The sequence below is a fragment of the Streptomyces sp. A01 genome (genome assembly GCF_059026195.1).
Genome location: NZ_JBWLKN010000029.1, coordinates 1 through 89,098, shown reverse-complemented (window position 1 = coordinate 89,098; position 89,098 = coordinate 1). Strand labels below are relative to the sequence as shown.

The 89,098-nt window shown below is 70.7% G+C and carries 73 protein-coding genes and 1 pseudogene; 48 read left to right on the top strand and 26 right to left on the bottom strand.

The genetic code is table 11. The features are described 5' to 3' along the window. The first annotated feature begins 103 nt into the window (after positions 1 to 103). The 8 genes from AC5P1B_RS29765 (at position 104) to AC5P1B_RS29730 (ending at position 7,080) form a co-directional block, all read left to right on the top strand. Complete coding sequence (locus AC5P1B_RS29765) at positions 104 to 748, top strand: HAD family hydrolase (RefSeq protein WP_493891059.1); 645 nt, start codon at positions 104 to 106, stop codon at positions 746 to 748. A 43-nt stretch (positions 749 to 791) separates the two neighbouring features. Then, positions 792 to 2,012: an MFS transporter gene (locus AC5P1B_RS29760; RefSeq protein ID WP_493891058.1), complete on the top strand. Its 1,221-nt coding sequence runs from the start codon at positions 792 to 794 to the stop codon at positions 2,010 to 2,012. Then, complete coding sequence (locus tag AC5P1B_RS29755) at positions 1,981 to 3,153, top strand: acetoin utilization protein AcuC (RefSeq protein WP_493891057.1); 1,173 nt, start codon at positions 1,981 to 1,983, stop codon at positions 3,151 to 3,153. The genes AC5P1B_RS29760 and AC5P1B_RS29755 overlap by 32 nt, the downstream gene beginning before the upstream one ends. Before the next feature lie 225 nt (positions 3,154 to 3,378). Continuing rightward, positions 3,379 to 4,194, top strand: a complete 816-nt coding sequence (locus tag AC5P1B_RS29750) for a phosphatase (RefSeq protein ID WP_493891056.1) — start codon at positions 3,379 to 3,381, stop codon at positions 4,192 to 4,194. A gap of 128 nt (positions 4,195 to 4,322) precedes the next feature. Beyond that, positions 4,323 to 4,532, top strand: coding sequence for a helix-turn-helix domain-containing protein (locus AC5P1B_RS29745; RefSeq protein ID WP_014053989.1), 210 nt, complete (start codon positions 4,323 to 4,325; stop codon positions 4,530 to 4,532). A 109-nt stretch (positions 4,533 to 4,641) separates the two neighbouring features. Continuing rightward, the gene (locus tag AC5P1B_RS29740; protein ID WP_003948845.1) at positions 4,642 to 4,740 is read left to right on the top strand and encodes a 30S ribosomal protein bS22; all 99 of its coding nucleotides are present in this window, start codon (positions 4,642 to 4,644) and stop codon (positions 4,738 to 4,740) included. A gap of 224 nt (positions 4,741 to 4,964) precedes the next feature. Further along, entirely contained in the window at positions 4,965 to 6,011 is a 1,047-nt protein-coding gene (locus AC5P1B_RS29735; RefSeq protein WP_493891054.1) for an NAD-dependent epimerase/dehydratase family protein, read from the top strand. Positions 6,012 to 6,024: 13 nt separating this feature from the next. Continuing rightward, on the top strand, positions 6,025 to 7,080 hold the full coding sequence (locus AC5P1B_RS29730; protein WP_493891053.1) for a lysophospholipid acyltransferase family protein: 1,056 nt from the start codon (positions 6,025 to 6,027) through the stop codon (positions 7,078 to 7,080). A gap of 158 nt (positions 7,081 to 7,238) precedes the next feature. Here AC5P1B_RS29730 and AC5P1B_RS29725 read toward each other — a convergent pair whose 3' ends face one another. From AC5P1B_RS29725 to AC5P1B_RS29710, 4 genes are all read right to left on the bottom strand, one after another. Next, positions 7,239 to 8,456, bottom strand: a complete 1,218-nt coding sequence (locus tag AC5P1B_RS29725; RefSeq protein WP_493891052.1) for a DUF5667 domain-containing protein — start codon at positions 8,454 to 8,456, stop codon at positions 7,239 to 7,241. Positions 8,457 to 8,774: 318 nt separating this feature from the next. Beyond that, positions 8,775 to 9,560: an ECF subfamily RNA polymerase sigma factor, BldN family gene (locus tag AC5P1B_RS29720; RefSeq protein ID WP_493891051.1), complete on the bottom strand. Its 786-nt coding sequence runs from the start codon at positions 9,558 to 9,560 to the stop codon at positions 8,775 to 8,777. Between the two features lie 659 nt (positions 9,561 to 10,219). Then, positions 10,220 to 11,170 carry an HAD family hydrolase gene (locus AC5P1B_RS29715; RefSeq protein WP_493891050.1) on the bottom strand — a complete coding sequence of 317 codons (951 nt, stop codon included), beginning with the start codon at positions 11,168 to 11,170 and terminating at the stop codon, positions 10,220 to 10,222. 253 nt (positions 11,171 to 11,423) lie between these two features. Next, a complete protein-coding gene (locus AC5P1B_RS29710; protein WP_493891049.1) occupies positions 11,424 to 11,702 on the bottom strand; it encodes a glutaredoxin family protein in 279 nt (92 codons plus the stop codon). A 334-nt stretch (positions 11,703 to 12,036) separates the two neighbouring features. Here AC5P1B_RS29710 and AC5P1B_RS29705 point away from each other — a divergent pair, with 334 nt between their 5' ends. The 6 genes from AC5P1B_RS29705 (at position 12,037) to AC5P1B_RS29680 (ending at position 19,348) form a co-directional block, all read left to right on the top strand. Continuing rightward, positions 12,037 to 12,870, top strand: coding sequence for a redox-sensing transcriptional repressor Rex (locus AC5P1B_RS29705; protein ID WP_493891048.1), 834 nt, complete (start codon positions 12,037 to 12,039; stop codon positions 12,868 to 12,870). After that, positions 12,867 to 14,390, top strand: a complete 1,524-nt coding sequence (hemA, locus tag AC5P1B_RS29700) for a glutamyl-tRNA reductase (RefSeq protein ID WP_493891046.1) — start codon at positions 12,867 to 12,869, stop codon at positions 14,388 to 14,390. The genes AC5P1B_RS29705 and hemA overlap by 4 nt, the downstream gene beginning before the upstream one ends. Next, positions 14,387 to 15,454 (top strand): hydroxymethylbilane synthase, encoded by a 1,068-nt coding sequence (gene hemC, locus AC5P1B_RS29695; RefSeq protein ID WP_493891045.1) that lies wholly within the window; start codon positions 14,387 to 14,389, stop codon positions 15,452 to 15,454. The genes hemA and hemC overlap by 4 nt, the downstream gene beginning before the upstream one ends. Beyond that, entirely contained in the window at positions 15,451 to 17,115 is a 1,665-nt protein-coding gene (locus tag AC5P1B_RS29690; protein WP_493891044.1) for a bifunctional uroporphyrinogen-III C-methyltransferase/uroporphyrinogen-III synthase, read from the top strand. Before hemC ends, AC5P1B_RS29690 begins: the two co-directional genes overlap by 4 nt. A 2-nt stretch (positions 17,116 to 17,117) precedes the next feature. Further along, a complete protein-coding gene (hemB, locus tag AC5P1B_RS29685; RefSeq protein WP_493891043.1) occupies positions 17,118 to 18,116 on the top strand; it encodes a porphobilinogen synthase in 999 nt (332 codons plus the stop codon). 257 nt (positions 18,117 to 18,373) lie between these two features. Next, complete coding sequence (locus tag AC5P1B_RS29680) at positions 18,374 to 19,348, top strand: NAD-dependent epimerase/dehydratase family protein (RefSeq protein WP_493891061.1); 975 nt, start codon at positions 18,374 to 18,376, stop codon at positions 19,346 to 19,348. 102 nt (positions 19,349 to 19,450) lie between these two features. On the opposite strand, the gene AC5P1B_RS29675 is transcribed toward AC5P1B_RS29680, so the two are convergent. The 4 genes from AC5P1B_RS29675 to AC5P1B_RS29660 form a co-directional block, all read right to left on the bottom strand. After that, positions 19,451 to 20,746 (bottom strand): alpha/beta hydrolase family protein, encoded by a 1,296-nt coding sequence (locus tag AC5P1B_RS29675; protein ID WP_493891042.1) that lies wholly within the window; start codon positions 20,744 to 20,746, stop codon positions 19,451 to 19,453. A gap of 138 nt (positions 20,747 to 20,884) precedes the next feature. Continuing rightward, positions 20,885 to 22,168: an alpha/beta hydrolase family protein gene (locus tag AC5P1B_RS29670; protein ID WP_493891041.1), complete on the bottom strand. Its 1,284-nt coding sequence runs from the start codon at positions 22,166 to 22,168 to the stop codon at positions 20,885 to 20,887. Between the two features lie 381 nt (positions 22,169 to 22,549). Then, entirely contained in the window at positions 22,550 to 22,768 is a 219-nt protein-coding gene (locus AC5P1B_RS29665; RefSeq protein ID WP_493891040.1) for a hypothetical protein, read from the bottom strand. A gap of 260 nt (positions 22,769 to 23,028) precedes the next feature. Beyond that, positions 23,029 to 23,610 (bottom strand): AMIN-like domain-containing (lipo)protein, encoded by a 582-nt coding sequence (locus AC5P1B_RS29660; RefSeq protein WP_493891039.1) that lies wholly within the window; start codon positions 23,608 to 23,610, stop codon positions 23,029 to 23,031. A gap of 298 nt (positions 23,611 to 23,908) precedes the next feature. On the opposite strand from AC5P1B_RS29660, the gene AC5P1B_RS29655 reads away from it, so the two are divergent. The 3 genes from AC5P1B_RS29655 to AC5P1B_RS29645 all read left to right on the top strand — a co-directional run bounded on the left by AC5P1B_RS29655 (position 23,909) and on the right by AC5P1B_RS29645 (position 27,312). Continuing rightward, positions 23,909 to 25,456, top strand: a complete 1,548-nt coding sequence (locus AC5P1B_RS29655; RefSeq protein ID WP_493891038.1) for an alpha/beta hydrolase — start codon at positions 23,909 to 23,911, stop codon at positions 25,454 to 25,456. A gap of 439 nt (positions 25,457 to 25,895) precedes the next feature. Continuing rightward, complete coding sequence (locus AC5P1B_RS29650) at positions 25,896 to 26,582, top strand: CatB-related O-acetyltransferase (protein ID WP_493891037.1); 687 nt, start codon at positions 25,896 to 25,898, stop codon at positions 26,580 to 26,582. An 88-nt stretch (positions 26,583 to 26,670) separates the two neighbouring features. Further along, positions 26,671 to 27,312 (top strand): short chain dehydrogenase, encoded by a 642-nt coding sequence (locus AC5P1B_RS29645; RefSeq protein ID WP_493891036.1) that lies wholly within the window; start codon positions 26,671 to 26,673, stop codon positions 27,310 to 27,312. Positions 27,313 to 27,464: 152 nt separating this feature from the next. On the opposite strand, the gene AC5P1B_RS29640 is transcribed toward AC5P1B_RS29645, so the two are convergent. Next, positions 27,465 to 35,084 (bottom strand): SDR family NAD(P)-dependent oxidoreductase, encoded by a 7,620-nt coding sequence (locus AC5P1B_RS29640; protein ID WP_493891035.1) that lies wholly within the window; start codon positions 35,082 to 35,084, stop codon positions 27,465 to 27,467. Between the two features lie 125 nt (positions 35,085 to 35,209). After that, the gene (locus AC5P1B_RS29635) at positions 35,210 to 36,277 is read right to left on the bottom strand and encodes an SDR family oxidoreductase (protein WP_493891034.1); all 1,068 of its coding nucleotides are present in this window, start codon (positions 36,275 to 36,277) and stop codon (positions 35,210 to 35,212) included. 256 nt (positions 36,278 to 36,533) lie between these two features. On the opposite strand from AC5P1B_RS29635, the gene AC5P1B_RS29630 reads away from it, so the two are divergent. The 3 genes from AC5P1B_RS29630 (at position 36,534) to AC5P1B_RS29620 (ending at position 41,498) form a co-directional block, all read left to right on the top strand. Next, entirely contained in the window at positions 36,534 to 37,298 is a 765-nt protein-coding gene (locus AC5P1B_RS29630; RefSeq protein ID WP_493891033.1) for a thioesterase II family protein, read from the top strand. 182 nt (positions 37,299 to 37,480) lie between these two features. Then, positions 37,481 to 38,416, top strand: coding sequence for a bis(hydroxyethyl) terephthalate hydrolase (gene bdeA / locus AC5P1B_RS29625; protein ID WP_493891032.1), 936 nt, complete (start codon positions 37,481 to 37,483; stop codon positions 38,414 to 38,416). A gap of 160 nt (positions 38,417 to 38,576) precedes the next feature. Continuing rightward, positions 38,577 to 41,498, top strand: coding sequence for a helix-turn-helix transcriptional regulator (locus AC5P1B_RS29620; protein WP_493891060.1), 2,922 nt, complete (start codon positions 38,577 to 38,579; stop codon positions 41,496 to 41,498). A 35-nt stretch (positions 41,499 to 41,533) separates the two neighbouring features. Here AC5P1B_RS29620 and AC5P1B_RS29615 read toward each other — a convergent pair whose 3' ends face one another. From AC5P1B_RS29615 to AC5P1B_RS29605, 3 genes are read right to left on the bottom strand one after another with little or no spacing between them, the layout of a single operon-like run. Continuing rightward, positions 41,534 to 41,731, bottom strand: coding sequence for a DUF397 domain-containing protein (locus AC5P1B_RS29615; RefSeq protein ID WP_493891031.1), 198 nt, complete (start codon positions 41,729 to 41,731; stop codon positions 41,534 to 41,536). 25 nt (positions 41,732 to 41,756) lie between these two features. Continuing rightward, a complete protein-coding gene (locus AC5P1B_RS29610) occupies positions 41,757 to 41,954 on the bottom strand; it encodes a DUF397 domain-containing protein (protein WP_493891030.1) in 198 nt (65 codons plus the stop codon). 12 nt (positions 41,955 to 41,966) lie between these two features. Beyond that, positions 41,967 to 42,818, bottom strand: coding sequence for a helix-turn-helix domain-containing protein (locus AC5P1B_RS29605; protein ID WP_493891029.1), 852 nt, complete (start codon positions 42,816 to 42,818; stop codon positions 41,967 to 41,969). Between the two features lie 271 nt (positions 42,819 to 43,089). Here AC5P1B_RS29605 and AC5P1B_RS29600 point away from each other — a divergent pair, with 271 nt between their 5' ends. Then, positions 43,090 to 43,554 carry an ATP-binding protein gene (locus tag AC5P1B_RS29600; protein WP_493891028.1) on the top strand — a complete coding sequence of 155 codons (465 nt, stop codon included), beginning with the start codon at positions 43,090 to 43,092 and terminating at the stop codon, positions 43,552 to 43,554. A gap of 24 nt (positions 43,555 to 43,578) precedes the next feature. Here AC5P1B_RS29600 and AC5P1B_RS29595 read toward each other — a convergent pair whose 3' ends face one another. Continuing rightward, positions 43,579 to 45,588, bottom strand: a complete 2,010-nt coding sequence (locus AC5P1B_RS29595) for a family 20 glycosylhydrolase (RefSeq protein WP_493891027.1) — start codon at positions 45,586 to 45,588, stop codon at positions 43,579 to 43,581. 313 nt (positions 45,589 to 45,901) lie between these two features. Between AC5P1B_RS29595 and AC5P1B_RS29590 the strand changes: the two genes are divergently transcribed. Next, the gene (locus AC5P1B_RS29590; RefSeq protein ID WP_493891026.1) at positions 45,902 to 46,456 is read left to right on the top strand and encodes a GNAT family N-acetyltransferase; all 555 of its coding nucleotides are present in this window, start codon (positions 45,902 to 45,904) and stop codon (positions 46,454 to 46,456) included. Positions 46,457 to 46,603: 147 nt separating this feature from the next. Here AC5P1B_RS29590 and AC5P1B_RS29585 read toward each other — a convergent pair whose 3' ends face one another. Next, complete coding sequence (locus AC5P1B_RS29585) at positions 46,604 to 46,933, bottom strand: winged helix-turn-helix transcriptional regulator (protein ID WP_493891025.1); 330 nt, start codon at positions 46,931 to 46,933, stop codon at positions 46,604 to 46,606. 281 nt (positions 46,934 to 47,214) lie between these two features. On the opposite strand from AC5P1B_RS29585, the gene AC5P1B_RS29580 reads away from it, so the two are divergent. The 5 genes from AC5P1B_RS29580 to AC5P1B_RS29560 all read left to right on the top strand — a co-directional run bounded on the left by AC5P1B_RS29580 (position 47,215) and on the right by AC5P1B_RS29560 (position 52,142). After that, complete coding sequence (locus tag AC5P1B_RS29580; RefSeq protein ID WP_493891024.1) at positions 47,215 to 48,132, top strand: NAD(P)-dependent oxidoreductase; 918 nt, start codon at positions 47,215 to 47,217, stop codon at positions 48,130 to 48,132. 354 nt (positions 48,133 to 48,486) lie between these two features. Beyond that, positions 48,487 to 49,158 carry a peptidoglycan-binding protein gene (locus tag AC5P1B_RS29575; protein ID WP_493891023.1) on the top strand — a complete coding sequence of 224 codons (672 nt, stop codon included), beginning with the start codon at positions 48,487 to 48,489 and terminating at the stop codon, positions 49,156 to 49,158. 159 nt (positions 49,159 to 49,317) lie between these two features. Beyond that, entirely contained in the window at positions 49,318 to 49,731 is a 414-nt protein-coding gene (locus tag AC5P1B_RS29570) for a hypothetical protein (RefSeq protein ID WP_493891022.1), read from the top strand. 8 nt (positions 49,732 to 49,739) lie between these two features. After that, entirely contained in the window at positions 49,740 to 51,563 is a 1,824-nt protein-coding gene (locus tag AC5P1B_RS29565) for an alpha/beta hydrolase (RefSeq protein ID WP_493891021.1), read from the top strand. Positions 51,564 to 51,572: 9 nt separating this feature from the next. Then, positions 51,573 to 52,142: a hypothetical protein gene (locus AC5P1B_RS29560; RefSeq protein ID WP_493891020.1), complete on the top strand. Its 570-nt coding sequence runs from the start codon at positions 51,573 to 51,575 to the stop codon at positions 52,140 to 52,142. 89 nt (positions 52,143 to 52,231) lie between these two features. On the opposite strand, the gene argS is transcribed toward AC5P1B_RS29560, so the two are convergent. Further along, positions 52,232 to 54,022, bottom strand: coding sequence for an arginine--tRNA ligase (gene argS, locus AC5P1B_RS29555; protein ID WP_493891018.1), 1,791 nt, complete (start codon positions 54,020 to 54,022; stop codon positions 52,232 to 52,234). 212 nt (positions 54,023 to 54,234) lie between these two features. On the opposite strand from argS, the gene lysS reads away from it, so the two are divergent. After that, positions 54,235 to 55,983, top strand: coding sequence for a lysine--tRNA ligase (gene lysS, locus AC5P1B_RS29550; RefSeq protein ID WP_493891017.1), 1,749 nt, complete (start codon positions 54,235 to 54,237; stop codon positions 55,981 to 55,983). A 233-nt stretch (positions 55,984 to 56,216) separates the two neighbouring features. Continuing rightward, positions 56,217 to 56,429 (top strand): hypothetical protein, encoded by a 213-nt coding sequence (locus AC5P1B_RS29545; protein ID WP_493891016.1) that lies wholly within the window; start codon positions 56,217 to 56,219, stop codon positions 56,427 to 56,429. Between the two features lie 99 nt (positions 56,430 to 56,528). On the opposite strand, the gene AC5P1B_RS29540 is transcribed toward AC5P1B_RS29545, so the two are convergent. From AC5P1B_RS29540 to AC5P1B_RS29530, 3 genes are all read right to left on the bottom strand, one after another. Continuing rightward, a complete protein-coding gene (locus tag AC5P1B_RS29540; protein ID WP_493891015.1) occupies positions 56,529 to 58,184 on the bottom strand; it encodes a DUF2637 domain-containing protein in 1,656 nt (551 codons plus the stop codon). 219 nt (positions 58,185 to 58,403) lie between these two features. After that, positions 58,404 to 59,090, bottom strand: a complete 687-nt coding sequence (locus tag AC5P1B_RS29535) for a hypothetical protein (protein WP_493891014.1) — start codon at positions 59,088 to 59,090, stop codon at positions 58,404 to 58,406. A gap of 114 nt (positions 59,091 to 59,204) precedes the next feature. Continuing rightward, complete coding sequence (locus AC5P1B_RS29530; protein ID WP_493891013.1) at positions 59,205 to 60,332, bottom strand: DUF3558 domain-containing protein; 1,128 nt, start codon at positions 60,330 to 60,332, stop codon at positions 59,205 to 59,207. Between the two features lie 162 nt (positions 60,333 to 60,494). Between AC5P1B_RS29530 and AC5P1B_RS29525 the strand changes: the two genes are divergently transcribed. Beyond that, entirely contained in the window at positions 60,495 to 61,688 is a 1,194-nt protein-coding gene (locus AC5P1B_RS29525) for an RtcB family protein (protein WP_493891012.1), read from the top strand. A 211-nt stretch (positions 61,689 to 61,899) separates the two neighbouring features. Here AC5P1B_RS29525 and AC5P1B_RS29520 read toward each other — a convergent pair whose 3' ends face one another. Then, positions 61,900 to 62,664 carry an SDR family NAD(P)-dependent oxidoreductase gene (locus AC5P1B_RS29520; protein WP_493891010.1) on the bottom strand — a complete coding sequence of 255 codons (765 nt, stop codon included), beginning with the start codon at positions 62,662 to 62,664 and terminating at the stop codon, positions 61,900 to 61,902. A gap of 256 nt (positions 62,665 to 62,920) precedes the next feature. On the opposite strand from AC5P1B_RS29520, the gene AC5P1B_RS29515 reads away from it, so the two are divergent. Further along, positions 62,921 to 63,331: a PepSY domain-containing protein gene (locus AC5P1B_RS29515; RefSeq protein ID WP_493891008.1), complete on the top strand. Its 411-nt coding sequence runs from the start codon at positions 62,921 to 62,923 to the stop codon at positions 63,329 to 63,331. A gap of 460 nt (positions 63,332 to 63,791) precedes the next feature. Here AC5P1B_RS29515 and AC5P1B_RS29510 read toward each other — a convergent pair whose 3' ends face one another. Further along, on the bottom strand, positions 63,792 to 64,127 hold the full coding sequence (locus AC5P1B_RS29510) for a YnfA family protein (protein ID WP_493891006.1): 336 nt from the start codon (positions 64,125 to 64,127) through the stop codon (positions 63,792 to 63,794). A gap of 337 nt (positions 64,128 to 64,464) precedes the next feature. Here AC5P1B_RS29510 and AC5P1B_RS29505 point away from each other — a divergent pair, with 337 nt between their 5' ends. Next, positions 64,465 to 66,738, top strand: coding sequence for a family 2 encapsulin nanocompartment cargo protein terpene cyclase (locus AC5P1B_RS29505; protein WP_493891005.1), 2,274 nt, complete (start codon positions 64,465 to 64,467; stop codon positions 66,736 to 66,738). Between the two features lie 138 nt (positions 66,739 to 66,876). Here the strand turns inward: AC5P1B_RS29505 and AC5P1B_RS29500 are convergent, their stop codons facing one another. The 3 genes from AC5P1B_RS29500 to AC5P1B_RS29490 form a co-directional block, all read right to left on the bottom strand. Next, positions 66,877 to 68,373 carry a carboxylesterase/lipase family protein gene (locus AC5P1B_RS29500; RefSeq protein WP_493891004.1) on the bottom strand — a complete coding sequence of 499 codons (1,497 nt, stop codon included), beginning with the start codon at positions 68,371 to 68,373 and terminating at the stop codon, positions 66,877 to 66,879. Positions 68,374 to 68,591: 218 nt separating this feature from the next. Continuing rightward, a complete protein-coding gene (locus AC5P1B_RS29495) occupies positions 68,592 to 69,473 on the bottom strand; it encodes an SMP-30/gluconolactonase/LRE family protein (RefSeq protein ID WP_493891002.1) in 882 nt (293 codons plus the stop codon). Between the two features lie 304 nt (positions 69,474 to 69,777). Further along, positions 69,778 to 70,374 (bottom strand): hypothetical protein, encoded by a 597-nt coding sequence (locus AC5P1B_RS29490; RefSeq protein WP_493891000.1) that lies wholly within the window; start codon positions 70,372 to 70,374, stop codon positions 69,778 to 69,780. A gap of 274 nt (positions 70,375 to 70,648) precedes the next feature. Between AC5P1B_RS29490 and hemL the strand changes: the two genes are divergently transcribed. The 11 genes from hemL (at position 70,649) to AC5P1B_RS29435 (ending at position 83,763) form a co-directional block, all read left to right on the top strand. Beyond that, positions 70,649 to 71,962: a glutamate-1-semialdehyde 2,1-aminomutase gene (gene hemL / locus AC5P1B_RS29485; protein WP_493890999.1), complete on the top strand. Its 1,314-nt coding sequence runs from the start codon at positions 70,649 to 70,651 to the stop codon at positions 71,960 to 71,962. Between the two features lie 8 nt (positions 71,963 to 71,970). Beyond that, entirely contained in the window at positions 71,971 to 72,699 is a 729-nt protein-coding gene (locus AC5P1B_RS29480) for a histidine phosphatase family protein (protein ID WP_493890998.1), read from the top strand. 233 nt (positions 72,700 to 72,932) lie between these two features. Further along, the gene (locus tag AC5P1B_RS29475; RefSeq protein ID WP_493890997.1) at positions 72,933 to 74,144 is read left to right on the top strand and encodes a polysaccharide deacetylase family protein; all 1,212 of its coding nucleotides are present in this window, start codon (positions 72,933 to 72,935) and stop codon (positions 74,142 to 74,144) included. A gap of 155 nt (positions 74,145 to 74,299) precedes the next feature. Continuing rightward, positions 74,300 to 74,917, top strand: coding sequence for a TlpA family protein disulfide reductase (locus AC5P1B_RS29470; protein WP_493890996.1), 618 nt, complete (start codon positions 74,300 to 74,302; stop codon positions 74,915 to 74,917). Positions 74,918 to 74,927: 10 nt separating this feature from the next. Beyond that, a complete protein-coding gene (locus tag AC5P1B_RS29465) occupies positions 74,928 to 75,692 on the top strand; it encodes a cytochrome c biogenesis CcdA family protein (RefSeq protein WP_493890994.1) in 765 nt (254 codons plus the stop codon). A 3-nt stretch (positions 75,693 to 75,695) separates the two neighbouring features. Next, positions 75,696 to 77,573, top strand: a complete 1,878-nt coding sequence (gene resB / locus AC5P1B_RS29460) for a cytochrome c biogenesis protein ResB (RefSeq protein ID WP_493890993.1) — start codon at positions 75,696 to 75,698, stop codon at positions 77,571 to 77,573. Next, positions 77,570 to 78,661 (top strand): c-type cytochrome biogenesis protein CcsB, encoded by a 1,092-nt coding sequence (gene ccsB / locus AC5P1B_RS29455; RefSeq protein ID WP_493890992.1) that lies wholly within the window; start codon positions 77,570 to 77,572, stop codon positions 78,659 to 78,661. The genes resB and ccsB overlap by 4 nt, the downstream gene beginning before the upstream one ends. 233 nt (positions 78,662 to 78,894) lie before the next feature. Further along, positions 78,895 to 79,416: an ATP-binding protein gene (locus AC5P1B_RS29450; RefSeq protein ID WP_493890991.1), complete on the top strand. Its 522-nt coding sequence runs from the start codon at positions 78,895 to 78,897 to the stop codon at positions 79,414 to 79,416. 532 nt (positions 79,417 to 79,948) lie between these two features. Continuing rightward, positions 79,949 to 80,638 (top strand): RNA polymerase sigma factor, encoded by a 690-nt coding sequence (locus AC5P1B_RS29445; protein ID WP_493890989.1) that lies wholly within the window; start codon positions 79,949 to 79,951, stop codon positions 80,636 to 80,638. Next, positions 80,635 to 81,666, top strand: coding sequence for a CU044_5270 family protein (locus AC5P1B_RS29440; protein ID WP_493890987.1), 1,032 nt, complete (start codon positions 80,635 to 80,637; stop codon positions 81,664 to 81,666). Before AC5P1B_RS29445 ends, AC5P1B_RS29440 begins: the two co-directional genes overlap by 4 nt. Positions 81,667 to 81,951: 285 nt before the next feature. Continuing rightward, positions 81,952 to 83,763 carry a CU044_5270 family protein gene (locus tag AC5P1B_RS29435; RefSeq protein ID WP_493890985.1) on the top strand — a complete coding sequence of 604 codons (1,812 nt, stop codon included), beginning with the start codon at positions 81,952 to 81,954 and terminating at the stop codon, positions 83,761 to 83,763. 146 nt (positions 83,764 to 83,909) lie between these two features. Here AC5P1B_RS29435 and AC5P1B_RS29430 read toward each other — a convergent pair whose 3' ends face one another. Continuing rightward, positions 83,910 to 84,323, bottom strand: coding sequence for a PLD nuclease N-terminal domain-containing protein (locus AC5P1B_RS29430; RefSeq protein WP_493890984.1), 414 nt, complete (start codon positions 84,321 to 84,323; stop codon positions 83,910 to 83,912). 179 nt (positions 84,324 to 84,502) lie between these two features. On the opposite strand from AC5P1B_RS29430, the gene AC5P1B_RS29425 reads away from it, so the two are divergent. From AC5P1B_RS29425 to AC5P1B_RS29415, 3 genes are all read left to right on the top strand, one after another. Then, positions 84,503 to 85,954 carry a menaquinone biosynthesis decarboxylase gene (locus tag AC5P1B_RS29425; RefSeq protein ID WP_493890982.1) on the top strand — a complete coding sequence of 484 codons (1,452 nt, stop codon included), beginning with the start codon at positions 84,503 to 84,505 and terminating at the stop codon, positions 85,952 to 85,954. Further along, positions 85,951 to 86,877 carry a menaquinone biosynthesis prenyltransferase MqnP gene (mqnP, locus tag AC5P1B_RS29420; protein WP_493890981.1) on the top strand — a complete coding sequence of 309 codons (927 nt, stop codon included), beginning with the start codon at positions 85,951 to 85,953 and terminating at the stop codon, positions 86,875 to 86,877. The genes AC5P1B_RS29425 and mqnP overlap by 4 nt, the downstream gene beginning before the upstream one ends. A gap of 186 nt (positions 86,878 to 87,063) precedes the next feature. Next, the gene (locus AC5P1B_RS29415; RefSeq protein WP_493890980.1) at positions 87,064 to 87,795 is read left to right on the top strand and encodes a UbiX family flavin prenyltransferase; all 732 of its coding nucleotides are present in this window, start codon (positions 87,064 to 87,066) and stop codon (positions 87,793 to 87,795) included. Between the two features lie 104 nt (positions 87,796 to 87,899). On the opposite strand, the gene AC5P1B_RS29410 is transcribed toward AC5P1B_RS29415, so the two are convergent. Continuing rightward, positions 87,900 to 88,046 (bottom strand): hypothetical protein, encoded by a 147-nt coding sequence (locus AC5P1B_RS29410; protein ID WP_493890979.1) that lies wholly within the window; start codon positions 88,044 to 88,046, stop codon positions 87,900 to 87,902. Positions 88,047 to 88,167: 121 nt separating this feature from the next. Here AC5P1B_RS29410 and AC5P1B_RS29405 point away from each other — a divergent pair, with 121 nt between their 5' ends. Then, on the top strand, positions 88,168 to 88,623 hold the full coding sequence (locus AC5P1B_RS29405) for an Lrp/AsnC family transcriptional regulator (protein ID WP_493890978.1): 456 nt from the start codon (positions 88,168 to 88,170) through the stop codon (positions 88,621 to 88,623). Positions 88,624 to 88,757: 134 nt separating this feature from the next. After that, positions 88,758 to 89,098: pseudogene (locus tag AC5P1B_RS29400) on the top strand (aminofutalosine synthase MqnE); the annotation flags it as partial.

Sequence of the window (89,098 nt, the reverse complement as noted above, 5' to 3'; positions counted from 1 at the left end):
GGACGCCGCCGAACAATCATTGCAAAAGCCCTGTCGGGCAGCCCCTTTCGGGGTCCCCGACAGGGCTTTCTTGCGTTGTCGATGTGCTTTGTAGACTGCGCTCATGCGCTACGACCTGATCATCTTCGATAACGACGGCGTGCTCGTCGACAGTGAGCCGATCTCGAACCGCCTTCTCGCCGCGTATCTCACGGAGTTGGGCCACCCCACAACGTACGACGAGTCGATCCGCGACTACATGGGGTCGGCCATGCACCGCATTCACGATCTGGTGCTTGAGCGCTATGAGCGGCAGCTGCCGCCGGACTTCGATGCGACCTTTCACCACCGCGTGTTCGAGGCGTTCCGCCGCGAACTCCAGCCCGTCGTCGGTGTGGGCGCTGTGCTGGAGAAGCTGCGGGCGGACGGCGTCCCGTACTGCCTCGCGTCCTCCGGGAGCCACGAACGCATCCGTGTCGCGCTGCGGAAGACGGGCCTGTACGAGTTGTTCGCCGAGGAGCACATCTTCAGCTCGCAGGACGTCGGACGGGGCAAGCCCGCTCCCGATCTGTTCCAGCATGCGGCCAAGACGATGGGCGCGGCGCCCGACCGCTGTGCCGTAGTGGAGGACAGCCCGCTCGGGGTGCAGGCCGCCGTCGCCGCGGGGATGGACGTGTACGGGTTCACCGCGATGACCCCGGCCGACAAGCTCGCCCAGGCGCACGCGCACTTCTCGGCCATGGAGGACCTGCCGCAACTCCTCGCGTGATCGGTCTACCCAGCGGTAGTGGCGGGCCGTACGCTGCTCCGCCATGACAGCTGCGCGCCTCCGGCATGGTCGAGCCGCCCTCACCGTGAGCTTCGCCGTGCAAGGCGTCGTTTTCGCGCTGCTGGTCACGCGCATTCCGCGGCTTCAGGACCGGTACGGGATATCGGACGGGCTGCTGCCCCTGTTCCTCGCTGCCGTACCGGTACTCGCCGGCGTCGGGAGTGTGGGCACCGAACGCCTTGTGCGGTGGCTGCCGCCCAGCAACGTCCTGCGGTGGTCCCAGCCGATGGTGTGCCTCGCGCTCGCCCTGGCGGGGGCGGGGGACGCGCTCTGGCAACTCGCCTGCGCGCTCGCGGTCTTCGGTCTCGCGGTCGGCTCGCTGGACGCGGCCATGAACATGCTGGGCGTCGGGCTGCAGCGGGCCTACCGCCGCAGCATCATGGTGGGATTCCACGCCGCGTACAGCGTGGGCGCCATCGCGGGCGCCTCGCTCGCCTGGGTGGGCGCACGCGGGGAGCTGTCGCTCGCGGTGCTGTACGGGGCGGCCGTCGCCGTGCTGGCGCCGGTCGCCCTGGCCGCCAGCCGCTGGTTCGCTGACCAGCCGTCGGCAGAAGCAGCGGCGAAACCTTTCTCCGGAGCCGCCGGAGCCGCCGGAGCCAAGGTGTCCATGCGGCCGTTGTTGCCGCTGTGTCTGGTGATGGCCTTCGCGTACATCGGTGACTCCACCGTCTCCAACTGGAGCGCGAAGTATCTGGAAGACGTGCTGGACAGCTCCGAGCAGGTGGCGACCGTCCCGTACAGCCTCTACATGGCGACGACCCTGCTCGGGCGGGTCGTGGGGGACCGGGCGGTACGGCGCTTCGGTCCCGTGTCGGTCGTACGCGGCGGTGCGCTGCTCGCGGCGGGCGGCTTCGCCACCGTCGCCGCCGCTCCGGGGGCCTGGGCGGGAATGATCGGGTTCGCGCTGCTGGGGCTCGGGCTGTGTGTGATCGTGCCGCAGACGTTCGCGGCGGCGGGGCAGCTCTTCCCCGGTGCGGCCGCCTCGGACACCGCCATCGCACGGCTGAACGTCTTCAATTACGTGGGCTTCCTCGTCGGCTCGCCCCTCGTCGGTGTGGTGGGCGGGACGTGGAGCTATCGCGCGGCAATGCTGATACCCATGGGGCTCGTGTTGGCGACACTGTTCTACGCCCGTTCCTTCGCTGTCGGCGATGCCAGATACGGTGACGGGCATGAGCGGCCGCGCACAGCTGATGTGGGATGAGGCAGTAACGGGCTACGACTTCGGCCCCGGGCATCCGATGGACCCGGTTCGGCTGGGGCTGACGATGCGGCTCGTGGAGGCGTTCGGGCTCGATCGCGCGGTCGATGTGGTGGCCGCCAAGTCCGCCGGGGCGTCGACCCTGGGGCTCGTACACCGGCAGGACTATGTGGCGGCGGTGCGCCGGGTATCGGCCGATCCGGCCTCGGCGGACGGTTCGTATGGTCTGGGCACGCCGGACGACCCGGCGTTCGCGGGCATGCATGAGGCGTCGGCGCTGATCGCCGGGCAGTCCGTGGGGGCGGCGGAGGCGGTGTGGAGTGGCAGGACGCGGCGTGCGGTGAACTTCAGCGGGGGGCTGCACCACGCCATGGCGGGCAGCGCGTCCGGGTTCTGCGTGTACAACGACGCGGCGCTCGCGGTGGCGCGGCTGCTGGAGCTGGGCGCGCGGCGTGTCGTGTACGTGGATGTCGATGTGCATCACGGGGACGGCGTGCAGGCGGCGTTCTGGGACGACCCGCGCGTGCTGACGATCTCGCTGCATGAGCATCCCCGGACGCTGTTTCCGCAGACCGGGTGGCCGGAGGAGTCGGGCGGCGACGCGGCGGAGGGCGGCGCGGCCAATGTGGCGCTGCCGGCGGGGACCGGGGACGCGGGCTGGCTGCGGGCGTTCCACGCCGTGGTGCCGGAGCTGGTCGCCGCTTTCCGCCCCGAGGTGCTGGTCACGCAGCACGGCGCTGACACGCATATCGACGACCCGCTGGCGCACCTGGCGGTGACGGTCGACGCGCAGCGCGCGGTCGCCGCGAGCTGCCGCGAACTGGCGGACGAGCACGCGGACGGCCGCTGGGTCGCCCTGGGCGGCGGGGGTTACGCGGTGGTCGACGTGGTGCCCCGGACCTGGACCCATCTGGTCGGGATCGCCGCTGGCCAGCCGGTCGATCCGGCGGCTGAGACGCCCGAGGAGTGGCGGCACGAGGTGTACGCGCGGACGCGGCAGCAGGCGCCGAAGCGCATGACCGACGGGCGTGAGCCGCGGTGGCGCGGCTGGGACGAGTGGGGCTATGACCCGGCGGACGCGCTGGACCAGTCGGTCCTCGCCACCCGGCGCGCGGTGTTCCCCGCGCACGGGCTGCTGCCGTAGCCGCGCCGTTTCCGCCGCCGTGACGGAGGACCCGGCGGTGGGGCGGTTTCGCGCGGTGCGGCTCCCCGCCGGAACGTTCGTGCCTGTCAGGCCGCCCGCGCCAGGCCCGCCCGCGCCCAGTTGGAAGAGGTCGGACGCTCGGACTCCTCCTACCGATTACGCCAAGTGTGGGCCGTATGAGCGTTTCTGAGCGGTGATCAGTGGTGATCCGCCACGATCAGCGGTGTGTTGAGCACCTCCGCCCTCCGGGCGTATCTACTGGCGGTGCGGCTTGCCGGGACCGTGGCAACCAGCCGGGAACGGAGCCTGCAGCGTTATAGGCTGTTCGTCGCGCGCGACCCTCGCGCGACGATCGGTCTTGAGTCCGAACATGACTGGACCTTCGCCGAGTTGCTTAGTCTTATGAGCGCTCGGTGCGGTGTTTCTGACAATCCCGGGTATGTCACCGGCCAGGATGTGATCGATCCGGATCGTACGGTTGCCGCGCTCGACGCCTTCGCCGATCGGCTGGGTTCCGTAGCGCGGCGTCGGGCCCCGGTGCTGCTCGGCACCGGCCATCCGCACCGTCTCCTGGGCTTCTACGCCGAGCTGGCGGACGCCCTCTCGTCGGCTGGATGTCCTGTTCTCACCCCAGCGCAGGGTAGCTGTGTCGACATAACGACCCGGTTTGGAGTACGTACGCACAACCTTGACTACGACCGAGGAGTCGCGCTGATGCGAGAACCCGGCGCTCGAACACCCGGAAGTGAGCCGGGCGTGCATACCCATTCTCCGCTCCCCATCCGTGTCGCTCTGGCCACCGCCGCAGACGCCGGCACCGCCCTCCCCGATCTCGTCATCGGGGACCACGGGTGGGTCTGCGGTGCAGGTCAGCTAGGTATCGCGGCCATCGGTCTGGCCGACACGGACGACCCCGCGCTGTTCGTCGGAGAGGCGGAGGGACAGGTGTCCGTCGCCGTTCCGCTTGATGACGCTGTGCGGTCTGATTACTACCGGCCGCTTACTCGCTATGTACTCAATCGAGCGTGTCTGTCACAGTAGGCGGCTGGTCGCTACTCCTCTTCCCCACTCGTATCACCCGCCCCTACTCTGGGGAGTGAGCGCGCAGCGACGAGGAGTCACCGGAGGGGAAGCCGGTGCCCGTCATGTGCGGAAGGTTCAGGTGTGTCATGGCTGCTGGCGAGAGGCCTCTGAACGAGGTCCAGTTTCTGACCGTGGCGGAAGTCGCCTCGGTAATGCGAGTCTCGAAGATGACCGTGTACCGCTTGGTGCACAGCGGTCATCTGCCCGCTATCCGGGTCGGGAGGTCGTTCCGGGTCCCGGAGCAGGCGGTGCACGAGTACCTCCGCGAGTCGTATGTGGGGGTGGAGTCCGCCTAGCGCGCCCTCGGATTACGCCGTTCGCTCGGTGCCGGGTAGGCTGGCCCGATGTAGGTCGTGTGGGCTCGGACGCCCCGCACCGAGTGAATCGAAGTGAGCGAGGGTAGTCGTGGGCTCTGTTATTAAGAAGCGGCGCAAGCGGATGGCGAAGAAGAAGCACCGCAAGCTGCTCAAGCGCACTCGCGTCCAGCGACGCAACAAGAAGTAAGCAACGCTGTGCGACGCTCCGCAGCCCTTCCACCTCATGGTGGGAGGGCTGCGGTGCGTTTGTGGCCGGGCGGGGAACCCGGGGCGCGGGTGGGCTGGAATTGCCACTTGTCGCAGCGGGTGGTCATCACAGCGCGCCATTCGGCGGATACGGTGAGTGGTAGGCGGTAGGGCCGGGCCCACTGGGTGGTGGCTCTCGCGATGGTGGGAAGGTAGGCGCTGATCTTGGGCAGGGTCGTGCTCGTCACCGGAGTCGCACGGCAATTAGGGGGGCGTTTCGTCCGACGTGTTCAGCGTGAGCCCGACGTGGACCGGGTGATCGGCGTGGACGCCGTGCCGCCCGAGCACCACCTCGGCGGCGCCGAATTCGTACGGGCCGACATCAGGCACCCGACGATCGCCAAAGTACTCGCCGAGTACTCCGTGGACACCGTCGTCCACATGGACATCAACGGCACGCCGCTCGGGCCCAGGGGCAGCCGCGCGTCGGTCAAGGAGACCAACGTCATCGGCACCATGCAGCTCCTCGGGGCCTGCCAGAAGGCGTCGGCGGTGACCCGGCTCGTGATCAAGTCCAGCACCAGCGTCTACGGCTCGGCGCCCCGCGACCCCGCCGTCTTCGCCGAGACCACTCCGCCCAAGTCGCTGCCGAGTGGCGGCTTCGCCAAGGACACCGCCGAGGTCGAGGGGTACGTGCGGGGCTTCGCCAGGCGCCGCCCCGACGTCGCCGTGTGCGTGCTGCGGTTCGCCAACGTGCTCGGCCCGTGCGCGGACTCCCCGCTCGCCGAGTACTTCGCGCTGCCCGTGCTGCCCACCATCATCGGCTTCGACCCCCGGTTGCAGTTCGTCCATGAGGATGACGCGATCGAGGTGCTGCGTATCGCCGCGGCCGAGCCGCGCCGGGCCACGCTGAACAGCGGCACCTTCAACATCGCGGGTGACGGCGTGCTGCTGCTCTCGCAGGCCGCGCGACGACTCGGCCGCCCGACTCTGCCGTTGCTCCCGCCGACCGTCACCTGGCTGGGCTCGATGCTGCGCTCGGTCGGCTTCACCGACTTCTCGCCGGAGCAGATTCGCCTGCTCACTCACGGCCGGGTCGTGGAAACGACGCAGATGCGCGAGACACTGGGATTCCAACCCAAGTACACCACCGCTGACGCCTTCGCCGACTACGCGCGCAGCCGCGGCCCGGGGCTGCTGCCGCCCGAGGCTCTCGCTCGTACCGTCGACCGGATCGCCGCGGTGCTGCCTGCCGGCGGCGGCCAGAATTGAGGAGCGCACCACGATGGCGGACGCCAAGGTCATCCCGTTCGGTGAGGAACCTCGGTCACGGAGGAAGGGCAAGCGGTCGTCGCGTACGAACCGGTCCCAGGCACCGCTCCAGCCGGTGCCCCCGCAGCAGGAGGGGGAAGACCTGCCGCGGGTGAACGGCGTGCCGCCGGGCTCCCGCGAAGAGACGGCGGCCGGCCCCGAGCACGGTGGGCCGGAGGCGGACGCCGGGGCCGGCTGGGAGCAGCGGCTGGCGGGCGGCCTGAGCTTCCTGCGCCGCCGGATCACCGGCGAGTACGAGGTGGACGACTTCGGCTTCGACCAGGAGCTCACCGATCAGGTGCTGATGTCGATGCTCCGCCCGATGTACGAGAAGTACTTCCGGGTCGAGGTGCGGGGCATCGAGAACATCCCGGACGCGGGTGGCGCGCTCATCGTCGCCAACCACTCCGGAACGCTGCCGCTGGACGGGCTGATGCTCCAGGTGGCCGTCCACGACCACCACCCGGCCGACCGCCATCTGCGGCTGCTCGCCGCTGACCTGGTGTTCATGCTGCCCATCGTCAGCGAGCTGGCCCGCAAGGCCGGGCACACCCTCGCGTGCGCCGAGGACGCGCAGCGGCTGCTGGAACGCGGTGAGGTCGTCGGCGTGATGCCGGAAGGCTTCAAGGGGATAGGGAAGCCGTTCTCCGAGCGCTACAAGCTCCAACGGTTCGGCCGAGGCGGCTTCGTGTCCACGGCGCTGCGGGCCGGGGCGCCGATCGTGCCGTGCTCGATCGTCGGCGCCGAGGAGATCTATCCGATGATCGGGAATTCCAAGACGCTCGCCCGGCTGCTCGGCTTCCCGTACTTTCCGATCACGCCGACGTTCCCGCTGCTCGGGCCGCTGGGCGGAGTGCCGCTGCCGACGAAGTGGACGATTCAATTCGGCGAGCCGATCCCGACGGATCAGTATCCGCCGGGATCGGCCGACGACCCCATGCTGATGTTCAACCTGACGGACCAGGTGCGGGAGACCATCCAGCACACGCTGTACAAGCTGCTGGTACGGCGGCGCTCGGTCTTCTTCTAGAGCTGGGTCTTTAGGGCTCCGTCTTCCTCTGGAGCTCTGAGCTGGAGCTCTGGCGCCGCGCTCGGGGCGCGGTGGTCCGGTCGTGTGGCGAGGGGTGAGGATGTGGCTGGGCCGGTGCTGTGTCCGGACGGGATACGTGCGGACACGGCACCGGACTCTCAGCCGTTTGCTCCCTTCACGTCCTTCGCGTCCTCCGCGTCGAGGCCGAGGCCCGGCAGCAGGTTGGGCAGCAGCGGCGGGATGGTGACGTCCGGCTGAGGCGCGTCGTCGCTGGTCTTGCCGGAGGGGGACGGGATGCCGACGTCGGCTGGTGGCTCCAGCAGACCGGTCCCGCCGAGCAGCCCCTCTGTCTTTTTGGCCTTGCTTTCCGAGACCGACGGGCGTGGGTGGCTGTCGGCCTTGTCCGGGCGGTCTTCCTTGGGAGTGGAGGAGCGCGGCGCCGGACGGTCCGGCTGCGGGGCGCTGGTGCTCCGGGGGGCGCTGGGTTCGGGCTGGGCGCCTCGCTGCTCGTCCGGGTCGGGCGGGAAGAGCGAGCGCAGCGGCTCGACCTCCTCGTTTATGGCGTCGAAGACCAGGCTCACCTCGTCGCCCACGTCCCTGAGCTGAAGGGGCAGCCGGTCACGGAGCTGGCTCCAGCCGTCGCGGTGGGACTTGGTGAAGGACGACAGCTCCCGCATCGGCCCCAGGGAGCCGTCCCGCTCGTACACCCTGTGCAGCAACCGGTGGCCTTCCGACGCGTCATGGCGCATTCCGGACAGCGCCCTGCGCACCTCACCGAGCGACTCGTGGTCCAGCTCGCCCGCGCGACCGCGCTCCATGAGGCGGCGCGCCTCCTGCATACGGGTCGACGCCTGGTCCAGATAGATGCGGCCGCGGTCGCTGTCGTCGTCCGCCATGCCGCGCTTGAAATCCTCCATGCCTCGCTTGAGGCCGTAGAGCGAATCACCGGGCAGGGCGTCGGAGCTGGCTCCGGCGACACCGCCGAACGCCCCAGCGGCCACTCCTACCGTCAGTCCTCCCGCCGCGAGCCCTTTTGACCACCGCGAGCGGGGACGGAACCGGTGGAGCGGACTCGCCCGGTGGCTCCCTTTGCCGGAGAACCGCGGCGAGCGCTGCTCCGGCACCTGGACGGCGCCGTCGGCGAAGGCCGACTCCATGGCGGCGATCAACTGGGCCCGCTGAACTGTCTTGACCTCTGGGTCCAACTCCGGTGCTGGTAGCTCGCCGAGCTCGCTCGTCAGGGCCAGCATCCGGCCACGTTCGGCGTTGTCCTCCGTGGGGTCCGGTTGTCCGGCTGCCGTGTCCTGGAGTTCCTGCTCCTCCAGGGCTTGGGCGAAGGCGTGAGCCCGCCGGTGCGCCGATACGTTCGCGATCACGGGCGGCACCTCCTCTCGTCATCATGGTCGACTCCTCAGGGCGCCTGGGAGGTTGCACGCCTTGAGCGCTTCCACTCGATCGAGTGAGTAGTTGCGGGCATGGCGTGACCGCAGGGAGCCTGCATCCCGCACAACGAGCGGCGCGGCAGGCGGGTTACGCGGTCCTGATGATCGGACCGCCAAGTGGCCTAGGGAGGAGTCGCCGGTTGACCCGCGAGAAGATCGCGAAAGGGCCCACGGAAGGACCGCCGAGCGCGTCGCGGGTGACCGGTGAGGACGAACCGACGGGTGAGGACGCTGCTCGGCTGGCTGCTGAGATCAGCGGGCGTCGTCCGGGAGGAGGCGTGCGAGAGTGCGTACCGCCCGGTACTGGAGGGTCTTGATCGCCCCTTCGTTCTTTCCCATGACGCGGGCGGTCTCGGCGACGGAAAGGCCCTGGAGGAAGCGCAGCGTGACGCACTCCTGCTGCTGCGGATTGAGCCTGCGCACCGCCTGGAGGAGCGCCGCGTTGGAGAGGGATTCGAGGACGGAGTCCTCCGGGCTGCGCTCGACCTCGTTGGCGTCGAGCATCTCGCCCGTGGTGACCTCAAGCCGGAAGCGGCTCGACTTGAAGTGGTCGGCGACCAGGTTGCGGGCGATGGTCACCAGCCAGGCGCCGAAGTCACGGCCCTGCCAGGTGAAGGTACCGATGCGGCGCAGGGCCCGCAGGAAGGTCTCACTCGTGAGGTCTTCGGCGGTGGCCCGGCCTCCCACTCGGTAGTAGATATAGCGGTAGACGGTGTCGGAGTACTGGTCGTAGAGGCGGCCGAACGCTTCGGCTTCGCCGGACTGGGCGCGTTCGACCAGCTCCATCATGCGATGGCTGTCGCTGTCGGCGCTGGGACGGCGGGCGGTTGGGGCACCGCCACGGGCGCGCCTGCTGACGGTCGTGCTTCCGTTGGCCAGGGTGTAGCAGGGCGCGGCTGAGGCTGCGGGGACGGGTGTGGCGAATGCGGGGACAGCGGGGACGGCGTACGCGGTGGGGACGAAGCCGCGCAGTCGGTCAACGACCGTTGCGCGGAGCGTAGCCAGGCCCGAGGCGTCAACCCCGACGTGTGGGTACACGGGACTCCCAGAGGCAGAGCTTCCATCACGTGCAGTGCGGGACCGTTCACTCGTCGTAGGGACGTGTGGGTACCGGTTGCGTCTGAGGAGAATAACGCTTCGTATAGGTGACGCTACACCCAGTTGCTTAAATCGCCGTTTCCGTCCGGTCTGTGATGCCTTGACGGTCGTTCAGAGGTCGAACAGCGATCGGTAATTGATCGAAAAGCTTCGCGTTCTGTTTAATTGCGGGGCCTGTTGTGGCAATCAGGACGTAACAGGACTGGCGGGAGCCGCGTGGGGGTATGCAGCCTGGATTGGCCGAAACCCCCTGTTGGGGAGGGTGGCTGCGGCTTCCGTGGCCACCGCTGTGCCGGGACCTGTGGCCGATGGCCGTCCGCCCGGCGGAAGCTGCGCGCGCAGGTGTCCGCGTGGCGGCCCGGTTGATCGGGGCGGGGGCGCGGGCCGCGCGTGGCGGTCGCTGTGTGTAACCGTTTCCCCGAAGCCGTCGGCGCGGCCTGGATGCCGGCGGCGACGAGGGTGTACCGGAGAGGGTGTATAGGGGCCGCGACGGTTTCGCGGCGTTCGGCGGCGAGGGCCGTGCGGTGCCGGTGGCCGCCGCGATGCCGTGGCGGCTCGATGGTGTCTCGGCGGTGGCGCTCTCAGTGGCGGTGGCGGTCTCAGCGGCGGCGGCGGTGCAGGGCCACCGCGGCGGCCGCGCCACCGGCGACCGCGCCGACTCCGGCGGCGGCCGGGATGCCGACCTTGGCCGCCTTGCGGCCCGTGCGGTAGTCGCGCAGCCGCCAGCCGCGCTCGCGCGCGTACTTGCTGAGCCGGGCGTCCGGGTTGATCGCGTACGGGTGGCCGACGATCGACAGCATCGGGATGTCGTTGGCGGAGTCGCTGTACGCCGCGCACCGCGACAGGTCCAGGCGCTCGGCGGCGGCGAGGGCGCGAACCGCCTCGGCCTTCGCCGGGCCGTGCAGCGGCTCGCCGACCAGCTTGCCGGTGTAGACGCCGCCGATGGACTCGGCGACCGTGCCGAGCGCGCCGGTCAGGCCGAGCCGCCTGGCGATGATCGTCGCGGCCTCGACCGGGGCGGCGGTGACGAGCCAGACCTTCTGCCCGGCGTCGAGATGGGCCTGGGCGAGGGCGCGGGTGCCCGGCCAGATGCGCTCGGCCATGTACTCGTCGTAGATCTCCTCGCCGATGGACATCAGCTCGGAGACGCGGTGGCCCTTGACGATGGACAGGGCGCTGTTGCGCGCGTCCTCCATATGGGCCGGGTCCTCGACGCCGGCCAGCCGGAACCAGGTCTGCTGCCAGGCGAAGCGGGCGAGTTCGCGCTTGCGGAAGAAGTGCCGCTTATAGAGGCCGCGGCCGAAGTGGAAGAGCGCCGCGCCCTGCATCACCGTGTTGTCGAGATCGAAGAACGCGGCGGCGAGGTCGTCGCCGGGTACGGGGAATTCCGGTTCGGCGCTCTCCTCGGGGGCTCCGGCGAGCTCTCCCTCGACGTCTCCCTGGAGTTCCTGTGCGGATTTACGCGCGGCCTCCGCCGCGGCCTCGCCGGCCAGCACGCTGCGTGCTGTAGCCGAGCGCCTGCGGGGAGTGAGCCATCCAAGAGCGGCCATAGCGCGAGCATAGCCAGTTTGTTCGGTCCATCCGGAGTCGGGATGTTTCGGCGGACGTGAACTTTCGGCTACGGGTTTCCGCCAGCGCGGCCGCTGTGGCGCATGCGCGGGGCCGGTGGGGGTGGTGCCGGAGGCGTGTCCTGGTGCTGCCGCGTACAGCCGGGAACCCTGCATTCCGGCCATGCGGGTGCTTCCGCTTGCGGGCTTGGCGTCGCGGTGGCCGGATGAGGCGCGGCCCAGGTGGCGGCGGTTTTCAGCCGCCGAGTGCCTTGCGTAGCCGGGCCGGGTCCACGCGCCAGAAGTCGTGCTGGGCGCCGTCGACGAGGATGACCGGGATCTGCTCCCAGTACTTCCGGTGCAGCTCCTCGTCCTCGGTGATGTCCTTCTTCTCCCATGAGGCGCCGAGTTCGGCACAGACCTTTTCGATCACCTGCTGTGCGTCGTCACACAGATGGCACCCGGGCTTGCCGATCAGCGTGACGGTGCTCTCGGCGGGATTCTTCGCGGCGGTGCGGCGTAGCAGCGGGCTCATGCTGGACATTGTGCCTGGGGCCGACGGGTTCGGAAGGGCGGCCGCGGTCGATTACGATCGTGGGCGATTTGTAGGTATCCGGGGGCATAGCGGTGAGGAGTGTGGGTGCGTGCCCCCGTTGGTGACCCCGCGATTGCGGTGTGAGTGGCGTGAACGGTGTGACTCTGGTGGCAGTTCCGGAATCGGCCCGAAAGGGTGCGTGACACCGGTCACTTTGGTCGGACAAAGCGGACACCATCTTTGTGCACGCGTTCACAAAGGCATAGCCTGCACTTCACGGGGCGGCCCTGGGACGTGCGGCCGCCCGCAGCCCCGCTCTACCCGCAGGAGCACCGTGGCAACTGGCCGAACTCACCGACCGGCGACCCGTAGCCGAGGGATTCCCGAGGCCACCGTCGCCCGGCTTCCGCTGTATCTGCGCGCGTTGACCGCGCTCTCCGAGCGCTCGGTTCCCACGGTGTCCTCGGAGGAGCTGGCGGCCGCGGCGGGGGTCAACTCCGCGAAGCTGCGCAAGGACTTCAGCTACCTCGGCTCGTACGGCACCCGCGGGGTCGGCTATGACGTCGAGTACCTCGTCTACCAGATCTCCCGCGAACTGGGCCTGACCCAGGACTGGCCCGTCGTGATCGTCGGAATCGGTAACCTCGGCGCCGCCCTCGCCAACTACGGCGGGTTCGCCTCCCGCGGCTTCCGCGTCGCCGCGCTCATCGACGCCGATCCGGCGATGGCGGGCAAGCCCGTCGCGGGCATCTCGGTGCAGCACACCGACGAGCTTGAGAAGATCATCAGCGACAACGGCGTCTCGATCGGCGTCATCGCCACCCCGGCCGGTGCCGCTCAGCAGGTCTGCGAGCGTCTCGTGGCCGCCGGTGTCACCTCGATCCTCAACTTCGCGCCCACCGTGCTCACCGTTCCCGACGGCGTGGACGTACGCAAGGTCGATCTCTCGATCGAGCTGCAGATCCTCGCGTTCCACGAGCAGCGCAAGGCGGGCGAGGACGCGGCCCAGGACGCGTCGCAGCCCCCGGCCCCCGCGCGTAACGGCGGCCGTGAGCCGGCCGCCGCGGCCGCGCGCGCCGCCCGTACGGCCGCCGAGCGCGCCGCCCGTAACGCGTCGGACAACAACAACGGACCTGACGGGGACGTGCCCGCCGTGATGCCGGCATGAGTCTCCTGGTCGTCGGCCTGAGCCACCGCAGCGCCCCGGTGAGCGTGCTTGAGCGCGCCGCGCTGCCGGGCGAGCGGCAGGTCAAGCTGCTACAGGACGCGCTGGCCGCCGAGCCGGCGACGGAGGCGGCGGTGCTCGCCACCTGCAACCGCATCGAGCTGTACGCGGACGTGGACAAGTTCCACGCGGGGGTCGCCGAGCTGTCCACGCTGCTGGCGCGGCACACCGGTGTCGAGCTGGACGAGCTGACGCCGTTTCTGTACGTGCACTACGAGGACCGGGCCGTTCACCACCTCTTCTCGGTGGCCTGCGGGCTCGACTCGATGGTGGTGGGCGAGGGCCAGATCCTCGGCCAGATCAAGGACGCACTCGCGCTGGGGCAGGAACTGCACACCGCCGGGCGCCTCCTGAACGACCTGTTCCAGCAGGCCCTGCGGGTCGGCAAGCGGGCGCACAGCGAGACGGGGATCGACAAGGCCGGGCAGTCGCTCGTCACCTTCGGCCTGGAGCAGCTGGCCGAGAGCGGCCCTGTGGAGCGCTGGGCCGCGGGTAAGCGCGCGCTGGTGATCGGCGCGGGCTCGATGTCCTCGCTCGCCGCGACCACGCTGGCCCGCGCCGGTGTGGCCGAGCTGGCCGTGGCCAACCGCACGCTGGACCGCGCCCGGCGACTGGCGACGGCGCTGGCCGAGCAGAGCGCCGCCGTGACCGACGGCGTGGCGGCCGACGCGGCCGTGGACACCTTCGGGCCCGGCGGCACCGTGCCCGCCGACAGCTCCGGCAGCTCCGACGCCGACGCCGCGCACGTGTGCGTCGCCGGGGTGCCGACCGCGGACGGCACGTCGTGCGCCAAGCACGGCGCCCCCGCCTCCGGCCACGCCCTGCTGACCCGCGCGGTGCCCATGAGCGAGGCGGTCACCGAGCTGGCCGAGGCGGACATCGTCGTCTCCTGTACGGGCGCGACCGGTCTCGTGCTGGACGCCGACAGCCTGCGGAAGGCCGCCGGGCAGCGTCAGGACCGGCCGCTCGCCCTCCTCGACCTCGCCATGCCGCGCGACATCGACGCGGCGGCGCACCGGCTCGACGGCGTACGGCTCGTGGACATCGAGTCCCTCGCCGAGGCGTCCGCCGACGCACCGATGGCCGCCGACGTGGACCAGGTCAGGGCCATCGTGTCCGACGAGGTCGCCGCGTTCGGCGCCGCCCAGCGGGCCGCCCACATCACCCCGACCGTGGTCGCCCTGCGCACCATGGCCGCGGACGTCGTCACGAGCGAGATCGCCCGGCTCGACGGACGCCTGCCCGATCTTGACGAGAAGCAACGCGCGGAGATCACGCAGACCGTGCGCCGCGTGGTCGACAAGCTGCTGCACGCGCCGACCGTGCGCGTGAAGCAGCTCGCGAGCACGCCCGGCGGTGCCGGATACGCGGACGCGCTGCGCGAACTCTTCGATCTCGACCCGGAGGCGGTCGCGTCCGTCAGCCGGGCCGATGTGAACGACCCGAAGCGAGGCCGAGCATGACCGACAGCTCACCCCCCACACCCGACCGGCGCGAGGCACCGCCTGGCCGCGTCGCCGCCGGGCTCGGTGGCCCGCTGCGCCTCGGCACCCGGCGCAGCCAGCTCGCGCTGGCCCAGTCCGGACAGGTCGCCGCCGCCGTGCGGCAGCTCACCGGGCGCCCCGTCGAACTGGTCGAGATCACCACGTACGGCGACACCTCGCGCGAGCACCTGGCGCAGATCGGTGGCACCGGCGTCTTCGTCTCGGCGCTGCGTGACGCGCTGCTGAGCGGTGAGATCGACTTCGCCGTTCACTCGCTGAAGGACCTGCCGACCGCGCAGCCCGACGACCTGGTGCTGGCGGCCGTGCCGCCGCGCGAGGACCCGCGCGACGCGCTGGTCGCCCGCGACGGGCTGACGTTCGAGGGGCTGGCCGCCGACGCGGCCGCCGCCGGGCGTGTCGCCCGCGTCGGCACAGGTTCGCCGCGCCGCATGGCGCAGCTCAACGCGTGGGCGCGGACGCACGGTTTCGAGATCGAGACCGTGCCGATTCGCGGCAACATCGACACTCGGATCGGCTTCGTCCGGTCCGGGGAGCTCGATGCCGTGGTGCTGGCTGCGGCCGGCCTCACCCGCATCGGCCGGATCGGGGAGGCGACCGAGATCATCGACGCCGACGTGATCCTGCCCGCCCCCGGCCAGGGGGCACTGGCGATCGAGTGCGCCGCGTCGAACGCGGACCTCGCCGCCCAGCTCGCCGAGCTCGACGACCCGTACACGCGGGCCGCCGTGACCGCCGAGCGTTCCCTGCTCGCCGCCCTGGAAGCCGGCTGTAGCGCCCCTGTGGGCGCACTGGCCGACTTGCTGGTTGATGGGCAGGTCATGACCGAAATGCGCCTGCGCGGCGTCGTCGGCACAACCGACGGCTCGGCGCTGGTGCAGCTGTCCACCACTGGTCCCGTACCCACCTCTTCTTCTCGTAGCGTGGCCGACGGCACCGTGACCCCCACGACAATGGGTCGCGAACTCGCCGCCGACATGCTCGCCAAGGGTGCGGCCGGTCTTATGGGGGAGCGAGCACTTTGAACCCCACCGCCCCAAACCACCCCGGCTGCGGGCACGTCACCTTCCTCGGTGCCGGGCCAGGCGACCCCGGACTGCTGACGCTGCGCGCCGTGGAGGCACTAGCCACCGCGGATGTGCTGATCGCTGACGCGCAAGTGCTCGACGTAGTACGCGCGCACGTACGGCCGAATGTCGCGGCCGACGCGCAGAGCGCACTACGGCAGACCGAGGCTGACGGCTCGTCAGCGGCCGCCGGAGTCCCGGTGCTTAGGGACACCGCCAATCTTGTCATGGCGGCCGCGCGCGGCGGCAAGCGGGTCGTCCGTGCCGTCGCGGGCGACCCCGGCCTCGACGGTTACGCCGCCGAGGAGATGCTGGCGTGCGCCGGTGAGCGCATCGCCTTCGAGGTGGTACCCGGTGTCGCCGCCGCCGTCGGTGTCCCCGCGTACGCCGGTGTCCCGCTGCGCGACGCCCGCGGTGCCGACGTCCGCTTCGTGGACGCCCGCACCGCTGACGACCGCTGCTGGAGCGAGGTCGGCGCCAGCGATGGCACCGCCGTCGTCTCCGCGACCCTGGAGACCGTCGCGGCGGCCGCGGGCGAGCTGGTGGCCGCGGGCCGCAAGCCCGACACGCCGCTGACCGTGACCGTCGCCGGTACGACGACACGGCAGCGGACGTGGTCGGCGACCCTCGGCTCGATCGCGCAGGTACTGAAGTCCGCGAAGGTGCTGCCTTCCGCGGACGGCGGGCAGCCGGTCATAGCTGTGGTCGGCGAGCGCGGCGCGGCCGAGCGGCGCGACCAGCTGTCGTGGTTCGAGTCCAAGCCGCTGTTCGGCTGGAACGTCCTCGTACCGCGTACGAAGGAACAGGCCGCCTCACTCTCCGACCAACTGCGGTCCTACGGCGCGGTGCCCAGCGAGGTGCCGACCATCGCCGTGGAGCCGCCACGCACCCCCCAGCAGATGGAACGCGCGGTCAAGGGCCTGGTCACAGGCCGCTACGAGTGGATCGCCTTCACCTCGGTCAACGCCGTCAAGGCGGTGCGCGAGAAGTTCGAGGAGTACGGTCTCGACGCCCGCGCCTTCGCCGGGATCAAGGTCGCCGCCGTGGGCGAGTCGACCGCCAAGTCGCTCGTCGAGTTCGGCGTGAAGCCGGACCTGGTGCCGAGCGGCGAGCAGTCCGCCGCCGGGCTGCTGGAGGACTGGCCCCCGTACGACCCGGTCTTCGACCCGATCGACCGCGTCTTCCTGCCGCGCGCCGACATCGCCACCGAGACCCTGGTGGCCGGGCTGATCGAGCTGGGCTGGGAGGTGGACGACGTCACCGCGTACCGGACGGTGCGCGCGTCGCCGCCGCCCGCGGAAACCCGCGAGGCGATCAAGGGCGGCGGCTTCGACGCGGTGCTCTTCACCTCGTCGTCGACCGTGCGGAACCTCGTCGGCATCGCGGGCAAGCCACACAATGTCACCGTCATCGCCTGCATCGGCCCGGCCACCGCGAAGACCGCGGAGGAACACGGCCTGCGGGTGGACGTGCTGTCGCCCGAGCCCTCGGTGCTCAAGCTCGCCGAGGCGCTCGCCGAGTTCGGTGCGGCGCGGCGAGCCGCCGCGATCGAGGCCGGGGACCCGGTCACGCGCCCGAGCGAGCGGCGGCCCGGATCGCGTAGGAGGGCACGCTCTTGACCATGGACTACGGCAGCTTCCCCGGGGCCAGGCCCCGGCGGCTGCGCACCACCCCCGCCATGCGGCGGATGGTCGCCGAGACCCGGCTGCACCCGGCAGAACTGATCCTGCCCGCGTTCGTCCGCGAGGGCGTCAGCGAGCCGGTGCCGATCGCGTCCATGCCGGGCGTCGTGCAGCACACCCGGGACACCCTGCGGAAGGCAGCCGTCGAGGCGGTCGAGGCGGGCCTCGGCGGGATCATGCTGTTCGGCGTGCCCGAGGAGTCCAAGAAGGACGCCGTGGGCACGCCGGGGACCGACCCGGACGGCATCCTCCAGGTGGCCCTGCGGGACGTCAGGTCCGAGGTCGGCGACGAGCTCGTGATCATGTCGGACCTGTGCCTGGACGAGCACACCGACCACGGCCACTGCGGCGTCCTGGACGCCGAGGGCCGGGTGGACAACGACGCCACGCTGGAGCGGTACGCCCAGATGGCGCGGGCGCAGGCAGAAGCGGGCGCGCACACGGTCGGCCCGAGCGGCATGATGGACGGCCAGGTCCGGGTCATCCGTGAGGCGCTGGACGGCGCGGGCTACCAGGACGTGTCGGTCCTGGCGTACACCGTGAAGTATTCGTCCGCGTTCTACGGCCCCTTCCGGGAGGCCGTCGGCTCCTCGCTCATGGGCGACCGCAAGACGTACCAGCAGGACCCGGCCAACGCCAGGGAGTCCCTGCGCGAGCTGGCGCTCGACCTCGCCGAGGGCGCCGACATGGTGATGGTCAAGCCCGCCCTTCCGTACCTGGACATCGTGCGCCAGATCGCGGACGCGGTGGACGTGCCGGTCGCCGCGTACCAGATCTCCGGTGAGTACGCGATGGTCGAGGCCGCGGCGGCGAACGGGTGGATCGACCGGGAACGGGCGATCATGGAGACCCTGACGTCGGTGCGCCGCGCGGGCGCGGGGATGATCCTGACCTACTGGGCGACGGAGGTCGCCCAGCGCCTGCGGGCGGCTGGGTAAGCGCGCCCACGCGCGCGTACGCCGCCTGTTCGGCCGCGTACGTACGCCACTTGTGAACGCTGTGAACGCCGTACGACAGCCCCCGCCCGGGTCGACCGGGCGGGGGCTGTCGCTTCTCGCTCGTCACGGCGGGTCTTCCGGGACCGCCGGTGAACTGGGCCGCGTCCCGCTTCTTCTGCTGTTGGCGAATCCGCTGAGAGCGTGCGTCCGGCCCGAACACGCCGATCAGGGGGCACAGTCACCCCATGAGATTGCTGATGCTGGGTGGAACGGAATTCGTGGGCCGAGCTGTCACCGAGGCGGCCCTGGGACGCGGATGGCAGGTGACGGTCTTTCACCGCGGGCACCACGCGGCGCCGGCCGGGGTGGCGGCCCTGCACGGCGACCGCACCGCGGAGGGCGGGCTCGCTGCGCTCGCTGAGGGGGAGTGGGACATCGTCGTGGACACCTGGTCCGGCGCGCCGTCGGCGGTCCGGGACACCGCCCGCCTGCTGGCCGACCGGGTCGGGCGCTACGTCTACGTCTCCAGCGGGTCGGTGTACGAGTACCCGTCGGCGGCCGGACACGACGAGGACTGGCCGGTGGTGGCCGGGTCCCCCGACGACGGCGGGGACGTGGACTACGCGCGGGCCAAGCGCGGCGGGGAACTGGCGGTTCTCGCGGCCTTCGGCGACCGGGCGCTGCTCGCGCGCGCGGGGCTGATCCTCGGCCCGTACGAGAACATCGGGCGACTGCCCTGGTGGCTGGGCCGGATGGCGCGCGGCGGCCCCGTGCTCGCTCCGGGCCCCCGCGATGTGCCCTTGCAGTACGTGGACGCGCGCGACCTCGCCAACTGGTGCCTGGACGCCGCCGAACGCGGCCTCAGCGGTCCGTACAACATCATCAGCGAGCCTGGTCACACCACCACCGGCGAACTGCTCGACGCCTGCGCGCGGGTCACGGGGAGCGACGCCGAGCTGCGCTGGATGGACGGGGAAGCCCTGGTCGCGGCGGGTGTTGAGCCGTGGTCGCAGCTGCCGGTCTGGGTGCCGAGGGGTGAACTGCACGACGCGCTGCACCGCGGCGACGTCTCCAAGGCCCTTGCCGCCGGGCTGCGCTGCCGCCCCGTCGCGGAGACCGTGGCGGACACCTGGGCGTGGCTGGAGAGCATCGGCGGCCAGCCGCCGCAGCGCCCTGACCGGCCGCAGGTGGGCCTGGACCCGGAGGTCGAGGCGCGGTTGCTGGCGGGCTGAGAGCGGAGAGCCCCGCCCTGCGTGCCGGTCGTACGGCGGGGCCCCGGCCCCGCACGGTCGCGGGGCTGGGGCGGGCTCCGGGCCGTCCGGACGTCGTGCGCGCTAGCCGATGAACTCCACGTCGGGGAAGCGGGCCGTCGGCCGGTCGAGCAGCGGCTGGTGGCGGCCGCGCAGGTGCTGGTCGAAGAAGGCGGTCAGATAGGCGCGGCGGGTCGCGGTGAAACGCTCGGGAGGCACCGTGCCGACCTGCGCCCGCGCCCGCGCCGGGATGCCGAACCGCTCGTCGAGCACGGGGATGACGATCTGGAAGTCGGTGTACGACTGGTGGGCCGCCTCCTTCGACCACAGATCGCGCTTCCAGCCGGGCGAGTGCTCCCAGAGGCCGGCCAGTCCGATGACGCTGGGCGAGCGGTGATGGAAGGGAGTCCCTTCCGGGCCGCCGAGCATGCTGCCCATCAGCAGGAACGGCTGGCGCAGGCCCCGTACGGCCGCCTGGACGGGCTCGGTCCTGCTGTAGATGAGTGGCCCGTCCTGGCCGACACCGGCCCGGATACGGCGGTCCACGAGCATGGCCTCGGCCATGCCGGAGGGGCCGAGGGAGTGCCCGTAGGCGCCGACGCGTGAGATGTCGACGGCGGCACAGAGCCCGTGCGGCAGCGGGCGCCGTGCGGCGTCCGGGTTGTGGCCGCGCGCCAGGAGCCGCAACTGGTCGAGGACGAAGCGGAGGTCGGCCACCCGCGTGCCGACGGCTGCCCTGGTCCGCTGGTCCGGGGGCAGGTCGATGAGCAGCGGTGAGGACGTACGGAGGTCACCGTCGGGGAACTCGACCGCCATCGCGTCGTAGGTGTGGTCGACGGTGACGACGACGTAGCCGTGGCTGGCCAGCTCGGAGACGGTCACGGTGTCCGAGCCGCGCGGCGCCTGCAAGCCGGGCGTGTACAGCACCACCGGCCTGCGCCGGGCGCCCGGGGCGACGGGGACACCGGTCCTGGCATGGGTGCTGGTGCCCGCCCAGTCCACGGCGCCGGCGGGGAGGCCGAAACTCCGCTGCGCGTACGCGTCGATCACACCGGCCGTCCGCGGCCTGGCGTACGGCGCGGTGGGGCCTTCGGCGCCCCCGCGGGCCGGATACCAGACGCTGACCATCAACTCACGGGCGCGAGGCGGCCCTTCGGCCCACTGCTCGTCGCGGTGGCGGTCGATGAGGTGGAGTTCGGTCATGCCGACCGCGTGGCGGCCGGTGGGGGCCGGGAGGTCGAGGCGGAACGGGGTGTTCCGGGTGGTGTTCTGGCGGGTGGCGGCCCCGACGGGACGCGCCAGGACAGCGGTCAGGCCGGTGGCCGCCGCACCGCCGAGAACGGCGCGCCGGGCCAGGGAGATTGATCGGGGAGGCCTCATGGTGTGACCTTCTCTTGTGAGGTGGAGCGGTCGTGCGTGATGGCGCGGCCGCTGCCGGTGAAGGGGCGCCCCGGCCCCGCGTTGTCGTGCGGGCCGGGGCCAGGACCGGTGGCGAGGGCGCTGTCAGCGGGGCGCGCCTCAGTCGTCGAGGAACTCCACGTCGGGGTAGAGCGGTGACGGGCCGTCGAGCAGGGGCTGATGGCGGCCGCGCAGGTGCTGGTCGAAGAAGGCGGTCAGATAGGCGCGGCGGGTCGCGATGAAACGCGCCGGGGGGACCGTGCCGATCTGGTCCAGCATCTCCTGCGGCAGGCCGAACCGCTCGTGGAGGACGGGGAAGGCGGCCTGGTAGTCGGTGTACGAGTGGTGAGCGGCCTGCTTGGACCACAGGTCCAGCTTCAAGCCGGGCGTGTTCTTCCAGAACAGCGGCCACGAGGGCATGTGCAGATGGTTGACCGGGAGGCCGTTGAACACGCCGCCCATCATCATCAGTGGCTGACGCAGGCCGGTGAAGGCGACCGGCGGCGGGTCGGACTCGTCGTAGCCGAGCGGCCCGTCCTGAACGACACCGGCCCGGATGCGCCGGTCGAGGCGCATGGTTTCGGCCATAGCAGAGGGGCCGAGGGAGTGCCCGTAAGCCCCGAGGCGTCGCATGTCCAGCGCGCCCCTGAGGCCATGGGGCAGGGGGCGCCGCGCGGCGTCCGGGTTGCGGCCGCGCGCCAGTGCCTGCAACTGGTCGAGGACGAAGAGGAGATCGGCGACCCGGCAGTTGATCACCGTGCGGTTCCGCTTCTCGAACGGCTCCATGTCCATGAGCAGCGGGGAAGGCCGGCAGAGCCGTCCGCCGGGGAACTCGACCGCCAAGCCCTCGTAGGTGTGGTCGACGGTGACGACGACGTAACCCCGGCTGGCGAGCTCGGTGACCAGGAGGACATCGGAGTTGCGCACTGAGTGGAACCCCGGCTCGTACAGCACGACCGGGCTGCGGCGGGCGCTCGGGGCGACGGGGACGCCGGTCTTGGCGTGGGTGCCTATGCCAGCCCAGTCCACGGACCCGGCCGGGATCGCGAAGTCGCGAACGGCGAGCTCCTCGATGGCCGTCGCTGTCAGCGGACCGCCGTAGGGCGTGGCCGGCCCCTCGGCGCCCCGGCGCGCCGGGTACCAGATGCTGATCATCAGTTCGCGGGGGCGGCGCGGGCCCTCGGTCCATTGCTCGTCGCGGTCGTGGTCGATGAGGTGCAGGTCTGTCATGCCGACCGGGTAGGGGCCGGTCGGAGGCGGGAGGTCGAAGCGGAAGCGGGTGTCCTTGGTGGCGGCGTCGGCGGTGGCGGCGAAGGGGGACGCCAGGGCGGCGGTCAGTCCGGCCGCGGTGACACCCCCGAGAACGGAGCGCCGGGACAGGGGAGTCGCGGATATGTGTCTCATGTTCTTGCCTTTCGTACGTACGCGGCGCGGTACCGGCGGTGAGGGCGGTACGGCGGTTGGGTGGGAGGTCGAGTGAGTGGCATATGGGGCAGGTGAGGTGAAGCGACCCCATGTGGTTCGGTCGTTGTGACGGTGGTCGGGCTGTGGGGCATGTGGGTCGGGAGCGTCCGAAGACACCGCTGCGACCCGTGTTGGGGCGTGCTGTGAGCGAAGGGTGTGGCCAGAGCGGTCGCAGTGATCAGCGCGAGGGCGTGTGGGCGTGCCCGGGTGAAGCCGCGCGTGGGGGCGCGGAAGGGGGTGCGGGCGCGGCCGGCCGCTTCGTTGCGCGGCGGGTCGGGGCGAGGTGGGAGGTGCGTTGCTGCCTGGGCCGGGAACTCCGCGTCAGATGCGCGGGTCGGGGAGCGGCAGGCGGCGCCGAGGCGCGTCGCGTTCAGGCTCGGCCTCGTAGTGGCCGGTCAGGGCGGCCGGGGAAAAGCCGTCGCGGGCGCCCCGGGCAGTGGTGGCCGTGAACGAGGGGGATGGGGCGGCGGTCAGCCCCGCTGTGGCGGCAGCACCGGGAAAGGTGCTCCGTCGCAGGGGTGTTGATCGTGGATGCCTCATGGGGTCAACCCTGGCATGCGCTGTGGCGGCAGGGGAGGGTGGGGCGAAAGACTGGCCGGATACAGGCTGGTAATCGGCGGATATGGAGAGAAGTGGTTTATCTGCCGGAAGGCGTGAGGCGCCGGTCCGTGGCGGGTATGACAGTGGCCCCGGCCCGCCGTGAAGGGCGTGGCCGGGGCCTGTCGGTGACTCTCGCCGGTGCGGCGGCTCGTGTCAGCGGCGACGCGGAGCGGTGCCGTGAGCCGTCGCGGTGACCCGCGTCAGCGCGTCGCGGTCCAGGAGTGCGCGACGTCCACGATGAGGTGGTTGTCCGTCTGCGTCACGCGGAACGGCAGCTTGGCGCGGACGCCGAGGCCGATCTGTGTGTCACCTTCGAAGCTGCTGCCGAAGCGGGCGTCCTTGAACGTCTTGAACCCGGTGATGTTCACACCGGGAAGCGGCTGCCCCGCCCGCCCCTTGTAGGTCGCCTGGCCCGTCGAAGGGTCGTAGCTCGGCGCGGCCGCGCGCACCTCAAGTATGGCGCCGCCGTTGACCTTGATCAGGTCACCGGAACCGTCCTGGCGCAGCTCGTTGACGTAGCCGACGCGGTACCCGATGGGCTCGTCGCCCGTGCCGCGTACGTCGAAGACCAGGCGGTCGAAGCAGGCGTGCTGCCCGGCCCTGATGTTCTCCAGCGGCTGGTAGCTGGTCGGTTCGCTGCTCTTGCCGCCGCTGCCCCACGTCGCGTTGCAGGTGGCGTCGGACGCCGCGGGTGGCGTGGCAGCGTTGGCCGTCGCGGCTGTCGCCGACAGCCCGGCGCCCGCCAGCATGATCGCAGCCATTGCAGTGCCCCACCGTCGCATTACGTACCCCCAGATGATTGCCGTCGATTACACGTCTTTCCGCGCTGATACACGCTTATGACGCGCATACGCGCTTATGACGCGTGTACCTCTCAAGACGTCCGGCATGCCCCAACGGTTGTGCGGATATTGCGCGTTGGCGCGATCTTGGTGGTGAACTGGCTGGTGGCGGCCGGGATTTGGCTCGTAGCGGAACGTGGGTGAGGGCTGTCGGGCGCTGAGGCAAGGGGCCTTACCCCCTGTCGGGTGTCGTGGTGGGTCACTGGTGACAGGAGAGGGTCGCGGCGAGACTCGGGCCATGGGAATCACGCAGCCAAGCACACGCGGCAGAGCAGCCATCCGTTCGGTTCCGGCGCTCGCCCTCGCTCTCACCGCCTCCCTGGTCGGTGCCGCCCCCGCTGCCGAGGCGGGCACCCCCGGCGCCGGGACCCGCGCCCAGGCACCCGCCTCCGACACGCCGCTGACCTGGGGGAAGTGTGCGGATGCCGCGGCGGGTCCGCGGCAGGAGTGCGCCACGGTCGCGGTCCCCCTGGACTACGCCGACCCCGGCGGCCGGCAGATCAGCCTCGCCATCTCCAGGGTCCGCAGCGAGGAGCCGTCGGCTCGCCGGGGCGTCCTGCTGATGATCCCCGGCGGGCCAGGCTCGCCGGGTCTGAACGGCCCGACCACGAAGGGGAAGAAGCTGCCTAAGGCGGTGCGCGAGGCGTACGACCTCATCGGCTTCGACCCCCGGGGCGTCGGCCGCAGCACGCCCGTCAGCTGTGACCTGGCGCACGAGGACCTCGCCATGACGAAGCTGCGGCCGTGGCCGGACGTGGACGGCGGCGTCACCGGCAGCGTGGCCAGCGGCCGGCACATCGCGCAGACGTGCTCCCGGGACGGCGGTGAGCTCATACGCAACATCAGCACCAGGAACGAGGCCAGGGACATCGACCGCGTCCGCCAGGCGCTCGGCGAGCGCAAGCTGTCGGCGTGGGGCTTGTCGTACGGGACGTACGCGGGCTCCGTGTACGCCCAGATGTTCCCCGGCCGCACCGACCGCTGGGTGCTGGACAGCAATGACGACCCGGACCCGAAGCGCGGGGCACGCGCCTGGCTGGCCAACTACGCCGTCGGCGTCGAGGACAGCCTGCCCGCCTTCGCCGCATGGGCGACCGCGCCGGGCAACCCGGACCGGCTGGCGGAGAAGCCAGCGGCCATCCGCCCGATGATCCTCAGCCTCGCGGCCCGCCTCGACCGACGGCCCATTCCGTGGGACGGCGCCAACCCGGCGGAGCTGAACGGCAATGTGCTGCGGCATTCCCTGGTCGACGGCCTGCACTCCAAGGACCGTTTCGCGGCCCTCGCCCAGCTGATCCGTGCGGCGCGCGACGGCCGGCCGCTGCCCGCTCCGGGCAAGCCGTCGGACGACGAGCTGCGGAACATCATGGCCGTCTCCGTGGGCACCCTCTGCAATGACGTGTCCTGGCCGCGCTCGATCCCCGGCTACGAGCGGAAGGTCGCCGAGAACCGGGCACGGCATCCGCTCACCGCGGGGATGCCCGCCGGTGTCATGCCGTGCGCTTTCTGGCCGTACGAGCCGAGGGAACCGGCGGTACGGATCACCTCGCGCGGCCCGTCGAACGTGCTGCTCGTGCAGAACCTGCGGGACGTCGCCACACCGCACAGCGGGGCCGTGAAGCTGCGCCGCGCCTTCGGTGACCGGGCGAGGATGGTCTCGGTGGACGCCGTCGGGCATGGCGCGTACGTGGCCAACGGCAACGCCTGCGGTGACCGGACGGTCACCGACTTCCTGGTCACGGGCAAGCGCCCGGCCCGCGACACGGTCTGCGCGGCGAGCGGCTAGCCGTCGTCCGGCGGATCGTGCTGGAGGTGCCTCTGCCTGTGTGTTGGGGAGTGCGGGTGTGTTGTGGCTGGTCGCGCAGTTCCCCGCGCCCCTGGTGGGGCGCATGCTGCTTGGGCGCGTGATCCGGCCTCGTCCGTCGCCAGCGGATTGTGTCGGTCGGACGTGCGGGTGCGAGTGCGGGTGTGTTGTGGCTGGTCGCGTCGTTCCTCGCGCCCCTGGTGGGGCACAGTCCTTCGCTGCTGTGCCGGGGCTGGTTCCCCGGGGGCCGCCGCCCAGTTCGCCGGACCGAAAAAGAATCACGTGGCGGCGCGAGGCGATCTAGGGTGAGCCGCTGTGCCCGGCACCGGGCTCACCGGGCACACCGGTTCGCGGGTGCCCCGCCCCGTGCGCCATCCCGGCCCGTGCCCGGGGCGACCGCACGCGTGAGAGGAGAGGCGCCATGACTTCCGTAATCCCCGACCCCACCGTTCTGCATCCGCTGCCCGAGCACCACCGGGTGGTGCTGCTGAAGCCCCTCGTCAAAGATCCACGGATCGAGGTGGGGGACTTCACGTACTACGACGACCCCGACGCGGCCCACCTGTTCGAGCAGCGCAACGTGCTGTACGCGTACGGGCCCGAGCGGCTCGTGATCGGGAAGTACTGTGCCATCGCCACCAACACCACGTTCGTCATGGCGGGGGCCAACCACCCGGCCATGGGCGTCTCGACCTTCCCGTTCACGATCTTCGGCGGGGCGTGGGCCGAGCGCACCGGCGACATCCTCAGCGGCATGGCCACGCGTGGGGACACCGTCGTCGGGCACGACGTGTGGTTCGGGCGGGGGGTCACGGTCATGCCGGGGGTGACGATCGGCGACGGCGCGATCATCGCGACGGGAGCCGTCGTCACCGCCGACGTGCCGCCGTACACCGTCGTGGGCGGCAACCCGGCCCGGACCGTCAAGCGGCGCTACGACGATGCCGACGTCGACCGGCTGCTGCGCGCCGCCTGGTGGGACTGGCCCGTCGAGCTGATCACCGAGCACGTCCGGACGATCATGACCGGCACCCCGGCCGACATCGAGGCCATCGCCGCCGAGCACGGTCTGGTGGCGGCGGAGCCGAAGCCGGAGCCGGAGCGGTGATCCGGGGCCGCTGGATGGCTCAACCGCGCGCGTACGGTACGCCGCATCCCCTTCTGACCGGCACCCTACAGAGAGAACACCGCACACCATGAGGATCATTGTGGTCGGCGCGACGGGCGTCATCGGCAGCGCGGTCGCCGCAGCGCTGGACAAGGAGCACGAGGTCATACGGGCCTCACGCGGCGGCGCCGTGCGCGTCGACCTGGAGGAACCGGCTTCTGTGGACGCCCTGTTCGATACGGTCGGCGAGGTGGACGCGATCATCTGCTGCGCGGGCAGCGGGCGCCTCACACCGCTGGATTCGCCCTCGGACGACGACTTCACCTATGGCCTGGACAGCAAGCTCCTCGGCCAGGTCCGGCTGGCCCGCCGGGCCCTGACGCGGCTGCGGGACGGCGGGTCCATCACGCTCACCAGCGGGACCTTCGAAAAGCCCACGCCCGGCGGCGCGTTCGGCGTCCTGGTCAACGCCGGGCTCGACGCGTTCGTACGGGCCGCCACCATCGAGATGCCGCGTGGCTTGCGGATCAACGCGATCAGCCCGGGGTGGGTGGCCGAGACCCTGCGGAAGCTGGGCATGGACGACGTGGAAGGGACACCGGTGAGCGTGGTCGCCCGCGCCTACGCCGACGTCGTCACGGGGAAGGCCAACGGGGAGGTGGTCTTTCCGGTGGCTGACCGGCTGACCGGCTGGCGGGTTGACCGGCTGACCGGCGGGCGCGTGTCGTAGCGGCGCGCGCCGGTGGTCTCCGGGCTGTCCGGTCCGGGCCCGCCCGGCCCGGACCGGCCCGCCCTCGCCCGGGCAGCCGGGCGCCGGGGGACAGGTGGGGTGGTCCTGTCCGCCCGGCGCCCGGCTCGGCGCGGGGGCCGGGGGTTACCGGGTTACCCGGCGCTCTCGCTGTCCTGGCGGGCGATGCGGTGCGCGGCCCGCGCCGCGAGACCGGCGATGTTGCCGCTGCTGGCGACCTCGACGGCGGGGATCTCGCAGTCGAGCTGCTTGCGCATGGTCATCATGAGTTCGGCGCCCATCAGGGAGTCCATGCCGAGCTGGTGCAGCGGCCGGTTCGGGTCGATGCGGTCCGGTGTGGTCTGAAGGACCTCGGCGACCATGCGGACCAGGACCGGGGTGAGGAGCGCCGCCGCCTCCTTCGGTGACGCCTCGGCCATGGCCCGGCGCAGCTGCTCCAGCTCCTCATCGACCTCGGTGCTGCGGGCGGGCAGGATATGGGCGGTGAACCGGGGCACATGGATCGACGGTGCGGCGACGCGGCCCACCTGCTCCCAGTCTCTGTCGGTGACGCGCATGGCGACGATGACGTCACGTTCCAGGGACACGAGACGGCCAAGGTCCTCGCACGCCTCCCCGGCCGTCATGGAGGGCAGCCCCTTGCGGCGCAGGGTCTCGGCCAAGCCGGAACGGGCGACGTATCCGGTGTCGCCGATGGCGCCCCAGCCGACCGCGAGGGCGGGCAGCCCGGCCTGCCTGCGGTCCCTGGCGATCGCTTCGAGGGCGAGGTTGCCCGCGGCGTAGTTCGCCTGGTGCTGGTTGCCGACCAGGGCGGAGACCGACGAATAGAGGACGAAGAAGTCCAGCCGCCGGTCCCGGGTGAGGGTGTCGAGGACGAGGGCCCCGCCCATCTTGGGGGTGAGGGCCTTCTCGACGCGTTCGCCGGTGAGTTCGCGCAGCGGGCCGTCCTCCAGTGCCATGGCCGCGTGCACGAGTCCGCGCAGCGGGTGCGGGCCCGCGTCGATGCCGTCGAGGAGAGTCCGCATCGTGTCGAGGTCGGTGACGTCGGCGGCGTGGGCGGTGACGCTGACGCCTCGGCCCTGCAACTCCTCGATGAGTTCCGGCGCTTCGGGGGAGTCCGCGCCCCGGCGGCCGGTCAGCGCCAGGTGCCGGGCGCCGCCCTCGGCGAGCCAGCGGGCGGTGGCCGCCCCGAGCCCGCTGAGCCCACCGGCGATCAGATAGGTGGCGTCGGCGTCCAGCCGGAGCGGGCTCGGCGGGGCCTCGACGTGGGGCGGTTCGTCGAAGGACAGCACGACCTTGCCGATGTGGCGGGAGTGCTGCAGCGCGGTGAACGCCTCCTCGGTCTGGGCGGCGGCGTACACGTCGTGGAGGATCGGCCGGTACGTGCCGTTCCTGACGCGCTCGCCGACCTGCTCGAACAACGTGGCCGTGGTTTGCGGGTCCTCCAGCATCAGCAGGCCCGCGTCGACCCCGTAGAAACAGGTGTTGTCCAGGAACGGGCGCATCGGCAGGCGGTTGTTCGCGAACAGGTCGCGCTTGCCCAGTTCGACGAAGCGGCCGCCCGGTGCGAGGACTTCGAAGCTGCGCGTCAGTGCCTCACCGGCCAGCGAGTTGAGCACGACATCGACGCCGCGACCGCCGGTGATCTCCTTGACCTGGTCGGCGAAGTCGAGGGTGCGGGAGTTCAGGACATGCTCGGCGCCGGACAGCCGCAGCAGGTCGCGCTTGGTCTCCGTCCCGGCGGTCGCGATGACTCGTGCCCCGCGTGCCTGCGCGAACTGGAGCGCGGCGAGGCCGACGCCGCCCGCCGCGCCGTGCAGCAGAAGCGTCTCGCCGGGGGCGAGCTTGGCGAGGTTGTGGAGGCTGTGGTGCACGGTGAGGAAGACCACGGGCATGGTGGCCGCTTCGGTGAACGACAGGTTGTCGGGCAGCCGCGCGGCCAGCTGTGCCGGGACGGTCAGATGGGAGCGCAGGGCTCCCGGGGTGAAGGCGAAGACCCGGTCTCCGGGGTCGAGGCTGGTCACCCCTGAGCCGACCTCGGTGACCACGCCGACGCATTCCAGGCCCAGCGGCATGGCGTCGTCCGCCGCGCCCCGCGCCGCCGTGCCGCCCGCGGCGGGGGGCGGCGGGACGTGGCCGAGTGCCTGCATCACGTCGCGGTAGTTCAGGCCGACTGCCCGTACCTCGATGGCCACCTCGCCCGCTGCCGGTGGCGCGGGCTGGACGGGGTTCCAGGCGAGCCGGTAGCCCCGGCCCGGGTTGGGCACCGTCAGGGCGCAGGCGGGGAGGGAGCTGCCGGGGGCCGGTGGTGCGGGGGCTGTGGCGGTGGTCTCGCACACGCGGGGGACGAAGCGCCCGTTCCTGGTCAGGGCGATCTCGTCGTCCACCGCCGGGTCAAGGAGCTCCCGTACGAGACGGCTCGCGGCCTCCTCGGCGCTCGCGGCGTCGACGGAGACGCGGCGTACGGTCATCCGCTGGTGTTCGTTGGCCAGCACGCGCGAGGCGCCCCACGCTGCGGCGGTGCCCGGTGCCACGGCGAGCTCGGGGGCGGGCAGGACCCCGGTGGGCTCGCTGACCAGCCACAGGCCGGTCGAGGTGGTCTCGCGGATCGTTTCCGCGGCCGTGGCGAAGGCGCGCAGCGCGGCGATGTGACCGGTGGCCCGGCGGACCAGGCCGAGGGGGTCGCGCTGGGCCGGGAGACCGGAGCTGCCGTCTCCGCCGGGCGGGCTGCCGGGCTCCCGGCTGTCCTCCCGGAACGTCTCTTGGACGTCTCCTGGGAGGGGAGAGCTGTCGTCCCCGAGCAGCATGACGGTCTCCGTCGCGGGGTGCCCGGCGAGCGCGGCGGACCACTCGGCGGGGTCCTCGCTCAGTTCCAGCCGGTGCGCCTCGCCCTGGCCCGCGGCCTTCAGGGCGGCGGCCAGCGCGGCGGCACGCTCGGCGCGGGAGGGCTCGGCGGCCACGATCCAGCGGACGGCCGGTGGCTCGGTGACCGCGGACTCCGGTGCCTGAGCGGGGGACGGCACCGCTGGTGAGGAGACCGGGTCGGCGCGCCGCGCCAGGATGACCGAGGCCAGGCTGTAGTCGTCGTCGGCCTCGCTGCCCACCGTGACCGTGTCGCTCAGGCCGCTGTCGGCCAGCACGCGGGGCCACTCGGTGGCGTCCAGCAGAGGACCGGCCGGGCGCAGGCCGGTGTCGGTGTGTGTCCAGAACCCGTCGACGAGGCCGAACAGCAGCGCGAGCACGGAGGGGTCGTGGGTTTCCACGGCGAGCAGCTGCCCGCCTTCGGCGAGGAGGTCGTGGACGTGCCGGAGGGAGCGGCGCAGGTCGCCGGTGGCGTGCAGCGAGTTGGAGGCGACGACCAGGTCGTATCCGCCCGCCGGGAACCCCTGGGCCTGGGGGGACTCGTTCAGGTCCAGCGTGCGGTAGTCCACGAAGTCGTAGTCGGCGAAGCGGGCCTGGGCGCGCGGGAAGAACGAGGCGGAGACGTCGGTGAAGACGTAGTGGGTGCGGTCGCTCGGCAGGGCGGGGAGCAGGAAGGTGGTGGCGCCGCCGGTCCCCGCGCCGATCTCCAGGACGCGCAGCGGCCGGTCCCCCGGCCACTGCTCCGCCATCACGGTGACGGCGGAGCGGGCCGCCCGGTTGATGAGCCACGTCATGGTCGAGTTGTCGTAGAACCGCTCGACCAGATGCCGGTTGGCCTCGGAGAACAGGATGTCCAACGGGTTCTGACGGCCGGTGAGCAGGTCGCCGAGCCGACTCCCCAGGCTGCCGAGCAGGGACGCCCAGCCGGACTCGGCGTTGTACCGCCCGAGGAAGTAGCGGTAGTGCTCCTCCGGCGCGGCCGGCCGGATCGGGCGCCAGCGCGGAGCCGCGTCGTCCGCGCTCTCCTCGCCGCCGGTCCTGACCGTCTCCACCAGGCCCTCTCTCTCGGCCATCTGGAGCAGCAGCTCGACCAGGCGGCGGTAGAAGGGCCGTACACCGGCGGCGATCAGGTCACCGACGCTGAACGGCGCCGCGCGGTCGGGGAGCAGGGTGGCGACCGCGGCGGCCGCGAAGTGGGCGGTGACCTTCCGCAGCGTCGCGGGCCGGGACTCCCGGGTGTGCCACTCGGCGGTGTACCGGGCGACCTCGTCGGCGCAGGCGGCGGCGATGTCGGCCGGGAGGGGCAGCGGGGCGGGGACGGCGGGGTCGTTCGCACGCGGCGCGGCGCGCATCTCGGTGACGAAGTGCCGCACCGGCTTCGGCGGCGCCGTCTCGAAGCGGCGCAGGCGGCAGCCTTCGAGGGTCAGCGCGACCGTTCCGTCCAGGTCGCTGACGGTGGTGTCGAAGACCGCTTCGCGGCTGTCCGCCGTCCGCAGCCGTACGTGGACCAGGCCGGTCGGCGGCATCGGGCGCCAGGCGCGTACGGACTCGATGGAAGCGGGCAGGAACGCCACGCCTTCCCGGTCGACGCTCAGCAGGTGGGCCCCGGCCTGCAGGGCGCCGTCGAGCAGTGCGGGGTGGGCCCGGTAGCCGGTTTGCGGGGCGCGGGCCGCGTACTCGGCCAGCACCTCGCCGTCGCCGATGTGGAGTTCGCGCAGCGCCTGGAAGGCGGGGCCGTAGGACAGCCCGGACCGGCCGATGAGGGCCTGGTGGTCGGCGCCGGTCAGCCGCCGCGCAGCCGGGAAGGCATCTGGCCCGCTGAGCGGTTCCGGCTGGGCGGCGTGCAGGCGCCGGACCTGGCCGCGTGCGTGGGTGTGCCAGGGCCCGTCGGTGCCGGTGCGGCTGGCGACGCGCAGGGTGCCGGTCTCCTCCGACAGCGAGGTCTGCGTCCAGACGTGCATCGCGTCGTCGTCCCACGGCAGGACCATGACGCGCGGGATGTCCAGGTGGGTGATCTCGACGGCGGTGTCGAAGACCCGGTGCCCGGCGGCCAGCCCCATCTCGACGTACGCGGTGGCGGGCATGACCACGGCGTCGCCGACCTCGTGGTCGGCCAGCCAGGGGATGCGGGCCGGTTCGACCTCACCGTGCCAGGCGGGGTCGGCGAGTACGGCGCGCTCCCCGAGCAGCGGGTGGTCGTTCGTGCCGTCGCCGCAGCCACCGTTCCACAGGTAGGGACCGCCGATCCAGTGCCGTTCACGCTGCCAGGGGTACGCGGGGAGGGAGGCGACCCGCCCGGCGACGGGGAAGTAGCCGTCCCAGTCGGCCTGCGCACCGGCGGCGAGCAGCTGGGCGGCGGAGGCGCACAGCGCCTCCTGCCCGCCGCTTTCGCGGCTGAGTGTCGGCACCACGGCGGTGGGCGTCTCGGCGTCGGCCGTCAGCCGCCGCAGGTAGCCGCGCAGCACCGGGTGCGGGCCGACGTCGAGGAAGATGTCGCATCCGGCGTCCGTCAGCCGCTCGACGGCCTCCCCGAACAGCACCGGTTCGCGGACGTTGCGCCACCAGTAGTCCTCGTCCAGTTCGGTGCCGGTCAGCACGGCGCCGGAGACGGTGGAAGCGAAGGGGACGGCCGCACGGGAGGGCTTGATGTCCCGCAGTCCGCGCAGCAGTGGTTCCCGTACGGGGTCCATGAGGCGGCTGTGGAAGGCGTAGTCCAGTTCCAGCTCGCGGAAGAACACGTCCTGGTCCGCCAGTTCACGGCCCAGGTCGACGAGGGCGTCGGCATCGCCGCTGACGGTCACGTCACGGGCGCTGTTGACGGCGGCCAGTTCCAGCCGCCCCGCGTAGGGGGCGAGCACCGTCCGGGCCCGTGCCGCCGACAGGCCGACGGCCGCCATCCGCCCCGTGCCGCGCGTGGCGGCCTGGGCGCGGCTGCGTTCGACGACGACGGCGGCCGCTGTGGCAAGGTCCAGGATTCCGGCCGCCCACGCCGCCGCGATCTCCCCGACGCTGTGCCCGGCCACCGCCGCCGGGCGGATGCCGCGTGCCCGCAGCGCCGCGACGACGCCGACCTGCACGGCGAACAGCAGCGGCTGGGCCACCTCGGTGCGCTCCACATGCCAGTCCTGCGGCTCCTCGGCCAGCCGCTCGGCGACGGACCAGCCAAGACCGGGCCGCAGGACCTGGTCGGCCTCCTCGACGGCGGCGCGGAACACCGGCTCCTCATACAGCAGTTCGGCGCCCATTCCGGCCCACTGGGAGCCGTTGCCGCTGAAGACGAACGCCACCTTGCCGCGCTCGGTGCCCGGCGTGGCGGCCGAACCGGCCTCGTCGCCGGCCAGGTCGCGCAGCCGCCGGGCCGCCTCGGCCGGGGTGGCGGCCAGCACGGCGGCACGCTCCGGGCGCTGCCCGACCCGGCGGCACGCGGTCCACGCCAGGTCGTAGAACTCCTCCTCCTTGCTCTCCTCCAGCCGGTCGGCCATCCGGCGTGCCGCCTCCCGCAGCGCCGGTCCGTTGTGGGCGGAGACCAGGACGGGCAGCTCGCGTCCCGGCCCTGGCACCGGGGACGCGGCGTCGGCGACCGGGGACGAGCCCAGGACGATGTGGGCGTTGACGCCGCCGAAGCCGAAGGAGTTCACGCCGACCACGGCGCGACCGCCGTCCCCGTCGAGCGGGCGCGTCGAAGTGACCGGCTCCAGACGCCAGTTCTCGAAGTCGATGGCCGGGTTGAGCGGCTGGCTGTGGAGCGTCGGCGGGATCTGCCGGTGACGCAGCACCAGCAGCGCCTTCATCAGCCCCGCGATGCCCGAGGCGGGCTCCAGGTGCCCGACGTTGGACTTCACCGACCCCACGGGCAGCCCCGGGCCCTCGTCGCGGGCCATGCCGAGGGCCTTGCCGATGGCCTCGCACTCGATGGGGTCGCCCACGGGGGTACCGGTGCCGTGGCACTCCAGGTAGCCCAGCTCGCGCGGGGAGACCGAGATGCGCTCGTAGACCTCGCGCAGCAGCGTCTCCTGAGCCCGCTGGCTGGGCAGGGCGATGCCCGAGGTGCGGCCGTCGGTGTTGACGCCGCCGCCCAGGATGACCGCGTGGACCCGGTCGCCGTCGGCGAGCGCCCGCGCCAGCGGCTTGAGGACGACGAGACCACCGCCCTCGGCCCGTACATAGCCGTCGGCCTCCTCGGAGAAGGTGCGGCAGCGGCCCGTCGGGGAGAGCATCGACGCCTTCGAGAAGCCCACGTACTCCAGCGGGCTGAGCAGCGCGTGCACCGCACCGGCCAGGGCCAGCTCGCTCTTCCCGTCGCGGACCGCCTCGTACGCCTGGTGCAGGGCGACCAGCCCCGAGGAGCAGGCGGTGTCCACCACCGTGCTGGGCCCGCGCAGGTCGAGGAAGTACGACAGCCGGTTCGCGACGATCGACATCGCCCCGCCGGACATGGTGTGGACCCCCTGGGCACGGGGGTCAAGCCCTTGCAGATAGGCGTACGACTGCATGGACGCCCCGACGGACACCCGCGTGTCGGTTCCGGCCAGAGCCGCCGGGTCGATCCCGGCGTCGTCCAGCACCTCGACCGCCAGCTCCAGCAGCAGGCGCTGCTGGGGGTCCATGCGGTTGGCCTCGCGCGGCGAGACGCCGAAGTAGTCGGCGTCGAAGCCGCCGATGTCGTCCAGGAAGCCACCGGCGGCGGTGTAGCTCTTGCCGGGCCGACGCGGGTTGGGATCGACCCAGCGTTCCTTGTCGAACCGGTCCTCGGGAACCTCGGTGATCAGGTCGCGGCCGTCACAGAGGGCGGACCACAGGCCGTCCGCGCTGGTGATGCCGCCGGGAAGACGCATGGCGAGGCCGACGACGGCGACGGCGTTCTCGACGGGGCCCGGGTGGTGGTCGTTCATGGGGGTCCGTTTCTGTGCGTGGGGGCGGGGGGCAGGGGAACGGCGCGGGGGAGGCCGCGGGTGGGGGCCCGCGCTCGAACCCGCGCGGGTCGGCTCGCGCGGGTGGGCCGGCGGGCGCGGCCGGGTCAGCGCAAGGCCGACAGCAGGTAGGACTCGTCGATCTCGGTGTCAGCGGGGGCGGACAGCCCGAGCGCGGCAAGCCCACTGGTGTCGTACGTACGGCTGGTCAGCAGGTCGGCGAATCCGCCGAGCAGTTCACGCGCGGCCCGCTCGGCCTCCGACAGCAGCCGGGGCGGCTCGGGCGACATGGTCAGGCGCAGCCCCAGGCTCTTTGCCTGGGCGGTCAGCACGGTGCTCGCCGGGGTGCCGCGCGGGTGCACCACGTGGTACGTGTGCACCCCCGTCAACGTGGCCCGCGAGACGGCCTCCACCATCGCGTAGGCGGCCCACTCCACCCGCACCAGCGGAAGGACGTCGTCCGGGTGGACCCCCGGCATGTGGCCATGGCCCCCGGGGGCGATCAGCTCCGGGTAGGAGCGCCAGACGCTGCGGAACGCCTTAACGGCGGCCGCCAGCGGGTGCTGTGGGCGCCCGGGGTAGGGCGCCGCGTCGGTGACCAGGGCCCCCAGCCGGAAGACGGCGACGGGGCGCCCGCTGCTCGCCGCCCACTTACGGACCAGCAGCTCGCCCTCGTATTTCGACTCCTCATAGGGGGAGTTGAAGCCGTACGAGGCGTCCAGCTCGTCCTCGCCGACCACACCGTGCGGCCGGGCCCCGGCGACGGCGATGCTGCTCGCGTGGCACAGCAGCGGCTCGCGGCCACCGGCGTCGGCCAGGTCGAGGATGTGGCGGACTCCGGCGATGTTGCGCGCCAGAACCGCCCGGTCCTTGGAGGCGAAGGAGATGTCGGCGGCGCAGTGCCAGATCACATCGAGATCGTCGGCGAGCTCACGAAAGGCCGCCTCGTCCAACCCCAGCCGTGGGGCGGTGACATCGCCGGTGACCACGCGCAGCCGATCGGGCAGCTCCTGAAGGTCCCGGGCCGAGGCGCCCTGGTACTGGTAGAACCTGACAACGCGCTCGACGGCAGGCGGGGAGCCGCGGCGGGCGAGGAGGGTGACCTGCGGATGGGTCCGCAGCAGCTCCGGAATGAGATGGAGGCCGAGGAAACCGGCACCTCCAGTGATCAACACTGACAAGAGGGGGCCTTCGGTATGTATGCGGAGTGTCCGGCAGGTGGGGATATCGGCTGATAGCGCAATGTGCCACATATAGCGACTTTCGGGGCGAAATGAAACGCTCCGCGCTCGCGACGCACTCTGCCGTGGGACCCCGCGTCGACGCGTTGACGTGTTGACGGCCGTACGTGTGGTGTCGCGGGAATTCGCGGACGGTGAGGCAGGATCGTCACGTTCCCCAAACGCCCCAATTGTCCCGAGGTGTCGTGTGATGAGCACACAATCCATGCAAGGGCCCACGCTCGTCGGTGGTGATCCCTGGCTCGTCCGCCTCCAGGCCAGGCCACGTGCCCGGGTCCGCCTGTACCTGTTCCCCGTTCCCGCGCACGGGGCGTCGTTCTACCACCGGCTCGCCGCCGAACTCCCCGACTTCATCGACCCGGTGGCCATTCAGGCGCCAGGCATCGAGGAACGGTCCGGGGAACGCCGGCCCAGGACATGCACCGAGCTGATCGAGGCGGCGACCAAGAGCATCACGGCGGCGGCGACGTCCCGGCCGATCGCCTTCTTCGGCCACAGCTCAGGGGGAATCGCCGGATTCGAGACCGCACGATCGCTCCGGGCGGCAGGGGAGCGCGGGCCAGTCTGGCTGGGCGTGTCCGCCTCCCCCGCCCCCCAGCACGCATGGCGCAACGTCCGCCGCAGCATGCGGCCCGACCGCACCTGGAGCCTGTTTTTCGGCGAACTCAAGGAAACCCCGGACCTGTACCGGCTCGCCATCCGGATGTTCGCCCGCGACAGCCGGGTGCTGGCGTCCTACCGCTACACCCCGGGTCCGCCGCTCGACTGCCCGGTCTCACTCTTCGCCGCGACCCGCGACGCGCTCATGACCACCGAGTTCACCGACGGCTGGCAGCACTGCGGAGCGACCCTCAGCACCCGCTGGTACGAGGGCGGCCACATGTACCTCCGCGACCAGCCCCAGGCCGTGGCCAGGCACTTGGCCGCCGACATCAGCGGGGTGCTGTCCCTGTAGGAAGGCCGGTGATTTCGCCGATGCGCCCGGGGCCGGTGTGCCCGGACAGTTGCCGCTGCCAGCAACCGAGGCGGGTTCCGCCGCGCCGGCCGCACGCCGGCGGCTCACAGCGTCAGTGAGCCGCCGGTCCGTGCCTCCCGGCGGCGGGGTTCCCTTGCCCCTCCCGAGAGGAATCAACCGTCGTGCAGCAGCGGAGAAACGAGACCGGCACCCCCCCACCAGCCGCCCGCGGACCGCACCGCTTCCGGACCCGCCTCCTGGGGACGGCGTGTGCCGCCCTCCTGTCCGGGGGCGGCCTGATAGCCGGGCAGCCCGGCAGCGCGAGTGCCGCGGAGAATCCGTACGAACGGGGCCCGGAGCCCACCGTGTCGAGCATCGAGGCCGCACGCGGCCACTACGCGGTCTCCGAAACCCGGGTGTCGTCCCTGAGCGTCACCGGCTTCGGCGGCGGCACCATCTACTACCCGACGGCCACCAGCGACGGCAGGTTTGGAGCCGTCGCGATATCCCCCGGATACACCGCCAGCCAGTCGTCCATATCCTGGCTGGGCCCGCGGCTCGCCTCACAGGGCTTCGTCGTCTTCACCATCGACACCAACACCACACTCGACCAGCCCGCCAGCCGTGGCGCGCAACTCCTGTCCGCTCTGGATTACTTGGCGCAGCGCAGCTCCGTGCGTGAGCGGGTCGACGGCAGCCGGCTCGGCGTCATGGGCCACTCCATGGGCGGCGGCGGCTCACTCGAAGCCGCCAAGAGCCGCCCCGGACTCCAGGCGGCGATACCGCTGACAGGATGGAACCTCGACAAGACCTGGCCCGAGCTGCGGACGCCCACCCTGGTCGTCGGCGCGGACGGTGACACGGTCGCCCCGGTCTCCTCGCACTCGGAGCCCTTCTACGAGAGTCTGCCCGGCTCTCTCGACAAGGCGTATCTGGAGCTGAACGGCGCGAGCCACTTCACGCCGAACACCTCGAACACCACGATCGCGAAGTACAGCGTGTCGTGGCTCAAACGGTTCATCGACAACGACACGCGCTACGAGCAGTTCCTCTGCCCGCTGCCGCGCCCCAGCTCGACCATCGAGGAATACCGGGGCAACTGCCCGCACACATCCTGAGCCCTCGCCCTCGCCCTGATGGCGACCGCCGCCCTCGCCCTGATGGCGACCGCCGCCCTCCGCCCTGATGGCGACCGCTCCCGCGGCCGCCATCAGGCCGCGCCTACGCGGGGGCTTCCGCGAAGTTTTACGCACAAGTAACGTCATGGCCGTGGCCGGAATGATGACGATGAAGGGCCCACTCCGGATATCCGGCCGGAGTGCGGAACTGCGCGCCATCCACGCCTTGTTGGCCGGCGTCCGCGATGGGCGGGGCGGAGCGCTGGTCCTGGCGGCGGCGCCCGGACTCGGCCGCACCGCCCTGCTCGCCCACGCCGCCCGCGCCTTCGGGGAGGGCACGGTCCTGAGCACGCGCGCCGTCCCCGCCGAGAGCCTGATCCCGTACAGCGGAGTGCACGCCCTGTGGTGTACGGGAACGACCCTTCGTGCGGCGGGCGGCCACGGTGTGCCCGGTACACAAGAGCCGGGGCGGCCCAGGGCCGAGGGGAACGGCGGTTCCGGCGCACATGAGGCGGGGCGGCACAGGGCCGAGGGGAACGGCGCGTCGGGCACTATCGCGATGCCGGAGGGACCCGGCGCCCTGCTCGGCATGGTGCGCGCCTTCGCCGCCGGGCGGCCGCTGCTGATCTGCGTGGACGACGCCCATCTCTGGGACGCCCCCTCCCGCGCCGCCCTGGGGTACGCCGCCCGCCGACCCGGCGGGCAGCACCCCATCGGTCTGCTGCTCTCCGTCGCCGCTCACCGGGCCGGTGATCCGCACCTGGCCGCGCTGCCCGTCCTGCGCCTGGGCCCGCTCGCACCGCCCGAGGCCGCCGCGCTCTTCGACGACCTCAGCCGCGGCCGCGCGGACACCGCTGTACGAGACGAGCTCCTCCAGGCCGCGAACGGCAACCCCGGCCTGCTCCACGCCCTCGTCGCCCACCTGACCACCGCCCAACTGACGGGGCGGGCCCCGCTGCCCCGCCCGCTGTACGACGGTGCGGTGCCGCCGTACGACGGCGCCGTCGACGGGAACGAACTGCCTCCGCACACGCGCGAGGTTCTCCTGCTCGCGGCCGCGGCCCACGAGCCGGTGCCGGACGGGACGGGCGCCGACGTGGATCTCGTCCTGCGCGCCGCCGAAGCGGCCGGCCTCGATGCCGAGTCCCTCCGTCCGGCGGAGGCGGCCGGAATGGTGCACCGCGCGGGCGACCGCATCCACTTCGCCCCCCCTGGCCTGCGGCGGGCCCTCTACACCGGCGCCCCGCCCGCCCGCCGCCGCGCCGCGCATCGGCTCCTCGCCTCGGCCCTGGACGACGGTCGTACGCCACCACTGCTGCGCGGGCTGCACCGTGCGCTGTCGGCCGAGGGGCCCGACCCCGCCCTCGCCGCCGCGCTGGCCGCCGCGGCGGACGCGCCGGGAACGGCGCCGTCCCACGCGGAGCGTGCGGCGGCCCTCGCCGCAGCCGCCGACCTCACCGAAGCCGCGCGGGACCGCGCCCTGCACCGCATCGCCGCCGCGGATCACTCCCGCCTCGCGGGCCTGCCCGCACAAGCCCATGAACTCCTCAGCACCGCCCGGTCGGAGTCCGCAGAGGCCGAGGTACGCGGCGCCGCCGAACTCGTCCGAGGACTCCTGGCGCTGGAGGACAGCCCCGTCGCCGATGCCCGCGAGGCACTCCTGCTCGCGGCGGAACTCCTCACCCCGCACGACCCGCCCCGCGCCCGCGAGGCCCGGCTCCGCGCCATGGCGGCGGCGTGGGACATGGGAGACGCCGCGGCGTACCTCGCGGCCCTGGGCACGCCGCCGGAGCCCGCACGGCCCCCGGCTGCCGCCCGGCCCGCTCCTGGTGCCGCCCCGCCCCCGGCGGTGGCGAACGCCGCCGACCCGTCGGCTGAGGAGTACCGCGCCGCCATGTCGCTCGTCATGCGCGGGCGGCTCGGAGCCGCGAGCAGCGGGCTGCGCAGGGTCATCGCCCAGGAACAGCGGGCGAACGAGCCCGCACGGCTGCTGCGGGCCGGGGCCGCGGCCCTCGTCGTGGGGGACCTCGCGGCGGCATCCCGCATCAACGCCCGAGCCCTCGCCGCCGCACGGGCACAGGGCATGGACATCCACGTACCACAGGCCCTCGAATACCTGGCCTACGCCGAACTGCGATCCGGGCGGCACGCGCGTGCCCGAGGGCACGCAGAGGAAGGGCTGCGCGCCGCGCGCCGCACCGGGCAGCGCAACATCGCCGCGCACCAGCACGCGATCCTCGCGCTGGTGGCGTCCGTCGAGGGCGAGGACGACGCCGTCGCCGCGCACGCGTCCGCCGCCGCGCGCACCGCCGACCGGCACGGGCTCGCGCAGGCCGCGACCCTGGTCCAATGGGCGCTGGCCCGCGCCGACCTGAGCCGTGGCCGCGCGGCCGAGGCGACCGCGCGGCTCGGCCCTGTGGTGCGGCCGGGGCCGCGTCGTGGCCACTTCGCCGTACGCATGCTCGCCGTGCCCTGCTTCGTGGAGGCCGCCGTCCTCGTCGGCGAGGGAGAGTCGTCCCACGCCGGTGTCGAGGAATTCGCCGACTGGGCGGCACAGGGAGCCGACCCGCAGGCCCCCGCCCAACTGGCCCGCTGCCACGCGTTGCTCGCCGCCCCCGAGGACAGCGACGCGCTCTACACCGTCGCGCTCGCCCGCCACGAGCTGGTGGGCGGCGACTTCGAGAGCGCCCGTACGCAGCTCCTGTACGGCAAGTGGTTACGCCGCAGACGCCGCCCCGGCGAAGCCAGGGGCAGCCTGCGTGACGCCCTGATCTCCTTCGAACGGTGCGGCGCCCGAGCCTGGGCCGAGCAGGCCCGAGCCGAGCTGCGCGCCACCGGCGAAGCCGGCGCCCCCGAGCCTCCAGGACGCCTGGCACAACTGACCCCGCAGCAGCTGCGGATCGCCCGCCGCGTAGCGGAAGGCGCCACCAACCGAGAAGTGGCCCGGCACCTGTCCGTAAGCCCCCGCACCGTCGACCACCACCTGCGCAACGTCTTCGCCCTGCTCGGGGTGCGCTCGCGCGTCGAACTGTCCCGCCTGGTGGCCAGGTCGGAACAGCTCAGCTTGGGTGACCAGGTGTGAGCGCCGCTCGACGACAGGCCCTAACGGGCAGCGGGTCAGCTGGTGAGGTGGTCGAGGTGTCCTGTTTTCGCGGCACGTATGAAGGCGTGGAGGGGGCCGGTTGTGGTGGTGAGGGTGGTTTCCGGGGTTTCGCTTTCGCGGAGGTGGATGGTGCCGTTGGGGGTAGCGGCGAGGTTGAGGCAGCTGTTGCCTTCGCCGCAGTAGGACGATTTTCGCCAGGCCAGGGTGGTCATGGTCGCCTTCCTTTGCCGAAGTGGATTAGCTGGCGAAGTGGTCGAAGTGACCCGACTTGGTGGCGCGTATGAAGGCGCGTAGAGAGCTGGTTGTGGTCGTGAGAGTGGCTTCCGGCGCTTCGCTCTCGCGGAGATGGAGGGCGCCGTCGGAAGCGGCGGCGATGTTGAGGCAGCTGTTTCCCTCTGCGCAGTAGGAGGACATCCGCCAGGCCAACGTGGACAAGGTTTCTGCCTTTCATAAGCTGTGAGCGATGCTATGGATGAAGTCGCGGGATGCGTCTGCCTTGAGGGCAGCCGCCTCCATCCGGTCCAGGAGTGTGCGGTACTTAGTCAATTGTGCTTCCGCGTCGAGAAGTACGGACCCGTGAGACTGGTCAAGTTGGACCGTATCGAGTTGAGGAACCGGGCCAGTCGCGTAACAAACGGACTGGCCGGAGCCAGGGAATGCGCCGGACGCGAAGGGGATGACGACCACGCTGATGTGGTCACGTTCGGTCATGTCGAGGATGTGTTGGAGCTGAGCCCGTGCAGTCGCTGGGCCGCCGAATTGCATCCTGACGGCCGCTTCGTGCAATACGGCGGTGAACATCGGTGGTTCGTCGCGGTACAACACCGCCTGTCGCTTGATGCGATGGGAGAGCCGGTGCTCAATCTCCGGGGGCGGTAGGGCAGGTACGCCTTGCTGGAAGACCGTCCGTGCGTGGTCGATCGTTTGCAGCAGGCCCGGGATGTGCACGGTGTGGCCGATGCTTAGCGCTGTGGCGTGATGCTCAAGCTCCGCCAGGTCGAGCAGCCCCGGCGGCAGAATTCCCCGGTACTCCTCCCACCAGCCACGTTTCCGCTCGCCCGTCATACCGGCGAGCGCGTCCACGAGTGCTTCGTCCGGGCAGTCGTAGTTGCAGGCGAGGGTGCGGACCATCGTCGCGCTGACGGCAGCGCGGCCCGTTTCGATGTTGCTGATCCGCGCCTGGTTGCCGCCCAGCAGCGCGCCCGCCTCGCGGGCTGTCATGCCCGCCTTCTCTCGCAGTTTGCGCAGCTCAGCTCCGAGACGTTGCTGGCGGGCAGTGGGAGTTGATCGCGACGCCATGAGCCTCCTCTTCCGGTCCCGGCCAGTCTGCCGGGCTTCGGGCCGCCAGTCCACGGAATGATGTATTTATCCGTAGGTCTGGAAACCATCGTCCGCCAGCCGCTACGGTGTGTCTCAAGTCACTCACGCAGTGACACCGGTAACCCGGAAGCGCACCGTACCCCTTCATGCCCGCTGCCCGCCCAGGGCGCCGGTGTGTTCAGGCGCGGCAAGGCCACCGCTCGGTGTCGCGTCGACGTGGGCCAAGTCCGTGCACCGCCAGGAGACTTGCATGAGCATCGACGCGCACGTACCCGTCGTCCTCGTACCGCCGGAGCCGCCCGACTCGTGGGCGTACAACCTGGAAATCCCGCATGACCTACGCGCTCCGCGCATCGCTCGGCACACCGTGCGGATGATCCTCGCCGAGCACGGGCTCGGCCATCTCATGGACACGGCCGAGTTGTTGACGTCGGAGCTGGTCACCAACGCGTACCGCTACTCGGAGGGGCTGGCGTCCGTGCGGGTCTCCTGGGCGGGGCGGCGGTTGCGGGTGAGCGTGACCGACACGAACCCCGAACTGCCGGTGCTGAACGGCGCCCCGACCGCATCCGACGACGCGGACTGCGGTCGGGGGCTGGCGCTGCTTGAGCTGTGCGCCGATCGGTGGGACGGGGTCGCGATCCGCGAGGGGGTCTTCGGGAACGGGGGGAAGCTGATCTGGTTCGAGCTGGGCGCGGGCTGGCGGGACGGCTGAGGGAGCCGCTCCTGGTCAATACGGCTAGCGGACGGTCACCCGGAACCCGGCCGTCACCGTGCCCTTCGGGGTCGTGACCGCGACCTGCGCCCGGTAGCGGCCGGGGGCCCGGTAGGTGTGGTCGGGGGTGGCCACCCGGAACAGGCCGCCTGCGGAGAGACTGGTGCGGGGTCGGTCCTGATGGACCGTGCCCGTCGCCTTCGTACCGTCGCCGAAGTCGATGACGGCTGTGGCGCCTTCGGTGACCGAGGGCGCGGCGACGCGGGCGATCTCGCCGGACAGGATGGGGGAGCGGCGCAGGACGGTGTTCTCCGCCTTCGCGGTGACCGGCCAGTCCGCCACGGGGGAGGGGTAGAAGTTCGTGCCCTGAGCGGTGAATCGGGCTCCCAGGGCGGCCAGGCGGCCGGAGAAGTCCCTGGCGTCGCGCTGGTCCTGCGGGGTCCAGCCGATCTCGGCGATCGACGGCAGGCGCGGGAAGGTCAGCCATTCGGCCTGCTCGACGCCGCGTACGGTCTCCGACCACAGCGGGGCCTCGACCCCGGCGACGTCCGACTCCCGCAGCCCGTCGCCGACCGGGTCCCAGTCGTAGTAGCGGTCGAAGTCGCAGGAGGTGGAGCACGCCCAGTCGAGGCCGATCGGGCTGCGCGCGTCGTACTTCTGGTCCAGGTAGGCACGGTCGGCAGGCGACATGATCACCTTCGCGCCGCGCCGCACCTGTTGGAGCACCGGCTTCATGTCACCGGCCCAGTACTGGATCAGGGAGCCCGGTGGGAGGTCGGTCGCCGCGTACTCGGTCCAGCCGATGCTGGTCTTGCCCAGCCCGTTCACCATCGGCACGACGTTCTTGACGTACGTCAGATAGTCGTCGTGCCCGGTCACCTTCGCCTCGTCACCGCCGATGTGCGCGTAGCGGCCCGGCGTCAGGGCGGCGAGCTGCGACCAGACCGTCCGCAGGAACTCGTACGTCACCGGCGACTTGGCGTCCAGCGTCGAGTAGCCGACGTCGGACGTGTTGTTCATCGGCTTGGCCTTGCCGTCCGGGTTGAGCTGGGGGATCGAGGCGAGCGCCGAGTTCGTGTGTCCGGGGCCATCGACCTCCGGGACGATGGTGACGAAGCGCGAGCGGGCGTACGCGACGACGTCGGCGTAGTCGGCCTGCGTCCAGTAACCGCGCTTGGCCGGTCCGGTGCCCAGTGGCCTGCCGTTGCCCGTGACGTCCGAGCCGCCGGTGGAGCCGACGCGGGTCAGCTCCCGGTACGGGAGCCGTGACGGGTTGGCCGACGGGGACTTGATCACGATGCGCCACGCCTGGTCGTCGGTCAGGTGCAGGTGCAGGATGTTGACCTTGAACTGGGCGATGGCGTCGATGTACCGCTTGGTCTCGGCGACGGTCTGGTGGCTGCGCGCGATGTCGAGCATCGCGCCCCGGTAGCCGAAGCGCGGGTAGTCGGAGACCGCCACGGCGGGCACGGTCCACGGGCCGGTGAGCACGTCGGGGCTGTCCACCCAGGGGCCGAACAGCTGGCGCAGCGTCTGCACGCCGTTGAACAGGCCCGCGGGCCTGTCGGCGGAGACCTTCGCCGTCCGGTGTCCCGTGGTGAGGCGGTAGCCCTCGTCCGCGTGGCCCGCGGGCGCCCTGCCCGCGCCGAGGTCGAGCACGATGTCCCCGGTGCGCGGCCTGCCGGAGCTGACCGGCAGCGGGTATCCCGTGGAGCGGCGCAGCGTACGCGCGAGGGTGCGGCCGACCGGTGTGGCCGCGCCGCGCGTGACGACGATCCGGCTGTCGTCGGTGAGCGTGAAGGGCGCGCCACCGCGCGGCTGGGCGGACACCGGTTTGGGGACCAGTTGCTGGAGACCCGCCGCGGGTGGCGCGGGCGCCCTCGGGCTCGTGGCGTCCGAGACGGCGTTCTGCTGGGTGTCCTGGGCGTTCCGCTTGGTGTCCTGTTCGGCGTTCGCGGTGGTGCCACCGGTCGTGATCAGCACCGAGAACAGGGCGATGGCGACTCCGGACGTCCTGAGTTTTCCGATCCGCATGGAGGAACTCCTCGCAGTGGATGGGGCGATGACGGCTCAGTTCCCGCTGGTGGCTCGACGCCGGTGAGGGCTCAGAGCACCGCTGCGAGGCTCGCTGTTCGGCACGGGTTCGCGGCCTGGCGTAGGCCAACTGTCGAGAGAGATCTACCGGCTTACAGGACGTGCAGGCCTACACCAGGTCTACACCACTGTGGAAGGTAAGGCCCCTGTGGCGGGTGGTCAATGGGACGCCGCAATGGGACGTGGCAAGACAACCCGAGTGTCCGGTGGCGCCGCCCCGTTACCGGTCCACCGGCCGTGGGAGGGTGCTGCGGTGAACGCACCACTGGAGGTTCCCGAGCTGGCCGCCGACGGGGGCCTTACGCTGCGGCCCTGGGGCATGGAGGATCTGCCGCTGGTCGAGGCGGCGGCGGGGGACGCCTACATTCCGCTGGTCACCACCGTGCCGACGCCGTACTCGCCGGAACTGGGCACCGCCTTCATCGAGCGCCAGTGGCACCGGGCGACCAGCCGCACCGGATATCCCTTCGTCATCGCCCGCGCCCAGGACGGCCACCCGCTGGGCGCCATCGGCCTGTGGCTGCGCGAGGACGACCCGGAGCGGGCCTCCCTGGGGTACTGGCTCGCGGGGCCGGAGCGCGGCCGGGGCGCCGCCGCCACCGCGCTCCGGGCCGTGAGCGACTGGGGACTTCGCGAGGTGGGCCTGGCGCGGCTGGAGCTGTTCATCGAGCCGGACAACGCCGCGTCCCTGCGTACGGCGGAACGCGCGGGCTTCCAGCGCGAGGGGCTGCTGCGCAGCTGGCAGCGGATCGGCGCCGCGCGCCGCGACATGGCCGTCTACTCGAAGATCGCCTCGGAAACCGACTGAGGCGCCCGCCGGTTGGCGCGTGGGCCCTCTCGGGCCGGGCGGGCGGCGGGACACCCGTACGTGGGCGCGAAAAGCCGGTCCGGCCAGTGAGGACCAGCTTGGCCAGTGAGGAAAGCCCACTTGGGAGGCGGCGGGGGAAGTCCTGGCTCAGGGGATGGCTTGGATGCGCTCCATGTGTTCCTCGCCCCACGCGCCGAGCGGGGCGATCGCCGCGTTGAGCGAGCGGCCGAAGTCGGTGAGCGAGTACTCCACCTTCGGCGGGACCTGGTGATAGACCTCGCGATGCACCAGGCCGCTGTTCTCCAACTCCCGGAGCTGGAGGATCAGCATGCGCTCACTGATGGTGGCGACCGACCGCCTCAGCTCTCCGAAGCGGAGGGGACCGTCGTGCAGCGAGAAGAGAATCAGTCCCTTCCATTTGCCTCCCATGACGTCGATGGCGGCGTCGAGTCCGCAGGTGTAGGTCCGCTTTTTCATCAGGCTCCTACTGACAGAAGTGTGAGTACCTGACAGAAATGTAGGTACTTGAGGGAATGTCTGTGAAGCCCCAGCATGGAGTGAGTGCCGCGCCGAGTGCGTAACGCCGCGCGAACTGACGCTTTTTCCTCCCCTTCATCCCCTCACCCTCGTCACCCGTTTCGCCCCGATCACCCATTTCACCCTCTTCACCCTCTTCACCCTCTTCGCTCTCCTGATTCTCCTCATTCTCCTCATTCTCTTCTCGATGACTGACACCTCACGGTGGGCTGGAGCAGCACATGTACGGGAACAATCTGACGCCGGTGACCGTCCTCGGGCTCGGCGCGATGGGCACGGCACTGGCCGAGGCCTTCCTTGCGGCCGGGCACCCGACGACCGTGTGGAACCGCAGTGCGCTGAAGGGCGCACCCCTCGTAGCGAAGGGCGCGGTCCACGCGGAGGCCGTCACGGAAGCGGTCGCCGCCAGTCCGCTGGTCATCGCCTGTCTGACCACGTACGAAGCCACACTCGAAGCCCTGGACCCGGCCGGTCCCGCGCTCGCCGGGCGCACCCTGGTGACCCTCAACTCCGGAACTCCCGGCGGCGCCCGGGAGATGGCCGCCTGGGCGGCCGGGCAGGGAGCGCGATTCCTCGACGGGGCGGTCAAGAACGTGCCTTCGGCCGTGGGGAATCCGGACACCCTGCTGTACTACAGCGGCGACAAGGCGGTGTTCGACGAGTACGAGGCGACGCTGCGGGTACTGGGCGGAGACACCGTTCACCTCGGCGCGGACGCGGACCTCGCCGCCCTGTACGAGACGGCCGTCGGCGGCACGTTGCTGCCCGCCCTCCTGGGCTTCTTCCAGGGCGCCGCCCTCGTCACGGCGCGCGGTCTGGAAGCCCGCACCCTGCTTCCGTACACCGCGAAATGGCTGGAGATGATTATCTCCGTCCTGCCGACCCTCGCGGAGGAGATCGACACCGGCGACTACACCAAGCTGGGCTCCTCCGTCGGCCTCTTTCACGCGGGCATCCCCCATGACCTCGAACTCGCCGAGGAGACGACCCTGGACGTCTCCTGGCACGCTCCCATGCATGACCTGCTGCGGCGGGCCATGGCCGATGGGCTCGGTGACCACAGCATCTCGGCGCTGATCGAGGTGCTCCGGAAGCCGGTGGGGCCGGATGCGTCACACGCGGAGGCGGTGAGCCGGTGAGCCGATGAGGTGGTGAGACCGGTGAACTGGTGAGGCAGGGCCACTCGGGCAATTCGCCCGCACTGCGTGGGGAATTCGGCCCGGCCTTTCGGGTGAAAGCGCCGGACGTACGTAAATGACGGTGGGTGGTGGCGGTGTCCCAGCGCGTACTTCCGGGCATGCTGATATCGCACATGTCGGCATTCAAGGCGCGGTAGCGGTAGTCGCCCCAGGCGGTACGGAATACGCGGTGCGCGCGATTCCTCGCCGACGGCCGTGGCGTCATGCGGCACGTGCCACGAGTGGCAGCGCGGCATATCCGGGTGCCGGAGGGAAAGGGTTGACAGAATTGACAAGAGCACATCACGGTGCGGTATGCGCATGAGGAAACTCACCACCGTCCTGGCCGCCGCTCTCGTGGCGATTGTCATCGAGGGCACCGCCCATGCCGCGCCGCCCTCCTCCTCTGCCTCGGCCGCCCCTGGCGACGGCAACGCGCACGGCGTGGCCTGGTTCCAGGCAAGACACGGTCTGCCGCAGACCGGCACGGTCAACGCGCGAACGGCACGGGAACTCCAGCAGGCGTCGGACGCGGAACTGCACCAGGTCTTCCGCACCGCCGCCGACCTCGGCCCGGAAGAACTGGCCAACGCCCGCACCGTGATCGGAGTCGGCAAAGGCGCCGGCATTCCCGAACAAGGCCAGGTCATCGCTTTGATGACGGCCATGCAGGAATCGAAATTCGTGAACTACCTGACGCCGGTGGACCACGACTCACTCGGCATCTTCCAGCAGCGCCCGAGCACCGGCTGGGGAACTCCCGAGCAGATCACCCACGTCCCCACCTCGTCCAAGTCCTTTTACGGAGTAGCCACGTTCGGCACCAACCCCGGCCTGCTCCAGATCCCCGGCTGGCTGGCCATGCCCCCAGGCAACGCGGCCCAGGCCGTCCAGCGCTCGGCCCACCCCGACCGCTACGCCCAGTGGGAACAGTTCGCCCGCGACCTCCTCGCCCGGGAAAGCCCGACGGTCGACCCGATCCCGTAACCGATCCAGTAGCCGATCCCGTAACCGGCCTGTGTCGGGGGCCGACCGGACCCGGGCATTCCGACCAACCGGGGGCGCCACCGGGCCGCCCTCTACGCCTTGTTACCTTCATACGTCGGAGAGTGAGGAGTGCTGTCCGCGAGGGGGGAACGATGGCGTTTGACCAGGGAGTGGGCCGAGCTGAAGCGGGACGCTTCAGTGAGCATGAATCTGGCCAGGGCCGAAGGGAACGGCGGGGGCTACGTGAAATCGGCCAAGGCGGCATGGAGCGATGCGGGCGCCGGCGTCGAGACGCTGGCGGGACACATCAGGAAAGCACTGGCGGAGCTGGAAGACGGGCAGAAGGGCGCGCTGGGCGGCGTGGAGAGTGCGGTGGCCCAGCGAGAGGTCTATGCCTCGTGGAAGCGCTACCTGAGCGACGTGAGCGGCAGATGTCGGGCATTGCGGGGAGTGCTGGAGAAGGCGGGCGCCGACCACTACAAGAACGACCAGGCGATACACGGCGCGTTCGACAAGGTGGGCGACCGCTACGACGACACTCCCACCGTCGGCGGCCGTGGCGCGGGTAAGTGAGCTGACCCATGGACTACGGCACGCTCAAAGCACTCAAGCCCCAGGCGTTCGAGGACGAGGCGGACGGGTATCGCACGGCCAGCAACATGGCAGGCTCGGCCAAGGACAGCATCGAGAACCAGATCACGGTACAGATGCGGAAGTTCCTGGAGGGCGAAGCCATGACGTCGGCGGGAAAGCAGTTCCTGTCCCTGGCGAAGAACTTCCACTACGTTCAGGTCGAATGCGGCCTCATCGGCACGGCCCTCAGCGCCTTGGCCGTCGACCTGCGGGCAGCCAAAAGCAAGCTGGACGCGGCCGTCGCGGACGCCGAGGGCGAGAAGTTCACGGTGGAAGCCGATGGCTCGGTCAGCTACCCGGCGGCGGGCGAGAAGGCCGACGGCAAGACACCGGCAGGCGGCACGGTGTCCGGCATCGCCTCGGGCAAGCCGTCCTCCGACCCGATCGACGTGTCCGGGGACGCCAGCAGCGCGGCCGACGCGCTAGACCGCCAAGCGGGCAACTTCAACCCCAACCCGAACCGTGCCCGGGCCCAGCAGTACGCCGACCGCATCGCCACAGCGATCAGAGAAGCGACGGAGGCCGATCAGATCTGGGCGCCGAAGCTGCGGCAGTTGAAGGCGGACGACGACCTGAACGTCTCGCACAAGGACTGGGCCGACGCGCAGCGGGACATGGGCGACGTCCGCAAGGGAGCGGCGCACTACCTCGACGACATCAAGTCCCCGCCCAAGGACGGCACCCCGAAGGACAACGCCGCCTGGTGGAAAGAGCTGTCCAAGGACGAGCAGGAGGCCCTGGTCACCTTGCGCCCCGCCAGTGTGGGTGCGCTGGACGGCCTTCCGGCCGAGGTCCGCGACGAGGCGAACCGGACGGTGCTCGCCGAGAAGCGGGGCCAGTACGGAATCAAGCTGGCGCAGGTCCCCAAGGAACCGGCCAAAATCGTTCCGGGATCGGTGGGGAGCCCGTATGCGACACGTTCGGCAAAGTGGATAGCGTGGGATAAGGAGTGGGGGGACAAGAAGTCACATCTTGATGCCTCCCTAAAAGGCATGCAGTCTATCCAAAGCCGCTTGGACAGTACTGACACGGGCCTGCCGCCCGCATATCTGTTGGGGTTTGACCCGGAAGGCAGAGGGCGTGCGATTATCGCCAATGGAAACCCGGACACGGCTGATCACACGGCGGTCTATGTGCCGGGCACGAAGGCGGGCCTGGGGAACCTCGACGGCGACATCAAGCGCATGACCGAACTGTGGAGATCGTCGGATTCGATGACCGATGGGTCTAAGGTATCCACCATCACGTGGCTAGGCTACGACGCGCCGCAGAACGTCGCGAAGGATTCCCCCTTCAGCCACTATGCAAACGATGGTGCTCCGGGGCTCAACCGATTCATCGACGGGCTCAACTCAACGAATGAAGCTGGTTCCGACAATCACACGACCGTGATTGGCCATAGTTACGGCACCACCCTGATCGGCTCTGCCGCCCGGCAGGGAGACCTTAACGCGGACGACGTGATCTTCGCTGGCAGTCCCGGCGTGCAAGTGGGGCGGGCGACTGACATGGACGTCCCCACGGGTCACGTGTGGAACGAGGAGGCCCTCGGAGACTGGGTACCAGAGATCGGCCGCGTCCCGCATGGTCACCGTGAGTGGCACTGGGACTCGGGCCTCGACTATGTCATCCCCAGCGATGACCGCTTCGGCGCTAACCAAATGAGCACTGACACCAAGGAGCACAGTGACTACTGGAAAAGCGGTTCGCAGAGCCTCCTGAACCAGGCGGGCGTTGTCACGGGAAATCCGGACCAGGTAGTCAAGGAGTAATGGTGAGAGATGCGTAGGTTCTACCGGACTGGTATGGGAAGTCGGAAGCTCTCTCTCGCCGCGCTGGCTGCGGTATCGGTGATCGTCATGACGGGGTGTTCGGGTATGGGTGATTCAGGTGCTAAGCAGGAAGAAAAGCCTGTGACTAAGGAAGTTTCTGAGGTCAAGGGCGAAGCGGAGGTGCTGTCCAGTGAGCTTCTGGACGTCATAGGCCTGCGCGGAGACGTAAAAGACTCAGGGCCGGGGGTTGGCGTCTGCGGAGGCAGGGATTCGGAAAAGTTCTATGTGATTCGCAACCCCTGGTCCCTTGTGGGTGCCCCGGCCGCGGACATGAAGCGGACCATGGCGCGACTGAAGGAAGACCTTCCGGAAAAGGGCTGGGACGTATCAGAGTCTGGTCGGGAAAACAGTGAGGCCCGAAGTCTCTACCTCGTCGCTGATTCCAAGAAGAGTAAGTTCTCGGTGCGTATCCGCCTGCTTGAGCCCTCGCCCAACTCCGAGTTGAAGAGGCCCATGCTGCACGTGGACCTCGTCTCAGCCTGCTTCCAGGTCCCCGACGGGCAGACCGTGGGGTACTAGAATAGTCGATCGCCGACGCCCCGCCTTCCCATGTAACAAGGGAAGGCGGGGCGCCGACGTGTGAAAGCCCGAGCCCGGAATGTGAGCCGTTACAGCCGCTCAGGCGTCCTGATGCCCAGGAGGGCCATGCCCTGGTGGAGGGTGCGGGCGGTCAGGTCGCACAGGAAGAGGCGGTTTTCCACCTGGGGCTGGCTGTCCGCCTTGAGGACTGGGCACTCCGAGTAGAACGTCGTGTAGTGCGAGGCCAGTTGGTACAGGTACGCGGCGAGCTTGTGCGGCTCGTACGTCGTGGCGACGTCGGACAGGACCTCGGCGAACTGGTCCAGGTGCAGGCCCAGCGCGCGCTCGGCCGGGGCCAGTTCGAGCTCCGGGTGGGCGGTGGGGCGGGTCTCGCCCGCCTTGCGGAGGATGGACTGGATACGGGCGTACGCGTACTGGAGGTAGACCGACGTGTCGCCGTTGAGGGAGACCATCTGGTCCAGGTCGAACTTGTAGTCGCGTGACGCGGACGTCGACAGGTCGGCGTACTTGATCGCGCCGATGCCGACCTGCGTCGCCCGCTCGGCGATCTCCTCGTCCGTGAGGTCCTGGGCCTTCTCGCGGACCACGGCGGACGCCCGGTCCACGGCCTCGTCCAGCAGATCCACCAGCCGCACCGTCTCGCCCTCACGGGTCTTGAACGGCTTGCCGTCCTTGCCGAGCACCGTGCCGAAGGCCAGCTGCACCGCGTCGACGTCGTCGTTGAGCCAGCCCGCGCGCCGCGCGGTCTCGAAGACCATCCGGAAGTGCAGCGACTGCCGGGCGTCCACCACGTAGAGCAGGGTGTCCGCCTTGAGGTGCTGGACACGGTCGCGGATCGCGGAGAGGTCGGTGGCCGCGTAGCCGTAGCCGCCGTTGGTCTTCTTCACGATCAGCGGGGTCGGGTTGCCGTCCGGGCCCTTCACGTCGTCGAAGAAGACGCACAGCGCGCCCTCGGAGCGGACGGCGACGCCCGTCTCCTCCAGGATGCGGCAGGTCTCTTCCAGCATGTCGTTGTAGCCGGACTCGCCGACCACGTCCGGGTCGCTGATCTCCATGTCGAGCTTGCTGAAGACCGAGTAGAAGTAGATCTTCGACTCGTCGACGAAGCGCTGCCAGAAGGCCAGCGTCTCCGCGTCGCCCGCCTGGAGCGCCACCACCCGGTCCCGCGACCGCGCCTTGAACTCGCCGTCGGAGTCGAACAGCGTGCGTGAGGACTTGTAGAGCCTGCCCAGGTTGGACATGGCCTCCTCGCCGGAGACCTCGCGCCCGTCCTTGTGGTCCAGCTCGTGCGGGTGCTCGATCAGGTACTGGATGAGCATGCCGAACTGGGTGCCCCAGTCGCCGATGTGGTGGCGGCGGATCACCTTCTCGCCGGCGAACTCCATGATCTTCGCCATCGCGTCGCCGATGACGGCGGACCGCAGATGACCGACGTGCATCTCCTTGGCGACGTTCGGCTGGGCGTAGTCGATGACCGTCGTGCCGGGCTGCTCCGCGTACGGAACGCCCAGCCGCGCGTCGGCGGCGCGGGCCGCCAGCGTCCGCGTGATCGCCTGGTCCGTGACCGTGATGTTGAGGAAGCCGGGGCCGGAGACCTCGATGTCCTTCAGCACGTCACCGGCCGGGAGGGCGTCCACGACCTTGGTGGCCAGCTCTCTCGGGTTGCCCTTCAGCTTTTTCGCGAGGGCGAGCAGCCCGTTGGCCTGGAAGTCGGCCCGGTCGCTTCGTCGCAGCATGGGGTCTCCCCAGCTCGAAGAGCTAGGGGAAGGGTCGGCGGAACCGGCCTCCGGCAGGGCAGCCGAGAGGGCGTCCGCGACGCGCTGGTGGACCGTAGCGGCTAGGGAAGGGACCGAGGCCATAACAGGGGTGCCATTCCTTTAGAGGTGCGAAGGGTCAGCCAAGTATCCCACGGCGCATCCAGCCGGTTTTTTGCCCGCGGGCCCGGAAGACGGGAAGCCGGTGTGACGGCGCGGCGCCGGAACGCGACCCCGGAACGCGACCCCGTAACGCAACCCCGGAAGCGCCCCCGCCGTCTGGGAGAATGGTCACCGCCAGGACCGCAAGGAAGGAAGTGCCGACCGTGGCTCAGAGCATCGAGGCCGACTGGGTCTCCCGTTTCGCAGACGAGGTCATTGCCGAGGCGGAGCGTCGCGCCCCCGGCAAACCCGTCGTCTGCGCCTCGGGCCTCAGCCCCTCCGGCCCGATCCACCTCGGCAACCTGCGTGAGGTCATGACCCCGCACCTGGTCGCCGACGAGGTCAGGCGTCGCGGGATCGAGTGCGACCACCTCATCTCGTGGGACGACTACGACCGGTTCCGCAAGGTTCCCGCCGGTATCGACCCGTCCTGGGCCGAGCACATCGGCAAGCCGCTGACCTCGGTCCCCGCCCCGCCCGGAAGCCCGTACGCCTCCTGGGCCGAGCACTACAAGGCCGCGATGATCACGGCCATGGGCGAGCTGGGCATCGAGTACCGGGGCATCAGCCAGACCGAGCAGTACACCTCAGGCGCGTACCGCGAGCAGATCCTGCACGCCATGAAGCACCGTGGCGCGATCGACGCGGTCCTCGACCGGTATCGCACCAAGGACAAGGCCACCGGCGCCTCCAAGCAGCAGCAGCAGAAGCAGCAAAAGCAGCAGAAGCCGGTCGACGAGGCCGAGATCCAGGCGGCCGAGGGCTCCGGCGCCGCCAGCGAGGATGACGGCGGCGCGGGCGGCGCGGGCTACTTCCCGTACAAGCCGTACTGCGGGGTTTGCGAGAAGGACCTGACCACGGTCGTCTCGTACGACGACGACACGACCGAACTGCACTACACCTGCGCCTGCGGCCACGCGGAGACCGTGCTCCTGTCCGAGTACAACCGCGGCAAGCTGGTGTGGAAGGTCGACTGGCCGATGCGCTGGGCGTACGAGGGCGTGATCTTCGAGCCCAGCGGAGTGGACCACTCCTCTCCCGGCTCGTCCTTCGTCGTCGGCGGCCAGATCGTGCGCGAGGTCTTCGACGGGCAGCAGCCGATCGGCCCGATGTACGCGTTCGTCGGCATCAGCGGCATGGCCAAGATGTCGTCCTCCAAGGGCGGCGTGCCGACCCCGGGCGACGCGCTGGAGATCATGGAGGCACCGCTGCTGCGCTGGCTGTACGCGCGCCGCAGGCCCAACCAGTCCTTCAAGATCGCCTTCGACCAGGAGATCCAGCGGCTCTACGACGAGTGGGACGCGCTGGAGCGCAAGATCGAGGACGGCACGGCCCAGCCCGCGGACGTGGCGGCGTACAGCCGCGCGACCCGCACCGCCGCCGGTGAGCTGCCCAAGACGCCGCGCCCGCTGTCGTACCGCACGCTCGCCTCGGTCGTCGACATCACCGGCGGCCACGACGAGCAGACGCTGCGCATCCTCAGCGACCTCGACCCGGCCAACCCGGTCAAGACGCTCGACGAGGCCAGGCCCCGGCTCGACCGCGCGCAGCACTGGATCACCACCCAGGTCCCGGCCGAGCAGCGCACGCTCGTACGCGACGAACCGGACACGGAGCTGCTGGTCTCGCTGGGCGACACCGAGCGGGAGTCGCTGCGGCTGCTCCTGAACGGCCTCGACGACCACTGGTCGCTCGACGGGCTCACCACCCTCGTCTACGGCGTGCCGAAGCTCCAGGCGGGCCTGCCCGCCGACGCCAAGCCGAGCCCGGAGCTGAAGGTCGCCCAGCGGTCCTTCTTCGCCCTGCTGTACCGGCTGCTCGTCAGCCGCGACACCGGCCCCCGGCTGCCGACGCTGCTGCTGGCGGTCGGTGCCGACCGGGTGCGCAAGCTGCTGGGCGCGTAGCGCCGGACCGGGCCCTCGCGCCGTGCCGGGTTCGCGCCGGGCGTGTGGGTGTGGCCGGCGGGCGTGACTGGTGTGTTCGTTGTGTGTACGGAGGGCCGCCTTCCCTGCTGGGGGCGGCCCTTCGCGCGTGCCGCCTGCGGTGGTCGCCGCTGGGGCGACTGCGTCGTTCGGTTGACCCGGACATCGGTCCAGCGGAGGACGATTCGGGCGCGCACGCGGGCGATGCTGGGCCCATGAGAGAGATCTTGGGCATCGTCGGAATCGTGGCCGCCATCCAGGGCGCGCTGGGACTCCTCGGCCGGTACTTCACGGACAGACCCTGGGGCATGCTCCAGCAGTGGTTCGACGTCCCCACGGTGGGCTACGTGGGCATAGCGGTGGTCGGCGCCGTCGTCGCGCTGTGGGGCGAGTCGGCCCGCATGGCACGCAAGCGGGGGCAGGTCTGAGTCACGTTTCCGCGCCCCTCCGCGCCCCCTCCGCGGTCTGGGAGTCCGCGAGCCTCGCACCGGAGTACCGCACCGGAGACAAGTCCTGAGCCCGCCCGTCTACGGGATGTGCTGCGTCTCCATCTCCATGCGGTACCGCTCGCGGAACTCGCGTAGCTCACCGCGTAGGGAGCTGGCGGGAAGCGGGCCCCCGCCGGGGCCTGTGACTCCGTAGAGGTCGAGCAGATAGCGGCTGAACGGCCGGGCCTCGGGGAAGTCGCCCCGCTCGGCTACGAACCGCCGGAAGGCGCCGTAGAACGCCTCCTCGCGCGGCACGTCGTCCGGAAGCCTGTTCACCAGGCTCACCGGGCTCACCGGGCCATCCAGCGCGGCCTCCAGCTCCTGGATCTGATTCTGATCCTGGTCCTGGCTCTGGTCCCGGTTCTGGTTCTGGTTCTGGTTCTGGACACCGTCGTAGTCGTGGTCGTCGGACGGCGGGGGTTCGGGGGCGGGTCTCGTCGTTTGCTGGTGTGGCACGCGCGGCTGGTCGGCCGTGTAGGGCGAGGCACCGCCCGCGTACCCGGTGACCTGCGCGTTGCCGAGCGCTCGACGGCGGCTGCCGGAGCCGACCGGCACGGTCACCTGTGCGGGGTCCGGCTCAGCGGCGTACGCGGCGGTGGGCGTCGGCTCGTCGGCAATCGGTGCGTCCGTACGCGGTGCGGTGGCTTGTTCCGCCTGTACCGCGTGTTCCGCGTCCCCCTCGGCGTTCCGTCCAGCGCCGTGGCCAGGGAAACGTTCGGGCACGGGCACGGGCACAGCCACGGGCAGGGGCTCGGAGACCTGCGGGGACGGGGACGGGGAGGCGTGCTGAGCCGTCGGTTCGGCCGCTTCTCGCTCGGTGGGCGACTGCTCGGTGGGCTGGGTGGCGGTCGGTGCGGCGGTCGCGTCGGACGAGGTGGGTGTGCCCACCGCCCCACCAACCGTGCCAACTGCCCCGACCGTGCTGGGCGACGCTGTCGGCAGCTCCGCGGGGCCTTCGTTCGCCGCGAGCGCCCGTCCGGTCTCCGCGGCCGCCGGCCGTGCCTCGGCGGCGGGGACGGTGATGCCCGCGGCGGCGAGCCCCGCCGGGGCGGTCTCCGCCAGCGGGACTCCGTAGCGGGCCAGTCGCAGCGGCATCAGCGACTCGATGGGTGCCTTGCGGCGCCAGGCGCGGCCGTAGCGGGCCTGGAGCCGGGCGCGGTAGACGAGGCGGTCCTGTTCGAGCTTGATGACCTGGTCGTAAGACCGCAGTTCCCAAAGCTTCATGCGGCGCCACAGCCGGAAGGTGGGGACCGGGGCCAGCAGCCACCGGGTGATGCGCACCGACTCCATGTGCCTGTCGGCGGTGATGTCGGCGATACGCCCGACCGCGTGCCGTGCCGCCTCGACGGCGACGACGAACAGCACGGGGATCACGGCGTGCATGCCGACGCCGAGCGGATCGGGCCAGGCGGCCGCCCCGTTGAAGGCGATGGTCGCCGCGGTGAGCAGCCAGGCGGTCTGCCGGAGCAGCGGGAACGGGATGCGAATCCAGGTCAGCAGCAGGTCAAGGGCGAGGAGGACGACGATTCCGGCGTCGATTCCGATGGGGAAGACGTGGGCGAAGTCGCCGAAGCCCTTGTCGCGGGCGAGGTCGCGGACGGCGGCGTAGGAGCCCACGAAGCCGATCCCGGCGATCATCACGGCTCCGGCGATGACCACCCCGATGAGTATTCGGTGTGTGCGCGTCAACTGCATCGCGGCCACCCGCGGTCCCTCCCCGCCATCGGCAACAGGCGCGCCCAGCCTGGCATACGCGTCAAGCGCCGACGGCGGGGGACCGTGTGGTGTGTGTGGTGTGTGTGGTCTGTCTGTGGTTTGTACGTGCGTCTGTCCGTGTGGTGTGTGTGGGACGTATGGGCTGGGTGGTGAGTACGGGGCGGCGTCCGGGCCGCGTACGCCCTGTGTGCCCGGCGGCTACTTGTTCCTGTCGGCCACGGCGGCGACGGCTTCCTTGGCCGCGTTCCGTGCGTCCTTCATCAGCTCGTCCGTCTTCGGCGGCTTCGCGTCCTCGTAGCCCGCGCCGTCGTACTCGACCGTGACGACCACGTTGGCGGTGCGGGTGACGACGGTCTGGTTCCTGAAGTCGTCACCGTCCTTCTTCGTGCTCGTGGCCACGGTGGTCGCCTCGTCGCCGATGCCCGTCGCCTTCGCGGTCTTGGCGTCCTTCGCCCCGTCCGCCGTGGTGGCCTTCTCGACCTGCTGGGCGGCGAATTTCTGGGCGCGCGCGTCACCCGTGCCGAAGCCGACGTCGGAGTGGAACAGCTTGAATGTGACCGTGAGCAGCCGGTACTGGTATCCGTCCAAACCGCTCCACAGGCAGCTGCCCGACTCGTTGATGTTGGCCGAGGGCAGCGTCTTGCCCTTCTTGTCCTTCGCCTTCGGGACCAGGTTCTCCACGGTCTTCTTCGGCAGCGTCTTGCACGCCTCGGGCAGCTTGGCGAACTTCGCGGGCTTGACGGTCGGCGAAGGGCTCGGGGTAGCCGACTTGGTGGCGTCGCTTGAGTCCTTGTCATCGGAGTCGGAGGAGCAGCCTGCGACGAGCATCACGGGTACGGCTGCGCAGGCGATGATTCGGGCGAGTCGCGGTGCTGTTCGGTGCATGGGTCGGTCCTTCGCTCATTCTCTGTCGATGGGCGGCCGTCCTGCCGCGTGACTAGACGGCACGGTACGCGGCCGATGCGTACGGCTGGCCGAAATGCGACGGTACTCGCCGGACTATTCGCTGAAGTGCCCGGGCAGCTTTCGGGCCAGGTCCTGGGCCTTGCGCTGCAGTTCTTCGCTGTTGGGGACGACCTTCTGGTCGGTGGACCACTGGTCGTATTCCAGCGTGACGACGACGTTGGCGGTTCGGAAGACGATGGTGATGTCGCGGTGGACACCGGAGTCCGCGGTGCTGAACTTGTCGTTCAGGAACGCCTCGTCACCGATCCCGTCCAGCTGACGGGGGGACAGGTCAGGACCGTCGCCGGAGTCACCCTCGTCTCCGTCTCCGTCTCCGTCCCCGGCGCCGCTGTCGCCGTCATCGCTCGCGTCGTCGTCCGGGTCGGCGGAACCGCCGGAAGCTCCGGGGTCGGCGCCCGGCTTGCTGCCCGGCTTCCCACTGGGGGTCGCGCCTTCGCCGGGGTCCCGCCCGGGCGCCGCCCCGGCGTCCGCGGTCGCACCGTTGCGGCCGTCCGTCGCGGCGCCGGTCTCGGCGCCCGCCCTGGTGCCGGTGCCCGCCCTCGTGTCCGCGTCCGCGTCCGTGTCTGTATCCGCGCCGATCTCCGTGTCGGTGCCGGTGGCGGCGTCGGTGCCGGTGCCGGGGGAGGGAGTGGCGGTCTTCGTCTCCTCGCCGTCCGGCTTGGCGGTGCCCGTCCGCGGGGGGCGCGTCGTCGGGGTGCCCGTCTCATCGGAGGTGGGGATCTTCGCGGCGGCCGACTTCTTCGCGTACGTCTCCGCCGCCCGGTCGTCGTCGCCGATCGCCGGGTCGTACGACACCACGCGCTCGAAGTCGAGCGTCAGGTGCCGGGTGCCCTCCGGCGTCGCCAGCTTCCAGCGGCAGCCGACGCGGCGGTCGGTGTCGTATGTGACGGCGGGCTGGCCCTCGAAGACCGCTTCCTGCTCGTCCTCGTCCGCGTTCTCAAGACCGGGCAGCATCGAACGCAGCGTGTCGCCGTCCACGGTGCCGCAGGGCTCTGGAAGAGTACGGAACTTACCGGGCTTGACGTTCGCGGTGGAACTGAAACTCCCGGATTTGCCGTCATCCTCACCGCTGGCGGATGAGCCGCCGGTGCATCCGGCGAGTCCGGTGACGAGCACAGCGGCGGTGAGCGCGGTGCCTGGTACGTACGGCCTTCGCTGCACTGTCCGCGGTTCCCTTCCCCGGAAAACTGGTTGCCGCGCCATGGCGGCTGGTGGAGACAATGTTTACCTCAACCGCTAGCACGTTCGCCGGTCCGCGGAGACATATGCGGCCTTGAGTCCGGCTTTTGCTTTTTCTGAGCTTTACGGGGGATTGGAGTCGTCGTGTCGTACACCGAGGTGCCAGGGGCGCAGGTTCCCATCCGCATGTGGGCGGACCCCGCGACCGTCGAGGGCGTGGCCATGCAGCAGCTGCGCAACGTCTCGACCCTGCCGTGGATCAAGGGCCTGGCCGTCATGCCTGATGTGCACTACGGCAAGGGGGCCACGGTCGGTTCCGTCATCGCGATGCACGGCGCGGTGTGCCCGGCGGCGGTCGGTGTGGACATCGGCTGCGGGATGAGCGCGGTGAAGACCTCGCTGACCGCGAACGACCTGCCGGACGACCTGTCGCGGCTGCGGGCGAAGATCGAGGAAGCCATCCCGGTGGGGCGTGCCATGCACGACGACCCGGTCGACCCGGGGCGGCTGCACGGCCTCCCGACGGCGGGCTGGGACGACTTCTGGGCACGGTTCAACGGAGTGGCCGAAGCGGTCAAGTTCCGTCAGGACCGGGCCACGAAGCAGATGGGGTCGCTCGGATCGGGCAATCACTTCATCGAATTCTGCCTTGATGAGGCGGGCTCGGTGTGGCTGATGCTGCATTCCGGGTCCCGGAACATCGGCAAGGAACTGGCCGACCACCACATCGGCCAGGCCCAGAAGCTGCCGCACAACCAGGGCCTGGTCGACAGGGACCTCGCGGTCTTCATCGCCGACACCCCGCAGATGGCGGCGTACCGCAACGACCTGTTCTGGGCGCAGGAGTACGCGAAGAACAACCGGGCGATCATGATGGCGCTCTTCCAGGACGTCGTCCGCAAGGAGTTCAAGAAGGTCACGGTGACCTTCGACACCGTTATCTCCTGTCACCACAACTACGTGGCCGAGGAGCGGTACGACGGCATGGACCTGCTCGTGACCCGCAAGGGGGCGATCCGGGCCGGGTCGGGGGAGTACGGCATCATCCCGGGCTCGATGGGCACCGGCTCGTACATCGTGAAGGGCCTCGGCAACCCGGCGTCCTTCAACTCGGCCTCGCACGGCGCGGGCCGGAAGATGAGCAGGAACGCCGCGAAGAAGCGGTTCTCGACGCGGGACCTGGAGGAGCAGACGCGGGGCGTGGAGTGCCGTAAGGACTCCGGTGTCGTGGACGAGATCCCGGGCGCGTACAAGCCGATCGAGAAGGTCATCGACCAGCAGAAGGACCTGGTCGAGGTCGTCGCGAAGCTCAAGCAGGTCGTCTGCGTGAAGGGCTGAGGTGTGGTGACGCGCTGACGTGTGTGTGCCGGGCTGGCGTGCGTGTGCCGAGGCTGGCGCGTGGTGCGCGGGCCGGTGAGGAGCACCGCGGCGTACGGGGGTGGCACAGGGGGCGGACGCGACGTCTGCCCCCTTTCGCTGTGCTCTCGCTGTGTTTTCGCTGTGCCGGGCCGGACCGGGATGAGCCGGGCCGGGCCGCTGGCGGCCTGCGTCAGCTCTCGCGGTGCACCTTGGAGTTCGACGCCTGGGCGCGGGGCCTGACCACCAGCAGGTCGATGTTGACGTGGCTGGGGCGGCTGACGGCCCAGGTGATGGTGTCGGCGACATCGTCGGCCGTCAGGGGCTCGGCCACGCCCGCGTAGACGGCGGCGGCCTTCTCCTTGTCGCCCCGGAAGCGTGTGCTGGCGAACTCCTCGGTCTTCACCATGCCCGGTGCGACCTCGATGACCCGGACCGGGGCGCCGCACAGTTCCAGGCGCAGGGTCTCGGCGATGACGTGCGCCCCGTGCTTGGCGGCGACGTAGCCCCCGCCGCCCTCGTAGGTGCCGAGACCGGCCGTCGAGGAGAGCACGACGACCGTGCCGTCGCCGGAGGCGGTGAGGGCGGGCAGCAGGGCCTGGGTGACGTGGAGCGTGCCGAGGACGTTGACCTCGTACATCGTGCGCCAGTCGGCCGGATCGGCGCTGGCCACGGGGTCGGCGCCCAGCGCGCCGCCCGCGTTGTTGACCAGGACGTCGACGGACGGGTAGTCGCCGAGGGCGGTGGCGAAGGCGTCGACGGCGGGTCGGTCGGTGACGTCGAGGGCGTACGCGACCGCATGGTGTCCCGCGTCGGTCAGTTCGGCGGCGAGCGCTTTGATCCGGTCCCAGCGGCGGGCGGTAAGGACGACGCGGTAACCGGCGGCGGCGAGCTGACGCGCCGTCGCGGCTCCGATCCCGCTGCTCGCGCCGGTGATGACGGCGGTACGTGCGGTCATGGATGCCTCCTCGGGCACTGCGGACATGATCTCCGCCCGCAGGATATGACGGGCCCGACGCGGGTCGCACGGGCGTTTCCGCGGCAGCCGCGGCAGCCGCGGCGTGATCGCGGCATGACCGCGACGTGAGGTGCGGGCCGTTCGGGGGAACGGCCGACGCGCCGTGGACCGGATTCTTCCTTTTGAAGGTAAATATGACGATACGTCCGCTAGCGATACCGGACACAGCGAACCCGCTACGTAGGAGAGCAGATCCATGCCCGTGCTCCATACTCGCCGACCAGGTGTTCTGTTCACCGGCGCGGTCGCCGCCGCAGCGCTGTTGGCAGGCACCGCGGCGACGACGGCCACCGCAGACCCGCACTCGAACCACCACCGGGATGGGCACCACAACAGGCACCACAGCCAGCACCACAACAAGTCGAACGGCTGCCACGACAGCGCCAGCAAGCACCACAAGATCCCCATGCGCGCCGCCCTCGACATCGCCGAGCAGACGGTCCGGGGCCAGGCCGACAGCGCCGAGCCCGAGTACCAGAGAATTCAGAAGAGCGACAAGCGCAAGCGCCATGTGTGGGAGGTCGAGGTCAAGCGCAACAAGGTCATCTACGAGGTGCTGATCGACGCCTACAGCGGCTGCGTTCTGTCGGTGATGAAGGACGACTGACCGGGTGCGACTGACCGGACGCGACCGGCAGGAGGCGATCCGCCGGACGTGACCGGTTGGCTGTGACCGGTTGGTTGTGACTGGTTGGGCATGGCCCCGTTGGGCGTGACCAACTGGTTGTAACCAACTGGGCGTGGCCGTCCGGACGGTGACTGATCGGACCTGGCTGGTCGGGAGCGACCGGCCGGGAGACAGTCGATCGGACACTGACCGGAACGCGGACCGGAACACTGATCGGACACCGGGACGACCGATCAGCGTGACCGGTCGGCAAGACCCATCGGAACCACTGACCGGAACCGACTGAGCGGGCGGCTGATCAGGGCGATTGATCAGCCCGCCCGCGGAGGGTGGCCCGCCGCCCAGGTCCAGGCAACTCGTGTCGAAAGGGGACGCGTGCGCCGACCGGTCGGTGGTGACGATGTGCTCAACGCTCCGGGAGCTGAGGTCGCCGGCGGCCTCAGCTCCCGCGCGGCGCGTACATGATGACGGCGACCCCCGCCAGGCAGATGAGCGCCCCGGCGATGTCGAAGCGGTCGGGGCGGTAGCCGTCGGCGACCACGCCCCAGGCGAGCGACCCCGCGACGAACACCCCGCCGTACGCGGCGAGGATGCGCCCGAACTCCGCGTCGGGCTGGAGCGTCGCCACAAACCCGTACGCGCCGAGGGCGATGACCCCGGCGCCGATCCACGCCCACCCCCTGTGGTCCCGCACGCCTTGCCAGACCAGCCACGCACCGCCGATCTCCAGCAGGGCGGCCAGGACGAACAGGGCGATGGAGCGTGCGATGAGCATGACGGAAGGGTAGGACGCCGGTTCCGGGGCGGGACGGGCAGTGGTGCTGGGGGCAGCGGTGTGCGGGGCCGTGGTGGCCGCCGTGCACCGTAGTTATGTGTTTATCTGACTGTTCTTGGGCGGGGGTAGGCGTATCGCGTCGGGGGTAGTGCTGAGGCGTCCGGGGGTGGCTGGAGGGGGGCGCGCCGAAGGAATGCGAACGGAAGACGAACGGATAGCCGCCAGGCCCTTCATGTCGCACTCCTGTACGCATTCACCCGCGCGGGCATGACGCGTTGACTCGCCGTGCGCGAACGCGTCGACCCGCGGCGACTGCTCGACGAAGGGTTGGGGACCGATGGCGCAGCCGTTTGAACTTCCGACGTTCTACATGCCTTATCCGGCACGGCTGAATCCACACGTGGAGGAGGCGCGGGAGCATTGCCGGCAGTGGGCCCACGACATGAACATGCTGGAGGGCTCGGGGATCTGGGACGAAAGCGATCTCGACTCCCATGACTACGCACTGCTTTGCGCCTATACCCACCCCGACACCTCGGGCCCGGCCCTTTCCCTCGTCACCGACTGGTATGTGTGGGTCTTCTTCTTCGACGACTACTTCCTGGCGGAGTTCAAGCGCACACAGGACCGGGAAGGCGGCAAGGAGCATCTGGCCAGGCTGCCCGCGTTCATGCCGATGGACCTGGCCACACCCACCCCGGAGCCGACGAACCCCGTCGAGGCGGGGCTCGCCGATCTGTGGGCCCGTACCGTGCCCAGCATGTCCATGGAATGGCGGGCGCGCTTCGCCGAGAGTACTGAGAACCTGCTCAACGAGTCGCTGTGGGAGCTTTCCAACATCAACGCGGGCCGCGTGCCCAATCCCGTGGAATACATCGAGATGCGCCGTAAGGTCGGCGGCGCTCCGTGGTCGTCCGGGCTGGTCGAATACGCGGCGGGCGCCGAGGTGCCGGAGGCGGTCGTTGGTTCGCGTCCGCTGCGGGTGCTGAAAGACGCGTTCTCCGACGGGGTGCATCTGCGCAACGACCTTTTCTCGTATCAGCGGGAAATCGAGGACGAGGGCGAGCTGAGCAATGGCGTGCTCGTCCTGGAGAACTTCCTGGGCTGTACGACGCAGGAGGCCGCTGATGCCGTGAACGATCTGCTCACCTCCCGGTTGCAGCAGTTCGAGAACACGGCCCTGACCGAGCTGGGCCCGCTCTGCCTGGAAAAGGGCCTCGACCCGAAGTCCTGCACGGATGTGACGGCCTATGTGAAGGGCCTCCAGGACTGGCAGTCGGGCGGGCACGAGTGGCACATGCGCTCAAGCCGCTATATGAACGGCGGCGGGAGTTCCGCGTCGGCCGGCGGCGTGCCCGGTGGCGTGTCCGGGTGGTCGGCCGGCTGGCCTCCCGGGCTGTCGTCCTTCGCGCTCGGCGGGGTCGGCACCTCGGCGGCGGACATCAAGTCGCTCATCGCCGCCACCGGCGCGCAGCGCGTCCGCTCCTTCACCCACGTCCCGTACACGAAGGTCGGCCCTTCACTGCTGCCGGACTTCGAGATGCCGTTCACCACCCGGCTCAGCCCGCATCTGGAGGCCGCGCGCCGCAATGTCGTCGAGTGGGCGGACCGCATGGGGCTGCTCGAAGCGCAGCCCGGCATTCCCGGCTCCGATGTCTGGGACGCCGCCAGGCTCATCGACATCGACCTGCCGCTCTGCGCGGCGGGCATCCATCCGGACGCCACTCCCGAGCAGTTGGACCTGTCCTCGGGCTGGCTGGCCTGGGGCACCTACGGTGACGACTACTACCCCGTGGTCTTCGGGCAGACCCGGGACCTTGTCGGCGCGCGGGTGGCGACCGAGCGGCTTTCGGCCTTCATGCCGGTCGACGGCTCACCCTGCCCCGTCCCGGCGAACGCCCTGGAGCGCGCGCTGGCCGATCTGTGGGCGCGGACGGCGGGACCGATGGCCCCGGAGGCGCGGCGCCAGTTCCGTACGGCCATCGAGACCATGACGTCCAGCTGGCTGTGGGAACTCGCCAACCAGGCGCAGAACCGGATTCCCGACCCGGTGGACTACATCGAGATGCGCCGCAAGACGTTCGGTTCCGATCTGACGATGAGCCTGAGCCGCATCGGCCACGGGAAGCGGGTGCCGCAGGAGATCTACCGCAGCGGGCCGATGCAGTCGCTGGAGAACGCCGCCTCCGACTACGCGTGCCTGCTCAACGACTGCTTCTCGTACCAGAAGGAGATCGAGTACGAGGGGGAGGTCCACAACGGAATCCTCGTCGTCCAGAACTTCTTCGACTGCGACTACCCGACGGCGCTCGGCATCATCCACGACCTGATGACGTCGCGCATGCGGCAGTTCCAGCATGTGGCCGCCAACGAACTGCCGGTCCTTTTCGACGACTACGAACTGTCGGAAGAGGCCCGGGAGGTCCTGAACGGTTATGTGGTGGAACTCCAGAACTGGCTCGCCGGAATCCTCACCTGGCACCGGGGCTGCCACCGGTACACGGAGGCCGACTTGCGGCGCGTCGCGGGCGCGGCGAGCTGGCCCCTGGGCGGCCCCACGGGGCTCGGGACATCGGCGGCGCGCCTGCCCGCGTTCTCGGCCAGGCGCTGAGCGGGCGGCCTGCGCAGCGGCCTGGTCAGGGCGGCGGTCGCGGACAGCGGGAGCCTGGCGGCCAGGAGGGAAGCCTGAGGGCCGGCCAGGAGGGAAGACCGAGGGGCGTGGGCTGTCGGGCCGTGCGCGGCCTGGTGGTCAGCGCACGCCGTCCCACACCGCCCGTTCGGCGCCGTCCGCCTGCTCCGTCGTCCGCCATTGCGGGTCGAGCCGCTGCACCGTCGGTCGTTCGGCGGTGTAGCGGGGCCAGCCCGGGTCGCCGTCGCGGGTGAAGGAGACCCAGGCGTCATGCGTCCGCTTGGCCAGTGCGTGGACCGGCTCGTCGTCGGGGATCAGGCCGAGCGAGTGGAAGTCGACACGGCCCAGGTTGTCGAAGACGAAGGGGAGTTCAAGGCCGTGGCAGGCGCCGAGGCGGCCGTCGAGGGCGGGGGAGGGCCAGCTGAACTCGTACCGCCAGGTCCCGGCCGGGTGTGGGGCGTGCGCGTCGGCGAGGCGGGCGGTCGGGACGGCGAACATGTAGTCGGTGCCGATGGCGGACAGCAGCTCGGCGGGGCCGTCGCCACGGCCCGCCTTCCGGTACGCGTCGATGACGCGGCCGGGCTCGGGGTGCAGCCGGGAGACCAGGGCCGGCAGTACGTCCTCGGTGACGGGCACGTCGGACAGGGTGAGCAGGAACAGGTTCATCTCATCGAGGGTGTTCCCGAGCAGCAGCTCGACGTCGGCCGCCGCGCCCGCCCGGACGTCGTCCAGCGGCTGGCCGCGCACCAGGTCCCCATCGACGACCAGGCCGAGCGGGGTGAGCCCCATCAGCGGATCGCGTGCGCCGTCCACGGTCAGGTCCGGGCGCGTGGCCGAGACCTGTTCCAGCGCGTCGACCAGGTCGCTGTCGGGTACGTCGGCGAATCCAGCGGCCGTGGCGGGGACACCGAGGCGGGCGGCGAGCGCCGCGCTCGTGACCTGGGCCTGGGCGGGGGTGAGCGACTGGGAGCCGCCGCCGCTGGCGCTGATGGCGCGCCGGAACAGGCCGGGCGGGGCGGTGGCGAGAAGCGCGCACACGGTTCCGGCTCCCGCGGACTCGCCGAAGACCGTGATGTTGTCGGGGTCGCCACCGAAGGCGCCGATGTGGTCACGCACCCACCGCAGGCCCAGAAGCTGGTCGTGCAACCCCCGGTTGTCGGGGGCGCCTTCGAGCGAGGCGAACCCGTGGACGCCCAGCCGGTAGTTGAGGGTGACCAGGACGACGCCGTCCTGAGCGAACCGGGTGCCGTCGTACAGCCCGGCATTGCCGCAACCTCGTACGAAGGCGCCACCGTGGACGAACACCAGCACCGGCAGCCGCGAGCCTTCGGTGCCGGGCGTCCACACGTTGGCGGTCAGGTACTCCTCGCCGCGCACCCAGCTGTCGCCCGTGATGTCCTGGAGCGGTGACTGGCCGGGCTCACCGGCCTGCGGGGCGCTCGGCCCGCTCTCCCGCGCGTCGAGTTCGCCCTGCCAGGAGGCTGGTTCGGGGAGCCGGAACCGCCGGGGGCCCGTAGGGCTCGTCGCGTACGGGATTCCGGTGAACACCGTGATCCCCTCCCGGACGCTTCCCCGGATGGTGCCCTGTGCGACGCGGGCGATCGGACCCACTGCCATTGGCTTCTCCCTGGAGCAGCGCGAGGTGGCGGTGACACGGTGACCTGTCTCGGTGGTGAAGCTACGCGGTCTCCGTGATGTGTCAAGAACGCTGACGGAGGCGACGTGAGAGACGGAAGGGGGTGACGTGAGGGAAGGAGGGTGTGGCGTGGGAGATGGAGGGGGCGGTCGCCTCCGCATCCGGGGGCCCCTCGTTGGTCCCGTCCGGCTCCAGCGCCTCAGATGCCCGGCACGTCGACGCGGGCGGTCTCCAGCTTGCTGCGCGGCGCGCCGGTGAGCTTGGCGGGCAGGGAGGTCGGGGCGGTGCAGCAGACGAGCGTGCGGCGGTCGGCGCCGGACAGGGCGACAGCGAAGCAGTTCTGGCTGGTGTGGACGACGTCGGTGACCGTGCCGCCCTCGGTGACCCGGTAGGCCGCGGGGCGGGCGGCCGCGGCGAGCCAGATGCCGCCGTCGGCGTCGGCGCAGATCCCGTCCGGCGCGATGAGCCGCCGACGGGGGAACCGCGCCCAGACGCGGCGGTTGGACAGGCCGCCGTCGGCGGCGACGTCGTACGCGGTGAGCCGCCCGTCCAGTGTCTCGGCGACGACGAAGGTGCCGTCGGGCAGCAGCGCCATGCCGTTGGGGAACTTCAGATCCGAGGCGACCGGGCGCGGTGAGCCGTCGGCGGCCACCAGCGCCAAGCGGGCCCCGGGGATCGGCAGGCCGAGGGCGGCGCGCACGCTGGCGGTGCGGTATCTGCGGTGGAGGTCGAAGCCGAAGTTGCCGACGTACGCGCGGCCTTGATCATCGACGAGCATGTCGTTGGCGTGGAACGTGGCGATCCCGGCCAGCGAGGCGTGCTCGACCAGCGTGCCGTCCGGCTCACGGCGCAGCACCGACCTGTCCACCATCGACACCACGAGCATCCGCCCGTCGGGCAGCCAGCCGATCCCGGACGGCTGCCCGGCCACCTCGAACAGCGTGGAGCGGGCGCCGGAGGCCAGGTCCACCGTGCACACCTGGTGCCCGTGCTGGTCGGAGAAGTAGCACAGGCCGTCGGGCCCGTGCCGGGGCGACTCGGCGAAGCGCAAGCCCTCGACCACGATCTCCGCGCGCGTCATGCGGGCGACTCTAGGGGGAACGGCCGCCCACCGGAACCGTCGCGACGGGGGCGGCGCGCCGGGCTACGGGTGACGCGCCGGAGGCGGCCGCCACCCGGCTCGCGACGCGCCCGCCCGGAGCCGCCCAGCGCACGGCGTCAGCGATCAGTTCAGGACAATGTCAGGACGGCGCCCGACCAGGACGGCGTCAGGACGGCGCCCGACCAGGGCGGCGCCAGGACAGCACTCGGTTCAGCACAGCGCCAGGACAGCGCTCGGTTCAGGACAGCGCCAGGACAGCACTCGTTGCGGACAGCGCCCGGCCTCACGGCCACACCAGGCAGTACGCCTGGTGTCCGGCCTCGTGGAGCCGGTGGGAGAAGTCCTGCCACTCGTGGAGAAGCTGGTAGACCGTGTAGGCGTTCCGGGGGCCGCCGCGGTCCGGGACGGTGGACCAGATGAAGGCGGCGGCGCCGACGGCCTCCTCGCCCACGCCGCGCAGCGGGTCGACGACCGTCATGGGGAGCTTGACGACGGCGTAGTCGGGGTGAAGGACGACCAGCTCCAGCGGGGGCACCTTGTGGAGGGGTATGCCCTCTATGCCGGTGAGGACCATCGCGGCCATCGTCTCCGGCTTGATCTTGGTGAACATGCCGTGGCCGAGCTCGTCGCCGCCGAGCTCTTCCGGGCGCATGGAAATGGGGACGCGGGCCGCCGTCGCTCCGTCGGGCGCGCCGAAGTACTTGTAGGTCACGCCCATGCGGCTGCCTCTGCTGTCGCCGCCGGCTTCGCTCCGCCGGTGTCGGCCAAGCCGCTGGCCCTCTCGGTCTCGTCGGGCCTTCCGGCCCGCCGCATGGGGAACTTCGGGGCGCTCGGGACCCCGGTCATCGGTCCCCTCGCCCAGTTCGCCACCGCGATGCATATCTCCACCCGACCACTGGCGGCCCCGGCCGCGCAACCCGATCATCGTGTCAGAGACCTCCCCCGAGAGGGCGCCGCGAAACGCCCCTCCGCAGGGCCCCATCAGCCTCTGACACCATGGCATGTGTGAGCTATCCGTTCGAAGGCCCAGTTTCGCAGACGAGCGGGGGCTGACGCCCGGTCGAGAGCGAGGAGTTCTTCCGAGCTTTCGCCAGTCGGTGGGCCACGACCGAACGTCGTGGCCTTTCCCTACGTTTCCGCAGGTCAGGACCCAAGTGCCTTTTCCCTATGAAGCCCCAGTCTCGCAGACGCTCTTCGACCGTGCCGCCGATGTCACGCCCGGTGGCGTGAACTCTCCCGTGCGCGCGTTCCGTGCCGTGGGCGGTACGCCCCGGTTCATGGTGTCCGGTACGGGTCCGTACCTCACTGACGCCGATGGCCGGGAATATGTGGACCTCGTGTGCTCGTGGGGGCCGATGATTCTCGGTCACGCGCATCCGGAGGTCATCGCCTCGGTTCAGGCCGCCGTCGCGCGCGGCACCTCCTTCGGCACGCCGGGGGAGGGGGAGGTGGCGCTCGCCGAGGAGATCGTCGCCCGGATCGAGCCGGTCGAGCAGGTGCGTCTGGTGTCGTCGGGCACCGAGGCGACGATGTCGGCGATCCGGCTCGCGCGTGGTTTCACCGGCCGCGCCAAGGTGATCAAGTTCGCGGGCTGCTACCACGGGCATGTGGACGCCCTGCTGGCGGCGGCCGGGTCCGGGGTGGCGACGTTCGGGCTGCCGGACACCCCCGGTGTGACCGGCGCGCAGGCCGGGGAGACCGTCGTCCTGCCGTACAACGACCTGGACGCGGTGCGGGCGGCGTTCGCCGCGCACCCGGGCGAGATCGCGTGTGTGATCACGGAGGCGTCGCCGGGGAACATGGGCGTGGTGCCGCCGCTGCCCGGGTTCAACGCGGGGCTGAAGTCCGTCTGCGAGGAGAACGGCGCGCTGTTCATCTCCGACGAGGTGATGACGGGGTTCCGCGTCTCGAAGGCGGGCTGGTACGGGATCGACGGCGTGCGGCCCGACCTGATGACGTTCGGCAAGGTCATGGGCGGCGGCTTCCCGGCCGCGGCCTTCGGCGGCCGTGCCGACGTGATGGGGCACCTGGCCCCGGCCGGGCCCGTCTACCAGGCAGGGACGCTGTCGGGGAACCCGGTCGCGACGGCCGCCGGGCTCGCGCAGCTGCGGCTGCTGGACGACGCCGCGTACGGGAAGGTCGACGCGGTGTCGCAAGAGGTGCGCGGTCTTGTGACGACCGCGCTCGCCAAGGAGGGTGTCGCGCACCGGCTCCAGGTCGCGGGCAACATGTTCTCGGTCTTCTTCACCGACTCCGACGAGCCCGTGGTGGACTACGCCGGGGCCAAGGCGCAGCAGGCGTACCGCTTCACGCCCTTCTTCCACTCGATGCTCGCGCAGGGCGTCTACCTGCCGCCGTCCGCCTTCGAGTCGTGGTTCGTGTCCACGGCGCACGACGAGCGGGCGATCGAGCGGATCGCCGCCGCGCTGCCGGGGGCGGCGCGGGCCGCCGCCGAGGCGACTGAATGATGGACGGTATGACGAACAGCGAGAGCGGCAGCCGCGGTGGCAGTGACAGCCGCGGTGGCAGTGACAGCGAGACGACCGTCGTGCATCTGATGCGGCACGGCGAGGTGCACAACCCCGACGGTGTGCTTTACGGGCGGCTGCCCGACTACCACCTCTCCGACCTGGGCCGGAGGATGGCCGACCGGGTCGCCGACCACCTCGCGGAGCGGGACGTCACGCATGTGGTGGCGTCTCCGCTGGACCGCGCGCAGGAGACGGCCACGCCGATCGCGAAGGCGCACGGCCTCGATCTGGCCGTCGATGAGCGGCTGATCGAGGCGGACAACGTTTTTCAGGGGAAGACCTTCGGGGTCGGGGACGGCGCGCTGCGCAAGCCCGCCAACTGGAAGTACCTGACGAACCCGTTCCGGCCATCGTGGGGCGAGCCGTACATCGAGCAGGTCGTACGGATGATGGCGGCGCTGGGCGCGGCGCGGGACGCGGCGCGCGGCCATGAGGCGGTGTGTGTGAGCCACCAGCTGCCGATCTGGGTGGTGCGCAGCTTCGTGGAGCGGCGGCGGCTGTGGCACGATCCGCGCAAACGTCAGTGCACGCTGGCTAGTTTGACCACCTTCACCTACCGTGGCGACAAGATTGTCTCGGTCGGCTATTCCGAACCGGCTCTCGATCTGGTCCCGCCGCATCTGCGGGCCGGTGCGAAGCCGGTGAAGGGCGGCTCCAAGGGCGCCGGGGCGTAACCGCGCCGGTACGTGGCGTACGGCGGCCGGCCTGCGGTCGGCGCCGTCCCCGCCATCCGTGACCGCTCCGGGGTGGCGCTGCGTTCGGGCCTGTCACGCTCCGCTGCCGCGCCGTAAAGCCCAGGCCAAAAGTTGAAAAGCAGGGGCGGTTTTCGGAACCCCATCGCCTGTCACGACATCTCACCCGTTGTCCCTATATAGGGATTATTGCGTGGCGAGTGGATGGGGAAGCGATGCGTGACATCAGTCGACGGGGGCTGCTCGGCCTCGGCGCGGGTGCGGGAGCTGCGGCGGCGCTGACCGTCGCGGGCTGCTCGTCCGGTTCGGGCGGCGGACACGGTGGTTCCAGGCCGGACAGCAAGCAGACCACCCAGGGCAAGGCGACGCCCATAGGCGACGGCTCGACCGCCGACACGGGCCCGCAGCCGCACCAGCCGGGCAAGCCGGAGCGCCTTGAACCCGGGCAGCTGCCGCCCCAGTTCGTGATCTTCTCGTGGGACGGTGCGGGGGAGGTCGGCAACGGCCTCTTCTCGCGCTTCCGCAAGCTCGCCGAGGACCACGACGCGAAGATGACCTTCTTCCTGTCCGGCATCTACTGCCTGCCCGAGTCGAAGAAGCACCTCTACCGCCCGCCGAACAACCCCGTCGGCGCCTCCGACATCGGCTACCTCACCGATGAGCACATCAAGGAGACGCTGAAGAACGTGCGGGAGGCGTGGCTTGAGGGCCACGAGATAGGCACCCACTTCAACGGCCACTTCTGCGCGGGCTCCGGCTCCGTGGGCCAGTGGACCCCCGCCCAGTGGCGCTCCGAGATAGACCAGGCCATGTCGTTCGTCACGAAGTGGCGTACGAACACCGGCTTCACCGATCTTGAGCCGCTGCCCTTCGACTACCGCAAGGAACTCATCGGCGGCCGCACCCCCTGCCTGCTGGGCCAGGACAACCTGCTGCCCACCGCGAAGCAGCTCGGCTGGCGCTACGACGCCAGCTCGCCCGGCGGCCGGCAGGTCTGGCCGACGAAGAAGCAGGGCATCTGGGACCTGCCGCTGCAGGCTGTGCCGTTCCCCGGTCACTCCTTCGAGGTGCTCTCGATGGACTACAACATGCTCGCCAACCAGTCGAAGAACTCGACCAAGGGCCCGCCCGCCCGCTACCCGGGCTGGAAGCGCGAGGCGGCCGGCGCGTACATCGCGGGATTCAAGCGCGCCTACGAGACGAACCGGGCCCCGCTGTTCATAGGCAACCACTTCGAGACGTGGAACGGCGGCATCTACATGGACGCCGTCGAGGAGGCGGTCAAGCACATCGCCGACGAGAAGCACAAGGACGTCCGGCTGGTGTCCTTCCGGCAGTTCGTGGACTGGCTGGACGCGCAGGACCCGCAGGTGCTGGCCTCACTGCGCGGCCTCGGGGTCGGGGAGAAGTTCACGGCGAAGCCGTGACGCCCGCGAGGGCCGGGCGGGCCCGGCGGCCGGGGAGGGCCAGAGAGGCGCCGCGGGTGCCGACGGGAATGGCCGGTACCCGCCCCGACCGGGGGTGATGGGCGGCGTGAGGGGGGCGGGGAAGATCCCCGGGGCGCCCATGCGAAACTTTTCACATGAGTGCCTGCCGTGCCCGCCGCCGACGCGCCTCGCGCCGTCGTCTCCCCGTCCTGGCCGCTGGGGCCGCGGCCGCCGCACTGACCCTTACCGCCTGCGGTACGGGCGGGATGTCCGGCGGCTCGTCCGATACGAAGTTCGTGCAGGGCACGGGCGGTGTGAGCACGGTCGCCAAGGGTGACCGGAAGGCCGCGCCGAGTTTGTCCGGCGAGGCGCTGGAAGGCAAGCAGATCAACGTCGACGACTACCGCGGCAAGGTCGTCGTCCTCAACATCTGGGGCTCGTGGTGCTCGCCTTGCCGGGCCGAGACGCCCAATCTGGTGAAGGTCGCCAACCGCACCAAGGACAAGGGCGTCCAGTTCGTCGGCATCAACACCCGGGACACCAACAAGCACAACGCGGTGAAGTTCGAGAAGGAATTCGACGTCCCGTACCCCAGCCTGTACGACCCGATCGGCAAGCTCATGCTGCGATTCCCCAAGGGCAGCCTGAACCCCCAGGCGATCCCGACGACGATCATCCTCGACCGGGACGGCAAGATCGCGGTGCGCGCGCTGACGCCCCTCAGCGAGGAAGCGCTCGACAAGGCGCTCAAGCCGCTGATCGCGGAGAAGTGATCCGCCTGTCATGAGCGTTCTCGCCGCCGCCACCGACCCCAACCAGACCGTCCTCACCGGCGCCCTGCTGCTCGCGCTGCCGGTCGCCGTCCTCGGCGGTCTCGTCTCCTTCTTCTCGCCGTGCGTGCTGCCGCTCGTCCCGGGCTACATGTCGTACGTCACCGGCGTCACCGGCACCGACCTCGGCGAGGCCAAGCGCGGCCGGATGCTCGCCGGTGCCTCCCTGTTCGTCCTCGGCTTCACCGCCGTCTTCGTCTCCGGCGGCGCGCTCTTCGGCAACTTCGGCTGGGAGCTCCAGCAGCACAAGGAGACGATCTCCAAGGTGCTCGGAGCCGTCACCATCCTCCTCGGCCTGTCCTTCATGGGAGTGCTCAAGGGGTTCGGGCAGCGGGAGTTCCGCTTCCACCAGAAGCCCGCCGTGGGACTGGCGGGCGCGCCCGTCCTCGGCGTGCTGTTCGGCATCGGCTGGACGCCGTGTCTGGGCCCCACCCTCACGGCCGTCAACGCGTTGGCGTTCAATGAGGCGAGCGCGGGGCGCGGAGCCCTGCTCACCGCCGCGTACTGCCTGGGCCTCGGCCTGCCGTTCATCCTCGTGGCCGTGGCCTACCGCCGGGCCCTCGGCGCGTTCGGCTGGGTCAAGCGGCACTACGTGTGGGTGATGCGCATCGGCGGTGGGATGCTCGTCGCGCTTGGGCTGCTGCTCATCACGGGAGTCTGGGACCGCATGATGGACGATATGCGGGTCTGGACCTCCAGCTTCAACGTTGGGATCTGATCCATGGCCACCACCGACACCGGCGCCGGCGACGCCGCTGAGGCGACGACCGAGGCGACGACCGGCCCCGGCGCCAGTGACACCGCAGCCAGTGACACAGCAGCCAGTGACACAGCGAGTGGCATCACCGGTGACACCGCCGCGGCCGCCGCCCGCGCCGCCGCGACCGAGGACAGCGATCTCGGCGCCGCCGGAGAGCAGCTGTCGACCGCTCCCGCCGAGGGCCAGGCCGTGCCGGGCTCGTTCGGCGGAGTACGCGCGCCCGGCGCGCTGGGCGCCCTGGCGTGGACCGGCCGCGAGGTCTTCGGCTGGGCCCGGTGGTTCTGGCGGCAGCTGACCTCGATGCGGGTCGCGCTGCTGCTGCTCCTGCTGCTGTCGCTCGGCGCCATCCCCGGTTCGCTGATCCCGCAGACCGGCATCGACCCGGTGAAGGTCGAGGCGTTCAAGGCCAGGCACGAGACGGTGACCCCGCTCTACGAGAAGCTGGGGATGTTCCACGTCTACAGCTCGGTGTGGTTCTCCGCGATCTACATCCTGCTGTTCGTCTCGCTCATCGGCTGCATCGTGCCGCGCACGTGGCAGTTCGTCGGCCAGCTCCGCAGCCGCCCGCCGGGCGCGCCGCGCAGGCTGACCCGGCTGCCCGCGTACACGACGTGGCGTACGGAAGCGGAGCCGGAGCAGGTGCTCACGGCGGCGCGGCAGATCCTCAAGCGGCGCCGTTTCCGGGCCCATGTGGCGGGCGACGCTGTCGCCGCAGAGAAGGGCTTCCTGCGCGAGGTCGGCAACCTCCTCTTCCATATCGCGCTGATCGTGGTGCTGGTGGCGTTCGCCGTCGGGCAGCTATGGAAGTCCGAGGGCGGCAAGCTCATCACCGAGGGCGACCAGGACGGCTTCACCAACAGCCTCACGCAGTACGACGACTTCAAGTCCGGGGCCTTCTTCGACAAGGACAACCTGGAGCCGTTCGGCTTCTCGCTCGAAGACTTCACCGCCCGCTACGAGCGCTCCGGGTCGCAGCGCGGCACCGCCCGCGAGTTCCGCGCCCACGTGAAGTACTGGGAAGGCGCGGACGGCAAGGAGAAGAAGACCGACATCGAGGTGAACGAGCCGCTGGAGATCGCGGGGAACAAGGTCTTCCTGCTCTCCACTGGCTACGCGCCGATCGTCACGGTGCGCGACGGCAAGGGCGACGTCGCGTTCAAGGGCCCGGTGCCCTTCCTCCAGCAGGACGGCAACCTCACCTCGTCCGGCGTGATCAAGGTTCCCGACTACCGGGACAAGAACGGCAAGAAGGAGCAGCTGGGCTTCCAGGGGTTCTTCGTGCCGACCTTCGGCGGCTCGAACGCGAAGACGATGTTCTCGCAGTTCCCCGCCCTGGACTACCCGGTGCTCTTCCTCACCGCGTACCACGGCCGGCTCGGTATCGACGGCGGGCTGCCGCAGAACGTGTACCAGCTCAAGACCGAGAACATGAAGCAGTTCAAGGACGCCGACGGCAAGTCCTTCGCGAAGAAGCTGCTGCCGGGCGAGACCATGACGCTGCCGAACGGGGCCGGATCGCTGAAGTTCGACGGCATCAAGACCTGGGCCAGCTTCCAGATCTCGCACCAGCCGGGCAACGAGCTGGCGCTGGTCGGCGCGGTCGCCGCGCTGGTCGGCCTGGCCGGGTCCCTGTTCATCCAGCGCCGCCGGGTGTGGGTGCGGGCCGTATCCGGCAAGGACGGCACGACCGTCGTCGAAATGGCCGGGCTCGGCCGCAGCGAGTCCGCCAAGCTCCCGGAGGAGCTGGCCGACCTGGCGGTGGCCCTGCAGGCGGACGCACCCGCCGAACCAGAACCGGAATCTGAGTCAACAGATCCTGCCGAAGGAGCGCGCGCGTGAATCTCGCGGCCGCAGCCAACGAGAATTTGGCCAATATCAGCAATGTGCTGATCTATTCGGCCATGGCGGTCTACACCCTGGCCTTCATCGCCTACATCACCGAGTGGGTGTTCGGGAGCCGCAGCAAGGTCGGCCGCACCGCCGCCGCGCTCGCCACCCCGGCGAAGGCCACGGTCTCCACCGTGACCGTCAAGGTCGCGGGGCAGGGCGGCGGCACCGCCGTCCTGGAGCGCCCCAAGGTCGTCACCCGGTCGGTCGCCGGGACCCGTGACGTGCCGGACGGTCCCGGCGCGGCCGGCGGCACCGAGAAGGGCGACCTCTACGGGCGGATCGCCGTCTCGCTGACGGTCCTCGCGGGCCTGCTGCACGTCGGCGGTGTGCTCACCCGCGCCCTGTCGGTGGAGCGCGCCCCGTGGGGCAACATGTACGAGTTCTCCATCACCCTGTCGATGGTGGCGGTCGTCGCGTACGTGATCCTGCTGGCCTGCGGCAAGAACGTCCGCTGGATCGGCCTCCCGCTGGTCACCAGCGCCCTCCTCGACCTGGGCCTGGCCGTCTCCGTCCTCTACACCGACAGCGACCAGCTGGTGCCCGCGCTGGACTCGTACTGGCTGTGGATTCACGTCAGCTGCGCGATCATCTCCGGCGCGGTCCTCTACCTCGGCGCGGTCGCCACGCTCCTCTTCCTCTTCCGCGACCGCTACGAGACCAAGCTGGAGAACCCGGACGGCAAGCAGCCCGGCGCCTTCGCCACCTCGGTCATGGAGCGGCTGCCGTCCTCGGCGACCCTCGACAAGTTCGCCTACCGCATCAACGCGACCGTCTTCCCGCTGTGGACCTTCACCCTCATCGCGGGCGCGATCTGGGCCGAGAAGGCATGGGGCCGCTACTGGGGCTGGGACCCCAAGGAGGTCTGGACGTTCATCACGTGGGTCGCGTACGCCTGCTACCTGCACGCACGCGCCACGGCCGGATGGAAGGGCCGCAAGGCCGCCTACCTGGCGCTCATCGCCTTCGCGTGCTTCCTGTTCAACTACTATGGCGTGAACATCTTCGTGACCGGCAAGCACTCGTACGCCGGAGTCTGAGGCCGGGCTTTCCCGCTTTTGCTCTTTCCGTCTTTCCCTCTTTCCCTCGCGCCGGGCGGGGCTGGGTTTCCCAGCCCCGCCCGGCGCGAGGGTCTGGGACGGAGCGGGCGACTGGGGGCGGGCTTGGGCCATGGCCCACCGTCGTCGCACTCGCCGCTGTCGCCGTCGTTCTCGTCACCGCGTGGCAAACCGGCAGCCCGTGAAACACTGCGCCCCGCGCACGGCATGTTGCCGTGCGCGGGGCTCATTCGTGTGCGTCAGATGTCGTAATCGCCGTTCTTCACACGTCCTATGAACTCGGCATCTACGTGCCCGAACGGAGAACGGATCGCGCCCGCTACCCCTCGCACAGGGCCCAAGTCAAGAACGCGCGTCGCCGAGCTGGGCGGGTCGTTGGCGAGTGGGGCCTGAGTGATGAAACGGCGGCAGACGTGGTCTCGGTGGTTGATGAGCTGGTCGCGAACGCGGTGACACATGCGCGCGTCCCGAAGGGGCGAGAGGTCGGCGACACGCTCCGGCTACTTGACAGCGTGCTCCGCGTGGAGGTGCGCGACGCGGACCAGGCGGAGCCGCGACCGCGAAAGCCTCTCGATCTCATGGAGAGCCCCGATGTGCAGGAGATTACAGAAGGGGGGCGGGGGTTGCTGCTGGTCGAGCTGTTATGCGATCGGTGGGGGTGCTCGTCCGAGGTCATCGGTAAGACCGTTTGGGCAGAGGTCCCCCTTAATTCGAGGGCGGGCGATGCGGAATGTTGATCTGTGACGGCTCGGTCCGCTTCGTGCTGTCAGCCTCCCCGGCGGTCATCGACTACGAAGAGGGGGAAGAACGCGAGCGAGCCTGATGCACCGCCCCGCATCCTTTCTGTCGCCGGGATGGTGGTGCGAGTTCATCACCCGTACCCCGATGTCTGACGACGGGTACGAACAGGTCCGAGTGCGAGCTCGGGGCGCCGAGATCTCCACCCAGGCCATGGTGTGGATGCGTCTTGCCGTTCGCGTTCTGCTGTCCGGGTTCGGTCCACACGACACCGAGCGTGCGTTCCGATGGCTTGACCATGGACAGTGGGAAGCGGTGATGCGGCTCAAGGCCGGCGAACGGTACGCGTTCGCCGCATCCGTGGGTGAGTCCCGCGTCGAGTGGTCTGCCCGTCCTGTGCGCCGGGCAACCACGAGCTCCCGTACTCTCTGGGACGCGGCCTCGCCCCGGGGAGCGCCCAGTCGGCAACCCGCGCGCCGTCTGTGACGCGGGTCACGGGAACGCGCCCGCCCCGAACGGACAGTGCATGGTGTGGAGACGAATCTGCGGACGCGGATCAGCGCCGGTGACCCCCTTGCCTTCGAGCAGGTCTTCGACGAGTACGCGCGCTCCGTCTACAACCATGCCTACCGACTGACAGGCGACTGGTCGACGGCCGAGGACGTGGTGTCGCTGACCTTTCTTGAGGCGTGGCGACGTCGGGACAGAATCGACCCCGACGGCGGCAGTCTGCGGCCGTGGCTGCTGGGCATCGCGACCAACACCGCGCGCAACACGCGCCGCGCCGCCCGGCGGCACTCTGCCGCGATGGCCCGGCTGCCACCCCCGGCCGTCGTACGGGACTTCGCCGACGACGTCGCCGCCCAGATCGACGACACCGACCTGCTGGACACCGTGCGAACGGCACTGGCCTCGCTGCGCCGCCCCGAACGTGAGGTGCTCGCACTGTGCGTGTGGTCCGGCCTGGACTACGCGGCGGCCGCCGAGGCGCTGGGAGTGCCGGTGGGCACCGTACGGTCCCGGCTGTCCCGGGCGCGCAAGAAGCTCGCGCGTGCGGTGGACGGCGCCACGCGCCCGAAGGAGCGTGCCCGTACGGCGGACGGTCAGGCCACCGCGGCGGAACGAGCCGCCGTGACCGGTCGGGAACCGCGTTCCCGCCACGGACAGGTGAGAGGTAGCCGCATCACCGCGGTGAGGCCCACCCAGGAGGGAAACCGATGAACAGCAACCTTCCACCTCTCCCCGAGAGGGACCTTCCGCCGGGCCGTCACGACCTCCTCAAGAAGCACCTGATGAGCGAGATCCGGCAGTCCAGCGAGCCGAAGACGAGCCCAGCGGGCCCCGCCCGCCCCGCCGCCTGGCGCCGCTACCTGCGCCCGGCCGTCGCGGGCCCGGCCATCGCGGGAGCGCTCGCGCTCGCCACCGTCGCCACTCTCACCCTGGCGGACTCCGACGAGGGCGGCACCCGAGTGGGCCGCGACGGCAAAGCGACGTACGCCTTCGCGCCGAACGCGGGCGACGACGAGAAGGCGGGTGCGCCGCAGCTCCTCGACCGCATCGCGACCGTCGCCGAGGAGTCGGAGACGAAGCCCAAGAGCGCGATCAGGGACGACCAGTTCGTCTATGTGGACAGCAAGGTCGCCTGGTCCACGGTCGAGGAGGGCAAGCCGCTCAAGCTCGGCACGCCGCACCGCCGTGAGACGTGGGAGTCCGTGGACGGCACCCGGATGGGGCGGGTCGTCGAGGAGGGCGAGAAGCCGGACGACGCGATGCCGGAGCTCAAGCCCGGCGGGCCCGGCTACGAGCGGGCCACCTACTACCGCCACCTGGAGTCGCTGCCCACCGACCCCGGCAAGATGTACCAGTGGCTGCGTACGAACGGGGTCAAGGGCAGTGGCCAGAACGTGAACCAGGCCGCGTTCGTCCTCGTCGGCGATCTGCTGCGGGAATCGCTGGCACCGGCCGACGTGAGCGCGGCGCTCTACCGCGCGGCGGCGAATATCCCGGGCGTGGTCGTGGTGGAGGACGCGGTGGACGCCGCCGGACGGCGTGGGATCGCGGTCGCCCGGGTCGACGACGACAACCCCGGCCAGCGTGATGAGTGGATCTTCGACAAGAAGACCAAGCAGCTCCTCGGCGAGCGCACCGTGCAGCTGAAGGACGGCCAGGGCGTCAAGGCGGGAACGGTCACCGGCAGCACGGCCATCTTCCAGCGTGCCGTGGTGGACAAGCCCGGCCAGCGCCCGTAGTCCTCCGGAACGCCTTCTCGCGTGCGCGGTGGACGGGGGCCGCGGCGGCGGAACCGTCACCGGTGGGCGTGATGTGGCCGGTCCATGCCGGGGTGCCGGCATGGACCGATCGCGGCAGCGCGACACTGGATGGCGAACCGCGGTCGGCTCCGGACTGGTGGAGGGGGGCCGCGATTCCGTGGCAGGAACTACCAGGAGGGAACCGATGGACGCGATCCGCCGCTCCGCTCGCCTCGCGGGCGGGATACCGTGCCGGTCCGTCATCGGCTCCGCGAGGAGCGTCCGTTGACCGAGACCCATCAGGAGCAGGGGCAGGAAGAGGGGCCGGGAGGGGGGCCGGGAGAGGAAGCCCGGCGCGTACCGGAGCAGGCTGGACCCGCCCGGCGGGGGAAGCCCGCGCGAGCGCGGGAGCGCGGGGAGACGGCTGGGCGCGAGCCCGGTGGGGGAGCGCCCGCGGCAGGTGACTGCGCGGGACGCGAGCCCGCGGTGGGCGAGCCCGTGGCACGCGCGGCCGAGGGGGAAGCGTCTGAGGGCTCGTCCGAGGGCTTGGACGACCTCCAGCGTGACGGACCCCCGGCGGGACCACGAAGACGCTGGCTCGGCCCCGAGTTCGCCGGGCCCGCCGTGGCGCTCGCCATGGTGTTCGCCGTCATCATGGTCATCACCCGGTCGACGACCGACGGTTCGGGCGAGCCGCGCCCCAAGCGCCAGGAACTGCGCCAGGGACCGGCGGCCAGCACGACCTTCGCGCCCGGCGCGCACGGAGGCGGCGACGAGAAGGGCGGGGCGCCACGCCTGCTCGCGCGCATCGCGGCGGCCGCGGATAAAGCGCCCTCGGTGGCCCCACGCGACGGCGAGTTCACGTACGTGCGCTCAACGAGCGCGTCCATGGCCGAATCGAGCGACGAAACCGTCTGTACGTTCATGGAGCCCGCTCAACAGCGGCAGCTATGGCGCTCGGTGGACGGCACCGAGCCGGGGCTGCTGCGCAGCGACCAGTACCCCGGCGAGCGGATCAGGCTGGACCCCGAGGGGCCGGGCCCCACCTCCACGGCCTACCGCCATCTGCAGAAGCTGCCCCGTGACCCCCGCACACTGCTGCGGTCGCTGTACGCGGCCGACCTCGACGGCAGGCCCGATGACCAGCGGGTGTTCAGCGCCGTCGGCGACCTCATCAGTGAGACGCTGCTGCCGCCCGCGACGGAGTCCGCGTTGTACCGGGCGGTCGCGCGCATCCCCGGAGTGGTCGTCATCAACGACGCGGTGGACGCCATGGGGCGGCGCGGGGTCGCCGTCGCACGGGTCGATGACCGGACCGGGGAGCGCGAGGAGTGGATCTTCGACCACAAGAACCTGGAATTCCTCGGCGTACGGGTCGTCATCGTCGACCCGGAGAAGGCACCCAACACCGCCAGGGAGAACTGCGACGCGCCCGCCGCCGGAGCCGTGACCAGCACCAGCGCGATAGCCGAGCGCGGCGTGGTCGGCTCGGCGGGCCAGCGCCCCACGAAGGCCGAACGGCTGCCGGAGCGGAAGCCGGAACCGCGGCAGCGCGTCCAGCAGCAGCGGTACGAGCTCAGGAAGGAACGGCAGGAGGAGCGGTACGAGCGCCGGAAGGACCGCCAAGAAAGGAAGCAGCAGCGGAAGCGGAGCATGACCCAGCGGGCCGGACCTCACTCCGGACCCCACTCGGGGCCCCACTCCGGACCCCAGCCCGGACAGCGGGGCGAGCCACGTGACAGGCCGCATGCCGAGCCGCATGCCGGGCCACCGGCGCAACCACGCCCTGGCCCAGGAGCCGGACCGCACGCCGAGCGACACGCCCATCCGGGACCGGGATCACGACCGGGACCGGGACCGGCATCAGGACGGACCCCGGGACCGGCACCGGGACCGGCGTCGGGACTGAAACCGGGACCGAAGTCAGGACCAGGGTCGGAGTCAGCACCGGGGCCCAAGTCAGCACCGGGGCCGGCATCAGCACTGGGGCCGCGATCGGCGCCGGGGCCAAGCTCAGAACTCGGCCCCGGGCCGGGGCCGACGTCAGGAGCCGGGCCGGCATCAGAAGCCATCAGCAGCGGAGTCACGGCCGGGTGAACACCGTGCGGCCGTGCCCGGCGGATCGTCTGGGGGATCGTGCGGAGGGGAGAGCGGGGCCCTGTGCGTGCGGCGCGGCCTGCGGGTGCGTCGTGGCTGGTCGCGCAGTTCCCCGCGCCCCTGGCTGCGCGGCTGACGCCAAGGCGTCAGCCGCGGGTCGGCCCCGAGCCGTCCTGTCCCTTGCCGCCCTTGCCGCCTTCGGGCCCCTCGGGGCCCTCGTCGTCGCCCCGATCGGGGTCCTTCTTGTCCTGCTCGGGGGTGCCGGGCTTGTCCTCACGTAGGGACTTCAGGAACTCCGGGTTGTCGTCGGGCGCGACCCAGCCGCCGCCCCGGCGGCCACCGGGGCGCACGCCGAAGCCGCCGCCCGCGGCCGTCTTGCGGGGCCTGCCCACGACCAGCCAGGCGATGGGCCCGAGCAGCACCTGTCCGAAAAGCAGGACGATGATGACCCACGCCACCTTCGGCAGCTTGCGCACCTCTTTTTCCGGGGTGTTCAGGCAGTCGATGAAGGCGTAGATCCACAGCGCCAGGACCAGCAGGAACGGCAGATACCTGAGCATGCTGGGAGGCCCCCTGAAGTACGCGGAGTCACATCTGGTGTCCTGGGCGGAAGGCCCGGTGACGGGTCCAGGGTAGACCGCTCGGGCTGCGGGGAGCGCCCCGTGCCGCGGAGGCCGCCGACGGGCGCGGCGCGTGCCCGGCTGCGAGCGGGGGTAACGCGTGTCGGATACTTGACCGTATGGCTTATGACGATCTTCGCTCGTTTCTGCGGGCGCTGGAGCGCGACGGTGACCTCAAGCGCATAAAGGCCGAAGTCGACCCGTATCTGGAAGTCGGCGAGATCGTCGACCGGGTGCAGAAGGCCGGTGGTCCCGCGCTGCTCTTCGAGAACGTGAAGGGCTCGGCGATGCCGCTGGCCATGAATGTCTTCGGCACCGACCGCAGGCTTCTGAAGGCACTCGGGCTGAAGTCGTACGGCGACATCAGCGAGAAGATCGGCGGCTTGCTGAAGCCCGAGCTGCCGCACGGCTTCGTCGGGGTGCGCGAGGCGTTCGGGAAGCTCGCGGGGATGACCCACGTACCGCCGAGGAAGGTCAAGGAAGCGCCGGTCCAGGAGGTGGTCCTGACCGGGGACGATGTCGATCTCGACCAGCTTCCGGCGCTGTTCACGTGGCCCGGCGACGGCGGCTCGTTCTTCAACCTCGGGCTGACGCACACCAAGCACCCCGAGACCGGCATCCGCAATCTGGGGCTCTACCGCCTCCAGCGGCATGACAAGCGCACCATCGGCATGCACTGGCAGATCCACAAGGACAGCCGCAACCACTACCAGGTGGCCGCGCGACGCGGTGAGCGGCTGCCGGTCGCCATCGCCTTCGGTGCTCCGCCCGCTGTGACGTACGCGTCGACGGCGCCGCTGCCCGGCGACATCGACGAGTACCTGTTCGCCGGGTTCGTGCAGGGCAAGCGCGTCGAGATGGTCGACTGCAAGACCGTTCCGCTCCAGGTCCCCGCGCAGGCCGAGGTGGTCATCGAGGGCTGGCTTGAGCCGGGGACGACGCTGCCCGAGGGGCCATTCGGCGACCACACCGGGTTCTACACGCCGCAGGAGGACTTCCCCGCGCTGACCATCGACTGCGTCACGATGCGCAAGCGCCCGCTGATCCAGTCGATCGTCGTCGGCCGTCCGCCGACGGAGGACGGGCCGCTGGGGCGGGCCACGGAGCGGTTCTTCCTGCCACTGCTCAAGATCATCGTGCCGGACATCGTGGACTACCACCTGCCGGAGTCGGGCGGCTTCCACAACTGCGCGATCGTCTCGATCGACAAGAAGTACCCGAAGCACGCGCAGAAGGTGATGCACGCCATCTGGGGCGCGCACATGATGTCGCTGACAAAGCTGATCATCGTGGTCGACGCGGACTGCGACGTGCACGACCTGCACGAGGTGTCCTGGCGCGCGCTGGGCAACACCGACTACTCCCGCGACCTGACCGTCGTGGAGGGCCCGGTCGACCACCTCGACCACTCCTCGTACCAGCAGTTCTGGGGCGGCAAGGCGGGCATCGACGCGACCGCGAAGCTGCCCGAAGAGGGCTACACCCGGGACGGCGGCTGGCCCGAGATGGTCGTCTCCGACCCGGCGACATCCGAACGGGTGACGCGGCGCTGGAAGGAGTACGGCCTGTGAGCGGCGAGGCCGCCGTAGGCGAAGGCAGCGCGGGGGCGGCTCCCCGCCCGCGTGGGCGGGTGTCGGTGTTCCTGCGCCTGGTGATCATCGAGCACTCGGTCTTCGCGCTGCCGTTCGCGTACATCGCCGCGCTGACCGCGATGTACGAGCGGGACGAGAACATCCACTGGGGGGTGCTGCTCCTGGTGACGCTGGCGATGGTGGGCCTGCGGACGTTCGCGATGGCCGCGAACCGGATCATCGACCGCGAGATAGACGCCCGCAATCCCCGGACGGCGGGCCGTGAGCTGGTCACCGGCGCCATGTCGGTGCGGGCGGCGTGCGGCGGCGCCCTGGTCGCGCTGGCCGTCTTCCTCGGTGCCGCCGCGCTGCTGAACCCGCTGTGCCTGATGCTCGCCCCGGTCGCGGTGGTGCCGATGGTCGTCTATCCGTACGGGAAGCGGTTCACGGACTTCCCGCACGCCATCCTCGGGCTCGCGCAGGCGATGGGGCCGGTCGGCGCGTGGATCGCGGTCACCGGGGAGTGGTCGGGGGACGCGGTGATCCTCGGGCTCGCCGTCGGCGTCTGGATCGGCGGCTTCGACCTGATCTTCGGCTCGCAGGACGTGGCGGCCGACCGGGCGCACGGGGTGAAGTCGGTCCCGGCCAGGTTCGGGGTGCCCGCCGCGCTGTACGGGGCGCGCGGCTGCCATGTCGTGACGATGGGGCTGCTGGTCTGGTACGCGCTGGCGACGGACGCGGGCGCGTTCTTCTGGGGCGGGCTCGCCGTGGTGGCCGTGGCGTTCGTCTACGAGCACACGATCGTCAGGCCGCATGACCTGTCCCGGCTCGACCGGGCCTTCTTCACGGTCAACGGTGTGATCGGCATCTGCCTGTTCGTCTGCACGCTGGCCGATCTGTTCGCGCGCGGACTCACGGTGTGACCCGAGGGGTGCGCGCCCGGCGGCCGGGTGACCCGATGGTGTGAGCGGCGGGGCGTCGGTCCCGCCCGCGCACCGGGGTCCGGGGCGGGTGCGGCCAAGGACGGTTCAGCGGGCAGGTGTGGCGCTCGCGGGGGTTGTCGGACAACACCCGGAACCCGGCGCCGGGGTGCCGGATAGGCTCGGTCTGTGGAAAGACTCCAACCCGCACCTCAGCGCCGTCCCTGGCTCGTGGGTGTGTCCGGCGCCTCGGGCACTCCGTACGCGGCCTCGGTGCTGCGCGCGTTGCTCAGCGCGGGCGAGGCCGTTGACCTGGTGGTCAGCAGGGCCGCCCGGCTGACGCTGCTCGACGAGACAGGCATTTCCTTCCGCGACGCGCACTGGCGGGAGGACCTGGGCCGCTGGCTGGCGCGCGGCGCCGACGGCACCGAGGACGCGTTCGACGTGGACACCTCGGTCGCCGACCTGCGGTACTGGGCGGCCGGGGACCTGGCGGCCGGGCCGTCGTCAGGTTCGTATCCGGCGCGGGGGATGATCATCGTGCCGGCGAGCACGGCGGGCGTGGCCGGGGTGGCGCTCGGGCTTTCGAAGGATCTGCTCCAGCGGGCGGCGAGCGTGACGCTCAAGGAGCGCAGGCCGTTGGTGGTAGCGGTGCGGGAGACGCCGCTGACAGGGCCGACGCTCAAGCACTTGGTGACGCTGGACGAGGCGGGCGCTGTCGTGCTCCCCGCCTCACCGGCGTTCTACGCGGGGGCGACGCACATCCAGGATCTGGTGGACTTCGTCGCCGGGCGGGCGCTCGACGCGGCGGGAGTGCCCCACAAGCTGTACCGCCGATGGGAAGGGGAACTCGGTGGTGCCAGTGGCTCGCGTGGCGCGCACGACCGGCGTGGCGCGGGTGACGCGCGTGGGGAGGTCTAGCGCGGTGCGTCAAAAGCGCCGCCGACCGGGCGGTCAGGCGGCGCTCTGTACGACGCGGATGTCCAGCGCCAGGACACGGGGGCCTCGCGCTGGGACCCGGGCGTCTAGCGCTTCTTGGCGCGCGCGAACCGGGACTTGGCAGCGGTCGGGCGCCGTTCGACGGACTGGTGGGCACGCGAGCGGTTGGCAAGCTCCTGCAGCTCACGCATGCGGGCGTACGCCATCTCGATCGTGTACACGGGGTAGCTCACTCCTGAAGGATCGTCTTTGATCAGCTAATTCGGCTACAGATTTGTAGGGCATCGGGCCCTACATGCCTTAGATTCTACACCTAAACCTGCTGGATCGCAGAACTTTGAAAGGTGCCGTCACATGGACGCGGTGGACAGGCAACTCATCCAGGCCCTACGGGAGAACGGCCGGGCCTCATACGCCGAGCTGGGGCGGCTCGTGGGCCTCTCCGGACCCAGCGTCACGGACCGGATCAACCGCCTTGAGGCGGCCGGAGTCATCACCGGTTACCGCGCCACCGTGGACTCCGCTTCGCTCGGCCTGGGTGTGACCGCCCTCATCGGCATCCAGCTCTCCGACGCGGTGGACCACGAGGACGTGGCGCGGCGGCTGCGGGACCTGGCCGAGATCGAGGACTGCTGGTTCATCGCGGGCGACGACTCGTACATGCTCAAGGTGCGCGCCGGAGACGTGGACGATCTGGAGCGGACCATCCGGCGGCTGTCCGGCACCAAGGGCGTGTCCCGTACGCGCACCACGATCGTGCTCTCCACGAAGTGGGAGAACCGGGTCGGGGAGCTGCCCGAGGACAAGTGAGCGTCCGGCCCGGCCGCCGCGCGGACGGGCCCAGCAGGGGAGCCGGGGTGGGGGCGGAGGGCGGCTGAACAGCGAGGAGTACGCTCGGTAAGCCCGATTGGCAGACGTATGGGAGGCGCCGGATGGCTGCATCGATGGATGTGGGCCTCAAGCGTGAGCTGGAGGAGAAGGTCCACGCCGGGGAGCGGCTCACCCGTGAGGACGGAATCGCTCTCTACAAGTCCGACGACCTGGCCTGGCTGGGCGGTCTGGCGCATGAGGTGCGTACGCGGAAGAACGGCGACGTCGTCCACTTCAACGTCAACCGACACCTCAACATGACCAATGTGTGCACGGCGTCGTGCGCGTACTGCTCCTTCCAGCGCAAGCCGGGGGAGAAGGACGCGTACACGATGCGCATAGAGGAGGCCGTCCGTCTCGCGAAGGCGATGGAGGGCGAGAACCTGACCGAGTTGCACATCGTCAATGGTCTGCA

Excerpts from the sequence above, each read along its gene's own strand:
- AC5P1B_RS29765 (WP_493891059.1), top strand. The coding sequence starts at position 104 with ATGCGCTACGACCTGATCATCTTCGATAACGACGGCGTGCTCGTCGAC.
- AC5P1B_RS29760 (WP_493891058.1), top strand. The coding sequence starts at position 792 with ATGACAGCTGCGCGCCTCCGGCATGGTCGAGCCGCCCTCACCGTGAGC.
- AC5P1B_RS29755 (WP_493891057.1), top strand. The coding sequence starts at position 1,981 with ATGAGCGGCCGCGCACAGCTGATGTGGGATGAGGCAGTAACGGGCTAC.
- AC5P1B_RS29745 (WP_014053989.1), top strand. The coding sequence starts at position 4,323 with ATGGCTGCTGGCGAGAGGCCTCTGAACGAGGTCCAGTTTCTGACCGTG.
- AC5P1B_RS29730 (WP_493891053.1), top strand. The coding sequence starts at position 6,025 with ATGGCGGACGCCAAGGTCATCCCGTTCGGTGAGGAACCTCGGTCACGG.
- AC5P1B_RS29715 (WP_493891050.1), bottom strand. The coding sequence starts at position 11,170 with ATGGCCGCTCTTGGATGGCTCACTCCCCGCAGGCGCTCGGCTACAGCA.
- AC5P1B_RS29710 (WP_493891049.1), bottom strand. The coding sequence starts at position 11,702 with ATGAGCCCGCTGCTACGCCGCACCGCCGCGAAGAATCCCGCCGAGAGC.
- hemA (WP_493891046.1), top strand. The coding sequence starts at position 12,867 with ATGAGTCTCCTGGTCGTCGGCCTGAGCCACCGCAGCGCCCCGGTGAGC.
- hemC (WP_493891045.1), top strand. The coding sequence starts at position 14,387 with ATGACCGACAGCTCACCCCCCACACCCGACCGGCGCGAGGCACCGCCT.
- hemB (WP_493891043.1), top strand. The coding sequence starts at position 17,118 with ATGGACTACGGCAGCTTCCCCGGGGCCAGGCCCCGGCGGCTGCGCACC.
- AC5P1B_RS29680 (WP_493891061.1), top strand. The coding sequence starts at position 18,374 with ATGCTGGGTGGAACGGAATTCGTGGGCCGAGCTGTCACCGAGGCGGCC.
- AC5P1B_RS29675 (WP_493891042.1), bottom strand. The coding sequence starts at position 20,746 with ATGAGGCCTCCCCGATCAATCTCCCTGGCCCGGCGCGCCGTTCTCGGC.
- AC5P1B_RS29670 (WP_493891041.1), bottom strand. The coding sequence starts at position 22,168 with ATGAGACACATATCCGCGACTCCCCTGTCCCGGCGCTCCGTTCTCGGG.
- AC5P1B_RS29665 (WP_493891040.1), bottom strand. The coding sequence starts at position 22,768 with ATGAGGCATCCACGATCAACACCCCTGCGACGGAGCACCTTTCCCGGT.
- AC5P1B_RS29660 (WP_493891039.1), bottom strand. The coding sequence starts at position 23,610 with ATGCGACGGTGGGGCACTGCAATGGCTGCGATCATGCTGGCGGGCGCC.
- AC5P1B_RS29655 (WP_493891038.1), top strand. The coding sequence starts at position 23,909 with ATGGGAATCACGCAGCCAAGCACACGCGGCAGAGCAGCCATCCGTTCG.
- AC5P1B_RS29650 (WP_493891037.1), top strand. The coding sequence starts at position 25,896 with ATGACTTCCGTAATCCCCGACCCCACCGTTCTGCATCCGCTGCCCGAG.
- AC5P1B_RS29645 (WP_493891036.1), top strand. The coding sequence starts at position 26,671 with ATGAGGATCATTGTGGTCGGCGCGACGGGCGTCATCGGCAGCGCGGTC.
- AC5P1B_RS29640 (WP_493891035.1), bottom strand. The coding sequence starts at position 35,084 with ATGAACGACCACCACCCGGGCCCCGTCGAGAACGCCGTCGCCGTCGTC.
- AC5P1B_RS29630 (WP_493891033.1), top strand. The coding sequence starts at position 36,534 with ATGAGCACACAATCCATGCAAGGGCCCACGCTCGTCGGTGGTGATCCC.
- AC5P1B_RS29620 (WP_493891060.1), top strand. The coding sequence starts at position 38,577 with ATGATGACGATGAAGGGCCCACTCCGGATATCCGGCCGGAGTGCGGAA.
- AC5P1B_RS29615 (WP_493891031.1), bottom strand. The coding sequence starts at position 41,731 with ATGACCACCCTGGCCTGGCGAAAATCGTCCTACTGCGGCGAAGGCAAC.
- AC5P1B_RS29605 (WP_493891029.1), bottom strand. The coding sequence starts at position 42,818 with ATGGCGTCGCGATCAACTCCCACTGCCCGCCAGCAACGTCTCGGAGCT.
- AC5P1B_RS29600 (WP_493891028.1), top strand. The coding sequence starts at position 43,090 with ATGAGCATCGACGCGCACGTACCCGTCGTCCTCGTACCGCCGGAGCCG.
- AC5P1B_RS29595 (WP_493891027.1), bottom strand. The coding sequence starts at position 45,588 with ATGCGGATCGGAAAACTCAGGACGTCCGGAGTCGCCATCGCCCTGTTC.
- AC5P1B_RS29585 (WP_493891025.1), bottom strand. The coding sequence starts at position 46,933 with ATGAAAAAGCGGACCTACACCTGCGGACTCGACGCCGCCATCGACGTC.
- AC5P1B_RS29580 (WP_493891024.1), top strand. The coding sequence starts at position 47,215 with ATGTACGGGAACAATCTGACGCCGGTGACCGTCCTCGGGCTCGGCGCG.
- AC5P1B_RS29575 (WP_493891023.1), top strand. The coding sequence starts at position 48,487 with ATGCGCATGAGGAAACTCACCACCGTCCTGGCCGCCGCTCTCGTGGCG.
- AC5P1B_RS29565 (WP_493891021.1), top strand. The coding sequence starts at position 49,740 with ATGGACTACGGCACGCTCAAAGCACTCAAGCCCCAGGCGTTCGAGGAC.
- AC5P1B_RS29560 (WP_493891020.1), top strand. The coding sequence starts at position 51,573 with ATGCGTAGGTTCTACCGGACTGGTATGGGAAGTCGGAAGCTCTCTCTC.
- argS (WP_493891018.1), bottom strand. The coding sequence starts at position 54,022 with ATGGCCTCGGTCCCTTCCCTAGCCGCTACGGTCCACCAGCGCGTCGCG.
- AC5P1B_RS29545 (WP_493891016.1), top strand. The coding sequence starts at position 56,217 with ATGAGAGAGATCTTGGGCATCGTCGGAATCGTGGCCGCCATCCAGGGC.
- AC5P1B_RS29540 (WP_493891015.1), bottom strand. The coding sequence starts at position 58,184 with ATGCAGTTGACGCGCACACACCGAATACTCATCGGGGTGGTCATCGCC.
- AC5P1B_RS29535 (WP_493891014.1), bottom strand. The coding sequence starts at position 59,090 with ATGCACCGAACAGCACCGCGACTCGCCCGAATCATCGCCTGCGCAGCC.
- AC5P1B_RS29520 (WP_493891010.1), bottom strand. The coding sequence starts at position 62,664 with ATGACCGCACGTACCGCCGTCATCACCGGCGCGAGCAGCGGGATCGGA.
- AC5P1B_RS29515 (WP_493891008.1), top strand. The coding sequence starts at position 62,921 with ATGCCCGTGCTCCATACTCGCCGACCAGGTGTTCTGTTCACCGGCGCG.
- AC5P1B_RS29510 (WP_493891006.1), bottom strand. The coding sequence starts at position 64,127 with ATGCTCATCGCACGCTCCATCGCCCTGTTCGTCCTGGCCGCCCTGCTG.
- AC5P1B_RS29505 (WP_493891005.1), top strand. The coding sequence starts at position 64,465 with ATGGCGCAGCCGTTTGAACTTCCGACGTTCTACATGCCTTATCCGGCA.
- AC5P1B_RS29500 (WP_493891004.1), bottom strand. The coding sequence starts at position 68,373 with ATGGCAGTGGGTCCGATCGCCCGCGTCGCACAGGGCACCATCCGGGGA.
- AC5P1B_RS29495 (WP_493891002.1), bottom strand. The coding sequence starts at position 69,473 with ATGACGCGCGCGGAGATCGTGGTCGAGGGCTTGCGCTTCGCCGAGTCG.
- AC5P1B_RS29490 (WP_493891000.1), bottom strand. The coding sequence starts at position 70,374 with ATGCATCGCGGTGGCGAACTGGGCGAGGGGACCGATGACCGGGGTCCC.
- AC5P1B_RS29480 (WP_493890998.1), top strand. The coding sequence starts at position 71,971 with ATGACGAACAGCGAGAGCGGCAGCCGCGGTGGCAGTGACAGCCGCGGT.
- AC5P1B_RS29475 (WP_493890997.1), top strand. The coding sequence starts at position 72,933 with ATGCGTGACATCAGTCGACGGGGGCTGCTCGGCCTCGGCGCGGGTGCG.
- AC5P1B_RS29470 (WP_493890996.1), top strand. The coding sequence starts at position 74,300 with ATGAGTGCCTGCCGTGCCCGCCGCCGACGCGCCTCGCGCCGTCGTCTC.
- AC5P1B_RS29465 (WP_493890994.1), top strand. The coding sequence starts at position 74,928 with ATGAGCGTTCTCGCCGCCGCCACCGACCCCAACCAGACCGTCCTCACC.
- resB (WP_493890993.1), top strand. The coding sequence starts at position 75,696 with ATGGCCACCACCGACACCGGCGCCGGCGACGCCGCTGAGGCGACGACC.
- AC5P1B_RS29440 (WP_493890987.1), top strand. The coding sequence starts at position 80,635 with ATGAACAGCAACCTTCCACCTCTCCCCGAGAGGGACCTTCCGCCGGGC.
- AC5P1B_RS29430 (WP_493890984.1), bottom strand. The coding sequence starts at position 84,323 with ATGCTCAGGTATCTGCCGTTCCTGCTGGTCCTGGCGCTGTGGATCTAC.
- AC5P1B_RS29425 (WP_493890982.1), top strand. The coding sequence starts at position 84,503 with ATGGCTTATGACGATCTTCGCTCGTTTCTGCGGGCGCTGGAGCGCGAC.
- AC5P1B_RS29405 (WP_493890978.1), top strand. The coding sequence starts at position 88,168 with ATGGACGCGGTGGACAGGCAACTCATCCAGGCCCTACGGGAGAACGGC.